This window comes from Undibacterium sp. Di26W (genome assembly GCF_049340265.1).
Classification (GTDB): domain Bacteria; phylum Pseudomonadota; class Gammaproteobacteria; order Burkholderiales; family Burkholderiaceae_D; genus Undibacterium.
In genome coordinates, this window is sequence record NZ_JBMPOR010000004.1 from 56715 (window position 1) to 172057 (window position 115343).

The 115343-nt window shown below is 52.2% G+C and carries 108 protein-coding genes (2 of these 108 cut by a window edge); 65 read left to right on the forward strand and 43 right to left on the reverse strand.

All coding sequences use genetic code 11. The annotated features are described in order from the left end of the window. The 6 genes from ACO0LM_RS06405 to ACO0LM_RS06430 all read right to left on the reverse strand — a co-directional run. Positions 1–987: the 5' portion of a hypothetical protein gene (locus ACO0LM_RS06405; RefSeq protein WP_423035379.1), read on the reverse strand. Its footprint begins 408 nt before the window's first position; only the first 987 of its 1395 coding nucleotides appear in the window; the start codon lies at positions 985–987; the stop codon falls past the left edge of the window. A gap of 295 nt (positions 988–1282) precedes the next feature. Then, positions 1283–3289, reverse strand: a complete 2007-nt coding sequence (locus tag ACO0LM_RS06410) for a TonB-dependent receptor (RefSeq protein WP_423035380.1) — start codon at positions 3287–3289, stop codon at positions 1283–1285. 109 nt (positions 3290–3398) lie between these two features. Next, positions 3399–3800: a hypothetical protein gene (locus ACO0LM_RS06415; protein ID WP_423035382.1), complete on the reverse strand. Its 402-nt coding sequence runs from the start codon at positions 3798–3800 to the stop codon at positions 3399–3401. Positions 3801–4145: 345 nt separating this feature from the next. Continuing rightward, positions 4146–4550 carry an RNA polymerase-binding protein DksA gene (dksA, locus tag ACO0LM_RS06420; RefSeq protein WP_422983813.1) on the reverse strand — a complete coding sequence of 135 codons (405 nt, stop codon included), beginning with the start codon at positions 4548–4550 and terminating at the stop codon, positions 4146–4148. A 205-nt stretch (positions 4551–4755) separates the two neighbouring features. Then, positions 4756–5832 (reverse strand): CobW family GTP-binding protein, encoded by a 1077-nt coding sequence (locus tag ACO0LM_RS06425; protein ID WP_423035384.1) that lies wholly within the window; start codon positions 5830–5832, stop codon positions 4756–4758. Positions 5833–5910: 78 nt separating this feature from the next. Continuing rightward, positions 5911–6435 (reverse strand): Fur family transcriptional regulator, encoded by a 525-nt coding sequence (locus tag ACO0LM_RS06430; RefSeq protein ID WP_423035386.1) that lies wholly within the window; start codon positions 6433–6435, stop codon positions 5911–5913. 439 nt (positions 6436–6874) lie between these two features. Between ACO0LM_RS06430 and ACO0LM_RS06435 the strand changes: the two genes are divergently transcribed. Both ACO0LM_RS06435 and ACO0LM_RS06440 read left to right on the forward strand, forming a co-directional pair. Next, on the forward strand, positions 6875–8842 hold the full coding sequence (locus ACO0LM_RS06435) for a PhoX family protein (protein WP_423035388.1): 1968 nt from the start codon (positions 6875–6877) through the stop codon (positions 8840–8842). A 195-nt stretch (positions 8843–9037) separates the two neighbouring features. Next, the gene (locus tag ACO0LM_RS06440; protein ID WP_423035390.1) at positions 9038–10099 is read left to right on the forward strand and encodes an OmpA family protein; all 1062 of its coding nucleotides are present in this window, start codon (positions 9038–9040) and stop codon (positions 10097–10099) included. 15 nt (positions 10100–10114) lie between these two features. On the opposite strand, the gene xerC is transcribed toward ACO0LM_RS06440, so the two are convergent. From xerC to ACO0LM_RS06460, 4 genes are all read right to left on the reverse strand, one after another. Then, complete coding sequence (xerC, locus tag ACO0LM_RS06445) at positions 10115–11035, reverse strand: tyrosine recombinase XerC (RefSeq protein ID WP_423035392.1); 921 nt, start codon at positions 11033–11035, stop codon at positions 10115–10117. Positions 11036–11090: 55 nt separating this feature from the next. Continuing rightward, complete coding sequence (locus tag ACO0LM_RS06450) at positions 11091–11750, reverse strand: DUF484 family protein (RefSeq protein WP_422983672.1); 660 nt, start codon at positions 11748–11750, stop codon at positions 11091–11093. Continuing rightward, the gene (gene dapF, locus ACO0LM_RS06455) at positions 11747–12610 is read right to left on the reverse strand and encodes a diaminopimelate epimerase (RefSeq protein WP_423035394.1); all 864 of its coding nucleotides are present in this window, start codon (positions 12608–12610) and stop codon (positions 11747–11749) included. The genes ACO0LM_RS06450 and dapF overlap by 4 nt, the downstream gene beginning before the upstream one ends. Positions 12611–12707: 97 nt before the next feature. Continuing rightward, positions 12708–15035: a methyl-accepting chemotaxis protein gene (locus tag ACO0LM_RS06460; RefSeq protein WP_423035396.1), complete on the reverse strand. Its 2328-nt coding sequence runs from the start codon at positions 15033–15035 to the stop codon at positions 12708–12710. A 297-nt stretch (positions 15036–15332) separates the two neighbouring features. On the opposite strand from ACO0LM_RS06460, the gene ACO0LM_RS06465 reads away from it, so the two are divergent. Beyond that, positions 15333–18926, forward strand: a complete 3594-nt coding sequence (locus tag ACO0LM_RS06465; RefSeq protein ID WP_423035398.1) for an indolepyruvate ferredoxin oxidoreductase family protein — start codon at positions 15333–15335, stop codon at positions 18924–18926. A 197-nt stretch (positions 18927–19123) separates the two neighbouring features. Further along, on the forward strand, positions 19124–19495 hold the full coding sequence (locus tag ACO0LM_RS06470; RefSeq protein WP_423035400.1) for a DUF423 domain-containing protein: 372 nt from the start codon (positions 19124–19126) through the stop codon (positions 19493–19495). A 60-nt stretch (positions 19496–19555) separates the two neighbouring features. Here the strand turns inward: ACO0LM_RS06470 and ACO0LM_RS06475 are convergent, their stop codons facing one another. Then, positions 19556–20167, reverse strand: a complete 612-nt coding sequence (locus ACO0LM_RS06475; RefSeq protein WP_423035402.1) for a glutathione S-transferase family protein — start codon at positions 20165–20167, stop codon at positions 19556–19558. A 181-nt stretch (positions 20168–20348) separates the two neighbouring features. Between ACO0LM_RS06475 and ACO0LM_RS06480 the strand changes: the two genes are divergently transcribed. Next, entirely contained in the window at positions 20349–22064 is a 1716-nt protein-coding gene (locus ACO0LM_RS06480; protein WP_423035404.1) for an alkaline phosphatase D family protein, read from the forward strand. Positions 22065–22130: 66 nt separating this feature from the next. Here the strand turns inward: ACO0LM_RS06480 and ACO0LM_RS06485 are convergent, their stop codons facing one another. Next, positions 22131–22592, reverse strand: coding sequence for a GNAT family N-acetyltransferase (locus ACO0LM_RS06485; protein ID WP_423035406.1), 462 nt, complete (start codon positions 22590–22592; stop codon positions 22131–22133). 172 nt (positions 22593–22764) lie between these two features. Here ACO0LM_RS06485 and ACO0LM_RS06490 point away from each other — a divergent pair, with 172 nt between their 5' ends. The 3 genes from ACO0LM_RS06490 to ACO0LM_RS06500 all read left to right on the forward strand — a co-directional run bounded on the left by ACO0LM_RS06490 (position 22765) and on the right by ACO0LM_RS06500 (position 25106). Next, complete coding sequence (locus tag ACO0LM_RS06490; RefSeq protein ID WP_423035408.1) at positions 22765–24225, forward strand: hypothetical protein; 1461 nt, start codon at positions 22765–22767, stop codon at positions 24223–24225. A 32-nt stretch (positions 24226–24257) separates the two neighbouring features. Then, positions 24258–24716: a hypothetical protein gene (locus tag ACO0LM_RS06495; RefSeq protein WP_423035410.1), complete on the forward strand. Its 459-nt coding sequence runs from the start codon at positions 24258–24260 to the stop codon at positions 24714–24716. A 168-nt stretch (positions 24717–24884) separates the two neighbouring features. Beyond that, positions 24885–25106: an EamA family transporter gene (locus ACO0LM_RS06500; RefSeq protein WP_423035412.1), complete on the forward strand. Its 222-nt coding sequence runs from the start codon at positions 24885–24887 to the stop codon at positions 25104–25106. Between the two features lie 21 nt (positions 25107–25127). Here ACO0LM_RS06500 and ACO0LM_RS06505 read toward each other — a convergent pair whose 3' ends face one another. The 4 genes from ACO0LM_RS06505 to ACO0LM_RS06520 all read right to left on the reverse strand — a co-directional run bounded on the left by ACO0LM_RS06505 (position 25128) and on the right by ACO0LM_RS06520 (position 27559). Beyond that, complete coding sequence (locus ACO0LM_RS06505; protein WP_423035414.1) at positions 25128–25706, reverse strand: YceI family protein; 579 nt, start codon at positions 25704–25706, stop codon at positions 25128–25130. 124 nt (positions 25707–25830) lie between these two features. Next, positions 25831–26625: a class I SAM-dependent methyltransferase gene (locus ACO0LM_RS06510; RefSeq protein ID WP_423035416.1), complete on the reverse strand. Its 795-nt coding sequence runs from the start codon at positions 26623–26625 to the stop codon at positions 25831–25833. Between the two features lie 149 nt (positions 26626–26774). After that, on the reverse strand, positions 26775–27023 hold the full coding sequence (locus ACO0LM_RS06515; RefSeq protein WP_423035418.1) for a helix-turn-helix domain-containing protein: 249 nt from the start codon (positions 27021–27023) through the stop codon (positions 26775–26777). Beyond that, positions 27023–27559, reverse strand: coding sequence for a DUF2975 domain-containing protein (locus ACO0LM_RS06520; RefSeq protein ID WP_423035420.1), 537 nt, complete (start codon positions 27557–27559; stop codon positions 27023–27025). Before ACO0LM_RS06520 ends, ACO0LM_RS06515 begins: the two co-directional genes overlap by 1 nt. Before the next feature lie 99 nt (positions 27560–27658). Here ACO0LM_RS06520 and ACO0LM_RS06525 point away from each other — a divergent pair, with 99 nt between their 5' ends. The 3 genes from ACO0LM_RS06525 (at position 27659) to ACO0LM_RS06535 (ending at position 29816) form a co-directional block, all read left to right on the forward strand. After that, on the forward strand, positions 27659–28534 hold the full coding sequence (locus ACO0LM_RS06525; RefSeq protein WP_423035422.1) for an alpha/beta hydrolase: 876 nt from the start codon (positions 27659–27661) through the stop codon (positions 28532–28534). Between the two features lie 133 nt (positions 28535–28667). Next, a complete protein-coding gene (locus ACO0LM_RS06530; protein WP_423035424.1) occupies positions 28668–28880 on the forward strand; it encodes a hypothetical protein in 213 nt (70 codons plus the stop codon). 183 nt (positions 28881–29063) lie between these two features. After that, on the forward strand, positions 29064–29816 hold the full coding sequence (locus tag ACO0LM_RS06535) for a head GIN domain-containing protein (protein WP_423035426.1): 753 nt from the start codon (positions 29064–29066) through the stop codon (positions 29814–29816). Here ACO0LM_RS06535 and ACO0LM_RS06540 read toward each other — a convergent pair. Continuing rightward, positions 29750–30661 (reverse strand): AraC family transcriptional regulator, encoded by a 912-nt coding sequence (locus ACO0LM_RS06540; RefSeq protein ID WP_423035428.1) that lies wholly within the window; start codon positions 30659–30661, stop codon positions 29750–29752. The two genes, ACO0LM_RS06535 and ACO0LM_RS06540, sit on opposite strands and share 67 nt — an antisense overlap. A gap of 28 nt (positions 30662–30689) precedes the next feature. After that, positions 30690–31148: a GyrI-like domain-containing protein gene (locus tag ACO0LM_RS06545; protein WP_423035430.1), complete on the reverse strand. Its 459-nt coding sequence runs from the start codon at positions 31146–31148 to the stop codon at positions 30690–30692. 53 nt (positions 31149–31201) lie between these two features. On the opposite strand from ACO0LM_RS06545, the gene ACO0LM_RS06550 reads away from it, so the two are divergent. Continuing rightward, positions 31202–31360: a hypothetical protein gene (locus ACO0LM_RS06550; RefSeq protein ID WP_423035432.1), complete on the forward strand. Its 159-nt coding sequence runs from the start codon at positions 31202–31204 to the stop codon at positions 31358–31360. 55 nt (positions 31361–31415) lie between these two features. After that, positions 31416–32390 (forward strand): alpha/beta fold hydrolase, encoded by a 975-nt coding sequence (locus ACO0LM_RS06555; RefSeq protein WP_423035434.1) that lies wholly within the window; start codon positions 31416–31418, stop codon positions 32388–32390. 696 nt (positions 32391–33086) lie between these two features. Here ACO0LM_RS06555 and ACO0LM_RS06560 read toward each other — a convergent pair. Continuing rightward, entirely contained in the window at positions 33087–33299 is a 213-nt protein-coding gene (locus ACO0LM_RS06560; protein ID WP_186947843.1) for a cold-shock protein, read from the reverse strand. Positions 33300–33768: 469 nt separating this feature from the next. Between ACO0LM_RS06560 and ACO0LM_RS06565 the strand changes: the two genes are divergently transcribed. From ACO0LM_RS06565 to ACO0LM_RS06605, 9 genes are all read left to right on the forward strand, one after another. Further along, complete coding sequence (locus ACO0LM_RS06565; RefSeq protein ID WP_423035436.1) at positions 33769–34839, forward strand: STM4015 family protein; 1071 nt, start codon at positions 33769–33771, stop codon at positions 34837–34839. Positions 34840–34846: 7 nt separating this feature from the next. Continuing rightward, the gene (locus tag ACO0LM_RS06570) at positions 34847–35989 is read left to right on the forward strand and encodes an STM4014 family protein (RefSeq protein ID WP_423035438.1); all 1143 of its coding nucleotides are present in this window, start codon (positions 34847–34849) and stop codon (positions 35987–35989) included. After that, complete coding sequence (locus tag ACO0LM_RS06575) at positions 35976–36641, forward strand: HAD family hydrolase (RefSeq protein ID WP_423035440.1); 666 nt, start codon at positions 35976–35978, stop codon at positions 36639–36641. The genes ACO0LM_RS06570 and ACO0LM_RS06575 overlap by 14 nt, the downstream gene beginning before the upstream one ends. Then, positions 36629–37480, forward strand: coding sequence for an STM4013/SEN3800 family hydrolase (locus tag ACO0LM_RS06580; protein ID WP_423035442.1), 852 nt, complete (start codon positions 36629–36631; stop codon positions 37478–37480). The genes ACO0LM_RS06575 and ACO0LM_RS06580 overlap by 13 nt, the downstream gene beginning before the upstream one ends. Then, positions 37477–38817: an STM4012 family radical SAM protein gene (locus ACO0LM_RS06585; protein ID WP_423035444.1), complete on the forward strand. Its 1341-nt coding sequence runs from the start codon at positions 37477–37479 to the stop codon at positions 38815–38817. The genes ACO0LM_RS06580 and ACO0LM_RS06585 overlap by 4 nt, the downstream gene beginning before the upstream one ends. After that, positions 38814–39677: an STM4011 family radical SAM protein gene (locus tag ACO0LM_RS06590; RefSeq protein WP_423035446.1), complete on the forward strand. Its 864-nt coding sequence runs from the start codon at positions 38814–38816 to the stop codon at positions 39675–39677. The genes ACO0LM_RS06585 and ACO0LM_RS06590 overlap by 4 nt, the downstream gene beginning before the upstream one ends. A 171-nt stretch (positions 39678–39848) precedes the next feature. After that, entirely contained in the window at positions 39849–42242 is a 2394-nt protein-coding gene (locus ACO0LM_RS06595; protein ID WP_423035448.1) for a TonB-dependent receptor plug domain-containing protein, read from the forward strand. A 176-nt stretch (positions 42243–42418) separates the two neighbouring features. Next, complete coding sequence (locus ACO0LM_RS06600; RefSeq protein WP_423035450.1) at positions 42419–43006, forward strand: hypothetical protein; 588 nt, start codon at positions 42419–42421, stop codon at positions 43004–43006. 8 nt (positions 43007–43014) lie between these two features. After that, the gene (locus ACO0LM_RS06605) at positions 43015–43230 is read left to right on the forward strand and encodes a helix-turn-helix domain-containing protein (protein WP_423035452.1); all 216 of its coding nucleotides are present in this window, start codon (positions 43015–43017) and stop codon (positions 43228–43230) included. 14 nt (positions 43231–43244) lie between these two features. Here ACO0LM_RS06605 and ACO0LM_RS06610 read toward each other — a convergent pair whose 3' ends face one another. After that, positions 43245–44462 (reverse strand): citrate/2-methylcitrate synthase, encoded by a 1218-nt coding sequence (locus tag ACO0LM_RS06610; protein WP_423035454.1) that lies wholly within the window; start codon positions 44460–44462, stop codon positions 43245–43247. A gap of 352 nt (positions 44463–44814) precedes the next feature. On the opposite strand from ACO0LM_RS06610, the gene ACO0LM_RS06615 reads away from it, so the two are divergent. Beyond that, positions 44815–46203 carry a CoA transferase gene (locus tag ACO0LM_RS06615; protein WP_423035456.1) on the forward strand — a complete coding sequence of 463 codons (1389 nt, stop codon included), beginning with the start codon at positions 44815–44817 and terminating at the stop codon, positions 46201–46203. A gap of 5 nt (positions 46204–46208) precedes the next feature. Here the strand turns inward: ACO0LM_RS06615 and ACO0LM_RS06620 are convergent, their stop codons facing one another. The 4 genes from ACO0LM_RS06620 to ACO0LM_RS06635 form a co-directional block, all read right to left on the reverse strand. After that, positions 46209–46928 (reverse strand): alpha/beta fold hydrolase, encoded by a 720-nt coding sequence (locus ACO0LM_RS06620; RefSeq protein WP_423035458.1) that lies wholly within the window; start codon positions 46926–46928, stop codon positions 46209–46211. Positions 46929–46964: 36 nt separating this feature from the next. After that, positions 46965–47267, reverse strand: a complete 303-nt coding sequence (locus tag ACO0LM_RS06625; protein WP_422983606.1) for a hypothetical protein — start codon at positions 47265–47267, stop codon at positions 46965–46967. A gap of 144 nt (positions 47268–47411) precedes the next feature. After that, on the reverse strand, positions 47412–48137 hold the full coding sequence (locus ACO0LM_RS06630) for a DUF1045 domain-containing protein (RefSeq protein ID WP_423035460.1): 726 nt from the start codon (positions 48135–48137) through the stop codon (positions 47412–47414). Then, positions 48130–49017 (reverse strand): amino acid ABC transporter substrate-binding protein, encoded by an 888-nt coding sequence (locus ACO0LM_RS06635; protein WP_423035462.1) that lies wholly within the window; start codon positions 49015–49017, stop codon positions 48130–48132. Before ACO0LM_RS06635 ends, ACO0LM_RS06630 begins: the two co-directional genes overlap by 8 nt. Positions 49018–49349: 332 nt before the next feature. Between ACO0LM_RS06635 and ACO0LM_RS06640 the strand changes: the two genes are divergently transcribed. Further along, positions 49350–50495, forward strand: coding sequence for an alpha-D-ribose 1-methylphosphonate 5-triphosphate diphosphatase (locus ACO0LM_RS06640; protein ID WP_423035464.1), 1146 nt, complete (start codon positions 49350–49352; stop codon positions 50493–50495). Positions 50496–50497: 2 nt separating this feature from the next. Here the strand turns inward: ACO0LM_RS06640 and ACO0LM_RS06645 are convergent, their stop codons facing one another. Further along, positions 50498–51337, reverse strand: a complete 840-nt coding sequence (locus ACO0LM_RS06645; protein ID WP_423035466.1) for an SIR2 family NAD-dependent protein deacylase — start codon at positions 51335–51337, stop codon at positions 50498–50500. Between the two features lie 346 nt (positions 51338–51683). On the opposite strand from ACO0LM_RS06645, the gene ACO0LM_RS06650 reads away from it, so the two are divergent. The 7 genes from ACO0LM_RS06650 (at position 51684) to ACO0LM_RS06680 (ending at position 60897) form a co-directional block, all read left to right on the forward strand. Beyond that, entirely contained in the window at positions 51684–52886 is a 1203-nt protein-coding gene (locus ACO0LM_RS06650) for an ABC transporter substrate-binding protein (RefSeq protein ID WP_423035468.1), read from the forward strand. Between the two features lie 304 nt (positions 52887–53190). Further along, positions 53191–53430: an acyl carrier protein gene (locus ACO0LM_RS06655; protein WP_423035470.1), complete on the forward strand. Its 240-nt coding sequence runs from the start codon at positions 53191–53193 to the stop codon at positions 53428–53430. A gap of 1 nt (position 53431) precedes the next feature. After that, a complete protein-coding gene (locus ACO0LM_RS06660; protein WP_423035472.1) occupies positions 53432–54598 on the forward strand; it encodes an acyl-CoA dehydrogenase family protein in 1167 nt (388 codons plus the stop codon). A 12-nt stretch (positions 54599–54610) separates the two neighbouring features. Further along, positions 54611–55522, forward strand: a complete 912-nt coding sequence (locus tag ACO0LM_RS06665) for an amino acid--[acyl-carrier-protein] ligase (RefSeq protein WP_423035474.1) — start codon at positions 54611–54613, stop codon at positions 55520–55522. Positions 55523–55529: 7 nt separating this feature from the next. Next, on the forward strand, positions 55530–56516 hold the full coding sequence (locus tag ACO0LM_RS06670; protein ID WP_423035476.1) for a DUF1839 family protein: 987 nt from the start codon (positions 55530–55532) through the stop codon (positions 56514–56516). Between the two features lie 28 nt (positions 56517–56544). After that, complete coding sequence (locus ACO0LM_RS06675) at positions 56545–59025, forward strand: glycosyl hydrolase 2 galactose-binding domain-containing protein (RefSeq protein ID WP_423035478.1); 2481 nt, start codon at positions 56545–56547, stop codon at positions 59023–59025. Between the two features lie 12 nt (positions 59026–59037). Continuing rightward, positions 59038–60897, forward strand: coding sequence for an alpha/beta fold hydrolase (locus ACO0LM_RS06680; RefSeq protein ID WP_423035480.1), 1860 nt, complete (start codon positions 59038–59040; stop codon positions 60895–60897). On the opposite strand, the gene ACO0LM_RS06685 is transcribed toward ACO0LM_RS06680, so the two are convergent. Then, positions 60866–62149, reverse strand: coding sequence for a lipopolysaccharide biosynthesis protein (locus tag ACO0LM_RS06685; protein WP_423035482.1), 1284 nt, complete (start codon positions 62147–62149; stop codon positions 60866–60868). The two genes, ACO0LM_RS06680 and ACO0LM_RS06685, sit on opposite strands and share 32 nt — an antisense overlap. Positions 62150–62321: 172 nt before the next feature. Here ACO0LM_RS06685 and queC point away from each other — a divergent pair, with 172 nt between their 5' ends. The 3 genes from queC to ACO0LM_RS06700 all read left to right on the forward strand — a co-directional run bounded on the left by queC (position 62322) and on the right by ACO0LM_RS06700 (position 65345). Beyond that, positions 62322–63053 carry a 7-cyano-7-deazaguanine synthase QueC gene (gene queC / locus ACO0LM_RS06690; protein WP_422983578.1) on the forward strand — a complete coding sequence of 244 codons (732 nt, stop codon included), beginning with the start codon at positions 62322–62324 and terminating at the stop codon, positions 63051–63053. Positions 63054–63116: 63 nt separating this feature from the next. Then, positions 63117–63860, forward strand: coding sequence for a metallophosphoesterase family protein (locus tag ACO0LM_RS06695; RefSeq protein ID WP_423035483.1), 744 nt, complete (start codon positions 63117–63119; stop codon positions 63858–63860). A gap of 48 nt (positions 63861–63908) precedes the next feature. Then, positions 63909–65345 carry a protein kinase domain-containing protein gene (locus ACO0LM_RS06700; RefSeq protein ID WP_423035484.1) on the forward strand — a complete coding sequence of 479 codons (1437 nt, stop codon included), beginning with the start codon at positions 63909–63911 and terminating at the stop codon, positions 65343–65345. Positions 65346–65360: 15 nt separating this feature from the next. On the opposite strand, the gene ACO0LM_RS06705 is transcribed toward ACO0LM_RS06700, so the two are convergent. Both ACO0LM_RS06705 and ACO0LM_RS06710 read right to left on the reverse strand, forming a co-directional pair. Continuing rightward, entirely contained in the window at positions 65361–66122 is a 762-nt protein-coding gene (locus ACO0LM_RS06705; RefSeq protein WP_423035486.1) for a DUF3108 domain-containing protein, read from the reverse strand. A 36-nt stretch (positions 66123–66158) separates the two neighbouring features. Beyond that, positions 66159–67271 carry a DUF3108 domain-containing protein gene (locus ACO0LM_RS06710; protein WP_423035488.1) on the reverse strand — a complete coding sequence of 371 codons (1113 nt, stop codon included), beginning with the start codon at positions 67269–67271 and terminating at the stop codon, positions 66159–66161. A 162-nt stretch (positions 67272–67433) separates the two neighbouring features. Here ACO0LM_RS06710 and ACO0LM_RS06715 point away from each other — a divergent pair, with 162 nt between their 5' ends. Next, on the forward strand, positions 67434–68744 hold the full coding sequence (locus ACO0LM_RS06715) for a branched-chain amino acid ABC transporter substrate-binding protein (RefSeq protein ID WP_423035490.1): 1311 nt from the start codon (positions 67434–67436) through the stop codon (positions 68742–68744). Positions 68745–68961: 217 nt separating this feature from the next. Further along, positions 68962–69894, forward strand: coding sequence for a PhaM family polyhydroxyalkanoate granule multifunctional regulatory protein (locus ACO0LM_RS06720; protein ID WP_423035492.1), 933 nt, complete (start codon positions 68962–68964; stop codon positions 69892–69894). A 151-nt stretch (positions 69895–70045) separates the two neighbouring features. Here ACO0LM_RS06720 and ACO0LM_RS06725 read toward each other — a convergent pair whose 3' ends face one another. After that, positions 70046–71002, reverse strand: coding sequence for a hypothetical protein (locus ACO0LM_RS06725; protein ID WP_423035494.1), 957 nt, complete (start codon positions 71000–71002; stop codon positions 70046–70048). Between the two features lie 407 nt (positions 71003–71409). On the opposite strand from ACO0LM_RS06725, the gene ACO0LM_RS06730 reads away from it, so the two are divergent. The 19 genes from ACO0LM_RS06730 to ACO0LM_RS06820 all read left to right on the forward strand — a co-directional run bounded on the left by ACO0LM_RS06730 (position 71410) and on the right by ACO0LM_RS06820 (position 93307). Continuing rightward, positions 71410–72654 carry an MFS transporter gene (locus ACO0LM_RS06730; RefSeq protein ID WP_423035496.1) on the forward strand — a complete coding sequence of 415 codons (1245 nt, stop codon included), beginning with the start codon at positions 71410–71412 and terminating at the stop codon, positions 72652–72654. Between the two features lie 226 nt (positions 72655–72880). Further along, positions 72881–74266 (forward strand): NarK family nitrate/nitrite MFS transporter, encoded by a 1386-nt coding sequence (locus ACO0LM_RS06735; protein WP_423035498.1) that lies wholly within the window; start codon positions 72881–72883, stop codon positions 74264–74266. A gap of 267 nt (positions 74267–74533) precedes the next feature. Then, complete coding sequence (locus tag ACO0LM_RS06740) at positions 74534–78262, forward strand: nitrate reductase subunit alpha (RefSeq protein WP_423035500.1); 3729 nt, start codon at positions 74534–74536, stop codon at positions 78260–78262. Beyond that, a complete protein-coding gene (narH, locus tag ACO0LM_RS06745; RefSeq protein ID WP_423035502.1) occupies positions 78259–79812 on the forward strand; it encodes a nitrate reductase subunit beta in 1554 nt (517 codons plus the stop codon). Before ACO0LM_RS06740 ends, narH begins: the two co-directional genes overlap by 4 nt. A gap of 52 nt (positions 79813–79864) precedes the next feature. Continuing rightward, positions 79865–80524 carry a nitrate reductase molybdenum cofactor assembly chaperone gene (gene narJ, locus ACO0LM_RS06750; protein WP_423035504.1) on the forward strand — a complete coding sequence of 220 codons (660 nt, stop codon included), beginning with the start codon at positions 79865–79867 and terminating at the stop codon, positions 80522–80524. A gap of 14 nt (positions 80525–80538) precedes the next feature. Further along, complete coding sequence (narI, locus tag ACO0LM_RS06755) at positions 80539–81222, forward strand: respiratory nitrate reductase subunit gamma (protein ID WP_423035506.1); 684 nt, start codon at positions 80539–80541, stop codon at positions 81220–81222. A 39-nt stretch (positions 81223–81261) separates the two neighbouring features. Beyond that, positions 81262–82008: a peptidylprolyl isomerase gene (locus tag ACO0LM_RS06760; protein WP_423035508.1), complete on the forward strand. Its 747-nt coding sequence runs from the start codon at positions 81262–81264 to the stop codon at positions 82006–82008. A gap of 39 nt (positions 82009–82047) precedes the next feature. Then, entirely contained in the window at positions 82048–82476 is a 429-nt protein-coding gene (locus ACO0LM_RS06765) for a hemerythrin domain-containing protein (protein ID WP_423035510.1), read from the forward strand. Between the two features lie 45 nt (positions 82477–82521). Further along, positions 82522–83850: a hypothetical protein gene (locus tag ACO0LM_RS06770; RefSeq protein ID WP_423035511.1), complete on the forward strand. Its 1329-nt coding sequence runs from the start codon at positions 82522–82524 to the stop codon at positions 83848–83850. An 84-nt stretch (positions 83851–83934) separates the two neighbouring features. Then, positions 83935–84942, forward strand: a complete 1008-nt coding sequence (gene moaA, locus ACO0LM_RS06775; protein WP_423035513.1) for a GTP 3',8-cyclase MoaA — start codon at positions 83935–83937, stop codon at positions 84940–84942. A gap of 31 nt (positions 84943–84973) precedes the next feature. Further along, positions 84974–85669 carry a carbonic anhydrase gene (locus ACO0LM_RS06780; RefSeq protein ID WP_423035515.1) on the forward strand — a complete coding sequence of 232 codons (696 nt, stop codon included), beginning with the start codon at positions 84974–84976 and terminating at the stop codon, positions 85667–85669. Between the two features lie 78 nt (positions 85670–85747). Beyond that, on the forward strand, positions 85748–87685 hold the full coding sequence (locus ACO0LM_RS06785; protein ID WP_423035517.1) for a type IV pili methyl-accepting chemotaxis transducer N-terminal domain-containing protein: 1938 nt from the start codon (positions 85748–85750) through the stop codon (positions 87683–87685). Positions 87686–87723: 38 nt separating this feature from the next. Next, positions 87724–88371: a response regulator gene (locus ACO0LM_RS06790; protein ID WP_423035519.1), complete on the forward strand. Its 648-nt coding sequence runs from the start codon at positions 87724–87726 to the stop codon at positions 88369–88371. A gap of 102 nt (positions 88372–88473) precedes the next feature. After that, positions 88474–89166, forward strand: a complete 693-nt coding sequence (locus ACO0LM_RS06795; protein WP_423035521.1) for a Crp/Fnr family transcriptional regulator — start codon at positions 88474–88476, stop codon at positions 89164–89166. A gap of 86 nt (positions 89167–89252) precedes the next feature. Next, positions 89253–90257 carry a ubiquinone anaerobic biosynthesis protein UbiU gene (ubiU, locus tag ACO0LM_RS06800; RefSeq protein ID WP_423035523.1) on the forward strand — a complete coding sequence of 335 codons (1005 nt, stop codon included), beginning with the start codon at positions 89253–89255 and terminating at the stop codon, positions 90255–90257. A gap of 2 nt (positions 90258–90259) precedes the next feature. Next, positions 90260–91198, forward strand: coding sequence for a U32 family peptidase (locus ACO0LM_RS06805; RefSeq protein ID WP_423035525.1), 939 nt, complete (start codon positions 90260–90262; stop codon positions 91196–91198). Positions 91199–91213: 15 nt separating this feature from the next. Next, the gene (ubiT, locus tag ACO0LM_RS06810) at positions 91214–91666 is read left to right on the forward strand and encodes a ubiquinone anaerobic biosynthesis accessory factor UbiT (RefSeq protein WP_423035527.1); all 453 of its coding nucleotides are present in this window, start codon (positions 91214–91216) and stop codon (positions 91664–91666) included. Next, positions 91666–92100: a putative zinc-binding protein gene (locus tag ACO0LM_RS06815; RefSeq protein WP_423035529.1), complete on the forward strand. Its 435-nt coding sequence runs from the start codon at positions 91666–91668 to the stop codon at positions 92098–92100. Before ubiT ends, ACO0LM_RS06815 begins: the two co-directional genes overlap by 1 nt. Before the next feature lie 61 nt (positions 92101–92161). Next, entirely contained in the window at positions 92162–93307 is a 1146-nt protein-coding gene (locus ACO0LM_RS06820) for an NnrS family protein (protein ID WP_423035531.1), read from the forward strand. Between the two features lie 71 nt (positions 93308–93378). Here ACO0LM_RS06820 and ACO0LM_RS06825 read toward each other — a convergent pair whose 3' ends face one another. Both ACO0LM_RS06825 and ACO0LM_RS06830 read right to left on the reverse strand, forming a co-directional pair. Continuing rightward, positions 93379–93978 carry a superoxide dismutase gene (locus tag ACO0LM_RS06825; RefSeq protein WP_423035533.1) on the reverse strand — a complete coding sequence of 200 codons (600 nt, stop codon included), beginning with the start codon at positions 93976–93978 and terminating at the stop codon, positions 93379–93381. 65 nt (positions 93979–94043) lie between these two features. After that, on the reverse strand, positions 94044–94493 hold the full coding sequence (locus ACO0LM_RS06830; RefSeq protein ID WP_423035535.1) for an OsmC family protein: 450 nt from the start codon (positions 94491–94493) through the stop codon (positions 94044–94046). A 307-nt stretch (positions 94494–94800) separates the two neighbouring features. On the opposite strand from ACO0LM_RS06830, the gene ACO0LM_RS06835 reads away from it, so the two are divergent. Together ACO0LM_RS06835 and ACO0LM_RS06840 are read left to right on the forward strand one after the other, a co-directional pair. Further along, positions 94801–95871, forward strand: coding sequence for a flavodoxin family protein (locus tag ACO0LM_RS06835; protein WP_423035537.1), 1071 nt, complete (start codon positions 94801–94803; stop codon positions 95869–95871). 45 nt (positions 95872–95916) lie between these two features. Next, positions 95917–96510 (forward strand): hypothetical protein, encoded by a 594-nt coding sequence (locus tag ACO0LM_RS06840; protein WP_423035539.1) that lies wholly within the window; start codon positions 95917–95919, stop codon positions 96508–96510. Positions 96511–96612: 102 nt separating this feature from the next. On the opposite strand, the gene ACO0LM_RS06845 is transcribed toward ACO0LM_RS06840, so the two are convergent. Further along, positions 96613–97146: a PadR family transcriptional regulator gene (locus ACO0LM_RS06845; RefSeq protein WP_423035541.1), complete on the reverse strand. Its 534-nt coding sequence runs from the start codon at positions 97144–97146 to the stop codon at positions 96613–96615. A gap of 168 nt (positions 97147–97314) precedes the next feature. Between ACO0LM_RS06845 and ACO0LM_RS06850 the strand changes: the two genes are divergently transcribed. Together ACO0LM_RS06850 and ACO0LM_RS06855 are read left to right on the forward strand one after the other, a co-directional pair. Next, on the forward strand, positions 97315–99330 hold the full coding sequence (locus ACO0LM_RS06850) for an FAD-dependent oxidoreductase (protein WP_423035543.1): 2016 nt from the start codon (positions 97315–97317) through the stop codon (positions 99328–99330). A gap of 190 nt (positions 99331–99520) precedes the next feature. Beyond that, positions 99521–99949, forward strand: coding sequence for a nuclear transport factor 2 family protein (locus tag ACO0LM_RS06855; protein WP_423035545.1), 429 nt, complete (start codon positions 99521–99523; stop codon positions 99947–99949). 35 nt (positions 99950–99984) lie between these two features. Here ACO0LM_RS06855 and ACO0LM_RS06860 read toward each other — a convergent pair whose 3' ends face one another. The 7 genes from ACO0LM_RS06860 to ACO0LM_RS06890 form a co-directional block, all read right to left on the reverse strand. Continuing rightward, complete coding sequence (locus tag ACO0LM_RS06860; RefSeq protein ID WP_423035547.1) at positions 99985–100503, reverse strand: nuclear transport factor 2 family protein; 519 nt, start codon at positions 100501–100503, stop codon at positions 99985–99987. Further along, positions 100504–101271, reverse strand: coding sequence for an SDR family NAD(P)-dependent oxidoreductase (locus ACO0LM_RS06865; protein ID WP_423035549.1), 768 nt, complete (start codon positions 101269–101271; stop codon positions 100504–100506). After that, positions 101268–101855 (reverse strand): DUF3833 domain-containing protein, encoded by a 588-nt coding sequence (locus tag ACO0LM_RS06870; RefSeq protein ID WP_423035551.1) that lies wholly within the window; start codon positions 101853–101855, stop codon positions 101268–101270. The genes ACO0LM_RS06865 and ACO0LM_RS06870 overlap by 4 nt, the downstream gene beginning before the upstream one ends. Before the next feature lie 64 nt (positions 101856–101919). Continuing rightward, positions 101920–102525 carry a chalcone isomerase family protein gene (locus ACO0LM_RS06875; protein WP_423035553.1) on the reverse strand — a complete coding sequence of 202 codons (606 nt, stop codon included), beginning with the start codon at positions 102523–102525 and terminating at the stop codon, positions 101920–101922. After that, positions 102522–103724 (reverse strand): class I SAM-dependent methyltransferase, encoded by a 1203-nt coding sequence (locus ACO0LM_RS06880; RefSeq protein ID WP_423035854.1) that lies wholly within the window; start codon positions 103722–103724, stop codon positions 102522–102524. The genes ACO0LM_RS06875 and ACO0LM_RS06880 overlap by 4 nt, the downstream gene beginning before the upstream one ends. A gap of 83 nt (positions 103725–103807) precedes the next feature. Beyond that, positions 103808–104764 carry a DUF1365 domain-containing protein gene (locus tag ACO0LM_RS06885; RefSeq protein WP_423035555.1) on the reverse strand — a complete coding sequence of 319 codons (957 nt, stop codon included), beginning with the start codon at positions 104762–104764 and terminating at the stop codon, positions 103808–103810. A gap of 4 nt (positions 104765–104768) precedes the next feature. Continuing rightward, positions 104769–106085, reverse strand: a complete 1317-nt coding sequence (locus tag ACO0LM_RS06890) for an NAD(P)/FAD-dependent oxidoreductase (protein WP_423035557.1) — start codon at positions 106083–106085, stop codon at positions 104769–104771. A 304-nt stretch (positions 106086–106389) separates the two neighbouring features. Between ACO0LM_RS06890 and ACO0LM_RS06895 the strand changes: the two genes are divergently transcribed. Beyond that, positions 106390–107010: a TetR/AcrR family transcriptional regulator gene (locus ACO0LM_RS06895; RefSeq protein ID WP_423035559.1), complete on the forward strand. Its 621-nt coding sequence runs from the start codon at positions 106390–106392 to the stop codon at positions 107008–107010. On the opposite strand, the gene ACO0LM_RS06900 is transcribed toward ACO0LM_RS06895, so the two are convergent. From ACO0LM_RS06900 to ACO0LM_RS06910, 3 genes are all read right to left on the reverse strand, one after another. Then, the gene (locus ACO0LM_RS06900) at positions 107007–107243 is read right to left on the reverse strand and encodes a DUF2783 domain-containing protein (protein ID WP_422983496.1); all 237 of its coding nucleotides are present in this window, start codon (positions 107241–107243) and stop codon (positions 107007–107009) included. The genes ACO0LM_RS06895 and ACO0LM_RS06900 overlap by 4 nt on opposite strands. After that, on the reverse strand, positions 107221–108927 hold the full coding sequence (locus tag ACO0LM_RS06905) for an FAD-dependent oxidoreductase (RefSeq protein ID WP_423035561.1): 1707 nt from the start codon (positions 108925–108927) through the stop codon (positions 107221–107223). Before ACO0LM_RS06905 ends, ACO0LM_RS06900 begins: the two co-directional genes overlap by 23 nt. Positions 108928–109055: 128 nt before the next feature. Continuing rightward, positions 109056–110018, reverse strand: coding sequence for an MBL fold metallo-hydrolase (locus tag ACO0LM_RS06910; RefSeq protein WP_423035563.1), 963 nt, complete (start codon positions 110016–110018; stop codon positions 109056–109058). Positions 110019–110175: 157 nt separating this feature from the next. Between ACO0LM_RS06910 and ACO0LM_RS06915 the strand changes: the two genes are divergently transcribed. Next, entirely contained in the window at positions 110176–110967 is a 792-nt protein-coding gene (locus tag ACO0LM_RS06915) for an IclR family transcriptional regulator (RefSeq protein ID WP_423035565.1), read from the forward strand. Positions 110968–111022: 55 nt separating this feature from the next. Here the strand turns inward: ACO0LM_RS06915 and ACO0LM_RS06920 are convergent, their stop codons facing one another. Continuing rightward, the gene (locus tag ACO0LM_RS06920) at positions 111023–111544 is read right to left on the reverse strand and encodes a glutathione peroxidase (RefSeq protein ID WP_423035856.1); all 522 of its coding nucleotides are present in this window, start codon (positions 111542–111544) and stop codon (positions 111023–111025) included. 424 nt (positions 111545–111968) lie between these two features. Between ACO0LM_RS06920 and ACO0LM_RS06925 the strand changes: the two genes are divergently transcribed. The 4 genes from ACO0LM_RS06925 to ACO0LM_RS06940 form a co-directional block, all read left to right on the forward strand. Further along, on the forward strand, positions 111969–112982 hold the full coding sequence (locus tag ACO0LM_RS06925) for a sulfate ABC transporter substrate-binding protein (RefSeq protein WP_423035567.1): 1014 nt from the start codon (positions 111969–111971) through the stop codon (positions 112980–112982). A gap of 32 nt (positions 112983–113014) precedes the next feature. After that, the gene (gene ssuE, locus ACO0LM_RS06930) at positions 113015–113605 is read left to right on the forward strand and encodes an NADPH-dependent FMN reductase (protein ID WP_423035569.1); all 591 of its coding nucleotides are present in this window, start codon (positions 113015–113017) and stop codon (positions 113603–113605) included. A gap of 190 nt (positions 113606–113795) precedes the next feature. Continuing rightward, on the forward strand, positions 113796–114788 hold the full coding sequence (locus tag ACO0LM_RS06935) for a sulfonate ABC transporter substrate-binding protein (RefSeq protein ID WP_423035571.1): 993 nt from the start codon (positions 113796–113798) through the stop codon (positions 114786–114788). Positions 114789–114793: 5 nt separating this feature from the next. Next, positions 114794–115343 carry the 5' portion of a sulfonate ABC transporter substrate-binding protein gene (locus tag ACO0LM_RS06940; RefSeq protein ID WP_423035573.1) on the forward strand. It continues 449 nt past the right edge of the window, so only the first 550 of its 999 coding nucleotides appear in the window; the start codon lies at positions 114794–114796; its stop codon lies off the right edge, out of view.

Below are 115343 nucleotides of genomic sequence, written 5' to 3' on the forward strand. Positions count from 1 at the left end.
TTCAAAATGCAGCAATTGCAAGATTTCCAGCAACAGCAGCCATGGTGCTTCAGTTTCGTCGCGACGGCCTACCAGCAAAATTGCACGGATTTTGTCCGACAGGTCTTTGGCACCAATCAGTATCAGGTCGTGGCCGGATTTCTTTAAATTCTTGAATGCACGCAATAGCAGGCCGCAACCGATAGGGTCGACTTCCTTGACGCGTATAAAATCCAGACGCAGGCTGCGGCTCTTGGCGCTGGCGTTCTGGATTTTTTCCAGTACCTTGACAATGCCGGCATCCAGTTTGGCCGGGAAGCTGATATTGGCCATGGTGTTGTCGGACCGATTATCGGTATCCTGGTCGGTATTATTCAATACCTCTGGCCACAAAGGTGGTGAGGTTTCAAATTTATTGGCGTAGTCGAGCGACAGGCTTTCGAACTTGTGCTGGTGATTACCGATGCGATACAGGTCAAACAGCATTTGCCAGCCGATTTCGGTGGCGTCACCCAATTCTTGATGGACGGCGGCCACCAGCATTTGCTCGGCGACCTCGGCCTGGCCACTGGCGAACAGGATCGCGGCTTCTTCCAGCAAGGGTACGGATTCACTGTGCGCAACGGCGGATCCCGACATTTCCGAATTCTGCCCAAGCAGATAATCGGTAGGCAGGGTCAACGGCATCGTTGTCTGGAATTCTACGGGAGGATTTTTTTTCGACGGCACTTCGGCCGGCGGGTTCATCAGATCAGTCTTGGTGACAGTTGGCGGCCTGGTCTTGACGATGTCACGCGACATTTCAAATTCAATCGCGTCAATTTTTCTTTCCGTGGCACGGGCGATATGGCGCTGAGCAATAATCGAATTGCTAAACACCTCGCTGTCCTGGAAACCGCCAATGACGGTATTACCATTCTTGGAGCGCGTCTTTCTAGAAGAAGATTTCTCGGTGGAGCGATCTTCCTGCTTGACACCTTTTTTACCGAAAAGAGAAAAAATCCCCACTTTGTTCCCGAATAAGAATAAACGCTAACCGCCCGCTAGCGAATTTGACGAGTGCTTAGTATATTCTGATTTGCGATGGAATGGTTGACTGGGCTCAATGGGTCCAAGCAGTTTTTTTTCAAATGCTCTTTTAAATGCTACGCAATATTCTCAAAAACAAACTGATTAGACCGGTTTTTTAATGAAATTGGAGGTGAATACCACCTCCAATACTTACAGGTTATGAATTGATAACTAAATGCGCAATTACATCTGCTTACATTTTTCTTGCAATTCTTAGCTGACTTTTTTTACATTAGAAGCTGATTCTTAGCCCCGCAAGAACATTCCTGCCGGGTTGCGGCACACTTTCCCGCAGTACCGAGGTAGACAGGCGGATATCCTGATTCAGCAGGTTTTTCGCCATCAGGAACCAGGTCAGCTGGCTGTTCTGATAAGGATGGGTATAGGTCAGGCTGGCATCGACCTTGGTGTAGGACGGTGTTTCGAAACTTTCAAAGCTGGCCAGCCGGTCTTGTCGCTGTGCGTGCAGGATATTCAGGCCGGCACGCCATTTACCTTCGCGATAGCCAAGGTCCAGGCCGGTGCGGGTCGCCGGTTGCAACGGCAGGCTGCCCATACTGTCGAGGCTACCGCGTGAATAGTCGGCAAATGCGCGTATTGACGGGCCTTCACCCAGCAGGTTATAGCTGATTTCGGCTTCGCCGCCACGGATGGTGGCCGAAGCCTGCGACCAGTTACGGCGGGTAAATTCCGCGTCAGTATCGGGGTTGCCCTCTTCATCTACCGTGGTGCCGTCCGTATGGCCGTAGATATAGTTGCTGACCTTGTTGAGGAAGGCATTCACCTTCCAGTGCAGGATGCCGCTGGTCTTTTGCAGGCTGAGTTCCACATTGCGCGAGACTTCTTTCTTCATGTTGACACTGCCTATGTCAAATGTGGCGGTGGATTCATGGGGGCCGTTTGAATACAGTTCTTCGGTCGCCGGTGCGCGCTGCGCCCATGACAGGCTCAGGCCAGCACTATAACCTTTCTCAAATTGCCAAAGTCCACCCGCCGAGGCGGAAAACTGATTGAATTCGCGCGAGACCAGACCGGTGCCTGCGTCCGGTTTGCGGTTGACATTTTCCATCCTGACACCAGTGCTGGCGAGGACATCACCAAATTGCTTTTGTTCGACGGCGAAAGCGGCCAATGAGGTGGATGTGGTTGGCGGAACCGTATCGGCGCGACCACTGCTGGCGGACAGGGCAGAGAATTTCACCTGTTCGGTCTGCAGGCCCCAGCTACCTTGCCAGCCAGCCCAGGACGGGTGCGACAGCACGACGCGGCCTTCCATGGATTGATTCTTGAAATAGGTGTTTGGGGAGCCATCTTCTGCTTTTTCAGTATGCTGATAATCGGTGGCGCTGAATTTGTATTTCAGGCTGTCAAAGCCATTGACGGGTGAGTTCAGCAAACCATCGAGATCGAAACGATTCTGGCGCAGGTCAATAAATGAGCGTTCCGCCGTCGGGATACCGTAATGATCATTCAGTGTCTGCACTGCTGCACCTAGGTAACCCCAGGGCTGGATCACGGATGCACCCACAGCCAGGGTGGATTCGCGGGTAAAGCTGGAATTCAGGCGGCCACTGGCCGAGGCTGGATTATTCCATTCGCTGTTGCCCGGGATTTTATAGTTGCTGGTATCGCGGCTACTGCCGTCAGCATGCAGGCCAATCACACCGCTGGAACCATCGATGGAAAAGGACAGACTCTTTTCCTGATTGGCAGTACCGACGCGGACTTCGGCTTCGCCGGTAGTTAGCTTGTTGAGTACGGTAGGGATGCGGTAATCAACCACATTCACCAGACCACCAATGGCACCGCTGCCGTACAACAGCGCGGCAGGGCCGCGCAAGACTTCAATCTGCTGGGCAGTCGAACTTTCGCTGGCAACTGCATGGTCATTCGACAGACTGGATACGTCGGCAACACCCATGCCGTTTTGCAAGATCTTGACACGCGGGCCTTCCAGGCCACGGATGATGGGGCGTGACGCGCCAGCGCCGAAGCCAGATGCCGATACACCCAGTTCGCCGCTCAGCGTATCTCCCAGGGAAGTGCCTATCTTTGCCTTGAGTTCAGGCCCTGCCAATATCTTGGCTGGTGTCAGTACTTGCAGGTTTTCATCATTGCTGATGGGATTGGATGTGACCGTGACAGTGTTGATGGGCGAGCCTTCAGCCCGGGCGCCATGGTTGAATTGGGCGAGCAGTGCCATGACTGCGGTAGTAATCAGTGTACGTTGAAAAGCCATATTGTTTCCTGTTTGCAAACGATGCAATGTCAGACTTCAGCCAAGCTGGTCTGGACGAATTGATGCCAGGCCCGTCCTTCACCGAGGCAAAGGAGGGCGGATAAAAGATTCAGGCAAACAGAACAGGTGGGGCGCGGGACGAGAAGGGGACGCGCAGCAGGGCTTGCCAGCCAGTGCTGCTGGTATTGCTGGAAGCCAGGGCATGTCCATCCAGCAGGACAATCTGCTCAGGCAGCAGGTGCAGGTATTCAGCGACGCAGGCGGCGTCGTACAGGGCGCAAGAATGCTGGGTGCTGCTGTCATCCTTGCTGTTTGGCCACAGCGCATCGATCAGGCTGTTGGTGTTGCTGGCTTGTTGGCTAAAGACGACCGGTGCGTTGCCTTCTGCCCAGCCCGCATGCGACATGCGATGCGCAAACCCCAGCCACTGGCTGAATAACAGCGCAGACAGCAGAAAGAGCAGCAAGTAGCGCTTGCTGTTGTTCTTGCTTGAGCTTAGTGACGGCAACATGGTGAGGCTGGTTTATCTGGGGCTAGTCGGTTAGTGGGCAAATGGGCAAGTAGAATAATAAGGCTTGACGCAAAAACGCAAAAGCACACAAAACGCGTAAAAAAGAATTTAAAAATTGTAGCAAAAAACCGACATTTTGGCCTGCATGTACTGCGGATGTGCGGCAATTGACGGCGTCGTTACTACCGTTTGAGTTGTTTTAGCGGCAAAAGTTCAGACGCCTGCAACATTGTTGCATTCCATTTCGTAAAAAAGCGCGCAGTGGTTAACTGCACGCTCTTTAGCCGCACGCTTTTTTAACTGCAGGCTTGTCGCACTCTGCAGTGCGGTCAGCCCGAATATTGCTCAGTCGCCGTACAGCTTTTGCTTCATTTCACGTCTTTGCTGGGCTTCCAGGGACAGGGTCGCTGTAGGTCGCGCCAGCAGGCGTGGGATGCCGATCGGTTCACCGGTTTCTTCGCACCAGCCGTAATCGCCGTCATCAATGCTATTGATGGATTGCTGTACTTTTTTCAGCAACTTGCGTTCACGATCGCGGGTGCGCAATTCCAGCGCATGTTCTTCCTCTATCGTGGCGCGGTCTGCCGGGTCTGGTACCAATACGGTTTCACGAAGATGCTCGGTGGTTTCGTCGGCGTTCTTCAATAAATCCTTCTCAAGCTGCTGCAAACGGGCCTTGAAAAATGCCAGTTGTGCAGCGTTCATATAGTCCTTCTCGCCCATCTTGAGGATTTCTTCCTCAGTGAGCAGAGCTTCCGGGGCGCTGACTGTAGCAGTCGATTTAGTTGATTTAGTTGCCACTTCGCTTACTTTCGATACGACGGGTTAATACATAGAACAAATCTGAAACATGTTTGCTCCAGATAATTATCCTCCCCTTATTGATAAAGTAAATGACATTTGCATGAACGCCACTTGCACGACAGACAACAGCTGCCTTCAATAGCCCGCTAGTTTATACCAAACAATGCTCCAAACCTTCAATAAATATGTCTTTAGGTAGATTTTTGCCAATAAACACCATCTTGCTTTCGCGCAATTCGTCTTCTCCCCATTTGGCACCAATGTCGGTGCCCATGATTTGGTGCACTCCCTGGAAAATCACCTTGCGGTCGGCACCTTCCATCAGCAAGACCCCTTTGTAACGCAGCATGCGCGGGCCAAACACCTGTACCAGCCCACCCAGAAATTCGTCCAGCTGGCCGGTATTGAAGGGCCGCGTACTCTTGAAAACAAAGGCCGCGATATCGTCGGAGTGATGGGCATGATGGTGGTTGTGCACATGATGTCCATCTTTATGTTCGTCATGATGATGGTCTTCATGCGTGCAATGGTCGTCGCAATCATCGTGCGCATGCGCATGTGCATCTTCTTCCGCACGCAAGAAGTCGGGGTCCAGGTCCAGCTTGGCATTCAGGTTGAAGCCTTTCAGGTCTAGCACTTCGCTGATCGCCACTTTACCAAAATCGACGGCCGTGATGGGTGCGCGCGGATTCATGCGCGCCAGGCGAGTCCGCAGTGTGGTTACTTGCCCGGCATCGACCAGATCGGTTTTGGACAGCAGTATCTTGTCGGCAAACCCCACCTGGCGCTGGGCTTCTTCATGTTCGTCCAGTTGTTGCATGGCATGGCGGGCATCCACCACGGTCACCACTGCATCGAGCATATAGTAGGTGCCAACTTCTTCATCAACGAAGAAAGTCTGGGCAACCGGGCCGGGGTTTGCGAGGCCCGTGGTTTCTATGATGACGCGGTCAAAATGCAGCTTGCCTTCATTTTTTTGCTGTATCAGCTTGCTCAGGGCGATGATCAGGTCACCACGCACGGTACAGCAGATGCAGCCATTATTCATTTCCACTATCTGCTCATTACTGTCCTGCACCAGGATTTCACTATCGATATTTTCCTGGCCAAATTCGTTTTCTATGACAGCGATCTTGTGGCCGTGATCTTCTTGCAGGATACGATTCAGCAGCGTGGTTTTGCCTGCACCCAGGAAGCCGGTGAGGATGGTGGTGGGAATTAATGCCATGATTTTTCTCTAAAACAGTTTGTTGATGGCCTTGCAGATAAGCTTGCAAAACCTGTAAGCCCTACTTGCCTGGCGCCATCACTTGGCACAATCGGCACACCAGCCCTTGATGGTCAGTTCCACGTCATGACTTTGAAAGCCGGGTCCCAGTGTGGATTGCAAGCTCGCCTGCAATTGCGTCCGTAACGAGGCCGGTGCCTGCGCTTCATCCAGGCAAAAGACCCTGGAGCAGCGTGTGCATTTGAAATGGCCATGCTGATGCTGGACCTGACGTTGATGCTGCCCATGTGCATGAACAGCATCATTGCCGGTGCTGTAGCGAAACACGCGGTCGTCGCCGGATATCTTGTGAGCCAGGCCGGCATCGGTCAGGCAATCCAGGGCGCGGTACAGGGTGACCCTGTCCATCGCTGGCATCGCATCCTGGATTTCCAGATGGGACAGGGCGCGCTGGCTGAGCAAGAGTTCGGACAAGACATTCAGACGTGCATCAGTGACACGCACACCTGCCTGCCGCAGCAGATTACCGGCATTACCTTCCCTGCCGGGGGCTGGCACTGTGGCTGGCGGGCGTGTTGTGGGGGATATGCGGGCGGTTTTCATAAATGATCATCAGTGACTCAGGGATTTACCGGCGACACCAGATGCGATGCCGGTCATGCGCAATATTATGCCTGAAAATGCAATTCAGTTGCAAAAGCCTTTATTTGCAAAAACCTTCGCTTGCAAAAATTTTTGTACCGCCGCCGACATCCGGTCACCCTGGCGTTTCTTTTTACATCCTGGCCGATTTCATGACAATGCCAGCGTTTCACTTGCCTGTCACATTCGCTTCTTATACTCCTGCCCGAACTTAGCCTTACTTGTAACACCGTTTTTACAGCGGAGACTGATGCAAGAAAACCACCTGCTTTCCTTGTACACGGACAGGATTGCAAGAGGATGCACATTGCAACAGACCTCACACGGCACAGGTGCAATCGGTGGCACACCGGTTTCCATGTGGCTCTTTTTGTTGATATCAACTATTGGAATGCAAATCATGTCAGATCAACCTCAACTCGGTCGCCGTCAGGCACTTAAATTCCTTGCCGGTGCGCCTTTGCTGCCTTTGGGTGCCATGTCCACGGCATCTTTGCTGTCTGCCTGTGGTGGCAGCTCTTCTGCTGCGACGCCTGCACCAGTAGTTGCGAATTTTATCGGTGCTGATTTCACTGCCATGCCTGCGCCATCGCTGGCCAACGCAGCTGCCATGGCCACCACAACGGTAGGCTCGACACTGAGCGTCAACTTCAGTGACAACAGCTCGCAGGTCTACAAACTGGCTTACCAGGCTTTCTTCCTGACCGGTGATCTGGTGCCGAATGGCAGCGGCGGCACTATCATGGCGGGTGGCTACTACGATATCAATAACAAGGCCATCATCGATAAAACGGTGCCAGGTAAAGAACGCCAGTTCTTCTCTGATTCCCCGGATGGTACGTCGCTGCTGTCAATTGCCAACCCTACCGTGACCGGTATCAAAGGCAAGGCCGTGTTTGCCGTGGTGCAGTTTGAATACACCACCTGGGCGCAAGACGGTACGACGGACATGTACGGCAAACTACCTTCTCCTATCGCTGTCCTGACGCTGGATCAAGACCAGGCCACAGGCAAGCTGAGCCTGGTGAAATACCATAATGTCGATACGTCCAAGCTCAATGGCCTGTGGATCACTTGCGGTGCCAGCCTGTCACCATGGGGTACACATCTGTCCAGCGAAGAATACGAGCCGGATGCTTTTACCATCTCCACCAACACTCAGTTCAAAGCCTATAGCACGAACCTGTTTGGCGAAGAAAACAAGGCCAATCCTTACCACTATGGCCATATGCCAGAAATTACCGTCAATCCTGATGGTACCGGTACGGCAAAAAAACACTATTGCATGGGTCGCCTGTCGCATGAGCTGGTACAAGTCATGCCCGACAACCGTACTGCATTGATGGGCGATGATGCGACGAATGGCGGCATCTTCATTTTTGTCGCTGACAAAGAAAAAGACCTGTCTTCCGGTTCTTTGTATGTTGCCAAGATCGGTGCTGGCTTCTCAATTGACCCGGCTGCTGCCGGTGCGCTGCTGACCTGGATCAAACTCGGTTCTGCCACCAGCGCTGAAATCGAAAACCTGGCCAACACCCTGAAGCCAGCCGACATCATGGAAGTGGCAACTGCTGATCCTAAAGATGCCAGCTTCACCAAGATTTATTACAGCGGCAAGATCCAATGGATCAAAATCAAGCCGGGCATGGAAAAAGCCGCCGCCTTCCTGGAAACCCATCGTTACGCCGCCTACATGGGCGCCAGCATGGCATTGACCAAGCTGGAAGGCACGACAGTCAATGCCAAGGACAAGATCGCCTATTCTGCCCTGCAAAATATGCAAAGTTCCATGGTGCGTGGCAATGCTGCCTGGAATGAAGCCTTTGGCGTAACGCTGGAAAAAGCCGTGAATGCCGGTGCCGTATTGGCGCATACACTGGCTGGTAGTCAGAAAGATACCGCCGGTGCTGCCATCAATAGTGACTGGGTACCAACCGTCACCAAAACCATGCTGATCGGTGAAGATATTACCGCCGATGCGCTAGGTAACCTGGCGAATCCGGACAAGATCGGTGCGCCGGACAATCTGAAATTTTCGGAAAAACTGCGCACCTTGTTCATCGGTGAAGACAGCGGCTATCACGTGAACAACTTCCTGTGGGCATACAACGTCGATACCAAGAAGCTGTCCCGCGTGGCTTCCATGCCTTCCGGTGCTGAATCGACCGGTCTGTCGGTGGTAGATGATCTGAACGGCTGGACCTATATCACCAGCAATTTCCAGCATGCCGGTGACTGGCTGGGCATCCACGCTATCGTCAAGCCTACACTGGACCCATTGGTACGTGCCAATTACAAAGACCGCTTTGCGTCTGCCGTTGGTTACCTGACAGCGGATGTCAGCAGCTTGAAGCTGGCAAAAGCATAACAGTACCAGCAGTAATATTTGGTGTCGCCTGGCATCGACTTGGTACCGATATGAAGAAAAAGCAGCGTATTCGCTGCTTTTTCTTTTTTAAGCAATTTTGTAAGCAGGTATTGGAATTGGGACTGTTGAAAAATCCTGTGCTACATTAGCGATGTTGTTGCAAAAAACATCATTTTTCAAGGAGTCTTGAACATCATGCACAATATGCTGAAATCATCCCTGCTCATCGTGACTTTCCTGGCCAGCCAACTGGTTCATGCTGCCAGCAATCCCGCTTATGAAAAAGTGCTGACCACCGATGCCCCGAATGCCAAGGATCATCCACTGACCGGGCGTTACCAGGGTTCCAGCATACTGTTGCAGACGCAAAAAGCCTTTGACGAAATTGCCTTTCCGGCGGGGCCGGCGACAGAGCCGGATTACAGCAGCAACAAGAAATTTTCCAAGCTGCAAAAAGCAGACGGGACGCTGACCCGTACCGTGTATATGGTGCCGAAAGGGCGCTCATCACTGGAAGTGTTTCGCAATTTTACCGACAGTTTGAACAGCAAGGGTTTCAAGCCAGTCTTTCAATGTGATAACGACAGTTGCGGCCCTTCTTTCAAAAGCCTGAAATACAACTGGAACGAGAAACGCACCCATGTCCAGGGCGAAGGCTATGACGTCAATCGCAATCGTTTTGTGCAGGCAGTGTTTGATGGCGCCAAGGATTTGCGCTATGCACTGCTGCAAAAAGGCACGGGGGCGGCCACTACCTATGTCGGCGTGTATGCCGCACTGAATTCTGGGGGCACCATGGGTGACATAACCGACAGCATGAACGACCGTGTTGCGGTACTGGTTGAAGTACTGGAACCCAAAGCCATGGAACAGAATATTGTCACCGTGGATGCCGACGCCATCAGCAAGGAATTGGCAGCCAACGGCGCAGTCAGTTTTTATGGACTGTATTTTGATACCGACAAAGCCGTCATCAAGCCCGAATCCAAACCGCAACTGGATGAAATGGCGAAATACCTGAAAGCCAATACTGCTGCCGTGTATATCGTTGGCCACACCGATACCCAGGGCGTGCTCGACTACAACATGACTTTGTCAGGCAAGCGCGCCCAGGCCGTGGCAGATGCGCTGAAAGCTTATGGCATTGCCGATGCCCGTTTGATTGCCAAGGGGGTAGGCCCGCTGGCACCACGTGCGTCGAATGCGGCTGAGGCCGGACGTGCCAAGAACCGGCGTGTAGAAATGGTGTTGCGTTAAGCTGCTGGTCGCCAGCTATTTTTTAGCTCTGGGATGTGTCTGGTCATACACCTTGGCCAGATGCTGAAAATCCAAAGACGTATACACCTGGGTCGCTGCGATGGAGCTGTGGCCCAGCATCTCTTGCACGGCGCGCAAGTCGCCGGACGATTGCAGCATGTGCGAAGCAAAGGAATGGCGCAGCATATGCGGATGCACATTGGCCGGGATATCCAGGCTTTGCGCATGCGCTTTCAGGCGCAGTTGTATCAGGCGGGTAGAAATACGGGTGCCACGTTCGCTCAGGAATAGCGGATGCGGGTCCAGCGTGACCAGGGTGGGGCGCACGGCCAGCCAATCTGCCAGTGCTGCCAGCGCAGGTTTGCCGACGGGCACGATGCGCGGCTTGCCACCCTTGCCGGTGACATGCACTTCCCCTTCGACCATATCGACATAGCCGGCTGAGCTATAGCCACTTTCATGGATGGCCGCTACATCCAGGCTGGCCAGTTCAGACACGCGCAGGCCGCTGGAATACAGCAGTTCAAACATGGCCCGATTGGCACGGGATGTGGGCTGATCACTACCTTTCTGATCAACCAGCCGGACGGCATCATCGGCCCCCAGTGCTTTCGGCAGGGGTTTGTTTTTCTTTGGTGCGCGCACCCCTTCGACCGGATTGGCGGCCAGATCCTGCTCTTCGGTCAGCCAGCGATAAAAGCCGCGCCAGCTCGACAGCTTGCGTGCAATGCTGCGGGCATTTTGTCCGCTGGCATGCATTTGCGCAGCAAAACGGCGTATATGGTGGGTGGTCAGGCTGGCCAGGTCTTGTTGCCCAGCCAGTTTGATGAGCTCGCGCAGGTCCAGCAGATAACTGTCCAGCGTATGCTGGGACAACTGCCTTTGACTACGCAAGACCTCCAGATAGCTGGCCAGATACTGATCTTGTGTCGTCATGTGGACCTCCTGCAAAGCGCTCAGTATGGGCTATGAGCACTATCTTGGTGACTGATTACAGATCCACCAGGCAGCTCAATGCGGCACTGCTGGTACTGGCAATCTTGATCAGGAAATCGGTCGCCATGTCCTTGGTATAACGTGCCGGGTCGGGCGAACCCAGTACCAGCAAGCCAAAGGTGGGTGAAGTTGCGGTCAGGCGCAGTGGCAACATGGCCAGCGATTGCACGGGCTGCTCGGCATCGATCCAGCCAGCCGCTTCAAAATCATGGTTCTTGCCACAGTAAGGTGCGGTCAGGCCCTTGGCGAACAAACGGGCATCGTCACTGGTGGTGCTGGCGAACCAGGTATGCGCATAGTCTATACCGACATTCCACAGGCGCAGGGTGGCGTGCGGCAAATTAAAAATATCCTGCAGGCCTTGCGTCAATACATGGGGCAGATCGACATCATTGCGTGCCAGCAGCAATGCCCGTGTCCAGCTTTGGAATTTTTGGCTGATGTCATGATTTTCTTCCGCGATACGCAGCAAATCTGCCATGCGCAATTCCAGTCCCCGGTATTTTTCGCGTACCACTTCCATCTGACGTTCTTGCAGCGAGATGGCGCGCCCCATAACTGGACTGGTGAGTTTGATGGTGCCCAGCAATTCTGCATGTTCTTCAAAAAAATGCGGGTGCTGTATCAAATAAGTGGCGATGTCGTTGGAATTCATGCTGTTTCTGTGAGATTAATTTCGCCTTCGAAGACGGTCACTGCCGGACCGCTGAGGAATACCGGCTTGCCTTCACCCTCCCAGGCAACCGACAGTTCACCGCCACGCATGCTGACACGTACCGGGCTATCCAGCAAGCCCCGGCGTATGCCGGTGACAACTGCCGCACACGCACCGGTACCACAGGCCAGGGTTTCACCGGCACCGCGCTCATGGACGCGCAGGCGTATGTGCTTGCGTTCCAACACCTGCATGAAACCGGCATTCACTCGTCGTGGAAAGCGTGGATGATTTTCTATCAAGGGGCCATCGACCGGTATTGGAAAATCGTCAACCGAGGCCACTACCTGCACCGCATGTGGATTGCCCATGGAAACGGCAGAAATCCATACGGTCTTGCCATTGATTTCCAGCGGCCACAAACTATCATCAGCCTGGTGCATGGGGATCAGCTCATCAGCCTGGAAGGGGACTTGTGCGGCTTCCAGTATCGGCGCACCCATGTTGACGGTGATGCTGCCATCTTCTTCCATGTGTGGCTCGATGATGCCGGACATGGTTTCCACACGTATGCTGGATTTGGTGGTCAGGCCTTTTTCAAGAACAAACTGGACAAAGGCGCGTGAGCCATTGCCGCATTGCTCCACTTCACCACCATCGTTGTTGTATATGACATACCGAAAATCCACATCCGGTTTGCTGGATCGTTCCACCACCAGTATCTGGTCGGCACCGATGCCAAAGCGACGGTCAGCAATCAGCCGCCATTGGGCTGAGCTAAGATTGATTTGCTGGTTGATGGCGTCTATGACGACGAAATCATTACCTGCACCATGCATTTTGGTGAATTTGAGTTTCATATCATGATTATATCGCGGCGCGGCATTTACCACGAGATTATGCTGCAAGCCTTACAGATTGGTGCTTTTACACCTTCAAACCGGGTTAAACCTATACCTACACCTTGTAGACGCCGCAGCCCAGGACCAGGTTGTCAGCCACGATTTCGATATACGAGGTTTTGGATTCCACCTTCTTCGACGTGGGATTGACGATGGTGTAATCGATCCAGCCCCCGGTTGCCCCTACCTTGAAGGCATCCCCGACCAGTTTTTTGCCATCCAGGCCATCAACATGGAAGAGATTGACCTTCAGCTTGGCCGCATTGCCGGCAAATGCCAGGTATTGGCCCTTGCGGTCAAAGGCAAACACATACATGTCGCGGTCAGCGTACAGCTTGTCTGCATTCGTCGTGATCATGGCCAGGGCGCGTTGGCCATGGCTGTCATACAGGGTGGCTGCTTTCTTGACCAGGGCAAAGGCTTCATCTGCCGTGCCTTGCAGTAACTTGAAGGTGGATACCGATTTGGTCAGCGCCCGCGCCCGTTCTTCCAGGCTCAGCGAAGAATGTTTGGCATGGTCTGCCATCTGTGCATTGCTTTGTGTGATTTCATCCAGATGACGCAGGGCTTCAGAGATTTGTGACAAGCCATTGCTTTGTTCGCTGGAAGCGGTAGAGATGGAGTTGATGTTGCCAGCCAGACTGCGTATGCCTCCGACGATTTCACTCAAGGTCTGGTTGACGTTGTTGATTTGCCTGACACCATCGTCAACCCGATTGACCGAATCATCAATCAGGCGGCGTATCTGGCGGGCAGAGTCGGCACTGCGCTGTGCCAGGCTGCGCACTTCTGTAGCGACGACAGCGAAACCGCGGCCATGTTCACCGGCGCGCGACGCTTCTACCGCTGCGTTCAGAGCAAGGATATCGGTCTGGAAGGAAATGCCATCGATCAGGCTGACAATTTCTTGCACCTTGCGCGCGCTTTGATGGATACCGTTCATGGAATCGACCGCCGCTCGCATGTCATCCCCTGTGGATTCGGCGATCAGCCGTAAATTGGCGGCCAGCTTATCGACGGCACGTGCACTGTCGGCATTCTTTTTGACGGTATCTGCCAGGTCGTCGACGCTGGCCGAAGTTTCTTCCAGGCTGGATGCCTGCTGTTCCGTACGGATGTTCAATTCGCTGATCCCCAGCGCCAGACCTTGCCCCAGTTGCGCCACCATGCTGGCATTACTGCGCACATTGGCGACCAGACGTGACAGGTTTTCATTCATGCCTTCCAGCAGATTACCGGTACGTGCCAGTTCATCGCGACCGGTGATTTGGATATGATTGGTCAAGTCACCTGCAGCGACCGAATGGGCAGAGCGGCCCACTTCATTCAGGGCAAACATGAAACCACGATAAAAGCCCAGTGCCAGATAACAGCTGAGCAACACGATCAGCAGCAGCACGGTCAGTATCACCTGACGGTATGTATCGAGACGGTTGATACGTTCTTGCAGCAAGGTACTCAACCTGCCATGCATGGTTTTTTGCAATACGACGGTCTTTTCTATCGCCACCGTACCCAGGGCGAAAAACTCATTGGCGTCGCCGCTGATGCTTTCCCCCAGCAGGTTTTTCTGGGCCTGCGCGGCAAAGGCGAGACTGGCATCCAGGGCTTCTTTTTCCGGTGCGGCGATATTCTCACCTGCGCGTTTCAGGGCATCATCCATGTCCGTGACTGCATTGATGGCGGTTTGCAAGGCATCCGTGCGTGAAACCATGCCTGCTTTTTCGGGAAATTCCATGCTGCCTGCCTTGATATAGGCAGCACCCACACCGCGCAGCAGTGCCAAGTTTTCTATCCAGGCTGGCATTTTTCGTATCGACACATCCATCAGCAAAAAACTGGCGTTTTCGGTATTGCTTAACAAGCCGGTTTTTTCATTGACCAGGGCAGAAAACAACAGGCCTTGCTTGATCAGGCGGCTATGCTGCGCCGTGTTTTCCTTGACGTTGGTGGCAGTCTGGCCCGCTGCCAGTTGCTGCAATTCATTGGCAGTGGCTTTCCAGCCACTTGCCAGGTCCTGTAGTTGGATGCCGGGTAAAAAGCTATCCAACTGGTCGAGACTGTCCTTCAGTTCTTTGCGGGTTTTGGTCAGGTCATCGTCCAGATTCTGTCCGGACAGCTTGAGGTTCATCTGACCACGATGTTTTTGCGTCTGGATCACGATTTTCATGATCAATTGTGTTGCTTCCGCCCCCTTCAGTTCCAGCCGGGAGTTGTCAGAATCTTCCGCAACCTGATGTAGGACTGTGCCTGTCAGCAATACCAGAGGTAGCAGCAAGGTGGCAAATATACCCAATAGCTTGACGTGCAGGCTGAGCTTGCTCATCAGGAATAAGCTGGGTTTCATGAACTTGCTAAGCAGTGTTGCCTTGGTTTGCGACATGGTTTTCCTTGCGATTTAAAGGCCGTCAAAAGTATTTTCCCAGATTCTTGCCTTGGGTACGAGAGGAAATAAATAAAAAAACAATTTATCCTGAAAGCAATCATTGTTTTGACTCCAGTACACTTTGCCAAAGTGTCAGTCATACTGTACTGGTCTTTTTGTGTGTTACTGTCCATTGGGATGGCCAGTACAGCGTGTTAATGTGCTACCGCTACTAAAAGTATATGATTCACTCACAAGGTGATTCTGTTTTGTTGCGCACACCATCGCCCAAACGATAAAAAGCACGGAGACCCCATGAATGCACCTCTAAAAGCAGAGCAAGCCGAGCAGCATGCGCTGATCGACAACCATATTTCCCTCGACGATAAATTCACGCTGGAGCGCGGTCGCGCTTTCATGACCGGCACCCAGGCTCTGATACGCCTGATGATGTTGCAGCGCCAGGCCGATGAAAAAGCAGGCTTGAATACAGCTGGTTATATTAGCGGTTATCGCGGTTCGCCATTGGGTAATGTCGATCTCACCGCTGCCAAGGCCAGAAAACACCTGGAAAAACACCATGTAAAGTTTCATCCGGGCGTGAATGAAGACCTGGCTGCCACTACAGTATGGGGCACGCAGCAGGTTAACATGTTCCCGGGTGCAAAATATGACGGCGTATTTGCCATGTGGTACGGCAAGGGTCCGGGTGTGGATCGTTGCGGCGACGTGTTCAAGCATGCCAATCTGGCCGGAACCTCCCGGCATGGTGGTGTGCTGGTGGTGGCCGGTGATGATCATGCAGCAAAATCGTCTACGGCTGCGCATCAGAGTGAACATATCTTGAAAGCCTGCGGTATTCCAGTCTTGTATCCGTCCACCGTGCAGGAATATCTGGATTATGGCCTGCATGGCATCGCCATGTCGCGCTATACCGGTCTGTGGGTATCGATGAAATGCGTAACTGATATTGTAGAATCTGGTGCCGTGGTTGATATTGATCCAGATCGTGTCAAACCGATTATTCCTGAAGATTTTGTCTTGCCTGCCGATGGCGTGAATATCCGCACACCTGACCCGGTGCTGGCGCAAGAAACCCGCATGAATAATTACAAATGGTATGCGGCACTGGCCTATGTGCGTGCCAATAAACTCAATAAAATCATCTGGGATAGCCCACATGCCAAGATCGGTATCATCACTGCCGGTAAATCCTACCTGGATACGCGCCAGGCCCTGGCTGATCTGGGTATTGATGAGCAAGTCGCCAAAGACATAGGCATACGCCTGTACAAGATAGGCCTGACCTGGCCGCTGGAATCCGAAGGTGTACGTGAATTTGCCACTGGCCTGGAAGAAATCCTGGTGGTCGAAGAAAAACGCCAGATCCTGGAATACGCCTTGAAAGAAGAGTTGTATAACTGGGAAGACAAAGTCCGTCCACGCGTAGTCGGCAAATTTGATGACACTGGTGAATGGAGTAATTTGCATGGTTCCGGCCATGGTGAATGGCTGCTGCCAGCGACGTATGAACTGAACCCGGCACAAATCGCCCGCGCGATTGCGTCCCGCATTAGCCGTTATTTTGCCGGCCATCCGGTAGAACAGCACGTGAAAGAACGTGTGGCGTATCTGGAAGCCAAAGAAGCCATGCTGAACGTGGTGTCCAAGCCTGATCCAAACAAGGACCGTGTACCGCATTTCTGTTCTGGTTGTCCGCACAATACCTCCACCAAAGTACCGGAAGGTAGCCGTGCCCTGGCCGGTATCGGCTGCCATTACATGGTGACCTGGATGGACCGCGAAACGTCCACGTTCACCCACATGGGCGCAGAAGGTGTGACCTGGGTAGGCCAGGCACCGTTCACAACCGAAAACCATGTGTTTTGTAATCTGGGTGATGGCACCTACTATCACTCTGGTTTGCTGGCGATACGCGCTGCGGTATCGGGTGAAGTGAATATCACTTACAAAATCCTGTTCAATGATGCCGTTGCCATGACTGGCGGTCAGGAATTTGATGGCCCGCTGGACCCAGGCATGATTTCACGCCAGATCGCTGCTGAAGGCGTGGGCCCGATTATCGTGGTCACTGACGAGCCAGAAAAATATGGTGCCGGTTATCCTTGGGCAGCAGGTGTCACCGTGCGCCATCGCAGTGAACTTGATGCCGTGCAGCGTGAATTGCGCGTGGCCAAGGGCGTATCAGCGATGATCTATGACCAGACCTGTGCTTCGGAAAAACGTCGCCGCAGGAAAAAAATCGACAAGGATGGCAAACCCGGTTTCCCTGACCCTGCCAAACGTGCAGTCATCAATGAAGCCGTGTGTGAAGGCTGTGGCGATTGCTCGGTACAATCAAATTGTCTGTCGGTAGAGCCGCTGGAAACCGAATTTGGTCGCAAGCGTCAGATCAACCAGTCTTCCTGCAATAAGGATTTCTCTTGCGTCACGGGGTTCTGCCCCAGCTTTGTCACGGTAGAAGGTGGCAAACTGAAAAAACCAAAAAAAACCAAGATAGAGCCAGGCAATGCACTTGATGTAAATACCTTGCCTTATCCAGCCTTGCCCGATACCAAGACACCCTTCGGTGTACTGGTCACCGGTGTCGGTGGTACTGGCGTCATTACTATCGGCCAGATCATGGCCATGGCGGCACATTTGCAGGGTAAAGCCTGTTCCGTGCTGGACATGACAGGGCTGGCGCAAAAAGGCGGCGCGGTGATGTCGCATGTACGCCTGGCTGACAAGGCAGATGACATACAGTCGACACGTGTTGGTACCGGCATGGCTGATCTGGTCATAGGCTGTGATCTGATCGTGACAGCCGGCAAGGATGCCCTGTCACGCATGGGTGAAGGCCGCACGCATGCCGCCATCAATGCGAATGGCACGCCGACTTCGACTTTCATCAAGAATCCGAACTGGCAATTCCCCGGTGAATCGGCAGAAAATGATATCCGCAAAGCCTGCGGTGCAGACCGGGTTGATCTGATTGATGCAGCATCGATAGCCACCGCTTTGATGGGTGACAATATCGCCACCAATATGTTTATCCTTGGTTATTCGTGGCAAAAAGGCTGGGTACCGCTGGAAGAAGTGGCCTTGATGCGCGCCATAGAACTGAATGGCGTATCGATTGATTTTAACAAACAGGCCTTCAACTGGGGCCGCCTGGCCGCGCATGACCTGGCAGCAGTACAGCGCCTGGTGGCACCCGCCCAGGTCATAGAGCTGAAACGCGCACCGACGCTGGATGACACCATCAGCAAGCGTGTGACTTTCCTGACAGATTACCAGGATGCCGCCTATGCCAGCCAATACAGTGAATTTGTCAACCAGGTCAAAGCCGCAGAAAGCAAACTGGTCGATGGCAACAAGCCTTTGCGTCTGACTGAAGCGGTAGCGAAATACCTGTTCAAGCTGATGGCCTATAAAGATGAATATGAAGTCGCCCGCTTGTATACCGACGGCAAATTCCAAAAGAAAATTGCCGACATGTTTGAAGGTGATTACGCCATCAATTTCCACCTGGCGCCACCATTGTTTGCCAAGCGTGACGACAAAGGCCATCTGATCAAGCAGCAGTTTGGCCCATGGATGATGAAAGCCTTTGGCGTACTGGCCAAGTTCAAATCCTTGCGTGGCGGTACGTTTGATATCTTTGGTTATACCGAAGAACGCAAGATGGAACGTAGCTTGCCGCTAGAGTACAAACAAACCCTGAACAAGTTACTGCCCTTGCTGAATGCAGACAATTTGTCCAAGGCGGTGGCGATTGCCAGTATCCCGGAAGACATACGCGGTTATGGCCACGTCAAGGAAAGGCATTTCAAGGCTGCCAAAACCAAGGAAGCAACGCTGATTGCTGAATTCAATACGGCACAGTCTGCGCAAAAAGCTGCCTGACTGGGTTTGAATTAGTTTGACTAAGGTAGTAATGGCAAGACAAAACAGGTCGCCTGCGGGCGATCTGTTTTATTTCATGTGGCCTAAATTTTTTTGAATTTGTTTCTCACGTTGCCCAGATAAAAATATGTAGGCTTGACATCAGCATATTTCATCTTGCCTTACAATTCAGTATTACTGAATTTACCGGACACATCATGCAAGCACGTTTCTTCATCGCTACTGCGGCCATTCTCATGTTCACAGGTGTCGCCGCAGGAGCTTTTGGTGCGCATGCGCTGAAACAGATACTGAGTGCCGACATGCAGGTGATCTGGCAAACCGCTGTAACCTACCAAATGGTGCATGGCCTGGGTATGCTGGCGCTGGGCATCATGTTGCAACAACAGGATAATGCCATGCTGCGTCGGGCAGCCTGGGCGATGTTGATAGGGGTAGTGATTTTTAGTGGCAGTCTGTATGCGCTGGCGCTGACGGGCATACGTGTGCTGGGGGCGATTACCCCTATTGGTGGTGTGGCATTTTTGGCGGGATGGGCGATGCTGGCGTGGGCGGCATTAAAACGTTGAGATACAAGGTCTGCTCACCATGCCCACAAATTGTTCTGTGGGCATGTGCTATTTTCTTTCTTACTCGCCGTTTTTGGCTACTGCTTTTTGATAAGCAGGACGCGCCGCTACCATATCGACAAAGCGTGTCAGGTTAGGGAAGGCTTCACGTCCACCACCGCGTACAGCGGACTGTATGGCGAAAGATAGTTGTATGTCTGCGCCTGTCAGGCTGTCACCAACGAAGTAATCACGGCCTTCCAGTTCCAGATTCAGATAGCTGAAGTGGTTTGCCACTTCGCTGCTGATACGCGGGTGCAGCGGTGCACCGGCTTCACCCAGGCGGCCTACATACAGCTTCAGCAGCAGCGGCAACATGGCGGAACCTTCGGCATAGTGCAGGAACTGCACGTAGCGGTTGTAGTCAGTCGTACCGACAGCGGGCGCCAGGCGGCCATTGCCGTAGGTGCGGATCAGGTATTCAATGATGGCACCAGACTCAATCAGGATCTGGTCTTTATCACGTACGACCGGGGCTTTACCCAGAGGGTGAATTTTTTGCAGTTCTGGCGGTGCCAAACGCGTCTTGGGATCGCGGTCGTACGAAATGACGGTGTAGTCCAGCCCCAGTTCTTCCAGCAACCAGGTGATACGACGTGAGCGTGATTCTTTTAAATGGTGGACTTCTATCATGGGAACCTCGGTTGATGGACAGTAAAAACCTATTATGCCCAGTTTTCAGAAAGCGTGTGGCAGTGGCTGAAGAAGGCTTAGAAAGGGCGCTCTAGAATTTCCTGATGGAATTTTCGCCGGCGTCACATCCCTGACATAAGGCCGTCCTACTATCTCTCATTTTCCATGGGAGTAGAGCCAAATGCAAAACGATCAGAAAAAAAGTTCACAAGCACCAGCAAATATCGCCAGACGCGGTTTTGTCATCAAGATGTCTTCAGTCGCTGCCGTCATGGCATCCGGTGGTGTCCTGACTGCTTGCGGTGGTTCTTCGACTATCCTGAACGGAGAAATGGCGGCCTTCAATTATGGTGTTGCCAGTGGTGACCCATTGTCTGATCGCGTGATCTTGTGGACGCATGCCAAGATATCGACCGATGCCAGCGTGGACCTGAGCTGGCAAATGGCTGCGGATGCGAGTTTTGCCAGCGTGCTGTTGTCAGGCAAGGTCACAACAAGTTCAGCCAGCGGTTTTACTGCCAAGGTGGATGCCATAGGCCTGGCTGCCAATACCGAATATTACTATCGCTTCGTGGCCCCGAATAATAGCGTGTCACCTGTCGGTCGTACCCGTACCCTGCCAGTCGGCAATGTTGACCAAGTCAAGCTGGCAGTGTTCTCTTGCAGTGATTATCCTGCCGGTTATTTCAATGCCTATGACAGTGCGGTATCGTCAGGTGCCCAGTTCGCCCTGCATCTGGGTGATTATATTTATGAATACAAAGATGGCGTTTATCCACCAGTCGCCTCCCAGGTGGCAGGCCGTATTTCTGCACCTGCCAGCGAGATTGTTACCGTGGCTGATTACCGCGCGCGTCATGCCCTGCACAAAGCTGATCCGTATCTGAAAGCCCTGCATGCACGCATGCCCATGATCACCATCTGGGATGATCATGAATTTGCCAATAATGCCTGGATGGATGCTGCGGAAAATCACAATCCTGCCACCCAGGGAAGCTGGGCCGCGCGCAAGGCAGCGGCCAGCCAGGTTTATCATGAGTGGATGCCGATACGTTCACCAGATACCGCCAATTTGTTGAAGATTTACCGTTCGTTTGATTTTGGCAATCTGCTGTCACTGCACATGCTCGACACCCGTATTATCGGTCGTGAGCAGGCACCGGATCGTATGCTGGATGCACAGGGTCGTGATGTTGCTGATCCCAATTTCCTGCCCTATGCCTTCAACAAGAACAAGCAATTACTGGGCACGACCCAGCAAGCCTGGCTGGATACACAGATGACGACCTCCAAAGCAAGCTGGCAGATATTGGGTAACCAGACTGTCATGGGACGTATACAATTGCCAGCTTCGGTACTGCTTACGAATTTGAGTGCGGATTCCGTGACTGCTTACCTGACCGCCAAGGCAACACCGGTAGCGGCACAGACACAGGCACAAAAAGATTTACTGGATCCGTTGAAGAATCCAAAGATATCCTACAATTTCGATAACTGGGAAGGTTATCCGAATGCCCGCGATAGCGTGTTTAATTCGGCAGCGAAACTGAAAACGACAGGCAAGAAATTCCTGGTCTTGTCGGGCGACAGCCACAACGCCTGGTTCAATAAACTGACCCTGACGGATGGCACACAAATAGGGGCAGAATTTGCCGGCATGTCGGTGACTTCATCCGGTTTTGAAGGGGTGTTCCCACCCTCAGTAGTGGCACCAGCAACGCTGGCCGGCACCATCAAAGCACTGGTGGATGACATCACTTACATCGATACCTCTCGTCGCGGCTATATGCTGATCACCGTGACACCTACCCAGGCCAAGGGGGAATATGTGTACGTTAGTACCGTCACCAGTTCCAGCTATACCACCAGTGTGGATACCTTCACGTACGCAGGGTAATATCGGGTAACACCCAATACCCGTTCACAGCCGAAGTCAGCATTGTGCTGGCTTCGCCATGACTCTTTAAACTCTGTATTCCATCGCCAAGACGTCTGCATTTGATTCTGCCTCGACCGCTACAAAACCGAGTTGGCTGTACAAATGCAAGGCCCCTGGATTATCACGGTATACGCGCAGGCTGACGACAGACAAGCCTGTCACGGCGATGGCCTGCTGCATCAACTGTTCACACAATACCCTGCCAAAGCCCAGCCCACGTGTAGCCGGAGACACGATGATGCGGCCCAGATGTACACGCTGCGCATCGCGCCGCCAGAATTGGGCAAATCCGGCTACTTCCTTGTCCGCACCGATCAATACAAATGCCTGCGCTTCTGGTTTCGCCAGCAAGGCGGGCAAGCCTGCGCTGTCGAACGGGAAGGCTAGCCGTGGCCCGGCCCAGCGGGCACAAGCTTCAGCATCGTTAATCCAATTGGCGATGACTGCATAATCAGTGAACAAGGCAGGGCGCAAGGTCGACGACATTGTTTTGTGATGGATGAATTGAGGGGTTTTTAAAAACAGATACCGCAAACGGTATTTATTTTGCAATTTAACCGTGGACTGGGTACGGCGGTGTGCAGATAATCCACACGTAGCTCAGCATGGCACGGAGGCTACGATTATATGTCTTGATAAACCCACTTGAAAATCAATTATGTCAAACGCGCTCATTGGTAATACCAGACCGACCAGGCAGGGCTATTATTCCAGCTTGAAAATTCTGGGCTGCTGGGGCCTGAGAATCTTCCTGGTGCTTACAGCTATTGTGCTGTTGCTGCTAGTGACATTCATTGCCATTAACTGGAAAGATGAAACCTTGACGCCTGAGGCGCAAGCCTTGTTGCGCACCCAGGAATTTCATGTGCCTTATGCGCAAAATGGCTTTTATATACTGGTCATGATGAACGCAGCACTGGACACCGATCTGCTAAAAAACGGTATCGATAAAATCAAGGTTCAGCAGGCGCTATATCAGAAAGATAAAGCCTATTACGAAAGCCATCCTCATCCTGAGGCTGAGGAAAACCCCCTGAGCTTCAACTGGAACAATAATCGTTGCAGGCAAACCATACAAAATTGCGTACAGATGGATTTGGCAAATCGTACCGAGCTGACGGCACAAATGGCCAGCAATCAGGTACTGGCAGAACGTTATGCACTGATGCGAAAAATGGGGGACTATGAAGAACACCTGATACCGGCTTTCAATGCAAGCCTCCCAGCATATAGTAGTTTAAGTCGTGCAATTGATTTGCTGCTGACACAGGCCAGTTTTGATATCGCCGATGGCAAACTGGATGCCGGTTTGCAGCGTATGGAAAGTAATAACCGCTATCTCAGGGTGGCATTGAAAAACAGTTCCAGCCTGATTTCCAAAATGGTGATGCAGACTGCCCTACGCAAACAGGCGCGTGCGGTCAGTGAACTGCTGGTGTTGTATCCGGCGTTGCTGGAACAATATGCAGAGCGCATCAGCCAACTGGTGCTGCCCATGACTGAGGCAGAGAGAAGCCTGGAACGGCCATTTTTATATGAAGCAGGTGTGCAGACACATTTTTCCCAAAATCTGCGTGCCAGTCTGGCGATGACACAAGACAAATCAGAAATTGCAGCGTGGCCGTTGAATGTGCTTGGTGATTTCACTTTTCAGCCGAATGCCACGACCAATATGGTTGTCAGGAACTGGACACTCATCATCGATGCGGCCAGAAACACAACTGTAGATTTCAGCACATCAAAAGATAACTTTAAAAAAATGCGTGAAGCCTTGAACACCAGCAGCATTTCTTTTTACCTTGCACATGCCTACAACCCGGTCGGAAAAATCCTCATGCAGGTAGGTATACCAGACTATGCTTTGACTTACATTGGCAAGAGCCTGGACACAGATGCCTATCTGCGCTTGGTCAGCTTGCAGGCTGACATCTTGCGTAAAAAAATGCCCGATGCGGATATACCAGCCTATCTTGCGCATGCCCCAGCGGCGTTGCGCAGCCCGTATGATGGCTCGGCCATGTTATGGGATGCCAGGTCAGCGCAATTGAAATTTATCGGTCATGAAAAAGCCAGCAGCAACCTGGGTGCGGGCAATGTTAATATCGTTGCTTTACGCTAGCAGGGTCTCGACAGAATTGAGACCGCGTATTTATGTCAACAGTCGTCGTCGCTATCGTCCTGTTCGCGGCCTTTCTGCATGCTGCATGGAATGCGGCGATCAAGGTCGGTGAAAACAAGTTTTTCAATACGGTATTGGTCACCAGCGGTGCCGGTTTTGTCTGCGCGCTGGTTTTGCCTTTTGTCAGCCAGCCCGAGAGGGCAAGCTGGGCGTATATTCTTGCCTCGGTCGTCTTGCAGGTCGTGTATTTTTGTTTGCTGGCGGCTGCTTACCGGGTCGGAGACATGAGCCAGGCTTATCCGCTCATGCGGGGAACAGCGCCCTTGCTGGTGGCGGTGGTAGTGGCAGTATTATCGGTGAAGCAGTGCCTGCCATGCGCTGGCTGGGCCTGGGCCTGCTGGTTCTGGGCATCGTCGGATTGTCGGTACTGGACAGGGCACCGAAAAAGTCGCAGGGCAACGGTTTTTCGACGCACACTTTGGCGCTATTGAATGCATGCTTTATCGCTGGCTATACCTTGGTTGATGGCATAGGCGTACGCAAGTCGGGTGCGCCGGCGGCCTATACCATGTGGATATTCTTGCTGACTGCGTTGCTGTTGTTAAGTCTGGTCTTGCTCAGAGACCGGCATTTTTTTCAATTACAGCAAGGGCAAGGTTGTGCTGGGCATAGCTGGTGGCAGTTGTTCAGTTGCCTCTTACGGCCTGGCCTTGTGGGCAATGACGCTGGCACCGGTGGCTGCCATCGCTGCTTTGCGCGAAACATCCATCCTGTTTGCCACCGCGATTGCGGCCTGGATACTGCGTGAAAAAATAACAGCAAGACGGTTGGTGGCTATCCTGCTGGCTGTGGCAGGGGCAATAGTCATCCGTTATACCTGAGCGAGTTATTCTGCTTGCTGATCATTCCTTGATGGCTTCAACACTGAATGACAAAGTCACTTCATCGCTGACAAAGGGCACGTAGCGTCCAACGCCATAATCACTGCGCAAAATCTTGGTATAACCATTCGCACCACAGGCGCGCTTCAGGTACAGGATCATGAAACGACATTCAAAGTGGGTGATGTCCACTTTTACCGGGCGTTTGATATCGCGTATGGTCAAGTCACCTTCTACCTGTACCAGCTTGTCTTCATTGAAAATCAGTTTGCTGGATTGAAAAAGTATTGTGGGATATTTTTGTACGTCAAAAAAACCTTCAGAGCGCAATATTTTATTGAACGCGTCTGAGCCTGTATTGATGGAATCGGCATCGATGTCGATTTGCAGGCTACCGCTCTTGTTGTCGGTATCGAGTTCTATGCTGCCGGTATTTTTGTCGAAGCGTCCGCGCTGCATCGACAGACCCCAATGCTTGTATTCAAAACTGCTGAAGGTATGTTCGGTATCGACCAGGTAGCGATCCAGCGCCATGGCTGGCAGGCAGCCAGCCAGCGTGATCAGGGCGAGTGCAAGGTGATGCAAAGGGATGCTGAACATAGTGGCGCATGAAATAAAAAAGGCAGTAGTGCCATGATAGGCCCTTACTGCCTTTGCTACCAGAAATCAATATCCTGCCTGCCACACTGGCACAGGCATGTGTGGCAGATATTCAGCTCAGATATTAAGATTTGACGAATTTCAAGGTCATGCGGTCGCTTTCACCTATGGCTTCATACTTTGCCTTGTCTTTTTCCTTGTTGGCAAACGTGGGTGGCAAAGCCCAGACACCGTTTTCATGGTCTGCCATGTCTTTGGGATTGGCATTCACTTCAGATTTTGCGGCCAGCTTGAAGCCTACGCTTTCTGCCAGTTTAATGACATAGCTTTCATGCACATACCCGGTGCTGGCTTTTTCATCCTGGGTTTTGCTGGCGGGCAGGCGATGTTCAACCACGCCAAACACACCACCTGTTTTCAAACTGTCATAGGCGCTCTGGAACAGGGCTTTCATGGCGGGTTCGCCATTGCCTATCCAGTTATGGATATTCCTGAAAGTCAGTACCAGGTCGACACTGCCCTTGGCTGCATAGTCGAGCTTGGTTGGTGGCGCAAAAACCCCCATTTGTACTTTGCCGTAGACGGCAGGGTTGGCATCCAGTTTTTGCTTGAAGCTGGCTGCACCCTTGCTGACTGCCGGGTCTCCCAGGGCAGCGATTATCTTGCCGTTGTCGCGCAAATAAGGTGCCAGGATTTCTGTATACCAGCCACCGCCAGGCGACAACTCAACCACCGTCATGGTCGGCTTGATGCCAAAGAAAGTCAGGGTTTCGTAGGGGTGACGTGCACTGTCACGTACCGTATTGGCTGGAGTACGTTGTGGGCCAGCGATGGCTGCTTTCAGGGCGTCATCGGCCATGGATACCTGACTGGCACCCAAGCCTGCCAACAGGCTTACAGCGAGTAAAAACTGTTTCATTCGGACTCTCCTAAGGAAAAACGATATGACTGTCAGGCCGCGTAAACGTTCCCTGACAGGTCAAACGGCTATCGTGCAGCGCATCATAAGCGGTTTTGGCAAGATGTGCTGCATGCTTAGAACTCAAACCTATCGATGAAATGAGCCCGTTAGCTGGGATTGTCGGTGTTGGCCTGGTCTTCAGATGGCTTGCCGTCATTCACCCATTCCATGATGTCGCCGGGCTGGCAATTCAGGCGTTCACAAATTTTTTCCAGGGTGGAAAAACGTATGCCTTTTACCTTGCCTGATTTGAGCAGGGACAGATTCTGTTCCGTAATGCCGACAAATTGCGCCAGTTCCTTGGATTTGACTTTGCGTCTGGCCAGCATGACATCGAGATTGATGATGATGGACATCAGATGAAGCCCTCGTTTTCTTCTGCCAGCCTGCGGCCCTCATGCATCATGCCTGTGACGAGATAAAAGGCTATGCATACCAGCAACAGTATCAATTCTTCTGAAGATACCGAGACCGAGAAACCGCCATCCTGCTGCCCAGACAGTAGCCGCATTACGCCCGTACGGGCAGGCACTTCTGCGATGGATAGCAGGGTGGACAGGGCTATGGCACCGGAAAATGTCCGCAGTCGCGCAATATTCTGCAAGGAAAACAGGTTTTTCTGCTGGATACCGGCCAGCAATCTGTCCAGCTTCCACAGTCCATACAACATGCACAGCAGTGCCGGCAAGCCCAGCAGGATACCGACGCTGTGTTCCATGGTGGGCATGGTACGCATCTGTTCAATGAGCAGGCCCTTGGCAGCAACATACATGGACCAGGGACCCAGATACAACAGGGTGTTTGTCCAGGCCAGGATAAAGAAAGCCACTTCCGTGGCAGCGCAAAGCAAGAGTAAGGGCCGGATCAGGCGGGATAGTTGGTTTATTTTCATAAATAATTGTATTGTGATCATAAATTATCGTTTAACAGTAATTAATTTCTGTTATAGTTTAATTGTAATAGACTTGTCGGCAAACCGTAAGGAGTAACGATGCGCAACTTGATGTGCAACTTGTTCAGGAGCTCTAGCCTGGTATTGATGTGTTTGGTGGCATTCTGTCTGTCTGCTTGCATGAGTGTGCAGGTCAGTGAAAACCAGTTCATTCATCCAGACAGCCGTTCCGGTTATCGCCTTGCCGAAAAACTCGATGCGGCCAGCGTCCAGCAAATGGCAGCCAATGCCGAGCTAACGGAATGGCGGCTGGACAGTAGCGACGGTGTAACTTTGCAGGGCATACGCATACAGTTGAAACAGGCGCAAGTCAGCGTGCTGTATTTCGGTGGCAATATGTTCCATCTGGATGACGGTGCAAAATACCTGTTGCCTGCCATGCAGCAATGCGGGGTGAATTTGCTCAGCTTCGATTATCGTGGCTATGGCCGCAGCAGTGGCCAGCCCAACGTCGCCAATATGCAGGCTGATGCCTTGCGCATTTATGATTATGCAAGAGCCCAGACCACGGGCAAACTGATCGTGCACGGCCAGTCATTGGGCAGTTTTATTGCCGGCTATGTGGCGCAGCATCGGCAACTCGATGGTCTGGTGCTGGAATCAACGGCAAGCAATGCCATGGACTGGGCGTTGGCGAATACACCCTGGTATGCCAAAGCTTTCGTCACTATTGAACTGAGCCCGGCTTTGCAGGGCATAGACAATACCCGTGCTGTTGCCGGTTTTCGTGGCAAGAGCCTGGTCCTGGTTGGGGATCAGGACCAGGTCACGCCACTGGCTTTGGGACGCAAGGTGTATGACGCGCTGCCCTCAGCAGACAAACGTTTTATGGTCAGCCCTGGTGGCGGCCATAATGGCCTGATGCGCCGTACCGATATGGTGGACGCGTATTGTGGTTTTGTTCGCTCCATCTGAACCACGGGAGGCAGGTCGGCTAATGGGGTGTATTTATGCTGATTAAATACACACCGGAAAAGCATGGCAAATCCAGACAGACGCACCTAATATGAATCTATAATGCGGTTCACATCTTTTTCTGATACTTGCCATGAAGAAATTAAGTTTCGTCTTGCTATTACTGGCTTTCCCTCTGACCAGTTTTGCACAGACACCGGTATTTCGTTGTGAAGTGGATGGCAAGCCGGTATGGTCAGATCAACCTTGCAAAAAGAAAGGCAAGGCAGTGACGGTCAAGCGCCTGCAATCGGGTACGCCTGGTGGCAATCCTGCATCCACACCAAAAAATCCCCCACCCAAGTAAATCAAAATAAACACGGCACTGACTGACTAAGTCAGTGCCGCTATCCTGTCTTCCCCGCTGCAATGCTGCAATGTTGCCATGGGCTTGTTTTAAAAGCGCAAGGAACTTAATCATCTGTCCATAGTCAGACTGGCATCAACAACAATCAACAATCAATACCAACCAACAACGCAGGAGATTATTTTGGATACTTTATTTTCCCGTCGCCATATCCTTGGTGCCATGCTGGTACTGGCCAGTTTGCCTGCCGCCGCAGATTGGTCGGATGGATGGTTTAGAGGCAAAGCTGTCGCCGGTTCCGGCAATATTCAAAAACAGGACCGTGCAGCAACGGGCTTTACCGAAGTTGACCTGGCCTTGCCTGCCAAAATGGAATTGCGTCAGGGTGATAAAGAAGGTATCCAGATAGAAACGGACGACAACCTGCAAAGCCTGATAGAGACCGTGGTAGAGCGCGGGCGGCTGAAGATCCGGTTGGCAGACAAAAATAAATATCCCGTTACCAAGAGCCTGAATATCGTGGTTTTTTTCAAAAACCTCGAACAATTATCCGTCGGTGGTTCTGGAAAAGTCTGGTCCGACAAGATCCTTGTCAAGGATTTGCAAGTGGCTATTGGTGGTTCCGGTGATATCCAGTTGAAGACGGCGAAGGCGGATACGATCAAAGTCAATATCGGTGGCAGCGGCAACTTTTTGGCAGCCGGTCAGGTAAGTGATTTCAGTGGCAGCATCGGTGGCTCCGGCAATATCCATACCGGCAAGCTGGAAGCGCAGACTGTCAAAATCAAAATCGGCGGATCGGGCACGGCAGAGGTCTGGGCCAAAGATAGCCTGGATGCCAGCATAGGCGGCTCAGGCGATGTGACCTATTACGGTGACCCCAAAATCAAGAAATCCATAGGCGGATCGGGCTCGGTGACACGCAAAGGCATATAGATATTCGTCAGCAATTCTGTTGGTGCCGTATCGCGCGGATTGTTCAGGTATTCTTCAAACGGCGGTGCATCATCGATTTCTTCGCCGGAAGCAGGCAGCCAGACACCAAAGAACCAGCGATACACCGGTTGCATGTCAGAATACGGGCCTTTGTATGTCAGCACCGCATACTTGCCGCCCCGCAGTTCAGTGACCGACAGAGGGGACTGCAAGGCTTGTTCTGGCAGCGGCCGGGGTGCGCTGATGCAGGCTTTGGAACGCAATTTTTCTTCCTCCACCGTCATCGCATCGTCATAATATATCCCTATCCAGCGCGTGTCCGGCCTGAACAATTGCCGCGATGCGGCGCAGCCGTTCAGAATATCAAATGTTTTACTGATACCCATATAGCTGCCAAGATTATCAATGCTGAGCAATTGCTGGGTGGCGACGCTAGTGATGTTAACCGGAAAGTGCAGGTCGGCGCTGAGTTCATCCGGCAAGGGAAATTGCTGGTGGCTGCCCTCTTTGCGATAACGCGCCGGGGGCAGGCCATACACCGCTGCAAAGATGCGGGTGAAGGATTGCAGGTTCGGGTAGCCGGAAAATTCGGCAATCTGTTCTATCGCCATGCTGCTGCGGGCCAATAAGGTGGCGGCCCTTTGCAGGCGCAAACGCTTGACGGTCGCCACCACGCTTTCGCCATGTATCGCACGGTAGATGCGGTGCCAGTGATAGGGCGACATGCAGGCAATCTCTGCCAGCCTGTTCAAATCCAGGTCTTCATCGAGATGCTCATGCAGGTAACTGGTGACGCGGCTCAGGCGTCGTTCATAACTGATCTGATGGGCTGGGTTGGCTGGCATGCGAGTCTTCAATTTTTATTGACTGAACTTATTTTATACCGATGTAGATGGCAGCTTGCTGCGGCCCCGGATATTCTTCAAAATCAGTCTGATAGCACCGTTCGTGTTCTGTATTGCTGGCGAAATAAGACCAGACCTTGCCCCAGCCTTGAATTACCGCCATGGGCATCTCACCGTCGCACGCAAATACCAGGTATTTGCCTGCCTTGACGCTTACTGTGGCAAAACCATCTGCTGGGGCCGATACGGCTGCCCCTGCCATGACATCAAATTCGCCGCTGGCATCCGATTCGTAATTGGAATAGACGCCATAGACTTTTGCACCGCTTGCTTTGTTTGGCAGTTTTTCCGCCAGTTGCCGGTTAAAAAAATCTCCCCACATGGGACCGATTCTGGCCGTGGATGGATCGGTTTCGTTGGTGTTGCGGGTACGAACCTGCAAGCCGCTGACCTGAAAGCTACTGATATTCTGTATCTTTGTTTGCATGGCAATGTCCTGTTGTATTGTTGAATTGAGTCTGTACATTAACATGACAGCATTTGACAAATCTTGCGGACTTGCAGGATCTGACTGCCACATCATTGATAGAATTGAGCGTCTCGTTTTATACGCCGCTATACCTGACTTGCGCTTTTGAAGCCGTGGAAGACATCATGCTGCATTTGCCGGGTGGCACCAGGATTTGCGCTACACTCTGACAGAGCGGATTGTGAACGTCTCGATAAAATGCCGTCATTTCCTTGAAAGTGCAGCATGCGAAAACTGTTAAGCCTGCCCGTGCGGATTACCCTGATTGTCCTGGGCATCATCATGTTGCTGTTCAGTATGGTGTGCTTTGCCATCTTGCTGACCTGGGCGCCGGACAAACCGGTGGAAGAACTGTTGCCGCGCTGGGCACCTGCGCCTTCACAATTCATCGCAGTAAAAGGTTTGCCGGTCCATGTGCGTGATGAAGGCCGGCGCGATGACCCGGTGCCGCTGGTACTCATCCACGGTACGTCTGCCAGTCTGCATTCCTGGGAAGGCTGGGTAGCTGCACTGAAAAGCCAGCGACGCATCATCAGCATGGATATTCCTGCCTTTGGTTTGACCGGACCGAACTTTGAAGACGATTATCACAGCCCGACCTATGCGAAATTTATCCTGGATTTGATGGATACCATGCATGTCAGCCACTTCATCATCGGTGGCAATTCATTGGGTGGTGAAATTGCCTGGCAGGTGGCAGTGGCCGCGCCGGACAGGGTAGAACGCCTGATTCTGGTAGATGCCGGCGGCTATGCGTTTACACCGACTTCCATGCCGCTGGGTTTCCGCCTGGCGCGCATGCCAGAGGCGGCCTGGCTGATGGAACATACCCTGCCGCGTCACATGATGGAAGCCAGTGTGAAAAATGTTTACGGTGACCCGGGCAAGGTGACTGCAGAGCTGGTTGACCGGTATCAGGCCATGACGCTGCGTGCTGGCAATCGCCATGCACTCAGGCTGCGTTTCAGCCAGCTTGATCACGGTGCGCAGGCGGCCAGCATCAAGCGCATAAAGATGCCGACGCTGATTATCTGGGGAGGAAAAGATCATTTGATTCCGCCGGAAAACGCCAAAAGGTTTCAGCAGGATATCGTTGGCAGCAAACTGGTGATGTTTGAACAGCTTGGTCATGTGCCACATGAAGAAGACCCGGTCGCAACCGTGGCTGCAGTCAGGGATTTTTTGCAGCTGGTACCGTAAAAGCTGCGGGGAAAAGGAAAAAGCCCGCCTGCGGTATTGACCGTGGGGCGGGCATCTCTACATTCTGGCAACTCGTCAACAACCCATGCTATCTGCATGGTGCCATCGACTTGGCATCACCCGTGCTATCTGCGCGGTGCAATGTGGGTTTGAGTTACCTTGTCCTGTCGGCCAATGAAATGATTCATGTCACGACAGGGTTTACCACGAATGAGGTCCTTCAACACTTCACTACACCATTTTCCGGTTTGCACATAGGCGCAAATCTGGCCGGTGAGAATGAAGGCGCGACGGAGTAGACTGAAATTACTCTGCGGTGTTGTTCACAGGGGACACTGATCAACAGTGGGCCCTTTAACGACAATACCATTTTCCAACAACCCATGCTATCTGCGTGGTGCCACTGGCCGGTAAGTATCATTCTGCGCATCAATCATTCGTGCGGGACGAAGACTGACAGATGAAGGGTTTGTCGTTTTCGCTTCCTGTAGACTGTGCCAGCAACCCATGCTATCTGCATGGTGGCACTGGCTGGTAAAAATTTCAGACTTCAGAAAGCGTTACAACTGAACAAACTTGGAGACTGTTACACCATCAGGATGGCGGGGCAAATTTACACCGCTGCTCACCGCTAACCTGACAGGCAAAGACTCTTGTTTTTTCCTGGGTCTGTAAAGACCCGTCATTCAATTCTGATTAAGACAGAACTTGAATGTTACTTGCCTTGTCGCCCTTAGGGCTGGCAGTACGTTCGAACGAAACGCGTTGGTTTTCGCTCAGGCTTTTGAAGCCGCTGGATTGTATGTCCTGGAAGTGGGCGAACAAATCTGCACCGCCTGCATCAGGAGCAATAAAGCCGAAACCTTTAGCGTCGTTGAACCATTTAACTATACCTGTTTGAGTACTCATGTTTTTTTCCTTTTGATAAGACCATAGGCAACATTGCCCGAGGGGGCACTTGTAAGCAAGTGATAAAACCGGTGGAAATAAGACAGAACAGCCAGAGAGATAAAGCTATGCGGAATTGGGACCAACAAATTAAGGACTTGATGCAAGTACAAGACGGAATATACACCTTAAATTGGAAATCACCTAATCTTCTTTTCAATTATGTTGAAAGAAGATGATTTGACGGCATCCAAGCCACCTGCTGCGACTGCTCAAAATGACGACCACTTTCCTACGTTTTACATAGGAGAATAAGCTAGCGAAACTGTACTGTGTAACAATTGATTTTCTTGCTTGACAAGGGGTGGTCAGCAGGTACCATGTGGCTTTAAAGGCAAGATATTTATCTGCAGACGTTCAAATTGAACTCTGCGGCCTACTCAAGCCAACTCAGCTCCATCAACACCCGTCAATTTTAAGGCGCTATTCGATGAAACATTACTTTGAATACCAGGATTCCAAATCATACAAATTTTGGCAAGTGGAAATGGAAGCCAGCACGCTGACTGTGAAGTACGGAAAAATCGGTACCGCCGGTCAGGAAAAGATCAGCAATTTTGAGTCCGTAGAAAAAGCACAAAAAGAAATGGACAAGCTGATCGCCGAAAAAACCAAAAAAGGTTATGTGCAAAAGACCGATGCCAGTGCAAAAAAAGTCGCACGACGCTTGGGTGTAGGCTATGACGAGGCAGAAGAGGGCAAGACCTTGGCAGAAAAAGTATTGGCTTTCCTGGAGACGACGCAGGCTGCAGAGGTGGAATCGCTGGTCATCGCTGCCTGGGAAGATGCGTATGAAAACGGACCGCAAGATGCCCTGGGTTTGCTGGTGGCAAACCACGGCAAACTGGCTAATTTGAAAGAATTGTTTGTCGGCGACATGGATTCCGAGGAATGCGAAATTTCCTGGATTAACCAGGGCGACTACACCTCTGTTTTTACGGCCTTCCCAGCGCTGGAACGTCTGCATATCAAGGGTTCTACAGGTTTGGAATTGTCGTCCCTACCATTGAAGCATGACAAGCTGAAAGCACTGACCATAGAATGTGGCGGCTTGCCGAAAAAAATCATTGAAACCATTGCCGCTGCACATTTGCCGAATCTTGAATACCTGCTGCTTTACCTGGGTGTGGATGACTATGGCTTCGACGCCAAGATAGATGATCTGCGCCCCCTGATGCAAAAGGGCTTGTTTCCCAAGTTGACTTATCTTGGTCTGGCTGACAGCGGTATCGCCAATGAAGTCGCAATGGCGATTGCGCAAGCTTCAGTGCTGGAGCAACTGGAAACACTGGACTTGTCCATGGGTACGCTGACAGATGAAGGTGGACGTGCCTTGTTGGACAGTAAAAAAATCAGCGGTCTGAAAAAGCTGGATTTGCATTACCACTACCTGTCCAATGCCATGATGAAAGAATTCAAGCAATTGCCTATCTTGGTAGATGTATCGGATCAGCAAACCAGCGATGACGACGATTGGCGCTACCCGGCAGTGACGGAATAGCTGCTGGATGCGCAAGTTTTCTTCATTTGTGCTGATAGGCAATCCTGAAAACAGACGTGTGCGTTTTTTTCAGGAAGCATTGCAGGACGCAGGGCTGGAGCCGGCCCTGGTCATTCCTTATCTGGATGTATTGAATGATATTTGCATGCTGGACGAGGTATTGGCGAAAGCATGCACCGTCAGGATAGAGTCACCCGGTGAAAACTTTGAAGTGGAAAAAAGAATACTCGCTTTGGGTGGTCTGGAAAATGCGCTGGCGCTGGAAGACGAGCGCGGCAGAATCTATCATCCGCGATTATGGTTTCAGGGTTTTTCTCAATTGATGACATCGATTGCCCAGCGTGCAGGAAAAGTGGACTGGTTTAATCACCCGGCAGATATCGTCAGCATGTTCAACAAACCGCTATGCAAGCAATTGTTGCAAGCGTATACCTTGCCAGCCTGTCCGGTGTTTTCCTGCTATGACGAATTTTTTGCATTCGTGGAAAAGCAACAAGCCAGCCGTTTCTTCATCAAGCTGAATTCAAGTTCGTCAGCGTCTGGTGTGGTGGCTTATGAATACAATAAAAGCAATGGCCGCGAACAGGCTTATTCTACGGTGGAAGTCGTGCATGGGATGAATGGCATGAGTGGCATGAGTGGCACGCATGGCGAGCGGTTTTACAATTCCCTGAAAGTTAAAAAATATACTGCGCGCGACACTATACGGACCGTGCTGGATTTTCTGTTTGCGCAAGGTGCTTTGACAGAGCGCTGGATACCCAAGGCCAGTCATGAAGGTAGTTCTTACGATTTGCGGGTCATGGGTATAGCCGGCAAGCGGCGTCACGCTATTGCCAGATTGAGCCGTGGCCCCATGACCAATTTGCACCTTGGTAATCAGCGCTGTGCAGTGGATGAACTGGAATTGTCATCAGTAACCTGGAAAGACATCGATACGCTGGTAGAAAACACCATGCAGGCTTTTCCACTATCCCTGTATGCAGGACTGGACATATTGCTGCCCAGGGATGGACAGCCACCGGTGCTGCTGGAGGCCAATGCCTTTGGCGATTTATTGCCGAATCTGTTGCACGATGCAGAAAACACCTATCTTGCGGAAATCAATGCTGTCCTCAGACGGCAGGCAGGTGAGCATGGCGAACACTGAAAAAGCCAGCCTGCTGTTTGATATCGACAATACCCTGATAGACAGGGATGCTGCGTTCACCCTCTATTTGCAGGACTTCATGGAAAGGAACCAGGGCGCGTTTGCAGACGAAGATGCAGCACGTGCAAGGGAGGATATCCTGGCCCTTGATTGCCATGGAAGAAAAGATCGCAAGCTGTTTTGCCAGGCTTTGTTGCACCGCTTTCCCGGTCTTTCTTATACGGCGGATACTTTGTGGGCAGACCACATGACACTGCCGGATTTTGTGCAAGCAGATAAGTTGCTGGGTAATATGCTGGAACGACTCTCGGCACAATATCAGCTCATGATTATTTCCAATGGTTCTGCCAGCATGCAAGGCCGCAAGCTGCATAGTGCAGGGCTTACGCATTTTTTTGAACATATCTTTATTTCTGCCGAAGTCGGCTATGACAAGCCTGACCTGAGACTGTACTCGCATGCACTAGTCTATTGCAGACAGGCCGGGGTTGTCATGATAGGGGATGATTACCTCAACGATATGCAGCCCGCCATGGCTTTGCAGTTGAAAACCGTTTTCGTCAATCCTGGCAAGATACAGGTACCCGCACGGCCTGACCGGGAAATCACCGGCATCCACGAACTGGAGGAGGCGCTGACATGTCTGATATGAAAAACAGTTTGGCTAGGACGAATATGCCGGATATGCTGGATATGAATGCGCTGGTTGGCAAGGCCAACTTCCTTTTCATCACTTTTGATACCCTGCGTTACGATGTCGCGCAGGCCGAACATGCGGCAGGGCACCTGCCTTTTCTGGCCAGCATATTGCCCAACGGCTGGGAAGAGCGCCATGCGCCGGGGTCCTTCACCTATGCATCGCACTGTGCTTTTTTTGCTGGCTTTCTGCCGACACCGGCGCGTCCAGGGGTGCATGAAAGATTGTTTTCTCTGCAGTTTGCCGGCAGTGAAACCACCGGTGAGCACAGCTATGCTTTCGATACACCGGACATCGTCGCAGGTTTTGCCGGATTGGGGTATCGCACCATTTGTATTGGTGGTGTCGGCTTTTTTAAAAAACAAAATCCACTGTCCTGTGTCTTGCCCAATCTTTTCCAGGAAAGTTACTGGCAGCCTGAATTTGGTGTCACTGATCCTGAATCAACCAGGCATCAGGTTGAGTTTGCTATCCATCTATTGCAACAAAAACCCCGGGAAAAAGTTTTTTTATTTATGAATTTATCCGCGCTGCATCAACCCAACTGTCATTACCTGCCGGGCTCTGCTGGCGATAGCCTGGCAAGCCATGCTGCTGCGTTGCGCTATATTGATAGCCAGTTGCCACCCTTGTTCCAGGCACTCAATCAACGTGGCGACAGCTTTGTGATACTCAGTTCCGATCATGGCACGACCTATGGTGAAGACGGTTATACAGGACACCGTCTGGGACATGAAAAAGTCTGGACCATTCCCTATGCCGATTTCTTGTTGCCACAAGGGAGCTTGCCATGACTGATGTTGGCGCGAGCTTTCGTCGTTATCTGGAAGAAAGCAATCGCTTTCAAAGCTATCTGTATTCGTATCCGCACAAGACGGCCTACCGGCCATTCGAGCAAAAGCTGGATTTGAAAACCCTGTGGGCACCGGAAAAAAAGAGTTCGCTATATTTGTACACGCATATTCCTTTTTGCCGCATGAAATGCGCGTTCTGTAATTTGTTTACGGTTTCCAATCCGCAAGAAGATCTGGTCAGCCTGTATCTAAAAAAAGTGCAACTGGAAGCCGAAGTGGCGCGAGACACTCTGGGCGAGTTCGCCTTTGCCGGGTATGCGATTGGTGGCGGCACGCCCAGCCACCTGGAAGTAGGGCAGTTGGAGAAATTATTTTCAGTCTATACCAACACCCTGGGGCTGGATTTGAAAAATACGCCAGGCTCGTTTGAGATTTCTCCTGACACCATCAACGATGAGAAACTCTCTTGCCTGTCACAGCATGGTGTGCAGCGCATCAGCATAGGTATACAAAGCTTTATCGATGCCGAAGCGCGTTCAGTCGGTCGTGTACAGCCAGAAGCGGTGATGGAACCGCTGCTGGAAAAAATCAACAGTTACCAGTTCCCGATTTTCAATCTGGATCTGATTTATGGCATCCCGGGGCAAACGCCGGAAACCTGGCTGGCATCGCTGGAAAAGGCCGTGCAATTCCAGCCAACGGAAATATTTCTGTACCCCCTCTACGTGCGCCCTTTGACGACACTGTTCAAAAAGCACGGCAATACCCAGGCCGAAGATCTGCGCAGCACACTGTATCGCATAGGGCGAGAATTTTTGCAGGCACATGGCTATGTCCAGGATTCGATGCGCCTGTTTCGGCGGCCAGTTGCCGGCTTGCGTGAAAGCTCAGAATATTCATGCCAGGAAGATGGCATGATAGGGCTGGGTACCAATGCCCGTTCCTACACCACAGACGTGCATTATTCGACAGAATATGCGGTATCCAAACCGAATGTGGCAGCCATCATCAATGATTATGTGGCCAAGGAACGTGCCGACTTCATGACGGCGGGCTATGGTATTCGCCTGTCTGAAGATGACAGAAAGCGGCGTTACCTGATCAAGTCACTATTGAAGATCGAAGGATTGGATGAGGCACATTATCAGTCCCTGTTTGGGAAGACGGTGCATGCCGATTTCCCTGAATTGGCTACTCTTATGGAAATTGGATTGGCGCAAGAACAGGCGGGTCGCATGCAATTGCATGGGGATGGCATGGCGTACTCTGACCTCATCGGTCACTGGTTTATTTCACCAGAGGTCAAGCACAAAATGCAGGAGTATGTACCAAGATGAGCCTGAAAGTGATTTATCGCGGGCACCTGACTGATTGCAACTACAGTTGTGAATACTGCCCCTTCGCCAAAGAAAAGAACAGCAGGGAAATGCAGGCGCTGGATAAAAAAGATCTGGACAGATTTGTCACCTGGGTAGAGCACAACAGCAGTGCCGACTATCCCATGGAAATTTTTATTACGCCCTATGGTGAAGCCCTGGTGCGTAAATGGTATCAGGAAGCAGTGATACGTTTGTCGCATTTACCGTATGTGCGCAAAGTGGTGGCACAGACCAATCTGGCCTGGAACCCGCAATGGTTATCACGTTGCAATCCGCAGACCACAGCTTTGTGGACGACCTATCATCCGGATTTTGTCAGCGAAAATAAATTCGTCGAGAAATCGAATGCCCTCAGTGCCATGCATATTCGTCACAGTGTCGGTGTGGTGGGACTGAAGCAGCATTTCCCGCACATCACCGCCTTGCGCCAGCGCCTGCCACAAGATATCTATATGTGGATCAACGCCTACAAGCGTGAAGCTGATTACTATAGTGAGGCAGAAATCGCCTTTCTGGAAAATATCGATCACTTGTTCAGGCTGAACCTGCCCTGGTATGACAGCATGGGCAAAGCCTGCAAGGCGGGGGATGAGGTGGTGTCCATAGAAGGCAATGGTGACCTGTTTCGCTGCCACTTCATCAAGACCAGGAAGGGCAATATTTTTACCGACCCGCTGGCCAGCATGCTGAAGAAGGAAGCCTGCACCAAAGCGACTTGCCACTGTCACATAGGTTATATCCATCTTGATAGCATGAAATCCGATGAAGTGTATGGCAGCGGTTTGCTGGAAAGAATCCCTGTACGGTTTGCTGGATAAGCGGAAAACCAAGCGGCAACTTAGTAACAACTAAAGTAGCAAACCAGATAAACAGTTTTTGCCTTATATGATTTTTTCATGCTTTTAACTGAAAACAATCGTTTGTCGTCTATGCCCAAGGAAGTAATATCGGTTCAACTTAAAGCTCATTAGCATAGAAAGAGATCCCGTATGAACATAGCTACAAACCTGTTTTTACCCAAGCGACGTAATGCAGTATTGGTGGCAGCAATCGTTTCTACCTTTTCAGCTTTTTCTGTCGAGGCACAAGAAATCATCCCGCCTCAGTCAGATACCGTTATTGTGACCGGTACACGTAGCATCAAGCGCACTGTGTCGGATTCTGAAGCACCGATCGATATCCTGACATCCAAGGATTTGCAATCTACTGGCTCTGGCGAGCTGGCGGCGGTATTGAGCCGTTTGCTACCTTCACTGAACTTCCCGCGTCCGGCAGTGGCCGACGGTACGTCGGCCAGTCGCCCTGCACAATTGCGCGGCCTGTCGCCGGACCAGACACTGGTACTGGTGAATGGCAAGCGCTGGCATACCTCGGCGGTGGTGAATGTGAATGGCACCGCAGGGCGTGGTTCTTCGCCTGCCGATCTGAATACCATCCCCATCAGTTCCATCGACAAGATAGAAGTTTTGCGTGATGGTGCGGCAGCACAATATGGCTCGGATGCGATTGCTGGCGTCATCAACATCATCCTGAAAAAAGGGGCAGATGGTGGCGAAGTCCAGGTCGGCGGCGGTCAATACAGCAAGCGCGACGGTACGCAAGGCAGCCTGAGCGCCAACTTTGGTGCGGCTTTAGGTGACAAGGGCTGGGCACGTTTTACTGCAGAGCAGCGCAATCAAAATGAAACCAATCGCGCCGGTGCCGATTTCCGTAATCCACTCGAACCTTTATACGGCAGAGTCACCCAGGTGCAGGGCGATCCCAAATTGCAACAAACCAATCTGGGTGTGAATGCTGCGCTGGCACTGGCGGCAGATCTTGAGCTGTATGGCTTTGCCAACTACAGCCGTCGCAATACCGATGCTGCGGCGACCTGGCGCACCGCTTACACCACCACCACCGGCACGACTTTGCGCACAACGCTGTATCCAAATGGTTTCTTGCCGAATGAAGCCGCGACGAATACCGATGTATCGGTGGTGGGCGGCATCAAGGGGCGCACCGATGGCTGGCGCTGGGATGCCAGCGTCAATTATGGCTCCAGCGAATTCAGCCTGGATGTCACCAATACCGTGAACCTGAGTTTGGGAGCCACCAGCCCAACGCGTTTTTACGCCGGCAAACTGAAAAATACCCAGACGCTGGCAAATTTTGATGTGGCGAGAGAGATAGAGTTTGCCGGCCTGGCGAATCCGCTGACACTGGCGCTTGGTGCTGAATACCGGCGTGACCAGTATGAAATCGGTGCTGGTGAAGCGAATTCTTATTTCGGTAGCGGCGCGCAGGGCTTCTCTGGTTTCCAGCCTTCGAATGCGGGCAGTTTCAGCCGTCACAGCGCATCGATTTATGCCAATATCGAAGCGGAACTGACCAAGCAACTGAGTGCTTCGGTCGCTTTGCGACATGAAAACTACAGCGATTTTGGCAGCGTGACTTCGGGCAAGCTGTCTGGCCGGTTTGAATTCACCAAGGAATTTGCATTACGCGCAGCCGTATCGAATGGTTTTCGCGCACCTTCACTGGCACAGCAAAATTATACGATTTCCACCACTAATCTGATCAACATCAATGGCACATCGCAACTGGTGGATACCGGAACCTTTGGCGTTGCCACTGCTGCCGCCAAGGCTTTGGGGGCGATACCGCTGGAAGCAGAAAAATCACGCAACTACAGTCTGGGTGCGGTATTGCAGCCTGTGAAAAATGCCTCACTGAGTATTGATGCCTATCAGATCGATATTGATAAGCGCATCCTGTATTCCGGCAACCTGATTTTGCCTGCAGCCTTGCAAAGTGTGCTGGCCAAGCAAGGGGTGCTGGTCGGTGCGGCGCGTTATTTCACCAATGCACTAGATACACAGACCCGTGGTGTGGATGTCGTCGGTTCGTATCAAATTCCTTTGTCGGGTTCAGACAAACTGGGTTTTACCGTCGCCTATAATCACAATGACACATCAGTGAAGCGGGTGGCAGATAATCCGGCGATATTGACGCAAAACAATCTCTTGCTGATAGACAGGCAAACCGTCAACCGCGCGACTTTGGCGACACCGAAAGACAAATTCAGTATTGCGGCTGACTATGGCTTCAACAACTGGACCATCCATGGCCTGGCAACACGCTATGGCAGTTTTGTCTCACCACAAAATAACGTGACCCTGGATCAGACTTATAGTGCCAACCTGGTGCTGGATGTCGCCGCCAGCCTGAAGCTGGGCAAATGGACTATCAGTGCCGGCGTGGATAACCTGACGGACAAATATCCAGATCAGGTGACTTCGGCAGGCAATCTGAATTCTGGTGGTACCCTGGCGTACAGTACCTTCTCGCCGTATGGCTTTAATGGTCGTTACTACTATGCGAAGGCGGCATACGCCTGGTAACCTGAGTGCTGTTTTTTTGAGAATGGGCTGCGTTATGCAGCCCTTTTTGCGTCCGCTGCTTAAAAGTCTATGAAATTATTATCGATATTTATTTATCGATAATCGATAAATAACTATTGCATTTCGAAATTCATGGCTTTAGAATTGAGTCACTTTAATTCAACCAGGGGCTACAAATGCAAGTTCAGAAACATGCCAGGATTGCCAATATCCGTAAGCTGAGCAGGTATTTTTTATTTCTTGTGGTTGCCATGATGTTTATGACTGGCGGTGGCGGATTTGTTTTATCTTTGATGATTGCATTCGGGCCTATAGGAGATTTAACGCTGACAGGATTTCTGGTGAAATCCACGGTACAAGACGGAGGATATTTCGCATTGCTGTTGAGTGGCATGACAGTGGAATTGAAAGTGATATCTGTCATTGCTGTTGTCAGCTTTTTTGCCATGATCGAATTTATACTTATCCATACTAATCAGCTCTTGACTTGTTTTTACGAAGGAGAGATTTTTAACAAAAAGGCGGTTTTTCATGCAAAAAAGGTGTTTAACTTCAATCTGATTCTTGTTGGCGGAGGCATTTGTATAGATTTTCTGTCTATCATTTTGAGTTGCCTCAACCCGGATCTAGGTGGCTCACGTGAAGTAGGTCGTTTTATTGGTGGCACCATAGATCAGCTGGTTTGGATAGGATTTTTCCTGTTACTGCTGTGGTCGCTGGAAATAGGTGTAGACCTCAATGAAGAAGCTGAACTGACCATCTGAGGACGCATATGCCGATTACTGTCAATCTGGATGTGGTACTGGCCCAGCGCAAGATGCGTTTGAATACGCTGGCTGAGCTGGTGGATATCACGCCACAAAATTTATCTGTATTGAAGACGGGCAAAGCCAAGGCCATACGTTTTGATACGCTGGAAAGAATTTGCCAGGTGCTGGAATGCCAGCCCGGCGATATTCTGGCTTATACGCCAGATACCGAAACTTAATACCGAAGCCTGATTTAAACTGATTTTGTATCGGGAAATTTGCCCACATACCTGGCACGTGGGCGTATCAACTGGCCTTCTGCCACCTGTTCCATGGCATGGGCTATCCAGCCTGCCGTGCGGCCCAGGGCAAACAGGATCTGGGCCGCACCTTTTGGCAGCCTGCAGGCAATTTCGACTGCGACCAGCGCATAGTCGATATTCAGTGCCTGGCCGGTCAGGTCTTGTGCCGCATCGGCCAGATCAAACAAGCTGGCATGTGTTTTTTTGTCGAGCATGCTCATCAACAAGGCTCCACGCGGGTCACCATCCGGATAAAGCGGATGACCAAAGCCTGGCAGCCGTGGTGAAAAATGATGGCTGGCATCATGCTTATGCAGACGCTGTTGCAGGAACTCCGGCATGCCCTGCGGCCCAATTGCCAGCCCAGCCCTTACCATGCTGCCGACACGCAGGCTTTCGCCGCCATGCTTGGGGCCAGATAGTGCCGCCAGCCCGGCAACCAGGGCCATACCCAGATGGACACCGGCAGAAGCGACACAGCGCACGGTAAAGGTGGATACATTCAATTCATGATCAGCGCTGACCACCAGGGCAGCACGCAGCAGGTCTGCCTGGCTTGCATCCAGTTGCCAGGCTGTCGCCAGCTTGTGGTGAAATGGCTGATAGTCGGGTTTCACACCCAGCAATGCAGCGGCCGTCAGGTGCATCCACAACAACGCGTGCTGGTGGGGGTGGATGTCTGTGGTCTGATTGACTGTTGCAGCCAGCAGAGGGAGCACGCTGATGGCTCTTTCATAGGGCGACAGGGTTGCGCCCAAGTCCATCAATTGGGGCCACAGCGTATCCAGTCCGGTTAAATGGATATCCTGCAATTCAGTTGTAGCATGGCTGTCCCACAAAATCAGCGCTGTTTGTTCCAGCGTATGTGTGCGTGCCAGATCATCTACGGGCAGGCCACGGTAATACAGCTTGCCATGGCTTACCTGGGTTATCTTTGATTCCAGTATGGGTACACCCCAGTCTATGGCAGATTCGGCAGCACTACCCGCCCGCTTGCTGTCGGTATTGCGGACCAGCAGGCGCAACACTTCTTCCTTCAGATAACGCCTGGCTCTTTGCCCTTCATGCAGATGCGATTGCAGCAAGCCACGGCTGACATAGGAATACAGCGTGGGCAGGCTGATGCCCAGCAACTGTGCAGCTTCTCTGGCAGAGATAAGATTTTCCACTATAAATTTTTATATTGATTGGCAGAATCAAGATTGACCATAGTGTGATACAGATCCTAGACTGGATGCATACCTATGAGCACATGCATCAGATTATCGGGCAGATTATCGCATGGTCTACTAAATAGGACTTACGCAAAATCGTCCCAGCAAGGCTAACGCTTTTAGGAAACCTCCCTTACAGGGAAGGTTCGTTACGTCGGCAGACAATATATTGTCTGAAACCCCGACTACACCGCAGCGACGAAGACAGTACGAATAGTACCGAATCTTGCTAAATGCGGGAGCTGCAACGCAGCTGGGGCGGTTTTGCGTAAGTCCTACTAATTTGATTTCCTATTGGGAGAACATCATGTCTGCAGAAGCATTACTGGCATCCTTATGGCAAATGGGCGGCGGCGCGCCTGAGGCTTTGCCACAACTGACATTTGGTGGCGATACAGCGCAATTGCCATCGACGTTTCAGGTGGGGGAGGTGGCGTCGGCCACGATTGCCGTGCAAGCCTTGATGGCGGCGCAGCTTTGGCAGGCACGCGGTGGTGAAGCCCAGAGCATCACTGTTGACCGGCGTCATGCGCTGGCCATGTTCAAGAGTGACCGCTATCTCAGCGTCAATGGACAAGCACCTGAAGACCCCTGGAGCAAGATTGCCGGTTATTACCAGGCTGGAGATGGGCGCTGGATACAGTTGCATACCAATTTTCCGCATCACAGGGATGGGGTGCTGACGATCTTGCAATGTGTTGAAGAGCGCGCCGCAGTTGTCCGGGCAATTTTAGGCTGGCAAGCGGCAGAGCTGGAGCAGGTATTGGCCCAAGCCAACATGTGTGCCGCCATGATACGCACAGAACAGGAATGGCTGGCCCATCCACAGGCGCAAGCCATCACAGATTTGCCCCTGTTTGAAGTCAGAAGAGTGGCCGATGGCCCCGTCATTCCCCTGCGGCCTGATGGGCAGCGTCCCCTGAGTGGTGTGCGCGTACTGGATTTATCCAGAGTGATTGCGGCCCCGGTCGGTGCCCGTACACTGGCACAGCATGGGGCTGAGGTGCTGGCCATCAGCGCTGCTCATCTACCTAACATCATGCCGCTGGTGATGGATACCGGCCGTGGCAAACGTTCTGCACAAATTGATTTTCGCCAGGCAGAAGGACGGCAGCAAATGCATCAGTTGATCAATGGTGCCGATGTTTTCATACAGGCATATCGTCCGAATTCTCTGGCACAACTTGGGTATTCGGTTGAGGAATTGTGTGCCATGCGACCCGGCCTGATTCATGTCAGTCTGTCGGCCTACGGGCATGTCGGCCCGTGGGCAAACAGGCGCGGTTTTGATAGCCTGGTACAGTCAGCCAGTGGCATTGCCGATGCCGAAGGACGGTCAGCAGGTGGTACTGCACCCGGCAAGTTGCCGTTCCAGGCACTGGATCATGCCACTGGTTATTTATTGGCTTATGCGACCATGCTGGCGCTGCAAAAACGTGCTATCGAAGGAGGTAGCTGGCAAGTCAGGGTTTCGCTGGCGCAGACCGGACGCTGGCTGCAACAGATGCCCAGACGCGGTTTGCATGATCATGCCGCTGAATTGCGTGCGGAAGAAATTGCTCGCTTTTTGCAGGCATCGACTTCAGGATACGGACAGATACAGGCCATCGCACCGGTGGAAAAAATGCCTGCCACGCCTGCACGTTTTGAGCTGCCGGCACCGGTTCTGGGTGAGCATGCGCCAGTCTGGCAGTAGTTGGTTTACAGCGTATTCCTGCTTAGCCATTTATCCAGTAAGACGATCAGTTCTGATGCCTTTTCCAGTGGTGACATGTGGCCGCAGTCTTCGATGATTTGCAGTTCGGTATGCGGCAGGCCGTGTGCCAGTTTTTCAGATTCTTCCAGGCTGCGCATCTGGTCGTTCCTGCTGGCGACCACCAGGGTGGGGCAGCGTATCAGCGGCAGTTCATGATGTCCATCCAGTCTTTGTATGCCCAACTGGCGCAGGAAAACTTCTTTTCCCAGCGCCACCGACATGGCCTGTAAATGCGCCAGCATGGCGGCATCGTCCTGGCGTAGCGGGTGCAGGGCGCGGCGCAGTGCCGTCATGGTCTGGCCCTTGTAGGGGTAAGTGGCCAGCATGTGGATTTGCTGCTGGTTTCTGCGTATTTCATCTTCGGTACTGGCACGTGCCGAGGTATTCAGCAACACCAGACCCGTCGGCCCCGGACCGACAGTCTGCGTGCTCAAGCGCCAGGCCAGGTGACGTGCCACATAACCACCCAGCGAAAAGCCGATGACGATCGCATGTTCAGGTGTCGTTGCCTGTATGCGTTGCGCCATGCTTTCTATGCTGTCACCCTGGTTCAGGTCTGCCAGTTGCACATGCCCGCGTTGCTGTAGTGCTGGTAACAGCAATTGCCACAAACTGGCATCGCACATGAAGCCGGGGATCAGCAGGAAGTGTCTGTCCTTATGCATGGGCGCTTGACGTGTGGCTGCAAGGATTCATCATGCTTATTTTTTCTTCAGGTTTTGCAGCAGGTTGTTGACCTGATCGCTCAGGGGGATGCCGTGCTGGCGCAGCAGTTGTATATGCAGTACCAGGTTTTCCAGCACCAGCTTGGCGGCGACAGCCAGCAGAGTGACCTGGCGGTCTTCCTGGCTGAAGCTTTCCATGGCATCGGCCATCTCGCATAAATGGGTGGCGGTGATGGCGCGTAATTCATCTTCTTCGAAAGGCAGATCGGCAAAATCGATGGGATCTTCCTGTTCGACTTCTTTCATCAATTCCTGTAGTTGCTCTGGAGTGATGGACATGCATAGGCTCCTGAAAAAGTAAGATCGTTAACAGGTTCGAAGACCAGAACTCACTCCTGTCTATGGAATGAGTACAGTCATTTTATGCTGAATTTTTCTTGAAGGTAAGATGGTTAGATCAGCCTGCTTTATCAGGCTGCATTATCAGGCTGCATAGCGGCCAAACGGAAAACGCGCAGATAGTTGAAAATCTGCACCCGGCCGAGGTTCGGTGAACAGAGCAATGCTGTTGATGTCGAGTGGTGTATCCAGATCAAAATACGCCTGTGCTGCAGCGTGGAAGTGGTCTGCCAGTGGGCCTTGCTCCAGCCTGTCGGTCAGCGTCATGTGGAAGCGGAATTCCTCTTGTGTATAAGGGTAACCCCATTGCATCAGCAAGGCTTGCTGCCTGGCGTTTAACGGGTGTTGCTGGCGACGGGCCAGGTCTGCCGCGCTCATGGGGGCGCGAAAGCGGTCAAATTGCTGGACGCAGGCAAAGGCCAGTTCATTGATCGCGGTTTGATTTTTTGTTGGTCGCAGGGCCAGGAAATTGCCCATCCATTGCACGCTTGGAGCCAGCCCTGTGACGGGAGCCAGTTGCTGGCAAAATTCTTCCAGGGCCAGGTGTAGTGCTGCTTCGGTGTAGCCGGATGCCAGATGGAAAGGGGCTTTCAGTGTTGCATGAAAACCATAGCGGCGGGCATCTTGCGTCAGTTGGTGCTGCACATCTGGCTGGATGCCATCGAGTGGTGGTTGCGGCAGATCGCGCGCGGCGTCGGCGTCGCGTCCCAGCCATTGGTTGCCGGCATGCCACCAGGCGTTGTCGCTCTCTGGCGCAAAATACAGGGCATAGCGTGTCATGCCTTCACGACCCTTGCCAGCATCAGTCACCCACCTGATCCGTCGGGAAACGCAGTGAATCCCTGAGCAGGAAGCCCATGGACATATTCATGTTGATATTTTTTGGAGGAATAGCTTTCATGAACCATTTTTCATAAATACGGTAAATCTCACCTTCGTGGATGAGTCTCAGCATCTCATTATCAACGATTTTCTTGAAGCCGGGATCATCCTTGCGCATCATGATGGAATACGGCTCTATCGACAGGGGCTCACCAATGATGGCAAAGCTTGCCGGGGCTTTGGACTCTGCCCTCAGGCTGTACAGCAAGACATCATCCATGGGAAAGGCATCGGCCTTGCTATCTTCCACCATCTTGAAGGATTCCTGATCGCTATTGCCTTCTACCAGTTTGATGTTGAGGGAAATCGTGTCGCTCCTGTCATTCAGCAGCTTGACGGTGGTGGTGCTTTTGGTGGTGACGACGGTGCGGTTGCGCAATTGTGACCAGTTCTTGATGCCGCTATCGGTCTTGACCAGGGCGCGCACGCTAGAGAAAAAGTGCGGTATCGTGAAGGCGACCTTTTTGCGTCTTTCTGCATTATTGGTGGTGCTGCCACATTCCAGGTCTATCTTGTCTTCCAGCAGGGCGCTGAAACGGGTAGCAGAATCAACGGGATAAAATTGCAGCTGCATGGCAGGCATCTTTAATTCTTTTTTGATGGCGTCTGCCACTTTCAGGCAAAGATCAACCGAATAACCGAGTGGCTGTTTGTCTGCATCGGTATAGGAAAAAGGCGCTGTTTCGCGTATGCCTATCACCAGGGTCTGGGTCTTGCGTATTTTCGCCAGCGTGTCGGCGGCCTGGGCGTAAAGCGGTAAGGACAGGCACAGCAATATAGTAAAACCAGTCAGCATTTGACGCATCATATTTTCCGCCTGTTGTTAGGTGAGCGACATCGTGAGGTGTTCTAGGTCAACACGTCCTAGTCAATCGACTCTAACAGTCAGGGGGCAAGACAAAGTATGAATTTCCGGTGGCATGGCAAAACAAGATTTCGTTAAAAAATCAAAACAATATTGCTCAATTTCAATAAATGGCATGGGATTTTTTATCGCCCTGCTATGAGCCGCAAGGCGATTATTACTTGGAGGACACGCATTTTTTCGGTTTACCTGGGTCCACAGCGAGATGATGGATTTGATAGTCGCCCGGCAAATCATGATAAGGTAACGTATGTAATTAATTGCTTTTTATTATCATGAATTTTTCAGAAACCGGATTGGCAATTCGTAATGCCCGCATCGTCACTGCGGATGCTGTTTTCAGCGGATCGATGGCAGTCAGCGCGGGCCTGATCAGTGATGTTGCTAGCAATGGTCTGCATGGTGAAGACTGGCAGGGCGATTTCCTGTTGCCGGGACTGGTCGAGCTGCATACCGATAATCTGGAAAAACACCTGATGCCGCGTCCAAAAGTCGCCTGGCCAGTCATGCCAGCGATTTTGGCGCATGATGCCCAGATTGCCGCCGCCGGTATTACTACCGTGCTGGATGCCATATCCGTCGGTGATATTGACCCCGACAGCATACGCATGCAAAGCCTGCTGCCCTGTGTAGAAGGCTTGCGGGTAGCAGCAAAGGGTGGTTTTTTGCTTGCTGAACATCTTCTGCACATGCGTCTGGAACTGGCGGAACCCAATTTGCTGTCCATGTTCACGCCTTTCATACGGGATGAACGGTTGAAACTGGTGTCGCTGATGGACCATACGCCAGGTCAGCGGCAATGGACAGACCTGAGCCATTACCGTGTCTATGTGACCGGCAAGCGTGGCTGGAGTGAACAGAAAGTGGATCAGATGCTGGGCCTGTTGCGCGAACGCCAGGAACGCCATGTGGCAGAAAACCGTCAGCAGGTGGTGCAGTTGTGCCAGCAGCAGACCCACCCCATACCGCTGGCATCGCACGACGATACCACGGCGGAACATGTGCACGAAGGGGTGGCAGAGGGTATCAGTATTTCCGAATTTCCGACCAGTCTGCTGGCGGCGCAAACGGCGCGGCAGCAGGGTCTGTCTATCGTCATGGGTGCGCCTAACCGCGTGCGTGGCGGCTCGCATTCAGGCAATGTATCTGCATCTGAACTGGCCAGGCATGATTTGCTGGACATCCTCTCGTCTGACTATGTGCCAGCCAGCCTGTTGCAGGCAGCATTCATGTTGCAGCAGGATGGATACAGCCTGCCCAGGGCCGTTGCCACCATCAGCCGTGCGCCGGCACAGGCGCTGGATTTGCATGACAGGGGCGCGATCACTCCAGGCTTGCGGGCTGATTTTATCCGGGTGCGCATGTTGCAGGATATTCCTGTCGTCATGGGTGTCTGGCGGGCTGGTCAGCAGATTGCCTGAAGCTAAAGCGCTGCGTCCATCAGTGCCTGAATGGCGGTCAATGCCTCCAGTGCTCCCATCGCCAGACCTACATCCTGGGCGAAGGCAACTTGTGGCTCACGCAGATTGATGCGCAACAGGCGGCCACCGTGTTGCAAAAGCACGCGATGGCTGAAGTTGCGCACCGAGGGGATGGTCGTGCCAGCGCCCAGCTCTATCACCAGCGGGCGGGATACCTGGTCCAGCCACCGTTGTTGCTGCGCGAGTTGCTGCTGCTGGCGCTGGTCATTCCAGTCCCAGTCATCAAACATCAGAATATTCGGCCTGGCCATGCCGCCACAATGGGGGCAGGTCGGTGCCTTATTCATCAACTGGCACTGGACGGTATCCACCTCTGGCTGGAAATCATCTGCTGGCCATATGCTGTCACGACAGGGTAACAGGCACTGCAGATAATGGATGGAACCGTGGCATTCATAGACCTTGTCTGCCTCTACGCCCGCCGACTGGAAATGTCCGTCGACATTGCTGGTGAATACAGATAGCCCATGAGGCATGCCTTGCGCCCACTGCTGCATAATCTGGAAGCCGCTATGAGGCCGGGTTTGCCGGTACAGTGCCAGCCTGTGGCCATAAAACCCCCAGGCCTGGCCAGGGCGGCGCCGGAAAGCAGACGGGCTGGCAATTTCATGAAAAGGAATGGCTTGCTGCCCAAGCGCCGGATAAGCTTTCCAGAAACCCTCGGTACCACGGAAATCCGGCAGGCCGGAATCAACGCCCATGCCAGCCCCGGCAGCAATCACCAGCGCATCTGCCTGCGCGATAAGGTCAACGGCCTGATGAAGGAGGTGAACAGGGTGCATGGGCTACTTGTACGATGACTCTTGCAACTGCTTTGCCATATCCATTCCGGTTGAGCTAGCACAGTTAAATTGTAAGCAAGAGTGAAATTTATCCAATTGACAGTATATCCTGAGGCAAACTACCTTTTACGTACTCATTTTGTAACCATGCGTGAAATGTGTATGTGCGCTGTCATACGTTCCGGACGGCCGTGCTTGTATCCGGTCCTCTCTGTATCAAATTTTACGTATTAAATCTTAAGTATCAAATCTTATGTAACAAACGAGTACAAGATTGGACTTACGCAAAATTGCAATTGGCGCAGTTCTGCGTGGGCCTGCAAGAATATAACATTCTGGAGACATCATGCGACTTAGCTCTTCCCTTCTGGCTGGAATACTGGTTTTGCTTTCGTTGTCTGCGCAGGCGCAAGAACCGCCGATACGCATAGGTATCATTGGTCCGTTCACCGGTAAATCGTCCACCGACATGGGGGAAAGCATACGCGGTGGTGCACAGGTGTTTCTGGCCGATATCAACCAGATAGGCGGCGTCATGGGGCGGCGTATAGAACTGGTGGAACGTGATGACCAGGCCAAGCCGGATATCGGCGTGGCACTGGCCAAGGAGTTGATAGAAAAAGAAAAGGTCGTGGCCGTAGTCGGTTTTGCCAATACCGGGGTGGCGCTGCCTTCGGCCAAGATATTCCAGGAAGCGAAAATCCCGCTGATTATCAGTGCCGCGACAGGTGCGGCAGTGACCAAGCAATACATGCCGCCTGCCATTCAGAATAGTTTTATTTTTCGCCTGGCGGCCAGTGACAATCTGCAACCGGCGGTGATACTCAATGACGTCATCGACAAACGCAAGCTGACCCAGGTCGCGGTATTGCATGACGAAACGCCTTACGGCCAGTTTGGCAAGGACAGTCTGCTGGCGGAAATGCAGCGTCGCAAAATGACACCGGTAGCCATAGAAAGCTTCAAGATCGGCGATCAGGACATGACGGCGCAATTGACACGCGCCAAACAGGCCGGTGCCCAGATCGTCATCCTATATTGCCTCAGTACAGAAGCAGCGATGGTGGCCAACAGTGTCAGCAAGGCTAAGCTGAATCTGCCGCTGGTCGGTTCCTGGACGCTGTCACAGCGCAGCTTTGTGGAGCTGGCCGGCAATAATGCCGAAGGGGCACGTATGCCAGTCACCTTCATCGAAAATGAAGCCAGCAACCGCAGCAGCAGTTTTGTGGCCAGCTATCTGCGCCTCAATAATGTCAAATCCATCCCTTCGGCTGTGGCTGCAGCACAAACCTATGATGCCCTGAGAATATTGACCCTGGCGCTGATGCAGGCGAATGCCACCGAAGGTGAAAAAATAAAGGCTGCGCTGGAAGACATGAAATACGATGCCACGTCGACCGTGATTTCGCGCTACAAGAAACCGTTCTCCAAAAATGACCATGAAGCGATTGCCCAGAACATGGTTTTCATCGGCGAAATTCGTAAAGGCCATGTCGGCTATGCGTATCGCGAAGATGCCAGCAGCAGCTTGATTGTACGCACCAAATAAATCCTGAATAAATCCTAAATAAATCTTTTTTTAAAACCTGATTGCAGTTACTGATTTGCCCATGCAGATCAGTGCTGCAAGCGCTATTTTGCACTTTGCTGCGTCTGTAATCGCCTCAATATTGCCTTGGCGCACGATAAGAAAAACTTAACTAAATTTAACTTCGTCCTGACGGGCATTCGGCTATGCTGTTAATTTTCAGGCATGCATGATCATGCACGTCCTGCCTGTTATTGATCGCTGTTTGGAAGTGTGAACAGGCATGTCAGGACGAGGTACATCTTTAGAACAAGGAAGCTTGCTTATGAGTAAGGAAAAAATCCGTCAGGTATTGCAAGACCATGGCAAATTTGCCGTCAATATGGATACCCTGAACGACGATGCTGACCTGTACGAAGCCGGAATGACGTCGCATGCGAGTGTGAATGTCATGCTGGCGCTGGAAGATGCATTTGATCTCGAATTTCCGGACCGTATGCTGAAGCGCAGTGTGTTTGAAAGCATCAATGCGATACACACCGCCGTACAAGAATTGACTGCCTGACATGGATACCTCATCCCCGCTGCGGCAGGCTGCCAGGCTGGTGGCAAAAGAATTTACAGCACCCTATGCCGATGCTGTGGACAAGGAAGCCCGTTTTCCCATTGAAGCCGTGAATGCCCTGAAACGTGAAAAATTGTTGAGTGCCTATGTACCAGTGGAACTCGGTGGCGGTGGCGCTGGCCTGACAGAACTGGTCGATATTGTCGAAATTCTGGCGCGTGAGTGTGCAGCGACGGCAATGATTTTTGCCATGCATCAGATACAGGTCATCAGTATCGTGCGCCATGCCATGCATAGTGACTGGTACAGGAATTATCTGCGTGAACTGGTCGCGCATCAATACCTGATCGCATCGGTGACTTCGGAAGTTGGTGTCGGTGGTGAAATGCGTCGTAGCAATTGCGCGGTAGAAGTGACTGGCGAACGCTTCAGGCTGATCAAGGATGCCACCACCATTTCTTATGGCGCGCAGGCCGATGATTTGCTGGTGACCGCCAGACGCAATCCTGAAGCGGCAAACAGTGACCAGTCATTGATACTGGTACGTAAGGCTGATTACACGCTGGAACAAAAAGCTGGCTGGGATACCATGGGCATGCGTGGCACCTGCAGCCCGCCTTTCCTGATGACATCCAGTGGCGATGCGGCGCAGATCATAGATGCACCCTTTGGTGATATGTCGGCACAGACCGTAGTGCCGGTATCGCATTTATTGTGGGGCGGTTGCTGGATGGGTTGTGCCGCAGCGGCGGTCAACAAGGCCAGGGCTTTTGTCCGTGGCCAGGCCCGCGCCAATCCCGGTACTGTGCCACCGACAGCTTTGCGTCTGGCAGAACTGGTCAGCATGATGCAGAGCCTGCGTACATCGGTACAAGCCTGCCTGACTGAATATGAACAATTGTCGGTTGCCGACGATGCAGCAGTAGGAACCCTGACGTCGATCGCGTATTCACTGAAGATGAATAATCTGAAGATAGATGCGACCCAGGCCTTGCCACAGATCGTCACCAAGGCATTGTCCATCTGCGGCATACTTGGCTATAAAAACGACAGCAAGTTCAGCATGAGCCGGCACTTGCGTGATGCGCATTCGGCTGCCATCATGGTTGGTAACGACCGCATTCTGGCGACCAATGCCAACCTGCTGCTGGTGCTGAAAGACGATTAGGAAAGGCGCACGATGTCTATCGATTTTTCTCCCGAAGGGCTGACAGAGGATCTGGTTGCTGCTGGCCATATCATTCCTGTTGGCGTGCAGGGTATTTTTGGCCGGGGCCCGGTGTTTGAAGATGTACTGCGCCGCTTCGATGATTATGTCAGTCGTGTGGCCGTCAATGATGGCGCGACCAGGATGTCTTTCCCACCCTGCCTGGATCGCAAGGTACTGGAACGCAGTGAATATCTGGATTCTTTTCCGCAACTGGCCGGTACCATATTCAGCTTTACCGGCACCGAAGCGCAGCACAAGGAATTGATAGAAAACGTGCATGAAGGCCGCCCCTGGACGCATTTGCAAACCATGACGGCAGTTTGCCTGACGCCGGCTGCCTGTTATCCGGTCTACCCCAGTTTTACCGGCACCATCCCTGCTGAAGGGCGTTTGGTGGATATGCAAAACTGGGTATTCAGGAATGAGCCTTCGCCAGAGCCGACCCGCATGCAGTCTTTCCGCGTGCGCGAGTTTGTGCGCGTAGGTACGCCAGAGATGGTGGTTGCCTGGCGTGATACCTGGTTGCAGCGCGGCCTGGATATTTTAAAGTCTTTGGGTTTGCCTGCGCATCCGGATGTGGCTTCCGACCCCTTCTTTGGTCGTGGCGGCCGCATGCTGGCCGCTAATCAGCGTGAACAGCAATTGAAGTTTGAAGTGCTGGTGCCGGTGATATCCGAAGCCAGGCCAACTGCAGTCTGCTCCTTCAATTATCACCAGGACCATTTCGGCAAGCTGTTTGAAATTTATCAGCAAAACGGTGAACTGGCGCACACCGCCTGCCTGGGTTTTGGCCTGGAGCGCATCGTCATGGCCTTGTTCAAGACCCATGGCATGCAACCGGAGCACTGGCCGCAGGCTACCCGTGACGTATTGTGGTCATGATGTGCTCATGAGCCTGCACGCTTTACCAAAATTTCTCGCCAGTGAATACCGGCCACATGCCTTGCATGGTGCGGATCGTGCTTGGGCCGAAACCAATTGTTATATCGATGTATGGGTAGAAGTCTTGCATGCGCAAGGCTTGAATCCGCTGGCCTGCCTGCCCATGGTGTTCGCCAATGATTTTGATGGCGACCAGTGGACCTTCTACAAACCGCCGCACGAAGACCTGTACGCCCTGTACGGTATCGATGTGCAGGAACTGAATGTCTGGCGTGGCTTGCTTAGCAATGCAGGCACCCAGTTGGAGCTTGGCCGTCTGGTGCTGACAGAAACGGATTCTTTTTACCTGCCAGATACTGCCGGTACTGATTATCGAAGCAATCACGTCAAGACCACCATAGCGATACAAGAGATCGATCTGGAAAACCACAAGCTCGGCTATTTCCATAACAGCGGTTATCATGAGTTACAGGGTGAAGACTTTGTCGAAATCTTCCGGGTGGACAAACCGCATGACCCGGCCTTCATGCCACTGTTTGCCGAATTTGTGCGACTGGATCATGTGCAGCACAGGACAGACGCAGAGCTGGCGGCCATTTCTTTGCCGCTCTTGCGCAAATACCTGGCCAGACGCCCCTGCAATAATCCTGTCAGCCGCTTCCAGCCTGTGTTTTTACGCGACGTAGAACAGTTGAAGGAAGAAGGCATGGCGGCCTATCATGCTTATGCCTTTGCCTGTCTGCGCCAACTGGGGGCGGGCTTTAGCCTGGGTGCCCATTATCTGCGCTGGCTACAACAACATCAGCCCTTGCAGTTTGACGCGGCAGCGACAGAATTTGAAGCGATATCCGATCTCACCAAAACCCTGTTGCTGAAAACCGCGCGCGCCGTCATGAGCAAAAAAGCCGTGGACCTGGCACCGCTGCTGGAACAACTGGCGCTGCACTGGCAGCAAGGCATGGATGCCCTGGACCGTAGTCTGGTGAACGGATGATAGTGCGGATATGACCCAGCAGACGCTTATGCCCCTGACAGAAAACTGGCACGCCATACAGCTTGCCAGTGGCAGCCAGGTGTTACCTTCGGCATTGCAGGTGGCTGGCTTGGTCTGTTTGCCAGCGCAAGTGCCCGGCACCATCGCCGGCGCATTGCGGGCAACGGGACAGTTTGTGTATGGTAAAGACAATTTCGATGAAGTCGATGTCTGGTATTTTTGTGATCTGGATTTGCCCGATAACGCTGCCTGTCTGCATTTTGCAGGCCTGGCGACTCATGCTGAAGTGTACTGGAATGACAGCCTGGTCTTGCGCAGCGAGAATATGTTCATCGCGCACCGTCTTGATCTGGCCGCGCACAGGATCAGTGGTAAAGGCCGTTTGAGTATGCGCTTTCTGGCCTTGAATGCCCAACTGGCGCAGCGTCGTCCGCGTCCGCGCTGGAAAACCAGGCTAGTCGAACAGCAGCAATTGCGCTGGTTGCGCACCAGTCTGCTGGGGCGCATGCCGGGTTGGTCACCATCCGTTGCACCGGTCGGCCCCTATCGTCCGGTTGTCCTGGAATTGCAAAGCCCAGTACGGATTATCGACCAACAACTGACCAGCCGGCTGGACGGTGAAGATGGTATGCTGGAAATCGAATTGACGGTGCACAGCCTGCAAGCGATTTCGTCCTGCTTCATCAAGATAGGTGAACAGACAGCAGCCTTGAAGTGGCAAAGCCTGGGTGAAAACTGTTATCGCATTCTTGGCCTGTGTCGCCTGCCGAAAGTCAAAAAATGGTGGCCGCATACCCATGGTGAGGTGACCTTGTATGCGCTGGAATTGCAGATTCAAACTGCTGATCACAGCCAGGTACTGAAACTTGGACGTACCGGTTTCAGGCAGATCAGGGTCGATCAGCGTGATGGCGATTTCCATCTGTATGTGAATGATGTCTCCGTTTTTTGCCGTGGTGCCTGCTGGACACCGGTGGATGTGATCTCGCTGCAAAACGAAACCAGCGACCTACGCCACATGCTGAGTCTGGCGCGTGACGCCGGCATGAATATGCTGCGCGTGGTCGGCACCATGGTGTATGAGACAGCGGAGTTTTACCAGTTCTGTGATGAACTGGGTATCCTGGTCTGGCAAGACTGCATGTTCGCGAATATGGATTATCCGGTGAACGATGCGGAATTTGCTGCCAGTATCACTCTGGAAGTACAACAGTTCCTGCAACGCACTCAGGTGTCGCCGTGTATTGCCGTCGTCTGCGGCAATAGCGAGGTGGAACAACAGGCTGCCATGCTGGGGCAGCCAGCAGAATGGTGGCGCAATGATTTCTTTGCGCAGACTTTGCCGGCGCTATGCCTGCAAATGCGGCCTGATGTGCAGTATTGGCCATCCAGCCCCAGCGGTGGTGTCATGCCTTTCCAGCTGGATAGCGGTGTTGCCCATTATTTTGGTGTCGGTGCCTATTTACGTCCGCTGGAAGATGCCCGTCGTAGCGACGTACGCTTCACTTCGGAATGCCTGGGTTTTTCCAATATGCCTGATGATGATTTGCTGGACAGCATGCTGGAAAATGGTGAGACAGTGGGACCGCATCCTGCCTGGAAGTTGGGCATACCGCGTGACAATGGCAGCAACTGGGATTTTGAAGACGTGCGCGATCATTATATGGCGGGCTTGTATCAGGTCGATCCTGCAGGCTTGCGCTGTGCAGATCAGCAGCGTTATCTGGCATTGGCGCGCACGACCAGCGGCGAAGTCATGGCCAGCACCATGGCCGAATGGCGGCGTGCCGGTTCAAGCTGTCATGGTGCGCTGATCTGGTTTTGGCGCGACCTCAGGCCAGGTGCAGGCTGGGGCGTGTTAGATGCGCATGGCAAACCCAAGGCTGCTTATTATTACTTGAAACGCGCCATGGCACCGCTGACTGTATTCACGACTGATGAAGGCTTGAACGGTCTGGCCTTGCATGTAGTGAATGACACTGCGCAGGCATTGGAAGCTGAACTGGAACTCAGCCTGTACCGCCATGGGACAAATCGCATTGCACACGGCCGCATCAGCGTGCAGGTCGCTGCCCATGCCGCGATCAGCGTACGGGATTATGCACTGTTGCCGCACTTCATGGATACCACCTATGCCTATCGCTTTGGTCCGGCTGGACATGATGTGGCGGTGGCGCAGCTTTACCGTGCCGGCAGTGCACAGGTGCTTGCCAGCGATTTTCATTTTCCTGGCGGGCAGCAGTTTGCCCAGGTGGCCGACCTGGGTTTGCAAGCGCATTGCGTCATGTCAGAAGAGGGCAATCTGGTGCTGCATCTGAGTACCCAGAAAATGGCGCAGGCGGTGGCAATACAAATTCCAGGCTGGCTGCCTGACGACAATTATTTTCATCTGGCCCCTGCGAGTGAAAAGCAGGTCATCCTGCGCGCCACGGGTGGCACACAAATCCAGACCGGGCAAGTGCAGGCATTGAATGCACAGGGCTATGTCCAGGTGCGGATTCCTCATTAGCGGGCGGCAGATTTGGCAACACAACTGTATCCTAGCAAAGATATCCTGTATTCACCACAAGCAAGCTGGTTTGGTGATGAGGCCAGCCCCATGTTGGGCTGGTATCACCCGGCAAAATTGCGCGACGCCGGTGGCAGCCGTCAGTGCGGTGTGGTTTTATGTCCGCCTTTTGGTCATGAATACATGGTCTCTTACCTCGCCTACAGGCACCTGGCCAACCAGCTTGCCAGGGCCGGGTTTGATGTCTTCTTTTTTGATTACAGCAATACCGGTGATGCGGCCGATGTCGATGTGCTCACCGACAGAATCGGCCTGTGGCAAGAAAATATTCGTCAGGCTGCAGCGCAATTGCGGAAAATGGCAGGTGTGCAGCATATCGCCCTGTTTGGCCTGCGCCTGGGTGGCTTGCTGGCTGCCAGTGTGGCGCATGAGATTGATGCCAGGGCCATGCTGTTGATGGCACCGGTGATTTCTGGTCGTGCGTATGCGCGTGAAATGCTGGTCTTGCGTAACATGAGCAGCATAAGTGACATGAATGGCCTGCAGGCAGATGTTGATCTGGATCAGGCACGTGACCCGGCGCATACAGTCACCGACGATGAACTGACCGGCTATGAATTCAGCGCCGCCACCCGCAGCAGCCTGGGCAAGCTGGATCTGCTGAAGATGCCGGCACCGGCCATGCCCGTGTTTATCCAGGCCCGTGACGACGTCAGTGGCCAGGAAGCCAAACTGGTGAATGCCTGGTATCACCATGACCACGCCCTGCATGTATCCGATTTGCCCGGCTATGCCGCCATGATGACTGAAGACGCACACGATACCGTGGTGCCGATGGCTGTATGGGCCGCCATGCAAGACTGGCTGAGCCGTTACTTCCCGCTTGCCAGCATTGACAGCCGGCCCTATGCGGTGACCCGCGATGTTGCCAGCATCGCGTTTAACAGCCAGGTCATCGAAGAAGAATTGCTTGAATTTGAGGGCATGTTTGGCATCGTCAGCCATCAGGCCGGGGCCGACCCCAAGGCTTTGCCTGCCGTGGTGTTGTGCAATATCGGTGCCAATCATCATGTTGGCAATCATCGTTTATATGTGACGCTGGCACGTACCCTGGCCAGCTACGGTTTTCATGTTCTGCGTTTTGACAAGTCCGGCATAGGCTATAGCAAGGCGACGCCGGATGACAGGGAAAACGATGTCCATGCAGCCGCAGGTGTGGATGATGTCAGCAGTGCCATGTATTTCATGCAGGGCAAATACCATAGTCCTTCATTTGTGCTGGCCGGTCTCTGTTCGGGGGCCTACCTGTCGTATATGGCCGGGCTGGATGATGAGCGGGTCAGCGGTCTGGTCTTGATGAATCAGCTTACCTACCGCTGGCAGGAAGGCGATACCATCGATGCCCGCCGTAAAAACACCATCAAGTCCAGCCACTATTATCTGCAAGCGCTGGCCAAAGCCGATACCTGGAAACGGGTGTGCAAAGGGCAGGTGGATTTTCCTCAGATCGCTGGCAATATGTTGCGCCGCATAGGCAAGCGTTTGCGCACCCAATGGCAATTGCTGGTCACAAGCCTGACGCATAATAATTTATTGCTGGGACGGGTCGCACGCAATTTCCGTAACATGGAAGCACGCGGCACAGAACTCTTGTTGATCTATGACGCCAGTGACACTGCGGTGGATGTCATGACAGAACAGCTAGGCCGGCACGCCAGCCTGCTGGGCCACAGTGAACGCATACGACTGGAAATTTTCAATGGGGCAGATCATACCTTTACCCCGCGCTGGGCCCAGAGCGCACTGGCAGATTTAATCAGCAAGCATTTGCACAAGCGGTTTAACGCTGCCTCTGCAAACGCGGCAAAATAAAACGCCAGACCACCACCAGTTCAAAAATCTCGACCACGATCAGGGCCAGGATGGCACCGGGCGCGCCCATTCTGGGAATGCTGAATGCAGTGATCAGCAATACCAGGAATAGGGTGACACTGCCGAGGAAAAACATTTCCTTGTAAGCGCCACCGCTGGATAGCCATGAAGTCCCGACCCAGCGGGCGGCATTGATAGCGAAATAGCCGCCCCACAGCATGACCATCGGGTCAAGTCCGCTGTATTTGGCGCTGATGACATGTCCCTCCAGCCATGGCAGTGCCGTCAACAGCAAAGCGACATAGGCGACTACCACCAGTTCTATGCCGGCGATGGAAAACAGGGTCAGCCTGCGCAAGCCGCGCCAGTTACTCTCTGCCATCAGGCGGCTGGCTTCTGGTCGTGCCACCCGTGACCAGGCCGCGACTGCCAGTGGAATAGGCATTAGCATCAGCCGCGATGCATTCAGGTCCGCAATCGCAGCGACACCCAGCCAGGCACCCGACAAATACACATAACTGTAATTCGATAACCAGCCGACGATACCGCCCGATACCGCCCAGCGTCCATGGCCACGTATGGTTTCATGGTGGGCAGCCATGGCCTGCTGGATTTCTTCTTTGGCGTGTGCCTCGGCATCGCTGGATGTATGCGCCAGGAAATGCTGACGACTGGCCAGCGTGCACAGAAATGATGAACCCGCCAGCAGTGCAAATACCGTGATCAGATCAAAATGATGGCTGAAATACAGGGCAGTAAGGCCACCGGCCACCAGGCTCACATACAACACATCCTGCCGCAGTACAGAGATGATGTCTGACTGGATAAAGCCGACCGTGCGTCCATATTCACGTATGCCATTACCGAACAGATAGGCGGCAAAAGCGAGGCCCAGTATCCAGCTCTTGTCGCTGTAGTGTGTCGCCACCGGAAAAAATTCCACGATGACAAAGGCAATCACCCCCATCATCAGCGTCCAGCTGACCTGCCGGTACCAGTAATGGCGCAACAGGGATTTGCGGGTGTCACCGTGCACCGAAGAAGCCACCGTGGTCAGTGGCCCGGCGATCCAGGAATCGACAATCAAGCCTACCAGCAAACCACCAGCGTACAATTGACCGTACAGGCCATAGTCATCTTTTGTCACCAGATTCATGAGCAAAATGCCAATGACAAAATTCAGGGCACTGAGCATGCCCTGATCGATGACCGATAAAATGGAAGAAGACAGAAATTTTTTATAAAAGCTCATGGGCTTGCACGAGAGGCACGTTGGCTTATTATGCCGGGGGAACTCATAAAATGAGTTTTGGAATTCACGATAAGCCTACTATATTTTTCAATAGAACCTTACCATCAAGGTCTGTTGTTATACAAAGTGTTTCATTCTTTTACAATGGCTTTACCTTATTTTTCGATGAACTATGAACAAAATAACCACCAATGACCGTGCCCTGGTTCTGTTTAGCGGCGGGCAGGATTCTGCCACCTGTCTGGCCTGGGCCTTATCGCATTATGCGCATGTGGAAACCATAGGCTTTGATTATGGCCAGCGGCATGCGATAGAACTGACAGTGCGTCCCACCTTGATAGAAAAAATGCGGGCATTCTCACCCGAATGGCAGCAGCGCCTGGGTGACGACCACATGATAGACCTGGGCCTGATTGCGCAACTGTCACATACCGCCATGACAGAAGACATCGCCATAGAAATGCAGGACAACGGTTTGCCAAACACTTTTGTGCCGGGCCGTAACCTGATGTTCATGCTGACTGCGGCCACTCTGGCATATCGGCGTGGCCTGAACGTGCTGGTCGGTGGCATGTGCGAGACTGATTTTTCGGGCTACCCGGATTGTCGCGACGACACCATGAAGGCGCTGCAGGTCGCGCTGAACCTGGGCATGAATACCCGCCTGAAACTGGAAACTCCGCTGATGTGGATCAACAAGGCCCAGACCTGGCAACTGGCAGAACAACTGGGTGGCAGCGCCCTGGTCGATCTGATACGTGAAGATACGCATACTTGCTACCTGGGCCAGCGTGGTGACATGCATCCCTGGGGCCATGGTTGTGGCACCTGCCCGGCCTGTACTTTGCGCGCGCGCGGTTATGAAAAGTACCGTGCCGGTGAGTTTGCCATGAGCGAAAATTGATTTGTAAGCGTGAAGTTAGTTAGTGGGTCTACAATGAAGACTTGAACCACTGAATGATCTCCCATGCTGATAGCTATCCTGACAGACCTGCACGCCAATCGCGAAGCCGTAGAGGCTTGCCTGGCGCATGCCCAACAGCAAAAGGCAACGCGCTATGCCTTCCTGGGGGATCTGGTCGGTTATGGCGCTGACCCAGGCTGGGTGCTGGATACCGTCATGGACTATGTACGCCAGGGTGCGTGGGCGCTGATAGGTAATCATGATGCAGGTTTGTTGCCTGGCGACAAGCAGGGTATGAATCCGACAGCGCGCAAGGTGGTGGACTGGACCAAGGAACAATTGCGTCCCGATCAACTGGAATTCATCGCACAGTTGCCGTATCGCATCGAATGGGAAGACATCCTGTTCGTGCATGCCAATGCCTGGGCACCGGAAAAATGGGAATATATCGATGGCGTCATGGAGGCCACCCGCAGCATGCATGCGACCAAGGCCAGCATCACCTTTTGCGGACATGTCCACATGCCCACGCTGTTTCACCTGAGCCTGACTGGCAAGACCGGTGAATTCCTGCCGACGCCGGAAGAAGGCATACCTTTGAGCAAGCAGCGCCGCTGGTTGGTGATACCTGGTTCTGCCGGACAACCACGCGATGGCAACCCGGCCGCCTGTTATGCCACTTTTGATACCGATAGCCAGGAGCTGACGTATTACCGCATCCCCTATGACACCGAAACCGCCTGCCAGAAAATTATCAGTGCCGGTTTGCCACCCACGCTGGGCCACAGGCTGATCAACGGCAACTAGGATGGACAGCACCACCATGCAAAACATCCGCAGACCAGAGCAGGCACGATGAGCCAGGGCAGTCCGCACACCCTGCAAGCCGGCATGGAATTCGATGGTTATCGCCTCGAAGAAAAGCTGCACACCGGTGGCATGGCAGCGTTATGGCGCGTCAGCGATCTGCGTGAACGGCATCCGGCAACGCAGGATACTGGCCAGCCGTTTCCGCTGATCATGAAAGTGCCCTTGCTGTATTCCAGTGAAGACCCGACTGCGATAGTTGCTTTTGAAGTCGAGCAGATGATCATGCCCAAGCTCAAGGGCCAGCATGTGCCACGCTATTTTGCTGCGGGTGATTTTGATGCCCAGCCGTATATCGTCATGGAACAGATTGCCGGTACCTCTTTGCGCAGCCGTTTCGAGCAGGCACCTTTGCCGGTCGACGAAGTGGTGGCGGTCGGTATCAAGGTTGCGCATGCCTTGCAAGACCTGCATAAACAGCATGTGATTCATCTTGATATCAAACCCAGCAATATCATGTTCCGCCCGGACGGAACAGCGGTGCTGATCGACTTTGGCCTGTCGCGACATGACCGCCTGCCGGATTTGCTGGATGAAGAATTCCGCCTGCCCATGGGTACCGGTCCATATATTTCGCCCGAGCAAGTCATGGGTATACGCAATGAACCGCGCAGTGACTTGTTTTCGCTGGGGGTATTGCTGTATCACCTGGCAACCGGCGAAAGACCTTTTGGTCATCCAACCTCGGTCTCTGGTTTGAAAAAACGCTTGTATCGTGACCCTGTTCCTCCACGCAGCCACCGGCCTGAGCTGCCTCTGTGGCTACAGGAAGTGATCTTGCGCTGCCTGGAAGTAGAACCGCAGGCACGCTTTGATACCGCAGCCCAACTGGCTTTTTTATTGCAGCATCCGGACCAGATACAATTGACGGGCAGGGCAGAAAAACAAAACCAGGATGGTTATCTGTCAGTGTTGAAACGACGTTTTCAGGTCGCTGGTGCCGAGCCTTTACCCACCCACAGCGTGTCGGAACAATTGGCCAAGGCCCCGATTATTGTGGTGGCGCTGGACTTGAATCGCGGTTCGGAAGCATTGGCAGAAAGCCTGCGCAATATCACGCGGCGCATGTTGCAGACCGAACCGGGTGCGCGCCTGGCGTGCCTGACGATACGCAAGATCAGCCGCATAGGCATGGACGACAGCCTGATACAGCAGGGTGAAAACATCCATGTGAAACAGCTGGTGGACCTGAAGCACTGGGCGCGTCCGCTGAACATGAACCCCGATAAAATCACCTTCCATGTACTGGAAGCACCAGACCCGGCCACCGCCATTGTGGATTATGCGCACAGCAACCGGGTTGACCATGTCATCATCGGTTCACGTGGCAGTTCTGCCTTGCGCCGCTACCTGGGTAGCGTATCGGCACAGGTGGTGGCGGAAGCTGAATGCACGGTCACCGTCGTCAAGGCGCAAGATAAATAAGCATACAATCAATGCTTAATTTTTCTTAACGCTTTCCAGAACCTGATCGACAAAATCACCATCGGCATCGCTGAACTTTAAACGTACCGGATACCATTCCATGCCAGGTGCCAGCCATAATTCCAGTTGCTGGTCTTTGGAGTCTGGCGGCGGGGCTTTGCTGACATGGATCACCGCCAGTTCACCCATGGGGGTCTTGATGGTGGCTGGGCCGATGACCTTGAAGGTCCAGGGGTCGGCATCACGTCGGCCTGCAACAAACATTTTCCATTCTGTGCCCGCCTTGAAATTGTCGCCGGCCGCGCGGGCGATGGAAATCAGTTGCCAGCTGGCGCTGGTGCGGTCCTGTTCGCCACCTTTCAGGTTATAGGTTTCACCCGACGCCGTAAAACGCAGGGTTTTGCTATCGCGCTCAAAGCTGGTCGTGGTGGCGGGTTTGCCAAAGCGTTTCTCGACAAATTTATCCGGTGCCAGGCCATAGTCGTCGATCGCGCCCTGGCTGCTGGCATCCAGTATTTTGCCGACCAGCATGGCGCGGGTTTCAGTCTGGATACTGTATTTCTGATCGGCATACTGCCACTTGACCGATGCCGAACCACTGAGTGACAAGCCACTCTGGCGCGCCTTGATACTGTATTGCAGTTCTGCCGGCGGCGGCAGTTTATAGGCATGTTTTATCGCCGCTTCATTGCCTGGATTACTTTGGGCCGCACTGCTGAGACTGGCGCTTGCCAGCAACAGAGTGGCCATCATGATGGGGATTGCACGCATAGTCATCTTTCTGTGTTGTTACAGTTGCTTATTTACAGCTGCTTATTTACTGCTGATTATTTTGTCGGCAGTCTGGGTGGTGATGGCACCATTGCTTTCTGTATTGCGTATCTGTACCGGATACCAGTAGTAATCCGGTGCCAGCCAGATTTCCAGCCTGGAATTGTATGAGCCTGGCCGGGGTGGGCGGTTCACATGCCAGGTCATGATTTTTCCCATGGGGGTATCGATTTCTTCCTGACCAATGACGACAAAGACGAAGTTGCTGACATCCCTGTCTTCTGCAACCTGCAGCCTGATTTCACGTCCGGCCTGGAATTTTTCAGGATCAGCGTAAGCAATACCAGCCAATTGCATCATGACACTGGCCTTGTCTTGTACGCCTTGGTTGACGCTACTGGTTTTATTCGATGAAGAAAAACTGACGGTGCGCTCATCCTGATTGAAATGCGTCGCCGTTTCACTACGGCTGCGTCTGGTTTCGGTGCTGAGTGCAGGCGCGATGCCATAGCTGTCCTGCTTGCCTTCACTGCGCAGGGTATACAGATTCAGTGAGGTAATAAGCAGATTCAGTGACGCTTCGACGCGCATCTTGTATTGCCCGTTTTCGAAATCCCAGTGTATTTCGCCCTGGCCATTGACGGGATGGCGATTGTTTTCTGTACGCACGATACGCATCATGATGGCACCAGTTGGCGGCGGCCGTACCGCATAGGCTGGCTCACCTTCGGCGGCTGGCTTTGCCGGTGCTGGCAGTGTCTCCCTGGCGACCTCTATAGGCGGCGTGTTGTCTGTCAGTAGCGCTGTTGTATCCGGCACGGGCAGGCTGGTTTTTTCCATTACCTCAGAAACGGGGAGGGGCGGTTTGTCCTGCGCTTGCACGAATGGTGTGGTGTGCGTGCGGGTGGCTGCGGATACCGGTCTGAGCCTGGCCGTTGTGGGGGTGGGGTTTGTATGGGCTGCTTCCGGTGCTGGTGCCACACTTTCACGCAAATGTACCCGCACTATTTGTTCAGTATGCAGAGGTTTGCCGACCACCGGTGTGTTGTTTAAATTGAACAGCACAAGCAGGTGCAACAGCAGGGCCAAGGCACAAAATGCCAGGCCCTGACGGTTGAGCAGGCTATAGTCTGCAGGTTTGAAAGTTGGGTTCATCACAAAATGGTAAACGCAGCAGTCACCATAAGGATGACCGGGCCACGCCAGCAAGAGGGTAGAATGCTATCTTTATTGCAAGAAACAGTTAATAGTGTTGTGCAGGATGCGCCGCATTTTCTCATGCTTAGCCCCACAAGCGTGTTCTGGAGGAAAATTTGAATGACCGTACTAAAGAAATCATATTTAAGGGCTGCCATGTTTGCTGCCCTGCTTTTAATAAGCAGTCTGGCAGCAGCGCAATCACTGCAGGCCAATACTAACACCAGCACCGGCGCCAAAATTTTACCGCCAGTGCGCATAGGCATGATCGATGGCCTTAGTGGTGCATTTGGCAATGCTGGCGAAGCGGTGCAAAGAAACCTGCAGATTGCCATCGATCGCGTGAATGCCCGTGGTGGCGTGCGCCTGCCCGATGGCCTACACCAACTGACATTAAGCAGTTTCGACAATAAACAGGGCGTGGAAGAATCCCTGACTGCACTCAAACACCTGACTGATCAGCATATTCCCTTTGTAGTGCAGGGAAATAGTTCTGCCGTTGCGCTGGCGCTGGTGGATGCCATCAACAAGCATAACCAGCGCACGCCGGATAACCGGGTGTTGTTTTTTAACTATTCAGCGGTTGACCCGGTACTGACCAATGAAAAATGCAGCTACTGGCATTTCCGTTTTGATGCCAATGCCGACATGCGCATGCATGTCCTGACCGAGGTCATCAAGGATGACAGCAGGGCCAAAAAAATCTATCTGATCGGCCAGGATTACAGTTTTGGCCGCCAGGTTGCGAGGTCGGCACGCAGCATGCTGGCTCAAAAACGCCCGGATATCACTATCGTTGGTGATGACTTGCACCCCATAGGCAAGATCAAGGATTTTGCTCCCTATGTCGCCAAGATCAAAGCCAGCGGTGCCGATGCTGTGATCACCGGCAACTGGGGTAATGATCTGAGCTTGCTGGTGAAAGCCGCCAAAGATGCTGGCATGGTGCTGAAGTTTTATACTTTTTACGGCAATGGCCTGGGTGCACCCGCCGCCATTGCCGACGCCGGTATAGGCCGGGTCAGGGCGGTTGCTGAATGGCATCCGAATGCCGGTGGCACAGACAGCGATGCGTTTTACCGCCAGTTCCGCCAGCGTTATCCTGATCCCCGTGATGATTATGTGCACCTGCGCATGCAAGTCATGATAGAGATGCTGGCCAGTGCCATAGAAAAAGCCAAATCCACCGAGGCGACTGCCGTTGCCCGTACCATGGAAGGTGCTCAGTACAAAAATGCCTTTCATAACGCCCTTATGCGTGCGGAAGACCATCAACTGATACAGCCTTTGTATGTATCCGTCATGCAAAAAAAGGGGGAAAATGGTGTGCGCTTCGATAATGAAGGTAGTGGTTATGGCTTCAAGACTGAACGTTATTTCGATGCGCGATTGACTGCCTTGCCGAGCTCATGCAAGATGACTAAGATGTAAGAACGTGTTTACGATCTTACTGCGCGGGCGCAATCGGAGTCCACGCGGGGCTCATGCGCTGCTCAAAATGCTCATGTACTTAAGTACATTCTGCTTTTTGCGCTGCGTTTTTGTTACCGTTACCCCGCTGATGCACGAACGCTCGCTCGCTACAGATCGTAAACACGTTCTAAGAGCCCCTATTTATATCTGCTGGAAAAATCTAAGGAAGAAACTCATGAGTAATCCATTTTCTGGTACAGAAATCCCCGGCATGAATGCCATGGGCGATACGCTTTCTTTTGTCAAAAAACTCTGGGGCAGCATGCAGGTGCCGGGCATGGTGGCGCCACCGATGTCGCTCGATGAGCTGGATAAAAAAATCCAGGACTTGAAGACCGTGGAATCCTGGCTGACCGTCAACATGAATATGCTGCGTGGGACAATACAGGCGCTGGAAGTGCAGCGCGCTACCATCGCTGCTCTGCAGTCGCTGGGCGAAAGTTTTGCCCAGCACGCACAGCAGGCTGGTGCCATGGCTGAGCAGGCTGCGGCAAATTTTGGTGCCGCCGGCAATACCCATGCTGACGGCAGCAGCGCTACCACAAGTAATACGAAAGCCAGCACCAGCCATGCTGACTGGCCCATGCACCCAGCCACTACCAAAGAACCGGAACCAGACCCGGATGAAGAAGTGGACGAGCTGGCGGATGACATGCCGCCAGAAACGCTGGCGTCTGCGACCAGTCAGGAAGAAGAAAAACCTGAAGCGCAACCCGCAGAAAACCCCGTGCAATCCGACGCCAGTGCCCAGTTCGTCAATCCCGCTGCATGGTGGGGACTATTGCAGGAACAATTCAAGCAAGCCGTCAGCAAAGCCATGGAAGGCGAACCGCCAGGCATCAAAGCAGATGACAGCGCCGCCCCTGTAGCCGCACCCACACCTAAATCCAGACCGGTAGCCAAAACGAGCAAAACAAAAGCGGCGACCTCGACCAGAACAGCCAAGCCAACTACTGCCAGCAAGGCAAAAGCCACGACCACAAGCAAGCCGCTGGCCAAATCCGGCAAACCTGCTGCAACAGCGGGTGCAAAAGCGACCGGCAAAGCAACCAACAAAGCGACCAGCAAAGCGACCAGCAAAACAACCGGGACAGCATCCGGCAAGTAGTCATCCGGTCGACATGGGTGATGGCGCGCTTGCTACAGAAGCCAGGTACAGATACAAGCTGTCCCACGGTCGTTGACAGGATGGGGGCAAAAAAATGGCACCCGCAGGTGCCATTCTCAATTTGTTGCGCTCACTTCCAGGTTTGCGTATTTCAATACCCGGCAGCGACGCGCGGACACTTGGCTTTGCTGGCCGGTTTTATCTCTACTGCCTGCAAGTTGTTATCCACCATCCAGGCACTGGTACGTTTGCGTACCACGGGTTTTCCTTTTGCCTGGCTGGCGACATTGATTGCAATCACTTTGTCAGATTTGCCAAAGACACAGTCAGTCTCGAATTCCAGTCCTTCCTTGGCGCTGGTCGCTGGCAGGGGAATGGTGATCAACTGTAGCGGTGACTTGGCTTTTTCAGCAGCAGAAAGCGCCTGATAGTCACTGGTCGTGTCTATGACAAAAGCAGCAATCGAAAATGCCTCCAGCGTGGTGTCTGGCGCTATGTTGCCGTTGGACTTGGCCATGAACAGCACACTTTTTCCGGCAATTGTATCGCCCCCAATAGACGACCATTTTTCCAATAGCTCCTTGCGGGATGGCAACGGACCGTTTGCAGGAGGCGGCGTAGTTGTGGGTGCTGGCGCTGCAAGAACCGGCACCGTGGCTTTTGGCGCTGGTGCGACGACAGCCGCGGGCGTCGCCTTTGCAGGTGCGGCTACTTCTTCACCCTGATATTTGTATTTGCCATCAAATGGCACATCGCCCCAGGCGCTGGCACAGGTTTCTACATGTAATTGCATGCCGCCGGCAGCGCGTTTCAAGGTCATCGTGCAACGGCCTTCGCTAAAATTCCAGCCGCCTGGTGCATCAGCCAGTTTTCCTTCGCCTGTGCCACTACGTAAATTACCAGGCTTGCCTTTTTCAGCAACTTCCAGTGTGAATTTGCCGTCGGGCTTTACCGTCAGCAAACGCTCAAAACCGCTATCGCTGGCGTCATAAATACCGGCCTTGGGGTAAGGATTGTAATCTGCCGCCAGCACGGGTGCTGCCAGGCAGGACAGTGCCAGACTTGCTGACAACAAACGAAGAGCGCCAGAGGTAGTAGGTTTTTTCATGTAAGCCAATGAGTTGAATATCGTGGATGAACAAAGCTGCAGGCCAACACGCCCAGAGCATAAAGCCAGAGCACAATTGCTGCATCAAGCCAGATGATGGTGCATGACGTCAAAAACCACGTCAATCAATTAATTGTGTGTTTTATATTAATACGCAACAAAGTGTAAGTGGGCTTGTGCTGGCTGTTTGACTTTGATAGTTGCGGCCTTTGTTTTGGCTTTGGCTTGCTTTGCTCAAGAGACAGGCATGCATGATTTGCTGGCGAGAAAACTGAAAGTTGGAAGAACTAGTTCTTTTGGATAAAAGCCCTCTCCTTATGCATCTTGAATAATCACCGTCAGAGGAATTTCTAAATAAGCCAGCAGTCCTTAAGCTGATAGCACCTATAAAAACAAAAGGAGCTGTCATGGCTAGTCAGGGCAAAGCCTATTCGGTGCTGGGTTCCAGCACGCTGGCGTTCACTGTATGTTTCACCATCTGGATGATGTTTGGCGTGATCGGCATTCCGATCAAGGCGGCATTGCATCTCAACGAAACGGAATTTGGCCTGCTGACGGCGATGCCGGTGCTGACCGGTTCGCTGATACGCGTGCCGCTTGGTATCTGGACGGATCGCTTTGGTGGTCGCATCGTCCTGTTCTTGCTGATGTTGTTTACGGTCGTGCCGATTTACCTGATCAGCTATGCAACGGCTTACTGGCATTTCCTGGTATTGGGCTTGTTTGTTGGCCTGGCCGGTGGTTCTTTTTCTGTTGGTACCCCATACGTCGCACGCTGGTTCAAGAAAGAGCGGCAAGGCCTGGCCATGGGTATATTTGGGGCTGGTAACTCGGGCGCGGCAGTAAATAAATTCATTGCACCGGCATTGATCGCAGCAGCAGGCTGGACGCTGGTGCCCAAGGTGTACGCCGTCATGATGCTGGCTGCTGCCTTGATATTCTGGGTGTCCTCTGCCACCGATCCCAGTCATAACGTCAAATCAAATATCAGCTTTCTGGCCCAGCTGAAAATGCTGAAAGACCCCAAAGTCTGGCGTTATTGCCAGTACTATTCCGTCGTATTTGGCGGCTATGTCGGGCTGAGTTTGTGGATGGTCAAATACTACGTGACCGAATATGGCTTTGACATCAAGAGCGCGGCCTTGCTGGCTGCCTGTTTCTCTTTGCCTGGCGGTGTCCTGCGTGCCTTTGGCGGCTGGTTGTCCGACAAATTTGGCGCCTATAAAGTGACATGGTGGGTCATGTGGGCGTGCTGGGTTGCCTTCTTTTTGCTGTCTTATCCACAAACTGACTTCACGATCAAAACCATCAACGGCATGCAGACATTTCATATAGGTCTTACACCGTTGATGTTCACTGCCATCCTGTTTGTCGTTGGTATTGCGATGGCGGTGGGTAAGGCATCTGTCTTCAAATTTATATCGGATGACTACAGCAGCAATATTGGTGCCGTATCTGGCGTGGTTGGATTGGCGGGCGGTCTGGGCGGCTTTATCTTGCCGGTCTTGTTCGGTGCCATTGTCGACATAACCGGTGTGCGCAGTTCCTGTTTCATGCTGTTGTACGGCACGGTCTGTGTATCCCTGGTATGGATGCATTTCCAATTTCGCAGGGAGGGCATGTTGGCTGCCCAGGCGGCGATGCCCGCCTGAAGGACTTACGAAAAATCGCCCCAGCTGCGTTGCAACTCCTCGCCGTACTATTCGTACTGTCTTCGTCGCTGCGGTGAAGTCGGGGTTTCAGGCAACACGTTGCCTGCCGACATAACGAACCTTCCCTGCAAGGAAGGTTTCCTAAGGCGATAGCCTTGCTGGGACAATTTTGCGTAAGTCCTAAACATAAAATTGTTTTAAAAGTTTTTTTAAAAATCAGGAGCATATGATGAGCCATGTATTAAACCGTTGGGAGCCAGAGAATCTTGAGTTCTGGCGCAAGGAAGGCAGTTCGATTGCGAATAGAAATTTATGGATTTCCATTCCCAGTCTGATGCTGGCATTTACAGTATGGATGCTATGGAGCGTGGTAGCGGCTAATCTGGACAAGGCCGGGTTTCATTTCGGCAAGGATCAACTATTCTTTCTGACGGCCTTGCCTGCTTTGTCAGGCGCGACCTTGCGAATTTTCTATTCTTTCCTGGTGCCCGTATTTGGCGGCCGTAAATGGACCGCAATTTCCACTGCAAGTTTGTTGATTCCTGCTATCGGTATGGGCTTTGCCTTGCAAGATCCGACGACCAGTTATTCGACCTTGCTGATCCTGGCCCTGCTGTGCGGTTTGGGTGGTGGAAATTTCAGTTCCAGCATGGCGAATATCAGTTTCTTTTTTCCGAAATCACGCAAAGGTTATGCAACCGGCATGAACGCCGGTATCGGTAATCTTGGCGTCTCTGTGGTGCAGTTTGCCACCCCACTGGTGATTTCTTCTGCCATGTTTGGCGTTAGTGTATCTGGTGATGGTTTCTTGTTTCATAACGCCAAAACTGGTGCAGACACTATGTTCTGGCTGGCGAATGCCGGATTTATCTGGGTACCGTTTATTGTGGTGGCAACGCTGATGGCCTGGTTTGGCATGAATGATATCGCTTCGGCCAAAGCCTCGTTTGCTGATCAGGCGGTGATCTTCAAGCGTAAGCACAATTGGCTGATGTGCTGGTTGTATATCGGTACCTTTGGTTCTTTCATTGGTTTTTCTGCCGGTTTTGCGATGTTGATCAAGGCGCAGTTCCCAGAAATTGATGTCGTGAAATTTGCCTTCCTTGGTCCTTTGGCTGGCGCACTGGCCAGGCCAATTGGCGGCATGATTTCTGACAAGGTCGGTGGTGCCAGATTGACATTCTGGGTATTCGTCGCCATGGCCATCACGATAGTCGCAGGTATTTTGCCAGCCTTGCATGAGCATCAGTTCATGCCATTTCTTGTGTCCTTTATCGTCATGTTCATTTTGACCGGCTTGGGAAACGGTTCAACCTTTTGCATGATACCGGTCATTTTCCAGCTGGATCGTGAACGTGCAGCGAAAGGCAAGGGCGAGCCTGCCTTGAAACAAGCCCGGCTGGATGCCGCCAAAGAATCTGCCGCCGTGCTGGGTTTTTCTGGTGCCATCGGTGCCTACGGTGGTTTCTTTATTCCACAAAGCTTTGGCACCTCCATCAAAATGACGGGCGCACCTGATATGGCACTGTATGTTTTCATTGCCTTCTACATCAGTTGCATGGCCATCACCTGGTGGTATTACTCACGCAAAGGCGCAGAGATGCCTTGCTAGATTTCTAATAGACAGAAATATCCTGAAAACAGCCTGTGTATATACAGGCTGTTTTGTTTTGCAAGTCTGCTTGCAGGAATGCCTGAGTAAGCGTCGCGCAGTAGCTTAATCAGGGATTCCGTAGTTCTAAAGGACTAGATGGACTAGTGCGAATGCGCAAGGAGTTACACCGCACCGAAGAATGGGCGGGACAGCTTTGATTCTCTACACTCTCAGTATGCATTAAAGAAAATGTGGGTACGTCACCCACCTGATATGGAGTTTACGATGAGTCATTTTCTGGATAGATTGAAGTTCATGTCGCGGGTGAAGTCTACCTTCTCCGATGGTCATGGTGCCGTGGTAGAAGAAGACCGTAAGTGGGAAAATGGTTATCGCAGTCGCTGGCAGCATGACAAGATTGTGCGCTCTACCCATGGTGTCAATTGCACTGGTTCCTGTTCCTGGAAGGTATATGTCAAGAACGGTTTGATCACCTGGGAAACCCAGCAGACGGATTATCCGCGTACCCGCCCTGATTTGCCCAATCACGAACCACGTGGTTGCCCGCGCGGTGCATCATATAGCTGGTATGTGTATTCAGCACAGCGCGTCAAGTATCCGATGATACGCGGTCGCCTGATGGAAATGTGGCAGGAAGCCCGCAAGACCATGGGACCGATCGATGCATGGGAAGCCATCAGCCAAAATCCTGAAAAGGCAAAGCGCTACAAGTCCGTGCGCGGCCTGGGTGGCTTTGTCCGCGCTGACTGGGATACGGCACAGGAAATCATCGCCGCATCAAATGCCTACACCATCAAAAAATTCGGCCCGGATCGCGTGGTTGGTTTTTCACCTATCCCGGCAATGTCCATGGTGTCGTATGCAGCCGGTTCACGCTACCTGAGCCTGATAGGTGGCGTACCGCTGTCATTCTATGACTGGTATTGCGATCTGCCACCAGCCAGCCCACAAATCTGGGGCGAGCAAACTGACGTGCCGGAATCTGCTGACTGGTATAACTCGACTTACCTCATGGTGTGGGGATCGAACGTACCGCAGACGCGTACTCCGGATGCCCACTTTTATACTGAAGTACGCTACAAAGGTACTAAAACCGTGGCCGTGTCATCTGATTTTGGTGAGATGGTCAAGTTTGGTGATATCTGGATGGCACCGAAACAGGGTACCGATGCCGCGCTGGCCATGGCCATGGGCCATGTGATATTGAAGGAATTCCATCTCGGTAATAAATCCGCCTATTTCCGCAGCTATGTAAAACAATACACCGACATGCCGATGCTGGTACGCCTGGTGGAGCGCAACGGCTGCTATGTGCCAGATCAAATGCTGCGTGCTTCACAAATGCCGGGCAATCTGAACGAAGCCAATAATCCAGACTGGAAAACGCTGGCTATCGATGAAATCACGGGTGATATTGTATCGCCCAATGGTTCCATCGGTTATCGCTGGGGTGAAGGGAAGTTCGACGACGGTGCCAAGGTCGGTCGCTGGAACCTGGAAGCCAAAGACGGCAATTCAGGTCGTGCCATTGACCCGCAACTGAGCCTGATAGGCAAGCATGACGAAGTAGTCACTGTCGGTTTCAACTATTTTGGCGGCACAGACGCCAATGATATGTTGTTGCGTCATTTGCCGGCAAAACGTGTGACCCTGGCCGATGGCAGTACTGCTCTGGTGGCGACTGTGTATGACTTGTCGATGGCGAATTATGGCGTTGACCAGGGGCTGGGTGGTGCGGTTGCCGCATCGTATGACGATGATGTTCCCTACACACCAGCCTGGCAAGAAAAACATACCAGCGTCAAGCGTGATCTGGTGATACAGGTAGCGCGTGAATTTGCACAAAATGCCCATGACACCGAAGGCAAGAGCATGGTCATCGTCGGTGCTGCCTTGAATCACTGGTACCACAATGACATGATTTATCGCGGCATCATCAATATGCTGATGATGTGCGGTTGTATCGGTAAATCTGGTGGTGGCTGGGCCCACTATGTTGGGCAAGAAAAACTGCGTCCACAGTTTGGCTGGGCACCGCTGGCATTTGCCAGCGACTGGGTACGCCCCGCTCGCCAGATGAATGGTACCAGTTTCTTCTACGCACATACCAGTCAATGGCGTCATGAAAAGCTGGCGATGGATGAGATCCTGGCACCGACGGCAGACAAGTCCAAAATCAGCCACATGAGCATGATAGACATGAATGCCAAATCCGAGCGTTTGGGCTGGTTGCCATCCGCACCGCAATTGGAAACCAATCCGCTGGATGTTTGTGATGCAGCAGAAAAAGCAGGCCTGACACCGCAGGATTATCTGAAAAATAGCCTGAAATCAGGCACGGTCAACATGAGTTGCGATGACCCGGATAATCCTAAAAACTTCCCGCGCAATATGTTTGTCTGGCGCTCGAATATCCTGGGTAGCTCAGGCAAAGGACATGAGTACTTCCTAAAATATTTGCTGGGTACACAAAATGCCTTGTTTGATGACCCGGATGAAGCGGTCAAACCATCGGAAGTCAAATACCGCCCAGTGGCGGCAGAAGGTAAGCTGGATTTGCTGGTAGTGCTGGATTTCCGCATGAGCACCACTTGTCTGTATGGTGACATCGTCCTGCCGACTGCAACATGGTATGAAAAAGATGACCTCAATACCTCTGACATGCATCCCTTCATTCATCCATTGAGTGAAGCTGTGCAACCGCTGTGGGAAAGCAAGACCGATTGGGAAATCTATAAAGGCATTGCCAAGAAATTTACCGAAATTGGTGGTGACTATCTCGGTACCCGCAAGGACATTGTCTTGCAACCCTTGATGCACGATACTCCGGGTGAACTTGGCCAGGCTTTTGAACCCAAGGACTGGAAAAAAGGTGAATGCGATCTGATTCCGGGCAAGACTGCACCTAATTTCTTCGTCGTAGAACGCAACTATAAAGATATCTACAAAAAATTTACATCGATAGGACCTTTGCTCGACAAACTGGGCAATGGTGGTAAAGGGATCAACTGGAACACCGAACATGAAGTCAAGGAAATCGGTGGCATTACCAAGCTTGTGACGGAAGAAGGTATCAGCAAAGGTCGCCCACGTCTGGAAAGTGCCATCGACGCTTGCGAAATGATACTCACCTTCGCACCGGAAACCAATGGCCATGTTTCAGTCAAGGCATGGGAAGCGCTGGGCAAGATTACCGGCCGTGATCATACGCACCTGGCAGTTGGTCGTGAACATGACAAGATCCGTTTCCGCGATGTGCAGGCACAACCACGCAAGATCATTTCTGCACCAACCTGGTCTGGTCTGGAATCTGAAGAAGTCAGCTACAGCGCCGGTTACACGAATGTGCATGAATACATTCCATGGCGCACGCTGACTGGCCGCCAGCAGTTTTATCAGGATCACCGCTGGATGCTGGATTTCGGCGAAGGTTTGTGCGTCTACAAACCGGCTATCGATACCAAAACCGTGGCACCAATGCTGAATAAGTCACCAAACGGTGAAAAAGAGATCGTTCTCAATTTCATTACGCCGCATCAGAAATGGGGTATCCATTCCACCTATTCAGACAATCTGCGCATGCTGACACTGAGTCGTGGCGGCCCCCATGTGTGGATATCCGAAGGTGAAGCGAAAGAAGCCGGTCTGGTGGATAACGACTGGGTTGAAGTCTTTAATAGCAACGGTACCCTGACCGCCCGTGTCGTGGTCAGCCAGCGTGTGCCGAAAGGTATGTGCCTGATGTATCACGCCCAGGAAAAGATCATCAATACCCCGGGAGCGGAACTCAGCGGCAAACGCGGTGGTATCCATAACTCGGTCACGCGCGCAGTCCTGAAGCCCACCCACATGATAGGTGGCTATGCACAACTCGCTTATGGTTTCAATTATTACGGTACCGTCGGTAGCAATAGGGATGAGTTCATTGTCATGAGAAAAATGAAAAAGGTCGATTGGCTGGAAGGCAAACTGGAAGAGGAGTCAGCATCATGAAAATTCGTGCACAAGTCGGCATGGTACTGAATCTGGATAAGTGTATTGGTTGTCATACCTGCTCAGTCACTTGCAAGAATGTCTGGACCAGTCGTGATGGTGTGGAATACGCATGGTTCAATAACGTCGAAACCAAGCCTGGTATTGGTTATCCGAAAGAATGGGAAAACCAGAAGAAATGGAAAGGTGGCTGGCACCGCAATGAGGCTGGCAAGCTGGAGCCGAAGCAGGGCGGCAAGCTGCGCATACTCGCCAATATCTTCGCCAACCCGAATTTGCCTTCGATTGATGATTATTACGAGCCTTTTACATTTGACTATGAACATCTGCAAAATGCACCCCTGATGCAGACACCGCCGACAGCACGTCCCATATCGGTGCTGACCGGCAAGAAAATGGATAAGATAGTCTGGGGCCCGAACTGGGAAGACGATCTTGGTGGCGAGTTCAGTGCGCGCAGCAAAGATGCCTTGTTTGAAGGCGTGCAAAAAGAGATGTACAGCACCTTTGAATCCACCTTCATGATGTATTTGCCGCGTCTGTGCGAACACTGCCTGAACCCGGCCTGTGTGGCATCTTGCCCGTCAGGTTCCATCTACAAACGCGAAGATGATGGCATCGTACTGGTGGACCAGGATAAATGCCGGGGCTGGCGCATGTGTATTTCCGGCTGTCCCTATAAAAAGATTTATTACAACTGGAGTTCGGGCAAGGCTGAAAAATGCACCTTCTGCTACCCACGCATTGAGGCTGGTCAGCCTACTGTTTGTTCAGAAACCTGCGTAGGTCGCATCCGTTACCTGGGCGTCTTGCTGTATGACGCGGACAAGATCGAAGCTGCTGCTTCGGTGTCGGATGAAAAGGATTTATATGAAGCGCAACTCGGCTGCTTCTTGGACCCGCACGATCCAGAAGTGATTGCCGAAGCACGCAAGCATGGGATACCTGAAAGCTGGATACAGTCAGCACAAAAATCCCCGGTCTACAAAATGGCAATGGAATGGAAGATAGCTTTCCCCCTGCATCCGGAATACCGCACTTTGCCTATGGTCTGGTATGTACCACCCCTGTCACCGATACAAAAGGCGGCAGAAGCAGGCCATATGGGCATGAATGGCATTATTCCTGATGTGAAGTCTTTGCGCATTCCTGTACGCTACCTGGCCAATTTGCTGACCGCAGGCAAAGAGGAACCGATACTCAGCGCCCTGGAACGCATGCTGGCCATGCGTGCCTACAAGCGTTCTGAAACCGTGCATGGGCAGCTTGATCATGAAGTATTGAAACAGGTGGGGCTGAGTGCTGCGCAAGTGGAAGACATGTACCAGACCCTGGCGATTGCCAACTACGAAGACCGCTTCGTGATTCCATCTTCACATAAGGAAATGGTGGAAGACAGCTTCAATGAAAAAGGCAGTTGCGGATTCACTTTTGGTAACGGTTGTTCGGGTGGTACATCAGATGGTGCCTTGTTTGGCAAGAAACCACAAGGCAGCGTGATTTTTGTGGAAATGCCCAAGTCGCGTAAAAAAATGTCGACCACCGAATAATTTGTCCGGGCGCAGAAAATGCGCCCTGTATTGACACAAAAAAGGAAATTGTATGCAAATTTATCGCATCTTGTCGGCATTGATGAGCTACCCGCAGCCTGATCTTATTGCCGCCCTGCCTGAGATTGAGCAAGCGCTGCAAGACGAACCAGAATTTCTGAACGCACTGCAAGCCATATTGAGCTATCTGAAATCAAACAGCCTGATTGCACTGCAAGAAAACTACGTGGGTACGTTTGACCGCACGCATTCTTTGTCCCTGCACCTGTTTGAACATATTCATGGTGAAAGTCGTGATCGCGGGCAGGCCATGGTTGATTTGATAGAAGAATATCGCACTCATGGTTTTGAGCCAGAGGCCAGTGAATTGCCGGATTTTGTTCCACTGTTCCTGGAATTCCTGAGCCTGATGGACCAAGCTACTTCAGAGAAATTGCTTGGTGAAGCCATTCATGTGCTGGCGGCAATCGGGATGCGCCTGCAACGCAAGGACAGCCCTTACGCCAATCTGTTTTTGTTGCTGACAACATTGACTGATGTGGTACCGCATGAACAGGGGGAGCCTCCAGTACGTGATATGGATGATGCAATGGAAACTTTTGGCCCTGGTGCGGACGGTGTGGAACCTTTACTGAAGCCCAATTTATCGGGCACGCATCCGGTGAATTTTTATCCCAGACAGCCTAAACAAGGTGCTGTTGCAGCCCAATAAACAGGGAGACCATCATGACTTACCTGCATCAATTTATTTACGGGATTTATCCCTACATCGCGCTGGCTATTTTTCTGCTCGGCAGCCTGGCGCGTTTTGAGCGTGAACAATATACCTGGAAAAGTGATTCATCGCAGATGCTGCATGCCGGTAATCTTCGGTTAGGCAATATCCTGTTTCATGTGGGGATACTGGGCCTGTTCTTTGGCCATCTGGTGGGTTTGCTGACCCCGGTTGTCGTCTGGGACACGGTGGGTATCAGCCATAGCTTCAAGCAAATGATCGCCATCGTCGCCGGTGGCATCTTTGGCACCCTGTGCATGCTGGGCTTGCTGATCTTGTTGCATCGCCGTCTTACTGATGCCCGTATCTCTGCGGTGACAAAAACAGGAGACAAGGTCTTGCTGTTATGGATATTCGTGACACTGGGTTTGGGTTTGTCGACGATTTTTGAATCGGCGAATCATAGCGATGGCCATATGATGGTCTTGCTGATGACCTGGGCTCAACACATTGTCACTTTCAAGGGTGATGCTGCAGAATTCATTGTTGCCGCACCTTTGCTGTTCAAGCTGCATTTATTCATGGGTTTGAGTCTGTTCGTGATCTTCCCATTTACTCGCTTGGTGCATGTCTGGAGTGGTTTTGCTTCGGTGACATATATCAGCCGGGCGTGGCAGTTGGTCAGACCACGCTGATTGTCCATAGATTCAATAAGTTTAGTAAGGGGGAATAACATGCCAGTCATTGTCAACGATTACGAACTCACAGACGCCGATATGGAGCGGGAGCTGCCTGCGCATCAGGATGCCGCAGACGCGATGAAAAGTGCCATGACCGCACTGGTGCTGCGCCGTGTCTTGCTGGATGAAGCCCAGCATCTGGGTTTGCAGCATGAAGACGACGATGCCAGGGTCGATGCCTTGCTGCAGCAGGAAGTCAAAGTGCCGACACCTGGGCGTGATGAATGCCTGCGCCAGTATCAGGCCTATCCAGATCGCTTCAAAGTTGGTGAGCTGGCCGAAGCCAGCCATATCCTGTTTCAGGTGACACCGGGGGTAGACCTGGATGCCTTGCGCAAGCATGCTTCCGTAGTATTGGCAGATTTGCTGGAAAATCCATCCCTGTTTGCCGAATGTGCGAAAGCAAATTCAAATTGCCCATCCAGCGAAGTGGGCGGCAGCCTGGGGCAGATAACACGCGGTGCGACCGTGCCAGAGTTTGAGCAAGCCGTATTTGCGGCAGAACCTGGACGTATTATTCCCAAGCTGGTGGAAACCCGCTTTGGCCTGCACATCATATTGGTGGGCCGCAAGATGGATGGAAATTTACTGCCTTTCGACGATATAGAAAGCAATATCGCCAAGGCCATGCACCAGGCCAGCCACGATCACGCCTTGCGCCAGTATCTGCAATTGCTGGTGGGGCGTGCAAAGATTTCTGGCATTGACATACAGGGCGTAGATACACCGCTAGCCCAATAATTAAGAAAGTAAATCATGTCGCAGGCAATGAAAAAACTCGTGCTTCAGCATACGGAATGTGATGAACAATTGAATCGCTGTGAAGCGGCTTTGCATAAAGGGGATGTGGCAGTTGCCGCGCGAAATTTCCGTTTATTTAGTCAGCAACTGGAGAGTCATTTTGCTTTGGAAGAAGATAAGCTTTTTCCCGCTTTGGAAAAAGCGACCGGCATGCTGCAAGGCCCTACGGTGGTCATGCGTGCCGAACACGCAGAAATCCGCAACTTGCGCGATGAAGCAAACGCTGCCATGGCAGCCGGACAAGCCGACCAGGCACTGGCCGTGCTGGATACGTTGAATGTCCTGATACAGCAACACAATATAAAGGAAGAGAATATTCTGTATCCCATGTGTGGCGGCAGTATTCCTGATCTGGAAGCGGTTCTGGGTATGGGTAGCACTTGTTGTGGTGCCTGTTCTTGCGGTTAGAGAGTTCACTCCGTTCACGCTAAAGCAATACACAGATCGCCATCTATGGCTGGTGTAAAAATACTTAACTACGAGCTGTCTCCTGCGCCAGCCACTATCTTTGGCTGTTTATTGCCTGCGCCCTGGATGGGCGTGTTGACAGGCCTGCTGCTGGCATTCGGACCGCAGCAGGGTTTGCCGGACAGGTTTTCGCCTTTGACTTTGGCGCTCACTCACTGCCTGGCGTTGGGAATGTTGGCACCCATCATGATAGGTGCCCTGTTTCAATTAATGCCTGTGGTAGCGGGGCAAGCAGTGACAGGCGCGCGCAAGATAGCCCCTTTTGTGGCACTTGGTTCGGCCCTTATTGCGGTTGGACTTAGTCTGGGTTTTTTGCAGGCTAGCAACGCAGGATTTGTTTTTGCCGGCGTGCTGGCCTTGTTACTGTATGGCGCCATTACCTTGGCTTTGCTGACAGCGGCGTGTGAGGTTGCGGTGGTCGATGCCACCACCCGTACCTTGCGGTGGATAGTGCTGGCGCTGTTGCTGGTGGTAGCGCTGGGTATCAGCCTGGCTGGCAATTTTGCCGGCTGGTGGCAATTGGATGTCATTTACTTGCTGGACCTGCACGTGGGCTGGGGATTGACAGGCTGGATAGCGACGCTGGTAGTTGGCATCGCATCAACAACGGTGCCTATGTTCTGGCAAACAAAACGTCCATCAGCATCTTGGCAAAGAGCATTGCCGGGTGTGTTGTGGCTGCCCTTGTTGCTGGCATTCTGGCCTGCGCTGCAGCCATTTGCTTTGTTACTCACTTGCCTGGTGATTTTTCTGTTGGCGTCAATCTCGTTCGTGACTATCTGGCGTGCCAAACGTCGCTTTGATCCGGCCTGGAGTTTATGGCTGGTGTGTGCAGCCAGCTATATGTGTGCGGCTTTGCTTGCCGTGTTCAAACATATTGGCGGGTCTATTTTGCCGGACTTTATCTTGCCGGACTTTATCTTGCCGGACTTTATTTCGCCGGACTTTATCTTGCAGACACTACCCTGGTGGATCGGTGTGCTGGTACTAGTTGGTGGTGCGGTATTACCGGTCAATGCGATGCTGGGTAAGATTATTCCATTTCTGGTGTTTATGCATTTGAGAAGACAGACACCCATGGGGCAACGCGTACCTACCATGCAAGCAGTTTTGCCACCACAGCGCTTGCGGTGGCAAGCGCATAGTGTATTACTGGCGTTTGGCTTATTACTATTACTGCCATTGGCACCGGGCTGGCTTGCTGTTGCGGCTGGAATTGCCTTTTCCCTATCCCAGGCTTATCTGGGCAGCCTGCTGATCACGTGCTTGTTGCGTTACCGGCACGAGTTAAAAGCCGTATTTCTGGCCGAATGAGTCGTTTATATACGTCGAAAGAACTATCTTCCTTTAGCTTGGCGGCGAATTGTACTGTTGCCAGTCTGCGACCACAATGCAGGTATGGAAACTCCTGCCCTCACTTCATCCGGACCTGCACTGACAGACCGTTTTGGTCGTCAGGTAAGTTATTTGCGTCTGTCTGTCACTGACCGTTGTGATCTTCGTTGCAGTTATTGCATGCCCAAAGGTTTTTCCGGTTTTGAGGAGCCTGAGAACTGGCTACGTTTTGATGAAATTACCCGGGTGGTCGCCGCCTTTTCACGCATGGGTGTAGGACGGGTGCGCCTGACGGGGGGCGAGCCCTTGTTACGCCGTGGTTTGCCACAACTGGTGGCGCAGTTGTCCGGCTTGCCGGGATTGAAAGACATTTCGCTTTCCACCAATGCGACGCAATTACACAAGCATGCACAAGTCTTGCACGATGCCGGCGTGCGTCGCATCAATGTCAGCCTGGATAGTCTGGACCGGGCCTGCACAGAAAAAATCACAGGGCGCGACAGTTTCGCCAGCATCATGGCCGGGCTGCAAGCTGGCAAGCAAGCAGGTTTTGATCCTATCAAGCTGAATATGGTCGTGATGCGTGGCATCAACGACCATGAAATCATGCGTATGGCACAATTCTGCTTTGAAGAAGGCTTTATCTTGCGCCTGATCGAGGCCATGCCCATGGGTGAGACAGGACGCAACAGCCAGTATATGGATATAGGTCCGATCCGCGATCAATTGGTCAAGCGGTTTAATTTAATCCCCGCAGCGGCAGAACTGGGTGGTGGCCCTGCCCGTTACTGGACCACGGGCGACAGCAAAGGCACGATAGGCTTCATCTCCCCCATCAGCCAGCATTTTTGCGCCACTTGCAACCGTGTGCGGCTGTCGGTCGATGGCACCTTATACATGTGTCTGGGGCAGGAAGAAAAGTTTGAACTGCGCCCCTTGCTGCGCGCCGGTATCAGTGACCAGGAACTGGATGCCGCCATACGGACAGCGATAGAATTAAAGCCGGAGCGCCATGAATTCAAGGAACAGCCGCATAAAATTATTCGTTTCATGTCGCAAACAGGTGGTTAGCTGCATAATGGAATAGTGGATGGAGTAGAGAATGGAAGTCAGAAATATTCAGCAATTCATAGAGGGGTTCCAGCGTTTCCAAAGCAAATATTTCACAGGTGAAGACAAGCTGTTTGAAAAGCTGAACCACGGTCAGAACCCCACCACTTTATTGATAGGTTGTTGCGATTCACGGGTAGACCCGGCCTTGTTGCTCGATTGTGATCCCGGGGATATCTTTGTGGTTCGCAATGTCGCTAACCTGGTGCCACCCTGCAATGAATCAGCACAACAACATGGCGTGAGTGCCGCCATACAGTTCGCCGTCGAGGCACTGAATGTAAAACGCATCATCGTCATGGGCCATGAAAAATGCGGTGGCATACGGGCGCTGATGCAGGGTTACCGACCTAGCCGCAAGATAGATTTCATAGGCCGCTGGATGAAGATCGTTGAACCAGTCAAGCAGCAAGTGCTGCAACAACTGGCGAACTGTTCAGAATCGGAACAGATACGCGCCTGCGAATTGGGGGCAGTCATCAATTCATTGAATAATCTGCGCAGTTTTCCCTGGATATCCGAGCGTGAAGCCAGAGGTGACATTGCTTTGCATGGCTGGTATTTTGATATGAGCAATGGTGCCTTGCTAGCTTATTCAGAACGGTCTGATACTTTTTTACCGATGGTCTGCCCGTTAAACATTGCTACCAAGGCCATCATCAAGGAAGTCTCTTATAGCGAACCGTGAAAAAAGGTCCGTATTGCGCATATACTATCTCTGACTACTGCTGACTACCTCTGACCCATACTAGCTAAAATGCCTATCATGAACCCAATCTCAGGCTCCCCCCTTACCTTGCCCGTAGGCAAGCGCCTGACTTTCAGGATACTGCTGACGACATTGATAGGCCTGGGTCTTACGCTGGCGGCAGTCGGCTATACTTTATTGCTGTCATGGCAATTGGAAGGCGGTGGTGCCGCGATCAATGAGGCAGGCAGTCTGCGCATGCGTTCTTACAGATTGGCGATGGAACTTGAACATGATCAGACCGCCACGAAAATAGAGGCTGAACTTGAGGACTTCAATCGTACTTTGAACGACCTGCAAACGGGCGACGCCAAACGACCTCTGTTCTTGCCTGCCTCCAAGTCCATTCACGAGCAAATGCTCTTGGTTCAAAATGAATGGCTGCAACATATACAGGTTAATGCCCGAAAAGTACTGATTGAAAAAAACCCACAAAATAAACAGTCAGCGCTAGCCTTGTATACAAAAGATCTACCTGTTTTTGTGGAAAGCATCAATAAGCTGGTGTCTCTGGTCGAAGTCGAACTGGCGGAAAAAACCACCTGGTTGCGCTTATGTCAGACCACGCTGATCTTTATGTCACTTGCGGCCAGTATCGCATTGCTGTATTTGTTATACCTGTGGATAGTTGGCCCGGTCACGCGCATGCAGGCAGGTATCGCCCGCATGTCCAAAGACGATTTGAGCGTGCGCTTACCAATTGAAACGGAAGATGAGTTCGGCGTTCTTGCACAAGCCTTCAATCAAATGGCCGATCATGTACAAACTGTACATCGCACACTGGAGGAACGTGTCGCAGAAAAAACCGCCAAGCTGCAAGACCAGAATCATGAGGTCAGTACCCTGTATGAAATCGCTGGTTTTCTGGCCGGGCCACATGCGATAGAAGAATTATGTCGTGGGTTCTTGCACAGGATAATGCAGAGAATAGAAGCCGATGGCGGCACGGTACGCATCCTCGATAATCAAAGTGATAACCTGCATATTACTGTGCATGAAGGTATCTCGGAAAAAATGATAGAGGAGGAGCATTGCATCAAAACTGATGATTGCCTATGCGGGACCGCAACCCACCAGGGCATCATTATTGTCCGGGATTTTCGCAAGATGGACCAGCAGCGCCGTTATCGTTGCCAGGAGGAAGGTTTCTTCTCTCTGGCAGTTTTCCAGATACTGGCGCGTGAACAGGTCATCGGCAGTTTCTCATTGCATTTTTCCAAGGAACGCAATATCACCAGCGAAGAACGACGCCTGCTGGAAACTCTGGGAAAAAACCTGGGCATTGCAATTGAAAACCAGCGACTGATCGCCAGAGAAAAAGAATTTGCGGTATCGAATGAACGCAATCTGCTGGCGCAGGGTCTGCACGACAGCATTGCGCAAGGCTTGAACTTCTTGAATTTGCAAGTACAGATGCTGGAAGATTCCTTGAGTCGTAATGATATAGAAGAAATCAAAGATATCACTCCCATGTTGCGTGCCGGAGTACAAGAGAGCTATGAAGATGTACGGGAGCTGTTATTGAATTTCCGCACGCGCCTGCAAGACAGTAATCTGGAATCAGAAATGCGCAATGTCGTCAGCAAATTCCAGCGTCAGACTGGTGTGCATGGTGAGATTGAATTTGTCGGCAATGGTGCACCGCTTGCGCCGGAACAGCAATTGCAGGTACTGTTCATTTTACAAGAGGCTTTGTCAAATGTGCGCAAGCATGCGCAGGCCAGTGAAGTAAAAGTCATGGTGCACAATGAGCGCGATTTTTCCCTTACGGTGACTGATGATGGCGATGGTTTCAATATGGACAGAGTCCGCGAAAAAGACGAAACACACGTTGGCCTGCGCATCATGCAAGAACGGGCAGAGCGCCTGGCTGCCAAATTTGACATCAAGAGCCAGGTCGGTGAAGGTACCACGATCGCACTGGAGTTATTGCGGCAAGAACGTCTGGTAGCATGACATCATCGTATAAAAAGATCAGAAAGCACGGGAAATAAATGCCAATCAAGATTTTATTAGTGGATGACCACACACTCTTTCGTAGTGGCATACGTTTGCTGCTACAGCGCAATCCAGAGTTTGAAGTGGTAGGCGAAGCCGTGGATGGTCTGGATGGTGTTAAACGCGCAAAGCAATTACGCCCCGACGTGGTCTTGATGGATTTAAATATGCCAGGCCTATCAGGGCTGGAAGCGATGCAGCTTATTGTTGAAGATTTACCCGATACGGCGGTTTTAATGTTGACCGTATCGGAAGAAGCAGAGGATTTAACCACGGCATTGAAGAACGGTGCGCGCGGATATTTATTAAAAAATATAGAAGCAGAATATCTGACACAGGCAATCAAGCGTGCCGCCGCCGGCGAACCGGTGATTGCCGAATCCATGACAGCCAAACTTGTCATGCAATTTCGTTCTGGCCATAACCAGAGCAACATTCCTAAAAAAGAAAAGCTGACACCCAGAGAACGTGAAACCATGGTATGTCTGGCGCGAGGTGAAAGCAATAAAGAAATTGCCCGCAATCTGGATGTTGCAGAAAGTACGGTCAAAATTCATGTGCAAAATATTCTTAAAAAACTGAATCTGACCAGCCGTGTGCAGATTGCCGTGTATGCGGTTGAACATGGTTTGGATAAAAACTAGAAACCTTATCCATTTGCAGCATCTGCCTAGTCCTCCCGGCGTATAGGCGTAGCAGCCGATCACTTCTACACTTGATCTCTATCAGTGTGTCGGGGATCTGTGATGACAAAATTAAATTTTTTGGGTTTGCTGCAAAATCATGCGCTGTTTCGCCACGTTTCGATAGAGGATTTCAGCGGACTGAAAAAAGAAGTCGTCAAGATAGAGTTGCACAAGGGCGCGATGTTGTTTCGCAAAGGCGACCTCGCGGAAGGAAGCTACATTGTCGTATTTGGCTTGATGAAGCTGTGCATTCCCTCGGCGCAAGGCAATGACAAGGTTCTGGAATTAATTCGTGCAGGGCAAAGCCTGGGGGAAGCCATGATGTTTCTGGATGAACCCTATCCCTTCTATGCAGAAGCCCTCGAAAATACTTTGCTGCTTAAAATTCCCCGGCATGCTTTGTTGCAATTACTTGAGCGTTCCCCGCTGATATCACGGCAAATGATGGCAGGCCTGTCTTATCGCTTATTGGGATTTATTCGCAATGTCGAACGTTGTTCCCTGCAAAATTCTACCCAAAGAGTGATCGATTATTTACTGCAGCTATCTGCCTTGCAGGGGCGCAAGGATATTCGTCTCGAACTCAAAAAACACCTGGTTGCATCCCTGTTGAACGTATCACCCGAGACCTTGTCACGGGTCTTGCACCAATTGATGAACAAGCAATTGATCAAAGTATGTGGTGCCACCATTCATATAGATTCGGCAGAAGCACTGAAATCCTATCAGGAAAATGTTCCGGTTTTTGGCTAGCAACAGATAAAGCCATAGGATTGTGCTTGCGTTTTATTGACCCACGACAATGAGCAAGCAAATTAATTTTGTTACCATTTCAAGTCATGAAACCTATTGATCTGGTGGCCCCTGCCGGTAGTCTGGTTGCCTTAAAAGCAGCCGTGGACAAAGGGGCAAATGCGGTGTACCTCGGTCTGCGCAATGCAACCAATGCACGCAATTTTGGTGGGCTTAACTTTGGCGACCATGATATACGGCAAGGTGTTGCTTATGCCCATGCACGTGGCCGACAAATCCTTTTTGCCATCAATACCTATCCCCAGGCGCGGGCCGTAGCCGAATGGCGGGCCGCTATTGACACTGCAGTACAGATGGGGGCAGATGCGGTGATACTGGCAGACCCCGGCCTGATGGCTTATGCGCGTGACCGCTACCCGGATTTACGCTTGCATCTGTCAGTGCAAGGGTCAGCGACCACGCTGGATGCCATAGAACTCATGCGTGAGCAATTTGCGATCAGGCGCGCAGTGTTGCCACGTGTTCTTACCTTGTCAGAAATTGAAAAAATCATCCGTCAGACCAGTGTGGAAATTGAAGTCTTCGGCTTTGGAAGCTTGTGCGTGATGGCGGAAGGTCGTTGTCTTTTGTCCAGCTATGTGACCGGCGATTCACCGAATAACAAAGGCGTCTGTTCACCCGCCCATGCGGTAAGCTGGGAAGAGAAAGATCAAACCATGTACGCCCGTCTGGGTGGAACCCTGATTGATCGCTATGCGCCAGACGAAGCTGCCGGCTACCCGACATTGTGTAAAGGACGTTTCGATGTCGAAGGCGAGATCGGCTATGCACTGGAAGAACCAACTAGTTTGAACGCGATAGGCTTGCTGCCCAAGCTCATCAATATGGGTGTTGCTGCCATCAAAATCGAAGGCCGGCAACGCAGTCCCAGCTATGTGAGCCAGGTGGTCGGCACCTTACGTGCTGCCCTGGATGCAGCGCAGCGCGACCCCGAACGTTATTCGCCGCGTACCGACTGGCAGGCCAGCCTGGCCCGTCATGCCGAAGGTTCGCAGGTGACGCAGGGCGCTTTTGAACGTCCATGGAAATGAATATGTCTGACAACTTACCATCGACAACGCCTTTACTGTCTCTCGCACCTTTGGCTTATTACTGGTCAAAAGAAGACACTTTGCGGTTTTATGTCGATGCCATGCAATGGCCGGTCGACATTGTTTATCTGGGTGAAGTCATTTGCTCACGCCGGCATCTGATGAAGCTGGATGACTGGCTGGCACTGGGACGGGAATTGCGTGCCGCTGGCAAGCAAGTGGTGTTATCGAGCCTGACCTTGATTGACAGCGAAGCAGACCGGCGCAATATGCATAGAATGATAGAGCGCGCCTGTGCTGAAGATTTTCTGGTGGAAACCAATGATTTCAGTGCCGTGCGTGCCATGCAGGGTAAGCCCTTCGTCGCTGGCCCGCATTTGAATATCTACCATGCAGACTCGCTGTTATGGCTCGCCAGCCTGGGGGCCAAGCGCTTTTTACCACCGATAGAAATGGGTCGTGATGATCTGGCCGCGTTGCAGCATCAGCGTGCAGAGCATATGCCACAGATGCAGACCGAAGTGCAGGTGTGGGGGCGTCTTGCCCTGGCGTTTTCATCGCGCTGCTTTACCGCGCGGCATCATCGCTTGCACAAGGATAGTTGCGAATTTCGCTGTGAACAATATCCCGATGGCCTGGCGCTGGCGACGCGTGAAGGCAAGGACTTCTTGACGATCAACGGTATTCAAACCCAAAGTGCCAGCTGTCTGGATCTGGGTGCGCAATTGCCCGAGCTGGCTGCCATGCAGGTGGATATTTTACGCCTGCAACCACAGGCACAAGATATGGCAGAGGTGATTGCAGCGTTTGACCGCGCCCGGACAATGTGCACCGGCGCCAATGTCAGTGAAGCTTTTTTGCCACCCCATGCACGGCGCAGCAATGGGTACTGGGTGGACAAACCCGGCATGCAATGGTTGGCTAACGAACAGACAGGCTAACAAGAGATAAATATTATGGAACTGAGCAATTTTCGTTTCCCCAAAAGCATACAGACTGTAGGCAGGTATTTGCCAGCACCCTTGGCGAATGCACCTTTAATGCTGATGCTGGAATTGGCCAGGCGACGCGCCCTATTGGTGGCACCGGTGAGCTTGTATGGCAAGAGCTTTCGTATCAAGGTGGAAGATCTTGGCCTTTCGCTGTGTTTTTATTGCGACAAAGGTAAGTTCAGATCCCGTTCTTCCCGGACTCAAACAGATGTCAGCCTGTCTGCCAGTGCCATGGATTTTTTTAAATTGGCTTCTGGTCAGGAAGATGCAGATACGCTTTTCTTCCGTCGTCGTTTAAAGATGGAAGGTGACACTGAACTGGGGGTCGCCGTGAAATACTGGTTAGATGCAAGCGAACGCCCTGCCTGGCTGAGCCAGTTTGCCCAGCGGTTTACCCATACCGGTGAGACTATGTAATGAAAATCGATGAGTTGCCCCTGGTCTATGCGTGTTCAGGCTGTTCCAGCGTGGCGCAGTTGGCCAACGATTGCGCGGTCAGGCTGGACCGCGAGCAAAAGGCGCAGATGTCATGCATCAGCGGCGTCGGGGGTGGCGTAAGCAGTCTGGTGAAGCTCGCCCAATCTGGCAGGGCGATACTGGCGCTGGATGGCTGTGCATTGGCTTGCGCCAAAGCCTGCTTGCAACAAGCCGGGGTGGAACCTGGTGTTCACCTGGTACTGAACCAGCAGGGAGCACGCAAGCGTTTTCATGTTGACGCAACGGAAACGGAGGCACAGCAGGTGTGGCAGACTATCGAAATGGCATTACAGCAATTGAATGCCAAAACGCAGACGATTGATTTCGACGACGGATATTACCGACTGATTGCAACGACTAATGTCAACACCTAATGCCAACCATAACGTAGCTTGAATTTTTCCTGAGCTTTATTTACTTACCGGATCAACCATCATGAAACGCCTTGCAAGCGCTCCTCACAGGCTGTATTTTTTTCTCGGTGCAGTGGCTGTCTTCGTCCTGTTTTTCTGGTGGTGGTTGCAGGTTCAACATCCGCAGACAATGGCAATACCTTTGCATGCTTTACTGATGCCATTGGGTGTTTTCCCTTTATTCATCTTAGGCTTTACTTTTACCGCTGGCCCTAAATGGCTGGCGGTTACAACAGTAGATGATTATTTCTTACTGCATGGCGCGACCTATTTCTGTGGACTGATACTGGCAATGCTGGCGGCCAGCCTGGACCTGTATCCCTTGCGTAGTTCGGGCTTCGCCCTGATGTTGTGCGCCTGGCTTGCTGTGACCTGGCGCTGGGGAAGTTTGATACGGCGCAGCACCGCGCCGGATAAAAAACATGCCGTGGCGATTTTCCTGGCCATGTGCGGTGGTGCATGTGCGATTGCTGCAAGCCTGGCGTGGAGCGGTGGCTGGAACGATGCGTGGATAATCGCCAGGCAGTGTGCTTTTTTCGGATTTTTACTGCCTGTGTTTTTGACAGTGTGTCATCGCATGTTGCCATTTTTTAGCAGCAACGTAATAAAACCCTATGCGATCTGGCGTCCCTATTGGCTGTTGGGCCTGTGGCTGGGCGGATGCCTGATACTGGTGGTCGCTGGCATCATGCAATGGCGCTTGCTTGAGGCTGTCACCGCAACAGCATTGAGTCTGAGTTTCATCTATACATCATGGCGCTGGGGTGTCATGCGCTGTATGGCGAATCGTCTGTTGGCGATGCTGCATTTTTCCTTTGCGTGGCTGGCCATCGTATTTGCGCTACAGGCAGCGGCTGCGTTTGGTGTCGCAGTGGGATCAGCACCGATACATGCCCTGGGATTGGGGTTCATGGGAACCATGCTGGTCGGGTTTGTGAGCCGCGTATCCTTTGGGCACAGTGGCCGGCCTTTACAGGTATCGAATTTATTATGGGGCATCTATCTTGGATTGCATCTGGCTGCCTTGCTACGCATTGCGGCAAGCTTATTCTCGCTTCCCCTGTTAATTACCCTATCCGCAACGGCCTGGTTGCTGTTACTGGCAGCTTGGATAGGGATGATGTTGCCGATCTACCTTAGAGCACGCGCCGATGGTCAGTCGGGCTAGATAATGATGTGGTTAGTATCTCTATTTATCTCTATTTATTTCTGTCTGGAGAAGATAATTTTCAGTAACAACTATGAATTTCCTATCTTCGTTTCAATGAAGTTTGCTGCAGCAAAATCCCAGTTCACCAGACTCCAGTAAGCTTCCATATAGGCGGGACGTTGATTACGGTAATCAATATAGTAGGCATGTTCCCAGACATCGCATGTCAGCAATGGCTTGTCGACGCCGATTAATGGTGTGGCCGCGTTTGAGGTATTCGCAATTGCCAGTGAATCGTCAAAGCGCTTCAGCAGCCATGTCCAGCCAGAGCCAAAATTGCTGATACAAGACTGCGTAAATTCTTGCTTGAATTTCTCAAATGAACCCCATTGGGTAGTGATGGCATCTCCCAGCGCACCGGTGGCGACGCCACCACCGCTGGGTGTCAGGCTTTGCCAATAAAAATTGTGGTTCCACACCTGTGCAGCATTATTGAATATGCTGCCGCTTGATTTCTTGATGATATTTTCCAAAGACTCATCGGCAAATTCTGTATCCTTGATCAGGGCATTCAGATTCGTCACATAGGTTTGATGATGTTTGCCGTAGTGATACTCCAGCGTTTCCCTTGAAATATGCGGTTGCAATGCATCCATTGCGTAGGGCAGTTCGGGTAAAGTATGTAGCATGATAGTTTCTTCCGGTTTTCGCCTGACGGCTTTTGCTTTGCAGTTGTCATTATTTACGGATGGTTTTACGGAGTGCTATCCACCCGCAGTGTCGCCTGTAGTGTTATCTCAGGAACACTGGCAAGCGCCTTCGACAGAGGGCAATCACGTTTTGCGATTGCCGCAATTTCCTGGAATTGCTCATCATTGATACCTGCGACGGAGGCTTCCATTGTCAGTTGAATGCGGTCGATGGCGAAGCCCTCACCCTGTTTGGATAATCTGATGCTGGCGCTGGTATCCACATTGGTGGTTTTCCAGCCGGCTTTTTCACAGGCAAAAGAAAACGCCATGGTGAAGCAGGCAGCATGGGCCGCGCCCAGTAATTCTTCTGGGTTGCTGCCACGCCTGTCATCTTCAAACCTGCTGGCGAAGCCGTAGGGATAGTCTTTCAGTGCCCCGGTTTCGGTGCTGATATTGCCTATGGCAGTTTTGCCTGAACCTTCCCAATGTACACTGGCAGTTTTTTCGGTCATGGTGAATCCTTTTCTGTGGGTGTAGCTAAAGAAACCAGCTTAATCATCTGCGCCAGAAATCCAGCCTGCGCATCAATTTTCCTGATCATGAATTTAGAATCTGACAACAGGCTATGCCTCTACCTGCAAGGCATCTGTTCGCTAACACACGGAAGAATTTTTTTGCGCTTTTCTACTGCTTTTCTACTGTTACTGGCATTATTTTTTTGGTTTTATTGGCTAGCCATATGTGAGCCAACGCACAGATCGGCCACCGTCATTTCCCTAAGCTGTATCAAGTATGCTCACCTGCCGGGACTCGAAGCTCATGATACAGATACGCATAGGACAGGCAAAAACCCAACTCGGTCGTGATGAATTTGGTGTGCGTTATCGCGCCAATTTTATGGATCCGGCGTTTGGTGCCGAAGAGTTGGCCATAGCCAGACTGGAACAAATCGCCTGGATAGCGTATGAAGAAGGGCGCAAAGCGCCAATCACGCAAAAAGCTGGTCCTGACTATGCAGATCCGGACTATGATTTATCAAGTGAATGGCAAGCCACCAAAGACCGCCTGGATGCAGCGCAACTGTGCTGGGGGCAGGCATCCACACCATCCCGCGTCTTGCTAATCTGTGGTTCGGCGCGTAATGACAACACTTGTCCAGGTGAAATGTCCAAGAGTTTTCGCCTGCTGCAAATCGCCAAAGATACATTGGAGCAAGCGCATATCCAGCCGGATGTACTGGACTTGAGTTTGCTGACCTCGGAATACGGTAAACATATTTTCCCCTGTAAAGGCTGTGCGTCGACAGCCATGCCCTTGTGCCATTGGCCCTGCAGTTGCTACCCCAATCATGCATTGAATCAGACCAATGACTGGATGGCAGAAATCTATGAGCGCTGGACCGCCGCCCATGCCGTGATCATCGTCACTCCGGTTTATTGGTATCAAAGCCCCAGTCCCTTGAAACTGATGATAGACCGCCTGGTCTGTGCTGACGGTGGCAATCCTGATCCGACTTCCACCTCTGGAAAGAAAGCAGCCAAAGCCAAGGAACTGGAAATGGCTGGATGGAATTATCCGCAGCATCTGGCGGGACGCGCGTATGGCCTGATTGTGCATGGCGATGTGGCCGGGGTAGATGACTCTTGCCGCGCATTGTCAGACTGGCTGGACTGGATGGGTTTTATTGATGCCGGTACGCAGGCGCGGCTGGGACGGTATATAGGTTATTACGAACCCTATGCCAGCAGCCATGAAACACTGGATGCAGATCTGGCTGTTCAACAAGAAGCACGCAATGTGGCAAGCGCAGTGGCCAAGGCAGTCAGCGAATTGCGTGCAGGTCGTTTGCAGGCCGTGCAGGCAGATGTGCAGCGACCGCGGCCGAAGTAAATTTTTTTTAATTCAGGCTGTCGTCGTTAATTTGAAAGAAATAAAATGAATGTCTATCTCCACCATGTATCTGGTTTTTTCGCTCAACGCGATGCGGCCGAAAGGTCCATGAGCACCTTGCTTTCAAGAGGTATCCCTTCAGAACGCATGCAGATTTTTGACAGCGAGCTTGCGACACCGCCGGCAGCAGCATTGCCACATCAGCCTGGCCCTGTGGCTGGCAGCGACAGGGCATTGAAAGATATACTGATCAGTGGCGCGATTGGTACTGTGATCGGTACCGGATTGGGCGCGCTGGCTGAAGTGGCATTGGTCGCTGCCAATGTCCATCTTTTTATTGCCAGTCCACTGATTGCACCTTTGGTGATGATGGGGTGGGGAGCCAGTATCGGTGGTTTGTTAGGCGCTACTTACGGTGCCTTCAGGAAAAATGCTGGTAGCACATCATCCGGCGACGCAGTGGAAACTGACAAATCGGGCGCAGACAAGCAAGGCTGGTTATCCAGCTTGATAGACGATGCCATTCACAGCGGGCAGTTTGTGCTGGTCATGCAAACCAACACAGAACAAGAGACAGCCATTGCCCAGGAGGTGATAGAGGCATCAGTCGGTACGTACAAGGATGACAGCATTGCTTGATGCCTGTCAGAGCTTACGCAAAACCGCGCTGGCTGTGTTGCTGACGCCTTGCCGGGACGATTTTGCGTAAGTCTGATTGATGATGGTTAAGACAGCATCAGCTTAAAAAGTATTGCGTAAAACTTGTAGAGCTTCTTTGGTCCACTGCACCCGACTCTCTTCAAAAGCGATGCCCGCTTTCAGGATCAGGTAATGCAGTTGGGCTTCGCGTGGCAGATGCGGCGCGCTGAAGTCGCGTTGCTCTATGGCCCGGTAGTTCTGCAATTCCTGTTCATGCATTTGCAGGCGGCGTTCAAATTCTTCTGCCAGGCCGAGTGGGCCTATGGCGGCATCGGCGCGCAATTTAACCATCATGTCGTCACGCAATTTCATCGGCGCACTGCTTTCTATGGCCCAACGATGTAATTCTTCCCGCCCGGTTGGCAGGATGTCGAATAGTTTCTTGCCGGCACGCCCACCTTCCACTTCTGTGGAGATGACCCAGCCCTGGGTTTCCATACGTGCTAATTCCCTGTAGATTTGCTGATGGGTCGCGTGCCAGAAATAACCTATGGATTTGTCAAAACGCCTGGCCAGGTCATAGCCAGAGCAGGGTTTTTCGGCGATCGACGTCAGCAAAGCATGCGGCAAGGACATATTTAGAGTGGGTATACGGTGTGGTTTTCAGACATTTTATATGCAACTGGTTGCATAAATAAAGTTGTTTCGCTATTCTCTTATGCAATCAGTTGCATAAAAACAGAGTTGATCAACAAGATCGACCATTGAAGTAGTTAGCAAGCACTCACCTATAAGGAATGCACCATGTCATTTTATCCTCACCTGACGAAGCCACTCGATCTGGGCTTTACCACTTTGCCTAATCGCCTGCTAATGGGGTCCATGCACGTGGGGCTGGAAGAGGTGGACAATGGTTTTGAACGCATGGCGGCATTTTATGCAGAACGTGCACGCGGTGGAGTAGCCCTGATCGTTACCGGCGGCATCGCTCCGAATGAAAGAGCGCGCCCCATGCATGGCGGTGCCATGCTGACCACAGAGGCAGAAGCAGAACACCATAAAATCGTCACCAGGGCTGTCCATGAAGCAGGTGGCAAGATTGCCATGCAGATTTTGCATTTTGGCCGTTATTCTTACCAGCCTACGCTGGTTGCACCCAGTGCGATCAAGGCACCCATCAATCCCTTCAAGCCCCACGCGTTGACGACGGAAGAAGTGGAAGAGACCATTTCTGACTTTGTACGCTGTGCCACACTGGCCAAATCGGCCGGTTATGACGGCGTTGAAGTCATGGGTTCGGAAGGGTATCTGATCAATGAATTTATTGCCGCCCGCACCAACCAGCGCGAAGACGAATGGGGTGGCGCGTATGAGAACCGCATCCGTTTCCCGATTGAAATCGTGCGTCGCATACGTGAAAAGGTAGGCAGTAATTTCATCATCATTTATCGCCTGTCCATGCTGGACCTGGTCGAAGGCGGTTCGACGCTGGATGAGGTGATACAACTGGCACAGGCGATCGAAGCAGCTGGTGCCACCATCATCAATACTGGCATAGGCTGGCACGAAGCCCGCATACCTACCATTGCCACCAAGGTGCCGCGCGCGGCATTTGCCTGGGTCACCAAAAAACTCAAGGGCCATGTCAAGATCCCGCTGATTGCCACCAACCGCATCAATACACCAGAAGTGGCCGAGCAATTGCTGGCCGACGATTATTGCGACATGGTTTCCATGGCCCGCCCTCTGCTGGCTGACCCATTGTTCATGCGCAAGGCCGAACAGGGCAAGGCAGATGAAATCAATACCTGTATAGGCTGTAACCAGGCTTGTCTCGACCATACCTTTGGCGGCAAGATCACTTCTTGCCTGGTCAACCCGCGTGCCTGTCACGAAACTGAGCTGGTCGATGCACCATTGGTCAAAGCCAAGCGTATTGCAGTAGTCGGTGCTGGCCCCGCTGGCCTGAGCTTTGCTACCACGGCAGCCCACCGTGGTCATACCGTCACCCTGTTTGATGCGGCATCAGAAATTGGTGGCCAGTTCAATATCGCCAAGCAAGTACCAGGCAAGGAAGAATTTTACGAAACCCTGCGTTATTTCGGCAAGCAGATCAGCCTGACAGGCGTGACGCTGAAACTGAATACCAACGTGACAGCCACCGACTTGCAAGACTTTGATGAAGTGGTGCTGGCTACCGGTGTCTTGCCGCGTACACCGGCTATTGATGGTATTGATCATCCTAAAGTGCTGAGCTATCTGGATGTCTTGCGCGACAAGAAACCGGTAGGCAAGATGGTGGCCATTATCGGTGCAGGCGGTATCGGTTTTGACGTTGCTGAATACCTGAGCCATAGCGGCACCAGCCCTAGCCTGGACCCTAAAAAATTCTTTGCCGAATGGGGTGTCGATACCGACTATAAAAATGTCGGGGGCCTGTGTGCAGCCGAGATAGAAAAACCGGCACGCCAGATTTTACTGCTACAGCGCAAGACCTCCAAGGTCGGTGATGGCCTGGGCAAAACCACCGGCTGGATACACCGCACCGGTTTGAAAAACCGCGAAGTGCAAATGATTGCCGGCGTCAGCTATGACAAGGTGGATGATGCCGGTCTGCATGTCACTGTCGAAGGTGTGCAGAAATTGATCCCGGTGGATAACGTGATCCTGTGCGCAGGCCAGGAGCCCCGGCGTGAATTGCACGCCGCACTGGAAGCCGCAGGCAAGCCCGTGCACCTGATCGGTGGTGCCGACGTCGCAGCCGAACTCGACGCCAAACGCGCCATCAATCAGGGTACGCGCTTGGCAGCTACTATCTAAAAGACCTCTCAACACAGAGACACAGAGAAAAGCACAGAGAAAAGCGCGGAGAAAAGCAAAGAAAGGGTTCTGATGAGCCCTCCTTGCATAGAATCGATTCTTCTTTTCTCTTTGTTTTTCTCTGTATCTCTGTGCCTCTGTGGTTAATGGTCTTGTTTTTTATTCCCGTCGTACATCATAAAGAGACATCATGAAAAATTTGCCTGATAGTGTTGCAGCTTCTTTACAGACCTGGCATCAGATGATCGCCAGTGGTGATCTGTCTGGTTTGCCGGGGATTGTTCATCCCGACGCCGTGTTTCGTTCACCCATGGCGCATCAGCCGTATGCATCTTCACAGGCAGTCGTACTGATTTTAAGTACCGTCAGCAAGGTATTTGAAAACTTTGCTTATCACCGTGAACTGGTGTCTGATGATGGCTTGAATATCGTGCTGGAATTCAGTGCGACGGTTGGTGACAAGCAATTGAAAGGCATAGACATGATACGCTTTGATGCGGCAGGAAAAATCGTCGACTTTGAAGTCATGATCAGACCCATGAGCGGCTTGCAGGCACTGGGGCAAGAGATGGGTGCCAGGCTGGCAAAATATCTGCCAGCCTACAAGGCTGCGATTTAGCGCAATACGTCCTGACCGGAACAGAGTAAGCCCTATTATTTACGTGCTATCCATTTCAGCACGCGCATAAGGCTGCCCAGTAGTGGCAGCTTTTCATACAGTTCTTCTGCCACGTCCCAGTAGTCGCGATGAAAACTGACCCGGCCGTCAACGTCAAAGCGGATATGGGTAGTGCCGCGTATGCATTGCTGCTGGGTGTGGAAATGCTTCATCGTGAACAAAAAATCCCAGCACAGGAAGGCGCTGTCACCTTCCAATACGCTGGACGTGATGCGAAAGCTGGGATCAAGCACCTGTTCAAACATATGCTGGAACACATGATTGATGGCAGCAATGCCACGCAATTCATTGAAGGGATCTTTGAAGTAAGCGTCTTCCGTGTACACCGCAGATAAATCCTGGCAAGCTTCGAGTGACAGGCTTTCAAAAAAACGGATCAGTTTTTGCAGGCTGGCGCGGTGATCAATATGACCAGCCGGGTTGCCAGTTGAGTTGTCAACTGAGTTGTCAACTGAGTTGCCCGCTAAGTTGCCAACAAAAGGCTGTACATTCATTTATAAACCTGTGAATTTGTGAACCAGATAAAAATAACTGCGGTAGGGTAGCAGGCGTGCCAGACGTAACCAGTTTGTGAAACGGTGCGGGAAGTGGATGTGAAAATCACCGCGTACCAGCCCCCTGATCAAAGCCTGGGCGGCGGCTGGGGCCGTCATCAGCGCGGGCATCTTGAAATCATTGCCTGCGGTTAAAGGAGTTTCCACGAAGCCGGGGTTGATCATATATACACCTATATTTTTTGGCCGTAAATCCAGGTACAGCGATTCGCACAGATTGATGATCGCTGCCTTGGTCGGGCCATACACCAGTGCCTTGGGCAAGCCGGACAAACCGGCGACAGATCCGACTATGCCAATCGCGCCATGCCCCTGCTTCAGCAAACTTGGCAACACCACATCCAGACATTGGTAGATACCGCGCAAATTGATATTGATCAGGCGTTCTGCTGCTGCCAGGTCAAAGCTGTCTGCCCGCATTTCATTGTAGGCACCGGCTACGATCAGCACCAGGTCGATTTTACCCCAGCGTTGCATCAATTGCGCATGGCTGCTGGTGATGCTGGCATGGTCTGTAATATCCAGAGCACTCGCATAGGCATGCGTATAAGCCAGGGCGATGCGTTCCAGTTGCATCTGGTTTCTGGCAGAGACGGTAACATGTGCCCCCAGCGTCAGCAATTGCCGCGCGGTTTCTTCACCTATCCCGCTGGAGGCGCCAATAATCCAGACGCGCTTGTCATGCCAGGTGCTGATTTTCGGGTTCATGGCAGCTTGCTGTTGGGTTTGGTGAACGACAAGGTCACGCTGCCCAGTTCGACGCCAAACTTGCGCATGATGGCGCGGTTCAGCATGACCTGTTCATCCATCAATACCATGGTGTCGTCAAAATCGACGTTGTACACACTGCCATCGACAGGCAATGCCAATACATAATTCCAGTGCAGGGTATTACCTGATACCACACCCTGTGCTTCGCCAACCACATCGGCAGCGGTACCGCTAAAGCGATCAGGTCCCAGTTTTTTCAGGGTCCAGATACGTCTCTGCTTGCTGCCATCTGCATAGCTGAAGTCTTCATCCAGGGTACCGATGTCACCAGTCCATTGACAAGTTATGGTCACGGTAAAGCGTTTGACGATGGCACCGGACCTGTCCTGAAACATGCCCCAGGCATCCAGCTTGCCATTGAAATAGGTCTGCAAATCCAGCGCTGGTTTTTCATTCGTATAACGCGTCGGCTCATACGAACTGGCGCAAGACGCCAACATAACAAGCAGGCTGCAAGCTAGCAGACGTCGGTACAGCAGGTGTTGACACAGCAGGTATTGACTCAGCAACGGCGGTTTCATGATGATCCTTGGCATAGTCTTTATCAAACACCATGCGGATTGGGTTATTGGAGTAAGGAAAACTTCAGTTCGTTTCTGCTTTCGTTCCCAGCAATTTGCTGCGCAAGCTGGGTGCCGAGCTTTTTTTGTCCAGCCAGATGGCAAAGAAGGCATGCGCAAATTCGGCGTCCTTGATTTCTCCCAGCAGTTTTCCATTCAGATAAAAGCGTGCGGCCTCGTTTGGTATATGGATGCCGGTGATATGCGTACCTTGTTTCACATCGGGGAACAGGGCTTTCATCTGGGCCAGCCAGCGTTGCCGCTTTTCTGCTGTACCCAGCTTCAGTTTTTCAATTTCATCGATGCTGGCATCGGCAATCTTGCTACCGTACAGCCTGCGGGCATATTCAAGGTCCAATGCAAAGCGTTGCGGTTTTTCGCTATCCGGCTTATAGCCTTCTGCGGTACTCCACAGGCTGGCATCATAGATGTGCAGGCCAAACCAGCGAAAACTGCCTGTGCCTTGCAGGCTTGCCTGTGGTATTTCCTCGCGTATGTGGGCCGGCACGGCAACTGTGGTTTGGGCGCTGGCAAGCAGCAGTCCATAGGACAACATACACAGCATAAGCAGCAGGATTGCCACCAGGTAGCGCAATGCAGTCAAGGCTTGCCTGTCGGTCCGGGTACTCATTTTTTCCTTAGCGTGAATTGGCTGACATTAATGCTGCCAGCAGTGAAACCTGCTTCGCAATACGCCAGGTAAAACTCCCAGGTACGCAAGAATGCATCGTCAAACCCCTGTGCCTTGACCTGCGGCAGTTTTTCCATGAAGTTATGCCGCCACATCTGCAAGGTGCGTGCATAGTCCGGGCCGAAATGGAAGGTATTGACGACTTCCATGCCGTATTCGTTGGCCATTGCATGGAATTTTTCTACAGAAGGCAACATACCGCCAGGAAAAATATATTGCTGAATGAAATCCGTGCCCTTGCGATAGCGTTCAAACAAATCATCTGCAATGACAATGCTTTGCACACAGGCACGACCGCCTTGTTTCAGATTGCGTTGCAGGCATTCAAAATAGCCGGGCCAATAGGTTTCACCGACGGCTTCAAACATTTCTATCGAGGCAATGCCGTCATAGCTGCCATCGGCATCGCGATAATCCTGAATCTTCAAATCACTTTGTGCGTGCAGGCCGGCCTTGTGCAGACGTTCATGGGCATAATGTAATTGCTCGCTTGATAGGGTCAGCCCGGTCACGTGGGCGGCAGCATCGCGTATCGCCATCTCGGCAAAACCACCCCAGCCACAACCGATTTCCAATACCTTGGCCTGTGGCGGCAAAGCCAATTGTTCAAGAATACGGCGATACTTTGACCGTTGTGCTTGCTCCAGACTTTCCGGCTGATCATCGACGAACAGGGCGCTGGAATACGTCATCGATGGGTCCAGCCACAACTGGTAGAAGTCGTTGCCGATGTCATAGTGGGCATGGATATTTTTTTTACTACCGGCCCGTGAATTGCGGTTCAGCAAATGCTTGACGCGGTAAAACAGGCTGCCCCACCAGCTACCATAAATCACCGATTCCAGTTGCGCACGATTGTGTGAGATCAGTTCTATCAGGCCAGCAAGGCTGCTGGTCGTCCAGTGACCGGCAATATAACTCTCGGCAAAACCGATATCGCCGGATTTCAGCACCGAGCGATATAACTGCCAGTCTTTCAGATGCAGGCTGACGTGCTGGCGGCCATCAAAGGCACGTCCAAAGCTGGCGGTTTGCCCGTCCGGAAACTGTATGGTCAGGCAACCATGTTCCAGCCTGTTCAACAGGCTGAGCACGAACTTGGCTTCAACCGGAAAATGTTTGCTGTTCAGTTCACTCATAGTCGCGTGATGATTACTCGCCCCTGTATGGGAAGCATGACTGTTGCTGGATGTGCCGGACGCAAAAGTAGGTTGTAGGCTGCTCATCGACTTAGCTCTTCAGTAGGTGGAATTGGTTTGGAAATAAACGGTACGCGCTTGATCCACAGACGCAGTGCCTGTAAATGGATACGCAATACGACGCCCAGGGTCATGAGGGGATAACGCAGCAAGACCTGTACGATCCGCCAGTCTGTGAAATCTCTTTCAACGCCGGTAATGCTGGTCAGTAACAGGGGGCCATCGGCATCGTCATAATCTATGCGTGCCAGATGTTTTTTGATGAGCACTGCTTGTCCAGCCTGTTCGGCCTGTTCGGCCTGTTCGGCCTGTTCGGCCTGTTCGGCCTGTTCGGCCTGTTCGGCCTGTTCAGTGTATTCAGCTTGTTCAGTTTGCTCAGTTTGCTCAGTTTGTTGAGTGGGCGCGGTGACGCCGATTTTTTGCCCACCCTGCATGAAGCGGAAACGATAACCACCCTCTACTTTACAGAAGGGGGATACGTGGAAGATTTTTTTAGCACGCAACTCTTCACCGTTGGCCAGGCTATCGCCGTTTTCCAGTAGATACAGATGTTTTTCACCAAAGGTATTGCGTACTTCACAGACTATGGCCCGCAGCTTGCCATCTGGACGATGACAGAACCAGAAAGAAACCGGATTGAACACATACCCCAGCACACGCGGAAAGCACTGCAGCCAGAGTTCGCCGTCTGCATCATGTATGCCCTCGGCCTTCAGCAATTGATCCAGCCATGTTGCCAGCGCTTGCTGGCCATCACCGTGATCATGCTCGTGAAAGGACAGCAGATTGAAACGGTTGAGGGAAAACAGGCGGGATTGGCAGACCGGTTTGCCACTGGCCACGGTACGCAATGGCAGGCGGATGAAAAATACGCCATAGCGGAATGCATTTTTTGCCGGGCGCGTGCGTACGTGCATGACTTCACCCGTGCATAACACTGCATGTGGGTGTTGACCTGTGTTTGTGGCAAAAGTCGTCATGATGTCATGCCGCACGTATGCGCAATTCCTGTGCTGCTTCCACTTGTGCCAACAGGCACTCGGCCACGCGCAGGCCGGATTTCAGGCCATCTTCGTGGAAACCATAGCCGGTCCACGCACCAGCAAACCAGATATTCCTCTTGCCCTGGATATTTTTTAACTGGCTTTGTGCTCTGACTGCACTTGCATCGAATACCGGATGGGCATAATCAAAGCTGGCGATGACGGTGTCCGGTGCCGGCTCCTGTATCGGATTCAGGGTGACGATGACAGCTGTCTTGAACGGTAGCGGTTGCAACTGATTGATCAGGTAGTGCACGCAAACCCTGGCTTCTTCGCCGCTTTCGCTTTGATAATTCCAGGCTGACCAGGCTTTTTTGTTTTCGGGTAAAAAGCTGGCATCGGTGTGCAGTACAGCGCGATTGGGCTGATAAGTCACGCCAGACAAAATCTGGCGTTCGGCCAGGTTGGCATCGGCCAGCAGGTTCAGGCTTTGGTCGCTATGACTGGCAATCACGACATGCGAGAAATTCTGCGCGCCGCTGGCTGTTTTGACTTCAATCACGCCACGTGCTTTTTCTCGCACAGCCTGTACTGGCGTATTCAGATAGGTATGTGCAATCAGCGGCAGGATTTTGTCCACGTACTGCCTGGCACCACCCTTTACCGTTTGCCATTGTGGCCTGTCATTCACTTGCAGCAAGCCATGGTTATGGCAGAAATTGACAAATGATGACAAGGGAAACGCCATCATGGTCGCTGTTGGGCAAGACCAGATGCAGGCTGCCATGGGCAATAAATACCAGCGACGGAATTCCTGGCTGTAAGCATGCTGGTCGAGGAATTCGCCCAGTGGCAATTGAAAATCTTTTTGTCCCGGTGCCTTGGCCAGTGCGGTCGTTTGTTTGTTGAAGCGCAGGATGTCGCGCAACATGCGTAAAAATGCCGGACGGAACAGATTACTGCGTTGCGCAAATACGGTGTCCAGATTGGCACCGGCCCATTCCAGCGTACGGCCGCTGCCAGGATTGCCGGTGGGGGACTGGAATGGCATCTTTACCGAAAAAGACATATCGGTTGCCACCGTTTCTATCTGCAGTTTGGCAAACAGCTTGACCAGATTCGGGTAAGTCTTGTGGTTAAACACCAGAAAGCCGGTATCAACGCCATAAGTCTGGCCTTCCAGCGTGACATCCACCGTATGCGTATGGCCACCGAAATAGTCATTTGCCTCAAACAGGCTGACCTCATGGCCAGCATTGGACAGTTCATGCGCACAAGACAGACCGGAGATGCCGGAACCGATGACGGCGATTTTCATATGTGTATAAGAGCTATAAAGATATCAATGGATTAATTAATTGGCAGAGCAGCAAAGCAGCACATCAATCATCTGGCTTGATAGTAAATTGAATTGCAAAATGCACACCAGATACAAGCTTGCTACCGATTCATATCAATACATACGCACAATTTTTACTTTCGGATTCACTGGCCTGTGAATAATTAAATGGCGAAACCCGTGCAGAAATTGCTTACTGCGTTAGAATATGACTGTGAATTTCAAAACGTGACTGATAAGTCACAAAATATACTACAAAGTTTTTACTTGTGCAGAAAAAATAATGGAAATCAGAATTCCTTTTAAAAAACAACAGTTTGATGCGCGTGAAGAAGCCATCATTGATGCGGTCAATCACCTTTTGTCAGAAAAAGGCTATGACTTGATGACCATGGATGACGTGGCCGATGCGGTTGGCATAGCGAAGGGAAGCCTGTACAAGCATTTTTCTTCCAAGGAAAAATTGGCAGGGGCAGCCATGACGCGGCTCTTGAAGGCTACCCAGGCCGAACTGGATACCTTGGATGCAGCCATGCCTGCGATAGACAAGATCAGGCATATCCTGGCCTGGTCTTTGCGCTTGCGGCTACAAGGCGGCGTGCCACATCTGCCATCAACCAGCCTGGCCTTGCAGCGCAGCCTGATGCTGAATCTGGATTATGTGATGGTGGCCTTGCGCGTCAATAAGCGTTTTTATGCCTTGGTGGCGAAAGCCAGGGAGCAGGGCGCACTTACACCGCTGGTGCCGGATGATGTATTGGTCTACACCCTGTATTCACGCGCCTGTGATCCGACCATGGAATTTCTGGTACGCGACCAGCGCCTGACGCATGCACAGATTGTGGACGCCATGGTCCATGCGACGATCGGTGGTTTTTTATCTGAGCAGGCCAGAAAGGCTTAGGCTTGCTTGTCTGCGGCCAAGCGCAGGGCCTGCGCCAGGGTATCCAGTTCACCGATATGATTCGCCAGCAGCAAGATCAGTTTGGCATTCAGCTTGCTACTGTCTTCTTCACTCAGATCCCGGTGGGCATCAATCAGCATCTGGTAAAAATCATCACCAGCAACATGGTCGCGCAAGCCCCGTTGTTTGTTGGGGTCGGCATAATGAAAATTAGGCTGTAATTGCAATGGCATGGCCATGTCCTTCCATGGATGAGGTGGCACGCCCTAGTGCGGCAAGTACTTTTTCCAGTTCAAACTGACGCCAGCGCGCCGCCAGGTGCTGGTCGGGCCGCAGCAGGTAATAGCTCGCATGCTCAGCCAGGCGCGCATCATAGCGTTCGGCCAGGACACCCTTGACGTCATGCAGTATCTGATAATCGCCGCGCTTTGCCGGCGTAGCGCTGATGATGAGGGTGTGCACTGGTATGCGCAGTTTTTTCAATGCGGCAAATCCGGCCAGTGTTTCAGCGGGAATTTTGCTGGCATCGGCACAAAAATATAGCCCATAAAAATAATGTTGCAACAATTCAAGCAGATAGCTTGGGGTGCCCTGACAAGCTACCGGCCCATCCTCGGCAGCGGCACCAAGCTGTAACTGGCCTGCAAACACCGCGCTGTCTGGCGTATTCAAGCTGGATGTTTTCAGTATGCTAGGTACTGACAGCCGACCGGAATTGACCAGCTTGCGGGCAAACGCATGTGCTTGTGCCAATTCCAGCACGGCATTGCGAAAGCATTTGCTGACGGTACTTTTGGGGGTGATGAAATCGGTGGAGCGGGTGGAATTCAAAAGATTTTCATCGGCGGCAAAGACCCGCTCTTCCGAATAGCTGTCGAGTAAGTTTTCCGGGGCAGCACCATTGATGACCAGTTTCAATTTCCAGACCAGGTTGTCGGCATCCTGTATGCCAGAATTGGCACCGCGTGCGCCAAAGGGGGATACCTGATGCGCTGCATCGCCGGCAAACAGCACGCGCCCATGGCGGAATTTTTCCATGCGTCGGCACTGGAAGGTGTAGACGCTGACCCATTCGAGTTCAAATTCCCTGTCGTCACCCAGCATGGCCTTGATCCGGGGGATGACGTTTTCCGGCTTGCGTTCTTCCACCGGGTTGGCATCCCAGCCCAGTTGAAAATCGATGCGCCAGACATGGTCGGCTTCACGATGCAACAGCACCGATTGATTGGGGTGAAACGGTGGGTCGAACCAGAACCAGCGTTCTGCCGGAAAATCTGCCTTCATGAGCACATCAGCAATCAGGAAGCGGTCCATGAAGACCTGGCCTTCGACTTCCAGCCCCAGCATCTGACGTAGTGGGCTGCGTGCGCCATCGCAGGCGACCAGCCAGGCAGCTTGCAAGGCATAATTGCCGTCGGCTGTTTCAATGTGCAGGGTAGCAAATTCCGATTCCTGTTCCACCGCAGTCACGCGATTTTTCCAGCGCAATTCCACACCTAGTTCTGTTGCCCGCTGCACCAGAAATTCTTCCAGATAATATTGCTGCAAATTAACCATACCCGGATGCTTGTGATCTGCTGCCGGCAACAGGTTGAAATTGAATACTTCATCCTTGCGAAAGAAGGTGCGCCCTACATTCCATTCCACACCTTTATTGCGGACGGCGTCCGCTACCCCCAGCCGGTCGAGTATTTCCAGCGTGCGCTTGGCATAACACAGGCCGCGAGAACCGACTGACACCGTATCGTCATCATCCAGCACCAGCACATCCAGCCCCTGCAACTTGCAATCAATCGCCGCCGCCAAGCCCACCGGCCCAGCACCAACGATGATGACCTGGCGACGCGTAATGCCCACCGTCTGCAACTCAGGCGGAGTGCGGTAAGGAAATTTTTGATATTGATAAGTGCCAAGCAAAATGGGCCTCCTCTTGCATCCTTTATGATAGGTGCTTTTCAACTGGAGACTTACAAATTTTTGCAGTGGGAAGGGAAGTTTCTCATTGCTTTTCTCTGTTGCTCCGTGTCTCTGTGTTGAGAGGTCTTCTAGCCTTCCAAACTCTTCCACATCTCCACATCCCTCTCCGCTGTCCAGACGCGCGGATCAACGTGCCCCGAGGCCTCGTCAAACGCCCGTGTCACGTCAAACGGCAGGCAGTGATCGAAAATCACCCAATGACCGTACTTGGGTTTCAGTGTCGCATAAGTGTTTTTGTAGATGGTATTCAGGTCATGCTGCTGTTGCTGCCCTGCCTTGACGCTGGCAAACAGGTCGCTGATAAAAGAACGGGTTTCACTCAGGCCTGCTGCCACCAGTTCGGGCGAGGTCAGGGCCGCACCGCGACCCGGTACCAGTTTATCGGCCCGCATGGCTTCCAGATTGCTCAGGGTTTGCGGCCAGTCTGAATAATAGGCATCGCCAGCATACGGTGTCGCGCCAAATTCGACCAGGTCGCCAGAGAACAAGACTTTCTCTTGCGGCAGCCAGACAATGGTGTCGCCCTTGGTATGGCCGCGCCCCACCTGCATGATCTTCACTTCCAGCTTGCCCAGCCAGAGCGACATTTCACCCCTGAAGGTAATTGTTGGCCAGGTCAGGCCGGGCACGCTTTCCACCGCGCGGAACAGGCGCGGGAAGCGGCCTATCTCACTCTTCATGTCGGCTTCGCCCCGCTCAACGATCAGATCATAGGTATCGCGGCTGGCGATGATATGCTCAAGACCTTCGGCTACATAGCCGCTGGCACCCAGCACCCGTACGGCATGGTAGTGCGACATCACCACATATTTGATGGGCTTGTCGGTGACCTCACGTATGCGTCGCACCACATCCTGCGCCATGATGGGGGTGGCCTGGGTATCAATGACCATGACGGCATCGTCGCCGATAATGATGCCGGTATTCGGGTCGCCTTCTGCGGTGTAGGCATAGGCATGTTCGGACAGTTGCTGGAAGCTGACTTTCTTTTCTTCCAGGTCGGCGTGGGAGGCAAATTGCTTGGTCGTCATGACAACATCCTTGTCTTCAATTTTAGATTTGCTCAACAATTGAGCAAGTTAACTCAAACAAGAATAGACATTAATTCGTTATTTGTAAATGCATTTGTTAATAGTAAAATGTATCCGGGCGCAATTCGTACACAATTCGGGGCAATCAGAGGCTGAGATGACAGAAAAAAATAAGGAAAGACGTGGTATCGGTGCCATCGAGGTTGGTGGCCTGCTGTTGAATGCCCTGGTCAGTTCTGGCCGCGCCATGTCATTGGGCGATCTGGCGCGTGAAAGTGGCATGCCTGCATCCAAGGCGCATGCCTATCTGGTCAGCTTCGGTAAATTGGGTCTGATACAGCAGGATGGGGCGACGGGCGCTTACCAGCTTGGCCCTTTCGCCCTGCAAATGGGCCTGGTCAGCCTGCAGCAGATGTCACCAGTCAAACTGGCGATACCCGAAGCCACGCGCCTGGCGGCCAGCATAGACCAGACCGTGGCGCTGGCAGTCTGGGGCAGTCATGGGCCTACCGTGATTTATATCGCAGAATCCAGCCGCCCTATCCATGTCAACATGCATGCGGGGACGGTCATGTCCATGTTGGGCACGGCCACCGGCCTGGTGTTTTCTGCCTACCTGCCAGTGGCATTGGTAGATAAAGTGATTGCCAGGGAAATGCAGGATGAACTGGTGATCGGGCAGGCCGGCGTACAACTGAATAGTCAGGATATTGCTGGCGTGCTAACAGAAGTGCGCCAGCAAGGTCTGGCGCGTGCCCAGGGTTTGCCTATCCCTGGCATCAATGCCCTGAGTGCGCCCGTGTTTGATCATACCGGCGCACTTAGTATGGTGATGACGGCAACCGGAACGAAAGGCAGTTTTGATGCAGAATGGAAGGGCGAACTGGCACTGGCGCTGCGCGAGAGTGCCAGCCGTGTCTCGCATCAACTGGGCTATCTGCCCGGCTGATGCTGGGTGTTGCCAGGCGCATTTCATCCACGGTGATGAAATGCGTGTTGGCTGATTATTGCGATGATTGTTGCGCCAGGGCTTTTTCGACGTCAGCCACCAGCTTTTTATCGTCTGGTGTAGTCACGCTGGAATAGGCGGCAATGACATTGCCCTTACGGTCGATCAGGTATTTATAGAAATTCCATTTCGGTGTGGTACCCGTGGCCTTGATCAACTGCGCATGCAGGGGGTTAACATCCTTGCCCATGACCGAGGTTTTGGTGAACATGGGAAACTTCACACCATAGGTGTTAAAGCAGAAATCAGCGATCTGCTGATCGTTGCCCGGCTCCTGCTTGCCGAAATCATTCGACGGGAAACCTAATACCACCAGGCCTTGTTCGCTGTATTTGGAATACATCGCCTCCAGCCCTTCATATTGCTTGGTAAAGCCGCAATAACTGGCAGTGTTCACGACCAGCGCGACCTTGCCCTTGTACTGGCAAAGATCCTGGGTCGCTTCATCCTGCAGGCGTTTGAATTTATGGTTCAGTACGGCTGGGCAGGCATCCCCGGTATCCGCCCAGGCGCCCATGGAGCAACTGATCAGACCCAGAAAAACAGCAAGTTGTATTGGTGTACGTCGCAGCATGGCTAACTCCTGAAAAAGATAATGTCATCTTAGCGCAGATTTAGAAAAAATGTAGATCAAAACCATGCGATTTCATAGGCAAATCAGTAATCGTATTTTCTATTGATAAAGAGACACCGAAAAAGCAAAAGGGCGCATAACAGATAGCCGGCAAACTGCTTTGGTAACCTTCAAAGAATGACTCCTCAGCGCCAATCCGTGTCTCCGTGCCTCTATGGTGAGTCTTTTGGTCTTTCATTTTGAGAAGAGTAAGGTTTTCGCTTATGCGTAAATCATATATAAAACATCGAAACACTTCGTTTTAATTTATATAGCCTCGTTTTATTCTGTACTCCTCATAAAAATATTTTTACCTCAGGACGTACAGATGACTATCAAAAAAATAATCCTCGCAATTTCTCTTGCCACTGTCGGTACTTTTTCTGCTGCTGTGCATGCGGCCGACGTGACTCTGCTCAATGTGTCGTATGACCCTACCCGTGAGCTGTATCAGGATGTGAACCAGGCTTTTGCCAAGCAATGGAAAGCAAAAACCGGTGACAACGTCACCATCAAGCAATCGCATGGTGGTTCAGGCAAGCAGGCGCGTGCTGTAATTGATGGCCTGGATGCCGATGTGGTCACGCTGGCACTGGCCTATGACACTGATGCCCTGGCAGAGAAGGGTCTGGTCGACAAGGCATGGCAAAAACGCCTGCCGCACAATGCGTCTCCGTACTCTTCCACCATCGTGTTTTTGGTACGCAAAGGTAATCCTAAAGGTATCAAGGATTGGGCAGACATCGTCAAACCGGGTGTTGCCGTCATCACGCCTAACCCAAAAACCTCAGGCGGTGCCCGCTGGAACCATCTGGCAGCCTGGGGTTATGCGCTGAAACTGCCCGGTGGCAGCGAAGCGACAGCCAAGGAATTTTTGTCCAAGCTATATAAAAACGTACCAGTACTGGATTCTGGCGCACGTGGTGCTACCACCACCTTTGTTGAACGCGGCATAGGCGATGTCTTGCTGGCCTGGGAAAATGAAGCCCTGCTGGCGATCAAGGAACTGGGTCCGGACAAGGTAGAAATCGTTGCCCCCTCCACCAGTATCCTGGCAGAACCTTCTGTCGCCGTGGTGGATAAAGTGGCCGATCGTCGCGGTACCCGCAAAGTGGCAGAAGCTTACCTGAACTACCTGTACACCGATGAAGGCCAGGACACGATCGCCAAGCATTACTACCGTCCGACCACAGAAAAAGCATCGAAAAAATATGCGGCGCAATTCCCGAAAGTGAAACTGTTCACGATCGATGACACCTTCGGCGGTTGGACCAAGGCACAGAAAGAACATTTTGCCGATGGCGGTATCTTCGACCAGATTTATCAACCGGGCAAAAAATAAGATTTGCTGCGGACGCTATAGAAAGCACGATCATGACCATACTGCTGCTATCAGGAAGCCCTTCTTCACCGTCAAGGTCGGCCCGTTTGCTGAATTTTATCGGTGAAAGACTGAATGAACTGGGGCTGCGTACTGTCAGTCTGCCTGTGCGGGATTTGCCGGCACAAGCTTTAGTGCATGCGGATTTTTCTGATCCAGAATTACAGGCTGCCAAAACCCTGCTGGCAAGGGCTGATGCGATTGTGATTGCTACCCCGATCTACAAGGCTGCCTATAGTGGGTTGCTGAAAAGTTTCCTGGATATCTTGCCGCAAGACGGGCTGGAAGGAAAAATAGTCTTGCCCGTGGCAACCGGCGGCAGCCAATCGCATATGCTGGCGCTGGATTATGGCTTGCGGCCAGTATTGGCTGCCTTGTCCGCACGTCATATCCTGCCCAGCATTTATGCGACCGATACCCAGGTGGTGTGGACCGATGGCCAGGGTTTGCAACTGGATGAGGCGATATCCAAGCGGGTACAGGATGGCACCCACCTCTTGTTGGAAAGCCTGGTGTCTTTACAGCGCAGCAAGCCGGTCGCGCAGCCTGTGCAAAGTCCAGCCCTGAATGGTTTGCCCTGTTGACGCAGGCTGAATGCATACACGACACCAGTAACAAATTTAAAAAATAAGGCAGCAAACCCAGCTGCATAACTGAATTGCGAATTGCATCCCTCCTGTTTATATGCCGCGCACATCGGCAGGGGGAAGTCTTGCCCAAAATTGAAAGTAAAGTATGAGCGACGATAAAAAGAAGCTGTTTGCAAGCGATACAATGAGCACAGCAAAGCATACGCAACGCGATGCCAAGCGTCTTACTCTCAGTCGGCTGTCCGCCCTGTCGGCGATGGCCCTTGGTGTGGTATTGCCCAAGGCCTTCGCGCAAAACAAGGCACCTGCGCCAGGTACATTGCGTATAGGTTTTCAAAAATACGGCACGCTGACTTTGCTGAAAGGCACAGGTGCGCTGGACAAGCGTCTGGCCGCTCTGGGTGTGGATGTGAAATGGGCAGAGTTTCCTGCCGGGCCACAATTGCTGGAAGGCCTGAATGTAGGCAGCATAGATTTCGGTACCACCGGCGAAGCGCCGCCGATTTTTGCCCAGGCTGCAGGGGCGGATTTGCTGTATGTCGGCAACGAGCCGCCAGCACCGGGCGGCGAAGCCATCATCGTACCCAAGAATTCTCCATTGAAATCAGCCGCAGAACTCAAAGGCAAAAAAATCGTTCTCAACAAGGGATCCAATGTGCATTACCTGCTAGTCAAGGTGCTGGAAAAAGCGGGCCTCAATTACAAGGACGTAGAAACAGTGTTCTTGCCACCGGCAGATGCGCGCGCGGCTTTTGAGCGCGGCAGTGTGGATGCCTGGGCCATCTGGGATCCTTTTTTGGCTGCAGCGGAAAAGCAGATCGGTGCCAGGATACTGGTAGATGGCAAGGGCGTGGTCAGTAATCACCAGTTTTATCTGGCGGCACGTCCTTATGCACAAAAAAATCCCGAAGTCTTGCGCATCGTTCTGGAAGAACTGGCGAAGGTCGATGAATGGGGTGCAAAAAACCTGAAAGAAGTCAGCAGCATACTGTCCGCCCAGATTGGTCTGGACAACAGCATCGTTGAATTGTCCACTGCACGCTTCGGGTTTGGCGTCAAACCACTGACCGAGCAGGTGATACGCGAACAGCAGAATATTGCCGACACCTTTGCCGACCTGAAATTGATACCCAAGCGTATCAATATCAGGGATGCAGTATTCACCGTCAAGCTGTGAGGGTAATGATGTCACCGCTGTCACTGCTCTCACTGTCACGACGTGCCCTGCTGGCGTCGACCCTGTTCATCCTGTGGCCAGCGCTGGGTTTGGCGGCACCAGGTGCCGGTGAGCTGCCGAAAGAAATCCGCATCGGTTTTCAGAAAAGCTCGGTCAACCTGACACTGTTGAAACACAGGCACGCGCTGGAACAGCAATTGAAGGATGTGAAAGTCAGTTGGTTTGAATTTACTGCCGGTCCGCAAATGCTGGAAGCGCTGTCGGTTGGCAGCATCGATTTCGCCACCACCGGTGAGCCGCCGCCTATTTTTGCCCAATCTGCCGGTAGCAACCTGGTGTATGTCGGCGCCGAACCTGCCAAGCCGGGTGTCAGTGCCATTCTGGTCAAGCCAGAATCACCGATACGCACACTGGCTGACCTGAAAGGTAAAAAGATCGCCTTCCAGAAAGGTTCCAGTGCCCACTACCATGTCTTGCGTGCTGTCCAGCAAGCTGGCTTGCAGTGGACGGATATTACGCCGGTCTATCTGGCACCTGCTGATGCACGGGCCGCCT

What these genes read in the sequence shown, in the direction of transcription:
- ACO0LM_RS06520 (WP_423035420.1), bottom strand. Translation starts at nt 27,559, where the DNA reads ATGAAAATAAACCAACTATCCCGCCTGATCCGGCCCTTACTCTTGCTT.
- ACO0LM_RS06635 (WP_423035462.1), bottom strand. Translation starts at nt 49,017, where the DNA reads ATGATGCGTCAAATGCTGACTGGTTTTACTATATTGCTGTGCCTGTCC.
- ACO0LM_RS06790 (WP_423035519.1), top strand. Translation starts at nt 87,724, where the DNA reads ATGCCAATCAAGATTTTATTAGTGGATGACCACACACTCTTTCGTAGT.
- ACO0LM_RS06625 (WP_422983606.1), bottom strand. Translation starts at nt 47,267, where the DNA reads ATGTCCATCACTCCAGAGCAACTACAGGAATTGATGAAAGAAGTCGAA.
- ACO0LM_RS06835 (WP_423035537.1), top strand. Translation starts at nt 94,801, where the DNA reads ATGATACAGATACGCATAGGACAGGCAAAAACCCAACTCGGTCGTGAT.
- ACO0LM_RS06820 (WP_423035531.1), top strand. Translation starts at nt 92,162, where the DNA reads ATGAAACGCCTTGCAAGCGCTCCTCACAGGCTGTATTTTTTTCTCGGT.
- ACO0LM_RS06860 (WP_423035547.1), bottom strand. Translation starts at nt 100,503, where the DNA reads ATGAATGTACAGCCTTTTGTTGGCAACTTAGCGGGCAACTCAGTTGAC.
- ACO0LM_RS06780 (WP_423035515.1), top strand. Translation starts at nt 84,974, where the DNA reads ATGGAAGTCAGAAATATTCAGCAATTCATAGAGGGGTTCCAGCGTTTC.
- ACO0LM_RS06525 (WP_423035422.1), top strand. Translation starts at nt 27,659, where the DNA reads ATGCGCAACTTGATGTGCAACTTGTTCAGGAGCTCTAGCCTGGTATTG.
- ACO0LM_RS06595 (WP_423035448.1), top strand. Translation starts at nt 39,849, where the DNA reads ATGAACATAGCTACAAACCTGTTTTTACCCAAGCGACGTAATGCAGTA.
- ACO0LM_RS06545 (WP_423035430.1), bottom strand. Translation starts at nt 31,148, where the DNA reads ATGCAAACAAAGATACAGAATATCAGTAGCTTTCAGGTCAGCGGCTTG.
- ACO0LM_RS06605 (WP_423035452.1), top strand. Translation starts at nt 43,015, where the DNA reads ATGCCGATTACTGTCAATCTGGATGTGGTACTGGCCCAGCGCAAGATG.
- ACO0LM_RS06770 (WP_423035511.1), top strand. Translation starts at nt 82,522, where the DNA reads ATGGCTGGTGTAAAAATACTTAACTACGAGCTGTCTCCTGCGCCAGCC.
- ACO0LM_RS06675 (WP_423035478.1), top strand. Translation starts at nt 56,545, where the DNA reads ATGCCCCTGACAGAAAACTGGCACGCCATACAGCTTGCCAGTGGCAGC.
- ACO0LM_RS06495 (WP_423035410.1), top strand. Translation starts at nt 24,258, where the DNA reads ATGTCAACAGTCGTCGTCGCTATCGTCCTGTTCGCGGCCTTTCTGCAT.
- ACO0LM_RS06925 (WP_423035567.1), top strand. Translation starts at nt 111,969, where the DNA reads ATGACTATCAAAAAAATAATCCTCGCAATTTCTCTTGCCACTGTCGGT.
- ACO0LM_RS06815 (WP_423035529.1), top strand. Translation starts at nt 91,666, where the DNA reads ATGAAAATCGATGAGTTGCCCCTGGTCTATGCGTGTTCAGGCTGTTCC.
- ssuE (WP_423035569.1), top strand. Translation starts at nt 113,015, where the DNA reads ATGACCATACTGCTGCTATCAGGAAGCCCTTCTTCACCGTCAAGGTCG.
- ACO0LM_RS06715 (WP_423035490.1), top strand. Translation starts at nt 67,434, where the DNA reads ATGACCGTACTAAAGAAATCATATTTAAGGGCTGCCATGTTTGCTGCC.
- ACO0LM_RS06430 (WP_423035386.1), bottom strand. Translation starts at nt 6,435, where the DNA reads ATGAAAACCGCCCGCATATCCCCCACAACACGCCCGCCAGCCACAGTG.
- ACO0LM_RS06615 (WP_423035456.1), top strand. Translation starts at nt 44,815, where the DNA reads ATGTCTGCAGAAGCATTACTGGCATCCTTATGGCAAATGGGCGGCGGC.
- ACO0LM_RS06555 (WP_423035434.1), top strand. Translation starts at nt 31,416, where the DNA reads ATGCGAAAACTGTTAAGCCTGCCCGTGCGGATTACCCTGATTGTCCTG.
- ACO0LM_RS06410 (WP_423035380.1), bottom strand. Translation starts at nt 3,289, where the DNA reads ATGGCTTTTCAACGTACACTGATTACTACCGCAGTCATGGCACTGCTC.
- ACO0LM_RS06720 (WP_423035492.1), top strand. Translation starts at nt 68,962, where the DNA reads ATGAGTAATCCATTTTCTGGTACAGAAATCCCCGGCATGAATGCCATG.
- ACO0LM_RS06530 (WP_423035424.1), top strand. Translation starts at nt 28,668, where the DNA reads ATGAAGAAATTAAGTTTCGTCTTGCTATTACTGGCTTTCCCTCTGACC.
- ACO0LM_RS06505 (WP_423035414.1), bottom strand. Translation starts at nt 25,706, where the DNA reads ATGTTCAGCATCCCTTTGCATCACCTTGCACTCGCCCTGATCACGCTG.
- ACO0LM_RS06910 (WP_423035563.1), bottom strand. Translation starts at nt 110,018, where the DNA reads ATGACGACCAAGCAATTTGCCTCCCACGCCGACCTGGAAGAAAAGAAA.
- ACO0LM_RS06730 (WP_423035496.1), top strand. Translation starts at nt 71,410, where the DNA reads ATGGCTAGTCAGGGCAAAGCCTATTCGGTGCTGGGTTCCAGCACGCTG.
- ACO0LM_RS06460 (WP_423035396.1), bottom strand. Translation starts at nt 15,035, where the DNA reads ATGTCGCAAACCAAGGCAACACTGCTTAGCAAGTTCATGAAACCCAGC.
- moaA (WP_423035513.1), top strand. Translation starts at nt 83,935, where the DNA reads ATGGAAACTCCTGCCCTCACTTCATCCGGACCTGCACTGACAGACCGT.
- ubiT (WP_423035527.1), top strand. Translation starts at nt 91,214, where the DNA reads ATGGAACTGAGCAATTTTCGTTTCCCCAAAAGCATACAGACTGTAGGC.
- ACO0LM_RS06825 (WP_423035533.1), bottom strand. Translation starts at nt 93,978, where the DNA reads ATGCTACATACTTTACCCGAACTGCCCTACGCAATGGATGCATTGCAA.
- ACO0LM_RS06805 (WP_423035525.1), top strand. Translation starts at nt 90,260, where the DNA reads ATGTCTGACAACTTACCATCGACAACGCCTTTACTGTCTCTCGCACCT.
- ACO0LM_RS06735 (WP_423035498.1), top strand. Translation starts at nt 72,881, where the DNA reads ATGATGAGCCATGTATTAAACCGTTGGGAGCCAGAGAATCTTGAGTTC.
- ACO0LM_RS06915 (WP_423035565.1), top strand. Translation starts at nt 110,176, where the DNA reads ATGACAGAAAAAAATAAGGAAAGACGTGGTATCGGTGCCATCGAGGTT.
- ACO0LM_RS06795 (WP_423035521.1), top strand. Translation starts at nt 88,474, where the DNA reads ATGACAAAATTAAATTTTTTGGGTTTGCTGCAAAATCATGCGCTGTTT.
- ACO0LM_RS06900 (WP_422983496.1), bottom strand. Translation starts at nt 107,243, where the DNA reads ATGCCATTGCAATTACAGCCTAATTTTCATTATGCCGACCCCAACAAA.
- ACO0LM_RS06830 (WP_423035535.1), bottom strand. Translation starts at nt 94,493, where the DNA reads ATGACCGAAAAAACTGCCAGTGTACATTGGGAAGGTTCAGGCAAAACT.
- ACO0LM_RS06705 (WP_423035486.1), bottom strand. Translation starts at nt 66,122, where the DNA reads ATGACTATGCGTGCAATCCCCATCATGATGGCCACTCTGTTGCTGGCA.
- ACO0LM_RS06560 (WP_186947843.1), bottom strand. Translation starts at nt 33,299, where the DNA reads ATGAGTACTCAAACAGGTATAGTTAAATGGTTCAACGACGCTAAAGGT.
- ACO0LM_RS06465 (WP_423035398.1), top strand. Translation starts at nt 15,333, where the DNA reads ATGAATGCACCTCTAAAAGCAGAGCAAGCCGAGCAGCATGCGCTGATC.
- ACO0LM_RS06510 (WP_423035416.1), bottom strand. Translation starts at nt 26,625, where the DNA reads ATGAAACAGTTTTTACTCGCTGTAAGCCTGTTGGCAGGCTTGGGTGCC.
- ACO0LM_RS06885 (WP_423035555.1), bottom strand. Translation starts at nt 104,764, where the DNA reads ATGACGACTTTTGCCACAAACACAGGTCAACACCCACATGCAGTGTTA.
- ACO0LM_RS06725 (WP_423035494.1), bottom strand. Translation starts at nt 71,002, where the DNA reads ATGAAAAAACCTACTACCTCTGGCGCTCTTCGTTTGTTGTCAGCAAGT.
- ACO0LM_RS06450 (WP_422983672.1), bottom strand. Translation starts at nt 11,750, where the DNA reads ATGAATTCCAACGACATCGCCACTTATTTGATACAGCACCCGCATTTT.
- ACO0LM_RS06515 (WP_423035418.1), bottom strand. Translation starts at nt 27,023, where the DNA reads ATGTCCATCATCATCAATCTCGATGTCATGCTGGCCAGACGCAAAGTC.
- ACO0LM_RS06935 (WP_423035571.1), top strand. Translation starts at nt 113,796, where the DNA reads ATGAGCACAGCAAAGCATACGCAACGCGATGCCAAGCGTCTTACTCTC.
- ACO0LM_RS06665 (WP_423035474.1), top strand. Translation starts at nt 54,611, where the DNA reads ATGTCTATCGATTTTTCTCCCGAAGGGCTGACAGAGGATCTGGTTGCT.
- ACO0LM_RS06845 (WP_423035541.1), bottom strand. Translation starts at nt 97,146, where the DNA reads ATGTCCTTGCCGCATGCTTTGCTGACGTCGATCGCCGAAAAACCCTGC.
- ACO0LM_RS06870 (WP_423035551.1), bottom strand. Translation starts at nt 101,855, where the DNA reads ATGAAACCGCCGTTGCTGAGTCAATACCTGCTGTGTCAACACCTGCTG.
- ACO0LM_RS06890 (WP_423035557.1), bottom strand. Translation starts at nt 106,085, where the DNA reads ATGAAAATCGCCGTCATCGGTTCCGGCATCTCCGGTCTGTCTTGTGCG.
- ACO0LM_RS06785 (WP_423035517.1), top strand. Translation starts at nt 85,748, where the DNA reads ATGAACCCAATCTCAGGCTCCCCCCTTACCTTGCCCGTAGGCAAGCGC.
- ACO0LM_RS06670 (WP_423035476.1), top strand. Translation starts at nt 55,530, where the DNA reads ATGAGCCTGCACGCTTTACCAAAATTTCTCGCCAGTGAATACCGGCCA.
- ACO0LM_RS06580 (WP_423035442.1), top strand. Translation starts at nt 36,629, where the DNA reads ATGTCTGATATGAAAAACAGTTTGGCTAGGACGAATATGCCGGATATG.
- ACO0LM_RS06485 (WP_423035406.1), bottom strand. Translation starts at nt 22,592, where the DNA reads ATGTCGTCGACCTTGCGCCCTGCCTTGTTCACTGATTATGCAGTCATC.
- ACO0LM_RS06685 (WP_423035482.1), bottom strand. Translation starts at nt 62,149, where the DNA reads ATGAGCTTTTATAAAAAATTTCTGTCTTCTTCCATTTTATCGGTCATC.
- dapF (WP_423035394.1), bottom strand. Translation starts at nt 12,610, where the DNA reads ATGAAACTCAAATTCACCAAAATGCATGGTGCAGGTAATGATTTCGTC.
- ACO0LM_RS06575 (WP_423035440.1), top strand. Translation starts at nt 35,976, where the DNA reads ATGGCGAACACTGAAAAAGCCAGCCTGCTGTTTGATATCGACAATACC.
- narH (WP_423035502.1), top strand. Translation starts at nt 78,259, where the DNA reads ATGAAAATTCGTGCACAAGTCGGCATGGTACTGAATCTGGATAAGTGT.
- ACO0LM_RS06875 (WP_423035553.1), bottom strand. Translation starts at nt 102,525, where the DNA reads ATGAGTACCCGGACCGACAGGCAAGCCTTGACTGCATTGCGCTACCTG.
- ACO0LM_RS06640 (WP_423035464.1), top strand. Translation starts at nt 49,350, where the DNA reads ATGAATTTTTCAGAAACCGGATTGGCAATTCGTAATGCCCGCATCGTC.
- narJ (WP_423035504.1), top strand. Translation starts at nt 79,865, where the DNA reads ATGCAAATTTATCGCATCTTGTCGGCATTGATGAGCTACCCGCAGCCT.
- narI (WP_423035506.1), top strand. Translation starts at nt 80,539, where the DNA reads ATGACTTACCTGCATCAATTTATTTACGGGATTTATCCCTACATCGCG.
- ACO0LM_RS06740 (WP_423035500.1), top strand. Translation starts at nt 74,534, where the DNA reads ATGAGTCATTTTCTGGATAGATTGAAGTTCATGTCGCGGGTGAAGTCT.
- ACO0LM_RS06895 (WP_423035559.1), top strand. Translation starts at nt 106,390, where the DNA reads ATGGAAATCAGAATTCCTTTTAAAAAACAACAGTTTGATGCGCGTGAA.
- ACO0LM_RS06490 (WP_423035408.1), top strand. Translation starts at nt 22,765, where the DNA reads ATGTCAAACGCGCTCATTGGTAATACCAGACCGACCAGGCAGGGCTAT.
- xerC (WP_423035392.1), bottom strand. Translation starts at nt 11,035, where the DNA reads ATGACGACACAAGATCAGTATCTGGCCAGCTATCTGGAGGTCTTGCGT.
- ACO0LM_RS06620 (WP_423035458.1), bottom strand. Translation starts at nt 46,928, where the DNA reads ATGCATAAGGACAGACACTTCCTGCTGATCCCCGGCTTCATGTGCGAT.
- ACO0LM_RS06590 (WP_423035446.1), top strand. Translation starts at nt 38,814, where the DNA reads ATGAGCCTGAAAGTGATTTATCGCGGGCACCTGACTGATTGCAACTAC.
- ACO0LM_RS06645 (WP_423035466.1), bottom strand. Translation starts at nt 51,337, where the DNA reads ATGCACCCTGTTCACCTCCTTCATCAGGCCGTTGACCTTATCGCGCAG.
- ACO0LM_RS06435 (WP_423035388.1), top strand. Translation starts at nt 6,875, where the DNA reads ATGTCAGATCAACCTCAACTCGGTCGCCGTCAGGCACTTAAATTCCTT.
- ACO0LM_RS06585 (WP_423035444.1), top strand. Translation starts at nt 37,477, where the DNA reads ATGACTGATGTTGGCGCGAGCTTTCGTCGTTATCTGGAAGAAAGCAAT.
- ACO0LM_RS06655 (WP_423035470.1), top strand. Translation starts at nt 53,191, where the DNA reads ATGAGTAAGGAAAAAATCCGTCAGGTATTGCAAGACCATGGCAAATTT.
- ACO0LM_RS06700 (WP_423035484.1), top strand. Translation starts at nt 63,909, where the DNA reads ATGAGCCAGGGCAGTCCGCACACCCTGCAAGCCGGCATGGAATTCGAT.
- ACO0LM_RS06570 (WP_423035438.1), top strand. Translation starts at nt 34,847, where the DNA reads ATGCGCAAGTTTTCTTCATTTGTGCTGATAGGCAATCCTGAAAACAGA.
- ACO0LM_RS06660 (WP_423035472.1), top strand. Translation starts at nt 53,432, where the DNA reads ATGGATACCTCATCCCCGCTGCGGCAGGCTGCCAGGCTGGTGGCAAAA.
- ACO0LM_RS06475 (WP_423035402.1), bottom strand. Translation starts at nt 20,167, where the DNA reads ATGATAGAAGTCCACCATTTAAAAGAATCACGCTCACGTCGTATCACC.
- ACO0LM_RS06470 (WP_423035400.1), top strand. Translation starts at nt 19,124, where the DNA reads ATGCAAGCACGTTTCTTCATCGCTACTGCGGCCATTCTCATGTTCACA.
- ACO0LM_RS06600 (WP_423035450.1), top strand. Translation starts at nt 42,419, where the DNA reads ATGCAAGTTCAGAAACATGCCAGGATTGCCAATATCCGTAAGCTGAGC.
- ACO0LM_RS06540 (WP_423035428.1), bottom strand. Translation starts at nt 30,661, where the DNA reads ATGCCAGCCAACCCAGCCCATCAGATCAGTTATGAACGACGCCTGAGC.
- ACO0LM_RS06865 (WP_423035549.1), bottom strand. Translation starts at nt 101,271, where the DNA reads ATGAACCCGAAAATCAGCACCTGGCATGACAAGCGCGTCTGGATTATT.
- ACO0LM_RS06565 (WP_423035436.1), top strand. Translation starts at nt 33,769, where the DNA reads ATGAAACATTACTTTGAATACCAGGATTCCAAATCATACAAATTTTGG.
- ACO0LM_RS06840 (WP_423035539.1), top strand. Translation starts at nt 95,917, where the DNA reads ATGAATGTCTATCTCCACCATGTATCTGGTTTTTTCGCTCAACGCGAT.
- ACO0LM_RS06480 (WP_423035404.1), top strand. Translation starts at nt 20,349, where the DNA reads ATGCAAAACGATCAGAAAAAAAGTTCACAAGCACCAGCAAATATCGCC.
- ACO0LM_RS06880 (WP_423035854.1), bottom strand. Translation starts at nt 103,724, where the DNA reads ATGAGTGAACTGAACAGCAAACATTTTCCGGTTGAAGCCAAGTTCGTG.
- ACO0LM_RS06415 (WP_423035382.1), bottom strand. Translation starts at nt 3,800, where the DNA reads ATGTTGCCGTCACTAAGCTCAAGCAAGAACAACAGCAAGCGCTACTTG.
- ACO0LM_RS06440 (WP_423035390.1), top strand. Translation starts at nt 9,038, where the DNA reads ATGCACAATATGCTGAAATCATCCCTGCTCATCGTGACTTTCCTGGCC.
- ACO0LM_RS06920 (WP_423035856.1), bottom strand. Translation starts at nt 111,544, where the DNA reads ATGGGCGCCTGGGCGGATACCGGGGATGCCTGCCCAGCCGTACTGAAC.
- ACO0LM_RS06850 (WP_423035543.1), top strand. Translation starts at nt 97,315, where the DNA reads ATGTCATTTTATCCTCACCTGACGAAGCCACTCGATCTGGGCTTTACC.
- ACO0LM_RS06855 (WP_423035545.1), top strand. Translation starts at nt 99,521, where the DNA reads ATGAAAAATTTGCCTGATAGTGTTGCAGCTTCTTTACAGACCTGGCAT.
- ACO0LM_RS06425 (WP_423035384.1), bottom strand. Translation starts at nt 5,832, where the DNA reads ATGGCATTAATTCCCACCACCATCCTCACCGGCTTCCTGGGTGCAGGC.
- ACO0LM_RS06710 (WP_423035488.1), bottom strand. Translation starts at nt 67,271, where the DNA reads ATGAACCCAACTTTCAAACCTGCAGACTATAGCCTGCTCAACCGTCAG.
- ACO0LM_RS06695 (WP_423035483.1), top strand. Translation starts at nt 63,117, where the DNA reads ATGCTGATAGCTATCCTGACAGACCTGCACGCCAATCGCGAAGCCGTA.
- ACO0LM_RS06760 (WP_423035508.1), top strand. Translation starts at nt 81,262, where the DNA reads ATGCCAGTCATTGTCAACGATTACGAACTCACAGACGCCGATATGGAG.
- ubiU (WP_423035523.1), top strand. Translation starts at nt 89,253, where the DNA reads ATGAAACCTATTGATCTGGTGGCCCCTGCCGGTAGTCTGGTTGCCTTA.
- queC (WP_422983578.1), top strand. Translation starts at nt 62,322, where the DNA reads ATGAACAAAATAACCACCAATGACCGTGCCCTGGTTCTGTTTAGCGGC.
- ACO0LM_RS06650 (WP_423035468.1), top strand. Translation starts at nt 51,684, where the DNA reads ATGCGACTTAGCTCTTCCCTTCTGGCTGGAATACTGGTTTTGCTTTCG.